An 84,970-nucleotide genomic window follows, 5' to 3' on the forward strand; every position below is an offset into this window, starting at 1 on the left:
TTTACCACGCAGGAAACCATGACCAATGCGCGCTCGGCACGTAACTGGTTCATGAATGCCGCGCAAGATCCCGCCCATATCAAGAAACATTTCATCGCCATTTCCACCAACGAAGAAATGGTCAAGGAATTCGGCATCGACCCGGCGAACATGTTCGAGTTCTGGGACTGGGTCGGCGGGCGTTATTCGCTCTGGTCGGTCATCGGCATGTCGATAGCTTTATATATCGGCATGGACAATTTCGAAGAACTGCTGATGGGTGCGCACTTGGCCGACGAACATTTCCGCCATGCGCCCTACGAGGAAAACATTCCTGTCATCATGGGCTTGCTCGGCATCTGGTACAACAACTTCTTCGAAGCGGAAACCTATGCCATTTTGCCGTATGCGCAATCCTTGAAATATTTTGCCGATTATTTCCAGCAAGGCGACATGGAAAGCAACGGCAAAAGCGCGACGATCACCGGTGAAAAAGTCGATTACAACACGGGCCCCATCATCTGGGGACAGCCCGGCACCAATGGCCAGCACGCCTTCTTTCAATTGATTCACCAAGGCACCAAACTGGTTCCCGGCGATTTTCTGGCGGCCGCGCAAAGTCAGTATGATTTACCGGATCACCACGACATCCTGATTTCCAACTTCCTGGCGCAAGCCGAAGCCTTGATGCGCGGAAAAACCGAAGAAGAAGTCAGACAGGATTTGAGCCACGAACCCAATTTGGACGACGCCTTGATTGCCTCCAAAATTTTCGAAGGCAACAAGCCCTCCAACTCGTTCTTGTTCAAAAAGCTGACACCCAGAACCTTGGGTACGTTGATTGCATTTTATGAGCACAAGATCTTCGTGCAAGGCGTAATCTGGAACATCAACTCCTTTGATCAAATGGGCGTGGAATTAGGCAAAGTTCTGGCAAAAGCCATTTTGCCGGAACTGAAAAATGACGACATCATCGCCAGTCACGACAGCTCCACCAATGGCTTGATCAACACCTACAAACGCCTGCGTAAAGCCTAAATCACATTGCTGGAACGCTCTGCCGGGCGTCCAGCAAAGATTTCCGGCTCACTGACCCAGCTCGTCAATCGCGCCGCTGCGGCGATCGCAATCACCGAATTCGGTTTTTTCTGTCTTAGCCGTGTTCTTCGATCAATTGTTGCAACTCAAACTCGCAGCCACCACAGCCAGAGGCGGCGCCAGTGATGCGAGAAATTCTGTCGACGTCGACGATGCCATCGTCGAGCAATTTTTTGATTTGCTGCCGCGTCGTACCCGCGCAATAGCAAAGCGTGTCGTTGTCGGAGTCTACTTCGATCATGGTCAAATGCCGGATTAAGCTGGCCGGGTCAGCCAGAACCAACCCGGCTTAGAGGGTGATTTACAAAAACAAGCCGTCGATGGGTGAAGACGCCGAGGCAAAACGCTTGCGCGGCATGCGCCCGGCCAAAAACGCTTCGCGGCCGGCTTCGATGCCTTTTTTCATCGCCGAAGCCATCAACACCGGGTTCTTGGCCGCGGCGATCGCGGTATTCATCAGCACCCCGTCGCAACCCAGCTCCATCGCAATGGCGGCATCCGAGGCGGTGCCGACACCGGCATCCACCAGAATCGGCACCTTGGCGTTTTCGACGATGGTCAAAATATTATAGGGATTGCGGATACCCAATCCGGAACCGATCGGCGCGGCCAGCGGCATCACCGCGACGCAGCCGATTTCTTCCAGGCGTTTGGCGGCAATAGGGTCGTCGTTGGTGTAAACCATCACATCGAAACCGTCTTTCACCAACAATTCGGCGGCGACATAAGTTTCGGAAACATCCGGAAACAACGTGAGCTGGTCGGCCAATACTTCCAGTTTGACCAGTTTGTGTCCACCCAACAGCTCGCGGGCCAAGCGGCAGGTGCGCACGGCGTCTTCCGCCGTGTAACAGCCGGCGGTATTGGGTAATATCGTATATTTGTCCGGTGAAATCACATCCAATAAATTGGGTTCGCCCGGATTCTGACCGATATTGGTCCGGCGAATCGCCACCGTGACGATTTCCGCGCCGCTGGCTTCGGTAGCCAAGCGGGTTTCTTCCAGATCCTTGTACTTGCCGGTACCGACCAGCAAACGCGACCGGTATTGCTTGCCGGCCAGCATGAAATAATCGTCTTGCCCGCCGCCTATGGCTTGCACGATTTCCAGACGGTCACCATCGTGAATCAATTGCTGGGCATATTCGGTAAACGGCAAAATTTCCTTGTTCAATTCCACGGCAATGCGTTTGCCGCTCAACCCCAAGTCTGCAATGACATCGGCAACGGTACAGTTGTCGCCATATTCGCGGCTATCGCCATTAACCTGTATTTTCATGATTTAACTCATTCTCCGTATCGCGGCACGGCGTTGTTGCACGGCCACGGCCAGTTCGTTCAATAATTTGACGCTATCGTCCCAACCCAGACACGGATCGGTGATGCTTTGCCCGAATACCAAAGGCTTGCCTTCTTCGGCATCTTGCCGCCCTTCCACCAAATGGCTTTCCACCATGGCGCCCATGATACGGACGTCTCCGCCGGCTATTTGTCCGGCCACATCTTCCGCGACATGCATTTGCCGTTCGTATTTTTTCTGACAGTTGGCGTGACTGAAGTCGATCATGATGTTGGGACGCAACCCGGCTGCTACCAATCCTTCCGCCACCTGATCCACGCTGACCTCATCGTAATTCGGCCGATTATTGCCGCCGCGCAAAATGATATGCGCATCTTCGTTGCCGCGGGTAGAAAAAATCGCCGAACGACCTTCCTTGGTCAAGGACAGGAAATGATGCGGACTCATCGCCGCGTTGATGGCATCGATTGCGATTTTTACGCCGCCGTCGGTGGCATTCTTGAAGCCGACCGGGCAAGAAAGACCGGATGCCAACTCTCTATGCACCTGGCTTTCGGTGGTACGTGCACCGATGGCGCCCCAGGAAATCAGGTCGGACATATATTGCGGCGTGATCAAATCCAGATATTCGGTCGCGGCGGGCACGCCGAGGTTGTTGACGTCCAGCAATACTTGCCGCGCCAGACGCAACCCTTTGTTGATATTGAAACTGGAGTTCAAGTCAGGGTCGTTGATCAGGCCTTTCCAGCCCACGGTGGTACGCGGTTTCTCGAAGTAAACACGCATGACGATGACCAAATCATCTTGCAATTGATCGATCATGCCCTTTAGCCTGCCCGCGTATTCGACGGCCGCTTTGGGGTCGTGAATAGAGCAGGGACCTATAATCACCAGTAACCGGTCATCCTCACCCGTCAGAATCTTATGAATCGCTGCGCGGGCCTTCAAAATGGTATCGGCAGCCGTTTCGGTCATCGGAATTTCATCATGGACCTGAATCGGCGCCACCACGTCCTTGGTTTCGCAAATTCTTAAATCATCGGTGTTATAGTTTGTTTGCATGACTCTGAGCAATGAGCTTCTGAAGCTAGACGAAAGCTGTTATTTTAACCATTTTGCCGTCAGCGGTGTGACAAACTGCTGCCGAACCACACTTACTCAGCGCGGATACGATGAACAACAGGGCAATCAAACACTGTCTGACAGTGTGTCTGGCACAATCATTTCAGGCCAGTCAGCTACGTGAAAAGCTGCTCGACACGACCCGCGCGCAAATCTTCAGGAATGCGATCATCGTCGATTTCAAGGGCGGCTGCTCGATCGTATTCTCATACGGCGTCGTCGTACACTGGAATGTGCCGCTAGACGAACGCCGCAGCTTGCACGAAATGCTGCTCGATTACGCTATCAAGCCGGATGATGAGCCTCAGGAAGACAACTTCAGTTACGAGGCAGGCTGCGAGCAAGACAAAATCCAGCACGATCATATCGAATTACAATCCGGGGATTTCATGGTATTACTGGCCTTGTCCCATGCCATGGCTCAATCGATCAAATTGGCGGCATTTGAAGGCAATGCCATCGACACCATACATGCCACCGGCCATCTGCCGCAAGCACTGGCACGAGAAGGTGCCATCAAGCTCAATCGTAAAGCCATGGCTCAGATCCGCGGCCAGTTGTTTCTGACCAAGAGCGACATCATTCTGAACTACGACTTGCTGGATATTCCCGAATTCTTCTGGGAACATCCGGAATACCAGCATATCTATTCGATGGCCGCCAATTACCTGGAAGTCCGTCAGCGCACCGAAGTGCTATCCAAAAAACTGGAGACCATACACGAACTCCTGGAAATGCTGGCGGACGAACAAAAGCACCAACACTCCTCGGCCCTGGAATGGATCATCATCTGGCTGATTGCGGTGGAAATCGTGATGTCGTTGCTGGACAAACTATTTTAAATTTTCAGCCATTTATGCCCCAAAAATCCGAGTAAAACCCTTTAGTTTGTCTGGCTACAAATTTAAATTCCTAGCGGCGATTCACCACAAAATTCATATGGAATATCCAGGTAAAAACTCAGCCCTTTTGCCAGATTAATGCCTGATACTGAAAGAAAACGCCTTTAATCCATAAATTAATAATGGTTATTGAGTTGTTTTCTGCAATACGCATGCTATTGATAGTAAAGAATGTTTTTAAAATAAAAAATCAAAATCAACCTAACTTCTTTCGGGTTTAATCAACTGGCTTTATCCGCAGTTTTATAGGATCGACTGTGATAGGATAGGAGCGCTATAAAATGACGACTAATAAAATGGCGCTTCATTATCGAAGTCCCTTGACGATTAGTATTACAACATCCTAAAAATTGGATTTATCTAAATGAAAAAATTTAAAAAAGCTTTGGTTTCTTTGATCATGACATCGGCATTGGTAATGTCTTCATCCGCATTCGCCGAGGGCATGTCCGAAGCCTCGGTCAGGGCGGCTGGCGAGGGTGCGCTTGCAAAAATTGAAGAAGCAGTGAGCTTGCAAGAAGCGGGAGCCGATAAAGCTGAAGTCAACAAAGCATTGAGCGAAGTCCGCCAGATGCAAAAAGAATTTCGTTATGAAGGCAGTGAGCGTTTGCGTCAAAAAGCGGGCGACAAGCTGAGAGTCGCACGCACCCAGGTTGAAAGTGGTGATGCGGACGCTGCCGCTTCGTTGAAAGAACTGCGAGACATGTTCAAGGAAATGATGCAAATTTATAACGCGGCTCACTAAAACCGCGCAGCCATGGTCGTTTCCGAGCCGCGGGAACGACCATGGCCGACTTGACTCCTAATGCGGCCAGACTAATCGGCTTGAAAATAATGCGCGGCGCCAATCAAAGGCGTCCTGGGATTGAGAGCCAACTTCACCGACATCCTGCCTAACAAGGTTTGAAAACGTCCTTTCGCGGCAAATGCCTGCATAAAGTCGCCGGCCTCCAGCGCCGAGCGAATTTTCGGTCCAATGCCGCCGCCGATAAATACACCGCCAGTCGCAAACGATTTCAACACCAAATTTCCGGCTTCTGCGCCATAAATTTCCACGAATAATCTGACGGCTTCGCTGCACAAGACATCCTCGCCGTTGATTCCCAGCCGCGAGATCACCGCATTGCGATCGATACCCGAGACCTGCACGCTATCGACACTCGGCACTGCCGGGCACGGCGGCGCGAACTGGTATTCGAGCAGAAAATCGTACAAATGGCTAAAGCCCTTGCCAGACAATATGCGCTCATAACTGACGTGTTGCGGGTAACGTCTACGGAGGAATTGCAATAACAGATCTTGCTGGGCATTCTGCGGCGCGAAAGAACCATGCCCGCCCTCGGTGGCGATAGGATGATGCTGCTTGCCATCCCAATATAAAATGGCTTCGCCAAGGCCGGTACCGGCGGCAATCACCGCAATGTTGCCCGTTTGCGGTTCGGCCGCGGGATTGAGCTCGATGAAATCATCTGGGTCCAAATGCAGCATGCCCACCGCCATGGCTTCCAGATCGTTGAGCAAACGCACCCGCTCGGTACCAAGCTTGCTTTTGAGCTCCTGACCGTCCAAGATCCAGCTCAGGTTGGTGGCGAAACAGCGTTGCTCGACGACGGGCCCCGCCACACCAAAGCAGGCCGAGTCGATTTGGATGTCGCCGGGCAAAAACAAGTCCAGAATCTCGTCAAAACTATCGTATTCCGCGCTGGCAAAGGTTCGCTCCAGCGCACAATTCATCAGACCGTCCGCGCCTTTCTCCAATAAAGACAAAACCGTTTTAGTACCGCCTATGTCGCCGGCAAGAATCATGGTCGACCTCGTTTAACGTTGATTATGATTGAGCAAGAAAGCCAGTGCATCCAGAATGCCGTTGGCGAGCGCATGCGGCGGCAATTGATAAAATGCCTGCCAGGCCAGCGAGACACATTCTTCATAGCGATCCTGAAACTCGGGATGCTGCTGCAGCCAGCAAAGACGTACCGCGTGACCAATCACAATATCGGTCACCAAGGTATCATCGATATAAAGGTCCGGATTGTTGCGCACGATGAACGCTAACGCCCGCAACGCTTCCACACTCAACTGCCGGTACACCGGCGCCTGAATCTTGTTCAGAATATGATTGATATGCAGCCTGAAGCCATGCTCGCCGGCGGTCATGTGCGCCAGCATGGTTTCGCTATCGATGCGGCGCTTGCCATTGTATTTCTCGCCTATCATCAAGCCCTTGCAGTGATGCAATAAATCCCAGACGCCGGCGTAGAACGCTTCGCTTTCGCGCCCAACGCTGCCTTGTTGCTCGCGCCAGGCATACCAGTCTTCTTCTCCGCCAAAATACTTCGGATTCATGCTCTCTGGAAAACGAGCGACTCCCAGATTCTGTTGCTGGCCATCGACATGCAGGGTTTCCATCAAACCCAGCTGAATTTCGCTGTTGCTGTAATCTTCCAGAGCTTCTTGCACCCGTTGCGCCAGTTGGTGCGGCGGCAAGGATAAAATATCGTTGAAGGCCTGATCCAGCGAGCAACCGCGCAAACGCTTCTGCCTGGCGACGATCAGCTGCAACACATGTCCAACGCGAACCGTATGCATATCGGCAAACAAGCCAGGCTTCTGCTTGATCAACATGCCCAGATAAAGAATCAACTCCTGAATCAGCACCTGCTGGCTGATGTCATCAGGATTGAAGGATCGAATGGTGTCCAGGATTTGCCACGAGTCTGTCGGCCGACGCAGGGTGGCCTTGCCGCTATAGGCGCGCCCTACCGTCAAACCATGCTGACGCACCAAAATTTCGGTCGCGGCCTGTTCTAGGTTGATGTCGTATTTGCCCAACAGACCCGCGCAACGGCGCACGACCTGCCATTGATGCAAATCGCCCGCCCGCGCATAGACCTCTTCGAGCAAATCCCGCACCCGGCAAACCCGGCCGTCATCGGTTCGCAAACCGGTATCATGCTCCAATCCATGACGCTGCGCCAACAGCGTCAATGCCTCCAATTGCGCATAAAGATTGACATTGTGTTGCAATTGCTCGATCAGGGTCTCGTCAGCGCCGATTTCCCATTCGGTCAATTGATAGCTATCCAGCATGGGCCCGGCTTGTTCGCCTCGCGGCATCACGTCGGCAAACGGCCTTTCGACTTCATGCCCGTGGATTTCGGAAAACTCAAAATCGTGCAGATAGGCAATTTGCTCGTGCAAAGTACTATCCAGTAAATCGCTCAATAAACCCAACCGTATGGCCACATCATGCAATTGCCCGCTTTGTAACTGACGAATGAATTCCAACAAGACCTGCCGGTCTTCGCCGGATAACAAGTTATGCTTGATGTTGATGACCATCAAGGGTTGGCCCGGCTTATACCAATGATGGGCAATATAGCTTAACTCCAGTCGCAGACGCTGAATCAGCAGCCTGTTGTCCATCGCCAGGTAAAAACCTTGCTGGCTCATGAATTGCGGCAGAAACAGCAAAGGGGCGCCGGCCATCGAATACAATTTTGACGTGGACAAGATACGCAACTGGCGTAGCGGCCGGCCTGTCAAGCCCATGCGATCGTTGCGCCCGACCTGCAGATAAGCCGCCGCCAGCTCGCTGGCTTCCCTCACCTGGATGGGCGCGATTTCGGCTCGGGTCTGGCTGGGAATGCCGTGTTGCCGAAGTTCCGCCTGTACCGCTTCGTCTTCCGCCAGCAAGGCGATCTGTACCGAGGCTTGCCGGGCTACCGTTTGGGCTCGATGCCGTCCCAACGGATCGATGTCGTCCAAATCGATAAAACCATCCTGCAGCAAACATCCCAGAATGAACAAGCTCTGCGCCCAAACCAAGGGCACGTTTTCATTGGCGACTCGCGCCTGGCTGTGCGGCGCGGCTTTTTCCGCGTCGACCGCCTGCAAAGGCACCCGATAGAGTTCGGGCAACAATCGCTGGCCGTTTTCCTGGACGCAAAGCGCATCCAATTTGCGCCGATAATCCGCCGCGCCTTGGTCGTTACCGTCAAACAGGTTATTCAGCAGCAAATAACAGAAAAACAACGGCCATTCGCATTCGATATCGGCAAATTGCTTCAATTCATGCGGCTCGTAATGTAACCTGTTATGGTCCTCCAGCACGGTTTGATGGCCGTCCAGCAAAAATCGCTTGCAGCCGTATCGGCCTTGCAGCTTTTCGACGATCAAGGCTTGCGTCTTTTCGCGCAGCGCCGGATCATCGACCGCAAAGGCCGGAAAGCCCGTCACGCTGAGCACGGCGGCGTCGACTTCCTTGGACATCGATTCTCTCGGCAACAGCGACTCCATGGCTATTCGAGTACGGGCTATGTCGTCGCTGATGACGTGAATCACCGAACTTTGACCGCCGTCCTTGCCGAACAGATTAAAACCCGTCATCGCCTCCAGCGCAGCCTTGGCCATGCCGATGGAACTGGCATTGAGCTCGGCGACGCCATGGTTCATCTTGTTGCCGCGTTCCCAAATCCCGTAATCCGGCGTGCGATAGCTACGGCTGATGTAATACACCAGATTTTGCACGAAATTGACTTCGTCCAGGGTAAACACGATGCGCAAACCCGATGCCGTCATCTGCGCCAGCATCAGTAAAAATAATGACGTGGCATCCAGTTGCAGATGCCCCCATTCGTGATCGCCCACCACCACCATGCCGGAATGCGTGTCGTATTTGGCGTGCAAGGCATCCATCGGATCCTGGCTATGCTTGAATCGCTCGACTTTGTCCACCTGCCGCATCATGGCCGCCAGCAAACCGCGCATCAATTTGACGACGCTCTGCTCCAGCTCATAGGTCCTTTCCGGCGACAGGCCGCTTTTGCGATAGGCCTGTCCCAGGCCCCAGGCCGCCAGAATGCTATAGACGTTGTCGCGCACCCAGGCATCGGTGTAATTGCCGTGCGTGGTAATGGCGGTACTGGCAGGCAATAACCCACTTACCCAATCCTGGCGATTGAGAATGATCTCCTGAACTTGGCGATAATAATCGTCTAGCGCGCGACCAGTGGCTGAGCTATCGGCCGACTCCGGCGTTGGAGCCGGATTCTGGCTGAACAGTTGTTTGAACATCGAGGAAAAGGCGCTCATGCCTTAGGTAGAGTGACACCCGTCTGTCCCTGATATTTACCGCCTCTGTCCTTGTAAGAAGTTTCGCAAATCTCGTCGCCGCCAAAGAACAGCATTTGCGCGACGCCTTCGTTGGCATAGATTTTGGCAGGCAACGGCGTGGTGTTGGAAAATTCCAGGGTCACATGCCCTTCCCATTCCGGCTCCAAGGGCGTGACATTCACGATGATACCGCAGCGGGCATAGGTCGATTTACCCAGACACACCACCAGCACGTCGCGCGGAATCCGGAAATATTCCACCGTGCGCGCCAGCGCGAACGAGTTGGGCGGAATGATGCAGACATCGGATTTCACATCGACGAAGCTGGCCTCGTCGAAGTCCTTGGGATCGACGATCGTGGAATTGATATTGGTGAAAATCTTGAATTCGTTGGAGCAACGTACGTCGTAACCATAGCTCGACGTACCGTAAGAAATGATGCGGCCTTGCTCGGACTCGCGCACCTGACCGGCCTGAAACGGCTCTATCATGCCGTGTTGCTCGGCCATTTGCCGTATCCATTTGTCTGATTTGATGCTCATGTTGCTGATGGAATCTTTAAGAAAGAAAACAAGGCGTCAAAATAGCATATTTTCTTGTCGACGCTGAGCATTCTAATCAAACAAGCGCTATTGCAACGCTCAGTGAAAACGCCAGTAAAATAAGGTTTTTGCTTGTCATCACGATGAGCGGACAACGGGTAAGCCAGCATAGTGCAGAAGCGAATTGACAATCCAACCCATGACATCGACTCACGGCATCGATATATGACAACCATTGGCAGCGATGCCCCCATTGGCGTATTTGATTCAGGGGTGGGTGGCCTATCCGTGCTGCTTGCAATCCGCGACGAACTGCCGGCGGAAAATTTGTTGTATGTAGCCGATTCCGGCTATGCGCCATACGGCGACCGGGATAGCGATTTCATTGCCGAGCGCGCGACCAAGATCACCGAGTTTCTGCTTGCAGCCGGCGTCAAGGCGATCGTGGTCGCCTGCAATACCGCCACGGTCGTCTCCATCGCCAAGCTCAGGGCGTGGTGCCCGGTTCCGCTGGTCGCGATAGAGCCCGCAATCAAACCGGCATCGGTCAGCACCCGGTCGGGCACCATCGGCGTGCTCGCGACCAGCCGAACGCTGGCCAGCCCAAGTGTCGCCAGGCTGTGCGAGACACACGGCAGCAATGTGCAAATTCTGCTGAAGGCCTGTCCCGGCCTCGTCGAGCAAGTCGAACAAGCCGAATTGCTCAGCGATGCCACGCGCGCGCTACTGGTTCGCTATATAAACCCTCTGCTGGAAGCGGGCGCGGACACGCTGGTACTGGGTTGCACACATTATCCGTTTCTGATGCCATTGATCCGCGAAATCGTCGGCCCCGACATCGCCATAATCGACCCGGCGACGGCCGTCGCCCGGCAGCTGGCGCGGCGGCTTGTCGGCAACCTCACAACTTCGCGGCCCGACAGCTTGGCGGACGTGCGATTTTTCTCGAGTGGGTCGCTCGAAAACGCCCAGTCCATTATATCGGCGCTGTGGGGAGAAAATGTCAGGGTTCATTCCTTCGGCTAGCCTGATCAGGCGAAATGCGTCGTTTTACCCGCCGTAGCTCATCCTGACCGTCGCTGGTTATTGGCCAGCAAAGAAACCAGCCTATCCCATGGCGCGGATTCGCTCACCAACTGCTGTAGCGTGTCGTTATTGATTATTTCCACTGACACTTGGATTTCCTCGTCGCTCAAGCCTTCTTGCGCGGACTTGAGCAACTCGTAAACGGCGACATCGGCTTCCGAAGCATCGCTACGTTCAGCCTGCCGCTGCAGGATACGCCGACGTTGCAGCGCTTCATCGCCATGAATATGCAAAATGGCAAAAGGCACGGCCAACTCTCTCGCCAATGACCCAAACGCCTGTCGCTCGTGTCGCTTCAAAAACGCCGCATCGACGATGACGCTGAAACCGTTTTGTAAAATCTGCCGCGAGACCTCCAGCAAATGCCGATAGGTGCGAACAGTGGCTTCAGCACTATAAATGCCGCCCTCAATTGAGGACTGGCTTTGTTGCAATGCTTGCAACCCAAACAGGCGCTTGCGCTCCACATCGGAACGCAGCCGTATCAATTGAAATTTTTCCAGCACGATTTGCGAGACGACGGTCTTGCCGCAGCCGGGCAAGCCATGCGTGATGATCAAAGCCGGCCGCTTGGGCTGATAGAATTGCTCGGCCAGTGTCAGATAACTGTCGCATCTTTCCAAGCTGGCGGTTTTATCGGTTTGCCTGGCTCGAATCGCACTGACTTTGGCCATCACCAGCGCGCGATAACCCAGATAAAATGTCAGAACGCCCAACCCGGCATAGTCGCCGCTGTGTTGCAGATAGGCGTTCAAGAACGCATAGGCCAGGTCGGGGCGCTGCCGATGCAGCAAGTCCATGATCAGGAAGCCGACATCGCTGATGCCATCGATCCAGCGTAATGCTGGATTGAACTCGATACCGTCAAAGGGTATCGGCTGGTCATCCAGCAGCACGATATTACCCAGATGCAAATCGCCGTGACATTCCCTCACCATGCCGGCTTGCAAGCGCCGGGAAAACAACGGAAGGCAGCGCTGGCATTCCTCTTCATTGGCCGCTTGTAAACTTGCCAATCTGTCGGCATAGCTTTCGTCGAGCAATTGGGCCAGTTGCAAAAAATTCTGGCGTGTTGGCGCGAAAATGGCCTCGGCATGGCCAAAACCGGAGTCCGGTTCGGCTGGCGGCAAGTTTGCATGAAATTGGGCCATGGTTTCGGCTAGTCGTTCCAGTTGCCTGACCGTTAACCGGCCTTGCGCCAAACAGTGATCCAGCAGCCTATCTTCGCAAAAACGCCGCATTTTCACGGCGCATTCGAAGGCGGGTTCGGCGCCCAATACCGGTGCCTCCGGGCTGCCGCCAATACCGACCACTTCCAGATACAGATCGGGAGCCAGTCGCCGGTTCAAGCGCAACTCTTCCTGACAAAAAAATTGCCGCCTAGCCAGCGTGGAAAAATCCAGAAAGCCAAAATCCACCGGTTTTTTGATCTTATAGACGTAGTCCCCAGCCAGCAGCACCCAGGAAATATGAGTTTCCAACAGTTTGACCGATGCTACCGGGTGCGGGTAACAAGCCGGGTTTTGTAGGGCTTCGATTAATCTGCGGTCGAGATCGGCGTTTACCATGCGGTCATCCAACAAGTTATATCAGCGCGATGAGCCGATTCTGGCAGAGAATCGGCGATTAGGGAAATGATCCGGCCGATTCAAGCCGACAATCTTGAATCGGCCCGTAAAGAACCACGGTTTCTTCATTCCAAACCAGGTTGTATTGAGCAAATCAACTTATTAGAAAAAACTTATTTACAAAACAGACGACCGGTCGCATAATGCCCGCCATGTTGAAACTGCAAAGCAAACAAATCAAGAAAGAAAAACTGCTGGATCAGGGTGTGACACTGCTGCTGGAAAAGGGCTATCACGCCACCGGTCTGAAACAGATTCTGGATACGGTGAAAATTCCGAAGGGCTCTTTTTACACCTATTTCCAAAGCAAGGAACAATTCGCCGCCGAGGCGATCAGCCATTACATCGAACCGTTCATACACCGTTTGTCGGCACATTTGCAAAATCCGGAACTGGACGGACTGGCGGCCTTGAAAGCGTATTACTCGGAACTGATCGCCGAAGTAGCACAAACCGGTTTCAAGGGCGGCTGCCTGCTGGGCAATTTAATGGGCGAGATCGGTGACACCAGCCCGCTGTGCCGCGACGCCCTGCTGGATGCCGTCGGCCGCTACAGCGATTTGCAAAAAACCGCGCTGGAACGCGGCCAAAAACAAGGCTCGGTCCGCCTGGATCGTTCGGCTAAAGCGATGGCCGACTTGATGCTGAACGGCTGGCAAGGCGCCTTGTTGCGAATGAAGGTCGAGCAATCGATAGAGCCCTTGCAGGCGGTCTGCCGGGATTTGCTGGATGATTATTTCAAGGCTTCAATACGTAGGGCGGAGCAAGCATGAACCTACATAAATTAATGCTGACAATATGGCAATGAGTAGGCTGGAATGAAACCCAGCATTGACAGCCGCTTAGTTGGGTTACGCTTTCGCCCTACCCAGCCTACGATTCAAAACAACCGCTGCTCACCAGCAGCCTTTTTTAACGCCGGTTAATCAGACGACCGGTCATTTATAAGGAGGCCATCATGCCCAAATTTATCATCGAACGCGACATTCCCGGCGCAGGCAATCTGTCCCAGGCCGAGCTGCAGGGCATTTCGCAAAAATCCTGCGGCATCCTGCGCGACATGGGGCCGCGCATCCAGTGGCTGCACAGTTACGTCACCGGCGACAAGATTTATTGCATCTACATCGCCGACAGCGAGCAGGCCATCCGCGAGCATGCCGAGCAAGGAGGTTTTCCGGCCAATCGCATCGAACAAATCAAGACCGTGATCGACCCGACCACGGGCGATTGAGCTATCGTAGGGTACGCACCGCGTGCCTTTTACCTTGGCAATTGCAACAACCGATAAAGGTACGCGGTGCGTACCCTACAAAAAAACCATTCTCGGGGGAGAAAACACCATGAAATTCAAACTCAGCACCTTTACCGCCGCGCTGCTGCTCGGTACTGCAAGCTTGTCAACACAGGCCGACGAAACCTGCGCCTCGCCGTACATGGCAAAAATCACGGGACAAGAAGATTTCATTTACGTCTGGACCCTGGGTGCAGAAGGCGTCGGCGATGAGCAGGACAAACTGGTTACCATCGACGTCAACCCGAAATCCGGAAATTATGGCAAGGTGATTGACAGTCTATCTGTCGGCGGCCGCAACGAAGCCCACCATTCCGACTTCACCGACGATCGCCGCTTCCTGTGGGCCGGTGGTTTGGACACCAACAAGATCTTCATTTTCGACGTGGCCACCGATCCCGCCAAACCCAAACTGGTCAAGACCATCACCGATTTCGTCGCCAAGAGCGGTGGCGTGGTGGGCCCGCACAGCCTGTACGCCTTGCCGGGACGCATGATCATTACCGGTTTGTCGAACAACAAGGATCACGGCGGCCGCACCGCGGTAGTGGAATACAGCAACGCCGGCGACTACATCGCCACCTATTGGCTGCCGACCGACGGCAATCTGCAGGGCGCGATCAAGTCCGGCAAATACGCCGACGGTTACAACTACGACATCCGTGCCCTGCCGCGTAAAAACCTGATGTTGACCTCGTCGTTCACCGGCTGGTCGAATTACATGATGGACTTCGGCAAGATGTTGAATGATCCGGAGGCGATGAAGCGCTTCGGCAATACCGTGGTGCAATGGGATTTGCACAGCCGCCAGCCGAAGAAAGTCTTAGACGTGCCTGGTGCGCCGCTGGAAATCCGCTGTGCCTGGGACGAAAGCCATAACTATTGCTTCACCAGCACTGCTTTGACTTCGAAAATCTGGCTGATTTATCAGGACGACAAGGGCGAATGGCAAACCAAGGATGTGGCCGACATCGGCGATCCAAGCCAGGTGCCATTGCCGGTGGACATTTCGATCTCCGCCGACGACAAATCGTTGTGGGTCAATACCTTCATGGACGGCAAGACCCGCCTGTTCGACATCAGCGACCCGTTCCATCCCAAGCAAGTGCTGGAGCAAAAAATCGGCGCGCAGGTCAACATGGTGTCATCGAGCTGGGACGGCAAACGCCTGTACTACACCTCGTCGCTGCTGGCCAACTGGGACAAGAAAGGCGCGGATAACGAGCAGTTCTTCAAGGCCTATAGTTGGGACGGTAATAAGCTGACCGAACAGTTTTCCATCGACTTTACCAAGGAAAAGCTGGGCAGGGCGCACCAAATGCGCTTTGGCGCTTATGCCTTATACGGTCAGTCGCCGAAATAAGCTGAAAATACCGGGTGCGACTGCTGTCGCCCTATTCAATCGAAAAAATCGAAACTCATCTGCCCGCCCGGCGCCGGTTTTCTGAACAAATCCGTGCGCAGGTCGGGCATTGCCCGGTCCAATCCCAGCTTTTTGCGGATCAAACGAAAGCGCTGGGCAATCAAATCCGCATAGCTACCGTCGCCCCGCAATCGCTGGTGGAACGCAGCATCGTAGACCTTGCCGCCTCGAGCATCGCGTACCCTGTTCATCACATGCTCGGCTTTCAGCGGGTAGTGCTGGCGCAGCCATTCCTGAAACAAATCCGCCACTTCCAACGGCAAGCGCAGCAGAATATATTCCGCGTTCGATGCGCCAGCCGCGTACGCGGCCTTGACGATGGTTTCCAATTCGCAATCGGTCAAAACCGGAATCACCGGTGCCACCATCACCCCGACCGGCACGCCCGCTTCACGTAAGCGTGTCAACGCTTCCAGGCGCCGGTGCGGCGCGGCGCCCCGCGGCTCCAAAGTGCGCGCCAGACTTTTGTCCAGCGTGGTGATCGAGATGCCCACCGACACCAAGCCCTGCCTCGCCATTTCCGCCAGTATGTCGACGTCGCGCTCTATCAATGCCGACTTGGTGACGATGCTGACGGGATGACGGCTTTCCGCCAGCACCTGCAAAATCCCCCGCATGATGCGCTGCTGCCGCTCCAAAGGCTGGTAAGGGTCGGTATTGGTGCCCAACGCCAGCGGCGCGCAACGATAATTGCGCTTGCCGAGTTCCTCGCGCAGTAACCGAGCGGCATCGGGCTTGATCAGAATGCGGCTTTCAAAATCCAGCCCCGGCGAATAACCCAGATAGGCGTGCGTCGGCCTGGCGAAACAATAGATGCAGCCATGTTCGCAACCTCGATACGGGTTGATGGAACGGTCGAACGGGATATCCGGCGAATCGTTGTAGGTGATCACCGATTTACTGCTGTCGACGATGACTTCGGTCGCCAGCGGCGGTAGATCGGCACCCAACCCGCCCCAGCCGTCGTCCTCGGCATGGCCGCTTTGCTTCTCGAAACGGCCGGTGGCGTTGCTGATGCTGGCGCGGCCTTTGTGGATCAAGGGTCTGCTCATGGAAAAGGGTAGAAAAATCGATGGCGCTATTTTTCAGGCTCGCCATGCAAAATCAACTCGATGAATTGAACCTATTCGAGCCAAAAAATCAGGGTTACACGGCCCCTTGAATCTCCTTCGGAAATTCATTCCATCGATGAGCGGTATACGGTTTTACATCTCGTAACACTTAATGGCTTCTGGTTGAAAATATATCGTATCGATCTTATAGGACCTGATTCCCTCTGGGAATTGCTGTTCAACCGTATTGCCAATGGAAAAGCCGATGATCGCAACCCCCAGATCGGAGAGAATGGACAATTTGCCTTGCTCGAGGTCCGCTTCGCTTGGAAATACCAATGTATAGGTCATGCTTTTGCCCGTGTCGATATCGACGAGGCGGACACAGGTGTTCATCGTGACCACATAAGGTGGAATCTGCTCTGGAGGTAGAATCGCGGCACGGTTGAGTTCACCTTCCAATGTATCCAGTAGCATCGAAGGCTTGGCGCCGAACTGCCTGGCGGTTATCAGCAGATCTCGTAAACGGGCGCAGTCGAGCGAGGAAAGAATGATGTTTCGAACCTTCATGAAGTCTTTCATAATCTCAGTCACCTTGCCAAATGAAGAAAGGCCGGCATGACCGGCCTTATGCCATACAAGCGTTTTATTGCAACAGCTCCAAAGCCTTTTCAGCGGCTTTTTGCTTTGCTTTCTGTGTTGCCGCATCCACGGCTTCGTCGGCCGATTTAGGTGCCGCATCAACCGTGCCTTTGATTTGCTCCACGGTTTCCTTGCCGCTTTTCAAAGTCTCTACGCCTTGCTTGACTTCCTCGGGAGTGGCTTCTTGAAGCTTTTGCGTGGCCGCGTCTTTCAATTGCTCCTGAGCCTGTTGTTTCAGCGCATCAGGCGAGGTTTCCACGCCCTGTTTCAGATCTTTGACTTTTTCAAGGGTTTCGGCGCCTTGTTTGATTTCATCCGGCGTGGCTTCCTGAAGTTTACGCGATGCGGCATCTTTCAGCTGCTCTTGAGTCTGTTGCTGGACTGCTTCCGGCATGCCTTTAACGTCTTGTTTCAAGGTTTTCATGTCTTGCTGAATTTTATCGACGGCTTTGGCGCCTTGAGCTTCCTTGACCTCGACGGACGGCTTGTCGCCCATGGCCAATTGCATGCCAACCTCTTTCAGCGTGGGCTGGCCGGCAAGTACGCCGCCAGAAACCAGCAACAGGGCACTGCATAAAATGATTTCGGTTTTCATAGCTTGCTCCGCGAGTTTATTATTGAACTAGGACTGACAACCATAGCACGCAGTCTCTTAACTTGCCATTAAGCTTCGGCATGCTTCCGACCTGGATAGCCAACTCATTCGGCTCGATGCTCAGAATCAATATTTTACTGGCAAGCCGATCTTGACCACCGAGAGCATATTTAGGACTTACGCATTGACGATCAAGCAATAACTATGTCATAGGAAGTACATTTAACAAGAACGATTCAGGGATGATAAGAAAGCCTAGCCGCCCACCGACAGCGCGTTGCACCTTGCCAATGTATATGGGATTTTTGATGAGCGAACCGAAATCAAGTACCTGCACCCGTCTTTCCGAGGTGATGAACATTTCCCATGACAGCGTGAATCGTTTCCTGTTACGAGAAAGTTACGAGCCGAAAGACTTGTTCAATGAGGCAAAATGTCTGTTGAACTTGGTGGGCGGGACGCTGAACGTGGATGACAGCACCTTAGACAAACCCTACAGCCAACGCATGGAACTGGTTGGACATTTTTGGTCTGGCAAGCATCATCGCGTGGTTAAAGGCTTGAATCTCATCACGTTATACTACACTGACCCGCAAGGCCGCAGCCTGCCCGTTAACTATCGTGTATACGACAAGGCAGAAGGAAAAACCAAAAATGATTATTTCCTCGACATGTTGGGCGAGGTGCTGGCTTGGGGATTACAACCGAATTTTATGACCGGGGATAGTTGGTATTCCTGTGTGGACAACCTTAAGACGGTAAAAAACCACCGGATGGGGTTTATGTTTGCGGTGGAAAGCAATCGCCGGGTGTCGACGGAAAAAGGCACCTGGATCCAGGTACAAAAACTGGACATTCCTGACGACGGCATGCGGGTCTGGTTACGTGATTTTGGCAACGTGAAGCTGTTTCGGACGCGGTTAAAAGACCAACTGCGCCATTACGTGGTGTTCCTGCCAGAGGCTGAGGCTTATGATGCCTTTAAGCAATCCGATTTTCAGAAACTGCACGACCAGCATTGGCAGATCGAGCAATACCACCGCATGATCAAGCAGGTTTGCAACATCGAGAAGTTCCAAGTCCGTAGCAAAGTACCGATACTCAACCATATCTTTGCCGCTTTATGTGGCTATGTTCATCTGCAGCGAATGCAATTTACTGAAATTATTCGCAATGCTTACCAATGGCAAAGAACGTTGTATCAGGATGTGATCGCCGCATTCGTCAACAGCTTCATGGTCGGCAAGGAATATTTGAACCCACAGTTTCAGGCTTCCGTCAATGCGTAAGTCCTAATATTGTTGACGATATTCTGATTCCCGCTCGCCGTCCAATTGCCAGAATCCTTAGTTCCATGCCTTGCAAGGACGATGCGGCAATTCGATTGCTGTAATATGCCCGTTCGACATCACTGTTGAATCCTACCGTTCATGAACAACCAAACCAGACTAGCCATTTTCGATCGCCTCGCCACTGCGATTCCGGAGCCGACCACTGAATTGAACTACGACACGCCGTTCGAATTACTGATTGCGGTGGTGCTGTCCGCCCAGGCCACCGATAAAGGCGTCAATAAAGCCACGGAAAAACTGTTCGACGTTGCCAATACGCCGCAGGCTATTTTAGCCTTGGGAGAAGCAGGTCTGAAGGAATACATCAAGACCATAGGCTTGTTCAATAGCAAGGCCGCCAACATCATCAAACTTTGCGAAGCCTTGCTAAAGCACCATGGCGGCGACGTGCCGCAAGACCGTGCTGCCCTGGAGGCTTTGGCGGGTGTGGGCCGCAAGACCGCCAATGTGATTTTGAATACCGCCTTTGGCCATCCTACGATCGCGGTGGACACCCATATTTTCCGCGTCGCCAACCGCACCGGACTAGCACCGGGCAAAAACGTGCTGGAAGTGGAAAAAAAACTCGATAAAACGGTGCCCAAACAGCATAAAAAAGACGCCCATCATTTATTGATCCTGCATGGCCGCTATGTCTGCATGGCGCGAAAGCCGCGCTGCGCAGAGTGCTGCATCGCGGATTTATGTGAGTTTAAGCAAAAAAGCCTGTACTGAGCTTACAATGCGGTAGACTGAGCACGACTAGTGCCATGTTCATTTACTTCAGCATGGCTGGAATCCAAATTTACCAAAATGCCCCAAGAGGTTACATCATGAAAAAATTCCACAAAACTCCTTTGACTCTGGCCATGGGCACGACCGCCGTCATTTCCGGATTTGCCGCCAACGTCAACGCGGAATCCAATCCATTTGCGATGAGCGAGTTATCTGGCGGCTACATGGTAGCGGAAGCATCCAAGACCCGCCACGGCACCTGCGGCGGAAGCATGCCCGAATTTTCCAACAAAGGCGGCAACGGCGTCTGCGGCGGCAACGTAACGGATTCTAACGGCAATAAAATCAATGGCGCAGCCAAATCCGGCAAAGCCCAAACCGGCGCCAAAACCAAGAAAGCGGAAGGCTCCTGCGGCGAAGGCATGTGCGGCGGCATGATGGAAGGCGGCAAAATGAAAAAAGGCATGGAAGGCATGTGCGGCGAAATGATGAAGGGCAAGGAAGGCGCTTGCGGCATGATGGGCGGCATGGGCAATATGAGCGACATGAAGCATGGTGATGATGCCAGTCAGAAAAAGGACAAGACCGAAGAAGGTAGCTGCGGTGCGATGATGAAAGGCGGGGAAGGCTCTTGCGGCGCGATGATGAAGGGTGGCGAGGGCAGCTGCGGCTCCAACATGTAATGCCGCGGGCATCCCTGTCGATATTCATGCTTGAGCAAGGCACTACCGCACTCAATGCGGGCTTGGGATTGCGGCGTTCCTTTTTAGCGGAAGTCGCCGCTCAACCGCCCGCGCATGTGGATTTTTACGAGGTGGCGCCGGAAAACTGGATGACGATAGGCGGCAAACTCGGCAAGCAATTTCGGGCGATGACCGAACGCTTCCCGTTCGTTTGCCATGGCCTGTCGTTATCGATAGGCAGCAGCGATGAACTCGACGAGGTGTTTGTCCACGACCTGAAACGCTTCATGGCCGAACACGGCATCAAGTTCTACAGCGAACACCTGAGTTATTGCAGCCATGACGGCCACTTGTACGATTTGATGCCGATACCGTTCACCGAAGATGCCGTCAAGCATGTGGCGGCGCGTATCCGGCGGGTGCAAGACATTCTGGAACACAAGATCGCCATCGAAAACATTTCCTATTACGCCGCTCCGGGCCAGGAAATGTCGGAAATCGATTTTTTCAACGCGGTGGTCGAGGAAGCCGACTGCAACGTGTTGATCGACATCAACAACATCTACGTCAACAGCGTCAACCACGGGTACGATGCCGAAGCCTTTCTGCGCGCCATGCCGGGTAAACGCATTGCTTACGCCCATATCGCCGGCCATTATGTCCAGGCCGAGGATTTTCTGGTGGATACCCACGGCGCGCCCGTCATCGACCCGGTGTGGCATTTATTGGCCAAGGCCTACGAGGCCTTCGGGGTGTTTCCGACCTTGCTGGAACGGGATTTCAATCTGCCGCCGCTGGCGGAATTACTCAGGGAAGTCGACACGATACGGGCAATTCAACAAGAAGCCAATCAACAGTCAGATAAGCGGGTAGCCTGATGGCCGTTGATTTTAAAACCAAACAAGCCGAATTCGCCGCCTACATTCGCGACCCGAGCAATCAACCCGTGCCAGCCGAGGTCGATCCCCAGCGCATGGCGATGTACCGGGAGCTGTTTTTCAACAACATCAATGGCTTTTTGAGCAGCAATTTTCCGGTATTGCGAACGATATTGGACGACGCGCAATGGCTGGAATTGGTGCAGGATTTTTTTCTCCGCCACCGCTGCCAAACCCCGCATTTTTCCGAAATTGCCGAGGAGTTTCTGGATTATCTGCAAAACGAACGCGAGGCAGCGGGCGATTATCCGTTCTTATTGGAACTAGCCCATTACGAATGGGTGGAAATGGCGTTAGCCATAGCCAAAGCCTCGCCGTTGTTTGGCGATGCGGCCTTCGTGAACGAGATTCTGCAACAAAAAATCGCGCTCTCGCCGCTAGCCTGGCCGCTGGTTTATCAATACCCGGTGGAAAAAATCGGTCCTGCGCTTCTGCCGCAAACCGCGCCGGCGCAACCCACTTACTTGATCGTGTATCGGGATAGCGACGATCAGGTGCATTTCATGCAGACCACGCCACTAACCTACCATTTATTGCAGTTGATCGAACAACTGGAAGGACAGGCCGGCGAAGCAGTTCTTGACGCGTTGGCTGTCGAAATCGCCGGACAAATCGACCCGCAGACCCTGCAAGACCTTGGCTTGCAAACCCTGCGGGAACTGGCCGGCAAGGGCATCGTCATTCCGGCTGTTGACGCTTGAAGCGATGCACCCAGACCAGACCATCGTCGTTCCATTCCATGTTGGCGTGCATTTTTAAAATCAAATCCTTGTACATCGCCAGACTCGGATAACCTTCGGCTTGCGCATCGGCATCGGTCATGTCGCCGATACGTTCTCTATCCACACGGGTCACGACGAATTCCACACCCTCCAGCACGAAAGTTTCACCAGGGTAGGCATAAAGGCCGTCGCGGCGTTGCTCGGTTTTTTGCCCGCTCAAGGCCGCGGCTACCAGTTTTGGGTGGCGAATCAGACGTTCGATGTCGCAGGTTTTTTCCGGATAATCTTGCATGTTCAATTCCTAATCGATTGGCTAAGCCGGTTATTATCAACCATAATGCCCGGTTTTACCTGTTGGAGATTCGTTATGCGTTATTTACATGCGATGGTTCGCGTCAAAAATCTTGACGAATCGCTGGATTTTTATTGCGACAAACTCGGGTTGACGGAAGTAAAGCGTATCGAAAACGAAGCGGGGCGTTTTACCTTGGTCTATCTGGCCGCGCCCGGCGACTACCGACAAGCCAGCGACAGCGACGCACCCTTGCTGGAACTGACCTATAACTGGGATAGCGAGGACTATACCGGCGGGCGTAACTTTGGCCATTTGGCCTTTGAAGTGGAGGACATTTACGCCATCTGCCAAAAGCTGATGAACCAAGGCGTCACCATCAATCGCCCGCCACGCGACGGCTGGATGGCCTTCATTCGTTCGCCTGACCAGATTTCGATCGAATTATTGCAAAAGGGTGGTGCGTTGCCACCGCAAGAACCCTGGGCGTCAATGCCCAATACTGGAACTTGGTGAGGACCTCCATTGCCGCCGCTCAGCCTTTACATCCACTTTCCCTGGTGCATCCAAAAATGCCCATATTGCGATTTCAATTCCCATGCCGTTAAAACCGGAATTCCGGAAATGCAGTACGTAGAGGCATTGCTGGCGGACCTGCAGGCCGATTTAACCTTATTGCCCAGCCCACGCCCCATAAGCAGCATTTTCATGGGCGGCGGCACGCCCAGCTTGTTTTCGCCTGATGCATTACGCCATTTACTAACCGGCGTGAGGCAACAGGCCGATTTGTGCCCCGATTGCGAAATCACGCTGGAAGCCAATCCAGGCACCTTCGAAAGTGCCAAATTCGAGGCCTTTAGAGCCCTGGGCATCAATAGGCTGTCGATAGGCATACAAAGCTTCAACGACCGGCATTTGCAGCGATTGGGCCGAGTGCATGACGCCGAGGAAGCCATCAAGGCAGTGAATATCGCCATTCAAGCCGGTTTCGACAATCTGAATCTGGACTTGATGTTCGGCCTGCCGGAACAAACCGAAGCCGAAGCCCTGGCCGACATCGAAACCGCCATTGCGTTGAATCCAAGCCATATTTCGTTTTACCAGCTCACGCTGGAACCCAACACCTATTTTTACCGCTTCCCGCCCAAGCTACCCGAGGACGACAGCATTTTTGCATTGCAAAAAGCCTGTCAGCAGCGCCTGTCCACGCGCGGTTACCAGCAATACGAGATTTCGGCCTATGCCAAGGCCGGATTTCAATGCCGCCACAATCGCAATTACTGGCAATTCGACGATTATCTGGGCATAGGCGCCGGCGCGCACGGCAAGATCAGTCGAAAACTGCCCTATGACATCGTGCGCACAGCCAAAACCAAACACCCGGAGCAGTATCTTGCCCGACGTACGATTGCCAGCATCGAACCGATCGCTATTGAGCAATTGCCCTTGGAATTTTTGATGAACCAGTTGCGCCTGAAAGCCGGCTTCCATCTGGACGACTATCGCACCCATACCGGCTTAGCCGCAGAAACGCTGGAACCGGCTTTATCCGAGTGCATCGCTGAAGGTTTGTTAACCAAACGAAGTCAGCAGGTTTGTTGCTCGGAAAAAGGTTGGGATTTTCTCGACGAAATTCTGGAAAAGTTCATTCCGTAAAAAACGGCGGGTTATAATTTCCTATTCGCTGTTCGGAACCCATCATCATGCTCGATTATCAAAAACAGTTCATTCGCCTGGCTTTAGACTGTGGCGTGCTCAAATTCGGCGAGTTTCAATTGAAATCCGGCCGAATCAGTCCTTATTTCTTCAATACCGGTTTATTCAACACCGGCGCGCAACTGGACAAACTCGGTCAATTTTACGCGCAGGCGCTGATCAACGCCGAGGTGAACGTCGATGTACTTTACGGTCCGGCTTACAAGGGGATTCCGCTGGTCAGCACCACCTCCATCGCCTATGCACGCCTGAAGCAAGACATTCCATTCGCGTTCAACCGCAAGGAAGCCAAGGATCACGGTGAAGGAGGGGTATTGGTCGGCGCGCCGCTGCAAGGCGATGTCTGGATACTGGATGACGTCATCACCGCCGGCACGTCGGTGCGGGAGTCGGTCGACATCATTCGCGGCGCCGGCGCCAACGTGGCCGGTGTGGTGATCGCGCTGGACCGACAGGAAAAAGGCCAGAACGAGTTATCCGCCGTGCAAGAGGTTTCCACTCAATTCGGTATCCCAGTCATTTCTATTATCTCGCTAGCCGAAATAATCGAATTTATTGAACAAGATAACAGTTTTGCCGACAAATTACCGATTATCCGCTCATATCGCCAACAGCACGGCACTTAGCACAAGTGCCGTACTACCGCTTCTTTGTATTTAGTCTACAATTAGCCCTTACTTAACGCCCTCTAATAACGAGTACAGTCAGCAGAAAGGCTTGCCATGGGAAATCTGGAATTTAAAGATCAATTACACGAATATTCGAATTGGCGTGAAAAATTGATACAAGCGATAGAAATGTATCGCGAATGGCGCACTCGTTATAAATTCAGCGACCCGCAAAGCACCGATACGTTGCTGAATATCCTGCAAGGCCTGCAGTCCGATCGCGTCACCCTGGCATTCGTCGCCGAATTTTCCCGCGGCAAAACCGAGCTGATCAACGCCTTGTTTTTTGCGGAAACCGGTGTGCGCTTACTGCCGTCGTCGCCAGGCCGCACCACCATGTCGCCGACCGAGCTCTATTGGGACGAAAAGGGCGGCAGCTATATCCGCCTTTTGAACATCGAAAGCCGGCTGGAAGACATCTCGCTGATGGATTACAAAAACAATCCCGATCGCTGGACTCAGATCAGCTTGAACACCGATTCACCCACGCAAATGCAGGAAGCTTTCAAAGAGCTGATTGCAACGAAAAAAGTCAGCAAGGAAACAGCCGACAAGCTGGGCTTGTGGAATGAGCGCGAAGCGGCCGAACAAGGCATCATCAATCCCGAATTCGTCGAAGTACCCTGCTGGCGCCACGCCTTGATCAGTTTCCCCCATCCGCTATTGAAAGAAGGCTTGTGCATCCTCGATACTCCGGGCCTGAATGCGCTAGGTACCGAACCCGAGTTGACCCTGAGCATGCTGCCCAGCGCGCAAGCCATCGTATTCGTGCTGGCCGCCGACACCGGCGTGACCAAAAGCGACCTGGAGATGTGGAAAAGCCACGTTTGCAGCTCGCGCGGGCAACGCCGCCAAGGCTTGGCCGTCGTGATGAACAAGATAGACTCTATGTGGGACGACTTGGCCGGCGAAACAGGCTATGAAGCCGCGATCCAAAAACAAATCGAAACCTCGGCCTCTATCCTTAACCTGGATAAAGAGGTCATCTTCCCGGTTTCGGCAAAACAGGCCTTGCTGGCAAAGGTTAAGGGCGACGACGCCTTACTGGAAAAAAGCCGTCTGAAAAAACTGGAAAATTATTTGTCCGAAGACATCCTGAACCAGCGCCGCGACATTCTGAAAGGCGTGGTGGAAAAGGATATCGGCTTCCTGGTCAGCGAATCGATCAAGCTGATGAATACCAAAGTCACCAACGCCAACAAGCAGTTGGAAGAATTCAAGCACATGGACTTTGAAAATCAGGAAATGACCGGCAAATTGATGGCGGAAACCCGCGACCGGCAAAACGCCTACATGGCCAACATCGAAAATTTCCAAGCCAGCCGCAAGGTGTTTGCCGTGCAGGCCCGCATGTTGATCGATTCGTTTTCGAAAGACAAAATCGATGAGATCATTCAACGCACGAAGCATGACATGAGCAAGAGCCTGACGACTTACGGCATGAAGCAAAACATGCGCAAGTTGTTCGACGAGCTACGCGACTTGTTGCAGGACTCGGTCGATATCACCGAAGAAACCCGCCGTCTGGTCAAGGCTATCCATAAGAAATTCCAAGACGAATACGGTTTCAAGGAAATCGAGCCGCAACTGTTTTCGATCAAGCAATATCAGTTCGAACTGGAACAAATTTTCGAAGAAGGCGAGGCCTTCCGCAACAGCGCCAGAACCACGATGACCGAACAAAGCATCGTGGTCAACAAACTCTATGGCACCCTGATTGCCAAAGCGAGGAACATTCTGCAACAAGCACACAAGGATGCCGCAACCTGGAGCAACAGCGTTCTAACCCCGTTGATGCACCAAATCAAGGATCACAAAAAGCAGATCGAAAGCCGTCTGGTCATGTTGAGAAAAATCAACGAGTCCAAGGGCACGGTCAGCGAAAGCATCGCCCAACTCGAGGCCGAACTGGCTCCGCTGAAACAGCAACGGCAAGAATTGCTGGCCATCATCAAGGCCATGCAAATCAATATCGCCAACGTCGAAACCATCTAAACCGCCGGCCACCAACCAAATTCAGTTGGGTTGCCTTCCGTGACAGAGTTCCTACGCCTAATGCGCAGGAACCCTTGCATAGCCAGTGGCTTGATTATCTAATTGAAATTTCGGCCATAGAAAATCTCGGCCATTTCATCCTGCAGCATTTCCTGAATTTCCTGCTTTTCCTCTTCGCTGAAATTACTTTCCTTTTCGAACAGGTAATTTTCCAGTTCGGTTTCCTTCAGCATCATCTTGGTGTGGAAGATGTTTTCCTGATACACGTTCACGTCGATCATCTGATACAGCTCTTTGGTGCTTTCGGCGATGTAGTTCTGAATCGAGTTGATCTTGTGATCAATGTAATGCTTCTGCCCGGAAATATCACGGGTAAAACCACGCACGCGATAGTCCATGATGACGATATCCGACTCGAAGCTGTGAATCAGATAGTTCAAGGCCTTTAGCGGCGAAATCTGTCCGCAGGTCGACACATCGATGTCGGCGCGAAAAGTGCAGATGTCGGTATCCGGATGACTTTCCGGATAGGTGTGCACGGTGATATGACTTTTGTCCAGGTGCGCCAGAATCGTATCGGGCAGCGGCCCCGGCGATTCCGAGTTCATGCCGGCCGGAATCACCGCGCCTTCCGAAATCAGCATCGTCACGCTGGCGCCCTGCGGGTCATAATCCTGATGAGCGATGTTCAAAATCTGCGCGCCGATGATGTTTGCGACATCCTTCAGGATTTGCGTCAACCTTTTCGCGTTGTAAGCCTCATCGATATATTCGATATAGGCTTTTTCCTGCTCCTTGGGCGCGTAACAAACGTCGTAAATATTGAAACTCAACGACTTGGTCAGGTTATTGAAACCGTGTAATTGTAATTTGCTCAACCGATCAACCCTCTATAACTTCAAAATCGTGGCTAATGTCCACTCCGGCCTTGCCCAGCATGATGGATGCGGAGCAGTATTTTTCGGCGGAAAGCTTAACGGCCCGTTCCACTGCGGCGGCCGGTAAATTTCTGCCCGTCACTCTGAAATGCAAATGGATCTTGCTGAAAACCGCTGGAACGGCATCCACGCGTTCCGCGGTCAAGTCGACCGCGCAATCGGTAATGTCATGGCGACCTTTTTGCAGAATGTCGACCACATCGAACGACGAGCAACCGCCGACGCCGAGTAAAAGCATTTCCATGGGTCTGACGCCCATGTTACGTCCGCCGTGATCAGGCGGCCCGTCCATCACGATGGCGTGCCCACTGCCGGACTCGCCGACAAATAGCCGGCCATCGACCCATTTGACTGTTGCTTGCATGTTGAATCCCGCAAAAATAAAAATGGCGCAAATTTTACAACGATACCGATCGTCGGATGGTTTTTTTTGCAAAAATTCACACTTTTGGGTAGGGTAACAGGATCAGCAGGACAAAATTATGACAACAAATGACTGTGGTTACTAAAAACAAGATTTCCCAAGAAGCCCTGAATGCGTTTTTACACGTCTGCCATTTACGCAGTTATCCAGCCAAACTGAGCATCATCAGGCCGGGTGACCTCGCGGATAGGCTGTTATTCGTCGTTGACGGCTCGGTCAGCGTCAGCGTGGAAGACGAAGAGGGGCACGAGCTCATTTTGGCTTATTTGAATAAGCATGACTTCGTCGGTGAAATTGGCGTGTTCAAAAATACCGAAGTGCGCAGCGCCTACGTCAAAACCCGCACCAAATGCCAGCTTGCCGAAATCGGTTATGACCGCTTCAAAGCGCTATTGAAAACCGATCTGCACGAACATGCGGTGGAAATACTCACCGTATTGGGCGAACAACTATCCAGGCGATTGCTGATTACCAGTCGCAAATACCGGGACCTGGCCTTCATGGACGTCGAGGGCCGCATCGCTCGAACCTTGCTGGATCTGGCCAAGGAACCCGATGCGATCACGCACCCGGACGGCATGCAATTGCATATCACGCGCCAGGAAATCGGCCGCATCGTCGGCTGCTCCAGGGAAATGGCCGGACGAGTCCTGAAGGAACTGGAAGACAAAGGCCTTATCACCGCCCACGGTAAAACCATCGTCGTGTTCGGCACGCGATAACGTGTAAAGAAAAACAGGGCATTCACTTTTAGGCGCGACGACTTTTACGCATCCGCCGCCATGAGCAAGCCGCTTCAGCCAACCTGGCGCCAAATCCCCGGCAGCGTTTGGGCCCTGGGGTTTGTCAGCCTGCTGATGGATGTATCCTCGGAGATGATACATAGCCTGCTGCCGTTATTCATGGTGACCCAACTTGGCGCCAGCAGCACGATCATCGGCTTGATCGAGGGCCTGGCGGAAGCCATGGCCTTGATCGTCAAGGTTTTTTCCGGCGTCATCAGCGATTACCTCGGCAAGCGCAAGACTTTGGCGCTGCTGGGCTACAGTTTGGGCGCGCTGACCAAACCCTTGTTCGCGATAGCCAACACCAGCGGCATGGTGTTGACGGCCCGACTGACGGATCGGATCGGCAAGGGCATACGCGGCGCACCCAGAGATGCCTTGATCGCCGACATCACGCCGGCCGAAATACGCGGCGCCGCGTTCGGTCTGCGTCAATCGCTGGATACCGTTGGCGCCTTTCTCGGCCCTTTGCTTGCCGTGGCCCTGATGCTATTGTGGCCTGGTGATTTTCGCGCCGTGTTTTGGCTCGCGGTTGTGCCCGGTTTATTGTCGGTTTTGGTGCTGTTTTTGGGCGTACGAGAACCCGCTGTCCGCGGCGAACCAGCCCGACATCAGCCGCTGCGACTCGAAAGCCTGAGGCGCTTGGGCTCGGATTATTGGTCCGTTGTCGCCATCGGCGCGGTGTTTACATTGGCGCGCTTCAGCGAGGCCTTTCTGGTGCTACGCGCCCAACAATGCGGCATTCCGCTGGCCTGGATACCTTTGGTCATGGTGGCAATGAATGTCTTCTATGCAACCAGCGCTTACCCATTTGGCAAATTATCCGATCGCTACAGTCATCGCCGATTATTGGGCATGGGTTTATTGGTCTTGATCGGTGCCGACCTGATTCTGGCCAGCCAATCGCACTGGGCGATGCTGATTGCCGGCGTGTCCTTATGGGGCGTGCATATGGGCATGACGCAAGGCCTGCTGGCGAAACTGGTCGCCGACACCACTCCGCGAGACTTACGCGGTACCGCCTACGGTTTTTTCAATCTGGTCAGCGGCATTGCCATGTTGGTCGCCAGCGTCCTGGCAGGCCTGTTATGGGATGCGCTCGGCGCGTCAACGACATTTTATGCCGGCGCGGTTTTTTGTTTGCTCACGCTGGCCCTGCTTCGCATAAAGCCCATCAGTCTATAAAAATCATTGGGTCCACGAAACACACGAAAATCACGAAAATCACGAAAATCACGAACAGCTTCAAAAAGTTATTGCTCAAAAAGCCAACACCTTGTGGGTAACTAAACCACGTGACGTAACCATCTGTTTTATTTCGTGCTTTTCGTGGACTACTGATGCTTTTAGGATCAGGGCTTGAAACCTTCCAACCACTCTCCGAACCGCGGTGGGAGCGTGTGCCCATCGGCATGAGTAAATTCAAACGGCACGGAAACCAATTGCATGCCTCGATTGACCTGAACGGCAAAATGTAAATGCGGCCCGGTCGTAAAACCCGTGTTGCCGGAATAACCGATCAATTCGCCCGCTTCTACCTGCAAACCGGGGCGCACCTGGGCTTTTTCCAACTCCAGATGGGCATAAACCGCCATGGAGCCGTCGTCATGCAAAATGCGGATGCTGTTGGCCTTATTGGCATAGGCCTGCTGGGTACCACTCTTGAAATGGTCGTCTTCGACTTCCAGCACCAAGCCGGCACGAGCCGCGTGCACCGGCGTACCAACCGGCATCATGATGTCGACCGCATAGCGATTTTGTTCGTCTTGATGACTGAATTCACCGCCGAAGGCCTGGGTGACCTGGAAACGACCGCCGGACGCCAACGGCGGCAGATAGGGCACCGCACCGGCATAATCGGGCAAGGGTTGCCCAATCACATAGCGATATTGCAGCGTGAAGCTCCATGATGTCGCCTGCCCGACACCCGCGACGCTGAAAAGCGCGCTGGTCTCACCCGGCGGGACGACAAAGCGGCGCGGCAATTCCGGCATCGCAATGACATTATCGTGCGCCTCCCAATCGACCTCGATTTCGACCGGCCCCGGATATTGATTGATGGCATAAAAATCCGGCTGGCTGTCATCACCGGACTTCTCCAGCCTGACCCATTGTTTGGCCGCGGGTTTGAGCTGCCTGACCTCGACCGCCCTATCCGTTACGGGCGGCTTGTCGGTGAAATGCCAAAGACCTCTTTCATCCTGGTATTTGTAGAGTTTTTTCGCTGCCGCCGAGGTACTGAGCAGCAACAGCACCAACACCAGCAGATGTTGCCCACGCACGATCTGGCGATTTATTTGCGCGTCGAACTGAAAGTATAGGAACGCACGATCCCCTGATTGTCGAAACGAACCAGCAAATCCTGGGTATCGTCGGCACCAAACAACGAATATTTGTAAATACCGTAGGTCCACGTGGTTTTGCCGTCTTCCATGCCTGTACGCCAGGGTCTGCCGAAAATTTCGGTAATGTCTTGTTTGGTGGATTGGCCAATTTTGATTTCCGGTACCCGAGAGCCCGAGAATTCCTGGCCGACAGTGAAGCAACCCGTCAATTGGGTAGAAGCAAGCACGCCTAAAAACAGCAGTAAACTGAGTTTTGCGGCCCGTGTGCCACGATTAAGAAACAGTTTTTTCATGAATGGAACCTCAATTGCTTGGTTGATTGATATATAAAGTGCTGATTAACCCTATTCTAGCCGATATTGCATGCCAAGCTCATCTGACAATGACGTTCTCGCTACGCTCACTTTCGATAACCGCTTCGTGCGGGAATTGCCCGCCGATCCGGAACAAGCTAACTATCGTCGCCAGGTCTACCAGGCCTGTTACTCGCGAGTACACCCCAAACCGGTCAAAGCGCCAAGGTTACTGGCGTATTCCACTGAAATGGCCGCGCTACTCGGGCTATCCGAAGAAACCTGTCAATCCGATCCGTTTTGCCAAGTATTTGTTGGTAACCGCATCCTGCCTGCCATGGATCCCTACGCCACCTGTTACGGCGGCCACCAGTTCGGGCAATGGGCCGGGCAACTGGGCGACGGCCGCGCAATCAATCTGGGGGAAGTCATCAATGAGAAAGGCCAGCGCTGGGCCTTGCAACTGAAAGGCGCGGGGCCAACCCCTTATTCGCGCAGCGCGGACGGCCTGGCCGTATTACGTTCGTCGCTCCGTGAATTTCTGTGCAGCGAAGCCATGCATCACCTTGGCGTGCCGACCACCCGGGCCTTGAGTGTGATCCTGACCGGCGAACACGTCGTGCGCGACATGTTCTACGATGGCAATCCGCAGTTGGAACCCGGCGCCGTGGTGTGCCGCACCGCACCGTCGTTCACCCGCTTCGGCCATTTTCAAATCTTTTCTGCGCGGAACGATTTGGATACCTTGAAAAAACTGGTCGATTACACGATACGCACCGATTTTCCGCATTTGGCCGCCCCTTCCGAAACCGTTTATTGTCAATGGTTTTCAGAAATATGTCGCCGCACCGCCGAGATGATCGTGCATTGGCAACGGGTGGGGTTCGTGCACGGCGTGATGAATACCGACAACATGTCCATCCTCGGCCTGACCATCGACTACGGCCCCTACGGCTGGCTGGAGAATTACGACCCCGACTGGACGCCGAACACTACCGACGCGCAAGGCCGGCGTTACCGTTTCGGCAACCAGCCCAAGATCGCTTATTGGAATCTGGTGCAGTTGGCCAATGCGCTGTATCCCTTGATTCAAAATGTCAACCCCCTGGAAGAGGCCTTGAATGTCTATGCGGCGACATTCGAGCTAGGCTGGCAGCAAATGATGGCCAACAAGCTGGGCTTGCGGACATTCGATCCCGCCCAGGACGACAACTTGGTCGCGGATTTACTTAACTTGTTGCATAACGCGGAAACCGACATGACACTGTTTTTTCGCGACCTGGCTATGCTCAAGTTAGACGATGAAATCGCCGCTTTCCAGCGATTACTGCAACAGAGTAGTTACACGACGCCGACTCCCGAGATTCAGGCGCGCGCCAAGCAATGGTTTCAGACTTATCAAGCGCGACTCAGGCTCGACAACCGACCCGATAACGAGCGCCAGCAGGCGATGAACGCGGTCAATCCGCGCTATGTCCTGCGCAACTATCTGGCACAGCAAGCCATTGATTTGGCGGAACAAGACGACTTCTGCATGGTGCGGGAGCTATTGGACACATTGCGCCAGCCTTACCAGGAACAACCGGGCCGCGAACGCTTTGCCGAAAAGCGGCCTGAGTGGGCCAAGCACAGAGCCGGTTGTTCGATGCTGTCCTGTAGTTCTTGAACGACAAAAAAACATGCTGAAAACGGCCATTTCGGGTATCCTTTTTGGGCTAAGCCAACGATTTTCTAGGTTCCGTAATGAACAACAATACCGATATTGCTGCAAAACACGATATTGATCCTGCAGAAACCCGGGAGTGGATGGAAGCGCTGCAAGCAGTGATTGAAATGGAAGGCAGCGATCGCGCCAATTTCCTGATCGAAACCCTGCTCAGTACCGCCAGACAATCCGGTCTGGATGTTCCTTTTTCCGCCAACACGCCTTACATAAACACCATCCCGGTCGACAAGCAGCCCAAATATCCGGGCAACACCGACATCGAACGCACGATACGTTCTTATGTGCGCTGGAACGCGATGATGATGGTGTTGCGCGCGAACAAGCACACCAATGTCGGCGGCCATATCGCCAGCTTCGCCTCGGCGACCACTTTGTATGACGTTGGTCAGAATCATTTCTGGCACGCGGCTTCCGACCAACACGGCGGCGACCTGATTTTTTCGCAAGGCCATTCGGCACCCGGCACTTACGCTCACGCCTTCTTGCTGGGCCGTCTGAGCGAAGAACAAATGGATAATTTCCGGCAGGAAGTCGGCGGCAATGGCTTGTCCTCCTACCCACATCCGTGGCTGATGCCGGATTTTTGGCAATTCCCCACCGTGTCGATGGGCCTAGGCCCCATCATGGCGATTTACCAGGCCCGCTTCATGCGTTACATGCAAGATCGGGGCATGGCCAATACCGATGGGCGTAAAGTCTGGGCCTTTTTGGGCGACGGCGAAACCGACGAACCGGAAACCCTGGGCGCAATCGGCATGGCCGGCCGCGAAAAACTGGATAACCTGATCTTCGTCGTCAACTGCAATCTGCAACGCCTGGACGGCCCGGTACGCGGCAACGGCAAGATCATTCAGGAACTGGAAAGCAACTTCCGCGGCGCCAACTGGAACGTCATCAAGGTCATCTGGGGCCGGCGTTGGGATCCTATCCTGGCCCGCGACAAGGATGGCCTGGTGGTCAAGCGCATGATGGAATGTGTCGACGGCGATTATCAAACCTTCAAATCCAAGGACGGCGCCTATGTGCGCAAGCATTTCTTCAATACCCCGGAATTGCAGGAACTGGTCAAGGATTACACCGACCGGGACATCTGGGAATTGAATCGCGGCGGCCACGACCCGATCAAAGTCTTCACGGCCTTTCAAGCAGCCGTCAACCATACCGGTCAGCCGACCGTGGTACTGGCTCACACGATCAAGGGCTATGGCATGGGTGAATCCGGCCAGGCGCAAAACATCAGCCATCAACAAAAGAAGATGAGCATGGAGTCGATCAAGGCCATCCGCGATCGCTACCAGTTGCCGATCAGCGACGATGAACTGCCCAAGCTGCCCTATATCCGCTTCGCGGAAGATTCCGAAGAATTCAAATACCTGCATCAACGCCGCGCCGATCTGGGCGGTTTTCTGCCTTCGCGGCGCCCCAAGTCCTATTCATTGGAAATTCCGCCCTTATCGGCCTTCAAAGGCCTGCTGGAAGGCACCGGCGAAGGTCACGAAATTTCCACGACGATGGCTTTCGTACGCATGCTGAACATCCTGGTCAAGGACAAACAAATCGGCAAGCGCGTAGTGCCCATCGTACCGGACGAATCCCGTACCTTCGGCATGGAAGGCATGTTCCGTCAGCTCGGCATCTGGTCGCAGGTCGGCCAGCTCTATACGCCGCAAGACGCCGAGCAATTGATGTTCTACAAGGAAGACAAGCACGGCCAGGTATTGCAGGAAGGCATCAACGAAGCCGGCGGTCTGTGCGACTGGATCGCGGCCGGTACCGCTTACTCCACCCACGGCGTGCCGATGATTCCGTTCTTCATCTATTACTCGATGTTCGGCTTCCAACGGGTCGCCGACCTGATCTGGGCCGCCGCCGACCAACGCACCCGCGGCTTTTTGCTGGGCGGCACCGCAGGCCGCACCACGTTGAACGGTGAAGGCCTGCAGCACGAAGATGGCCATAGTCACCTGATGTCGGCGACCGTGCCGAACTGTTATTCCTACGACCCAACCTTTGCCTGCGAACTGGCGGTCATCATCCATGACGGTCTGCGCCGCATGTATGTCGAACAGGAAGACATTTTCTACTACATCACCTTGATGAACGAAAACTACGACCAACCGGCATTGGTGGAAGGTTCGGAAGCCGACATTCTGAAAGGCATGTATCTGTTCAAGAAAGGTCCGCACAGCAAGAAACCGCGCGTGCAATTGCTCGGCTCCGGCACGATCTTCATCGAAGTGCTGTTCGCCGCCCAGTTGCTGCACGACGATTGGGGTGTGGATGCCGATTTGTGGAGTTGCCCGAGCTTTACCGAGCTGGCGCGCGATGGCCAGGCCTGCGAGCGCTGGAACCGCCTGCATCCGAGCGAAACACCACGTATCACCCATGTCGAACGTTGTCTGGATGAGGCGGCAGGTCCGGTTATTGCCGCAACCGACTACATGCGCGCCTTCGCCGAGCAAATTCGCCCATGGGTCAAGCGTCCTTATACCGTGTTGGGCACCGACGGGTTCGGCCGTTCCGATACCCGCGCCAATCTGCGTAAGTTTTTCGAAGTGGACAGATACCATGTCACCGTCGCCGCACTGCATGCGCTGGCGCAAGCTGGCGAGATCGACGCAGCCAAGGTCGACGCGGCGATCGCCAAATACGACATCAATCCCGATGCCACTGCGCCTTGGTTGATTTAACGGCTGATTTAACGGAAAAAAGATACATGAGCTCTTTAATCGAAATAAAAGTCCCTGACGTCGGCAACGTGCCCGAAATCGATATCGTCGAAGTTTTGGTTCAGCCGGGCGATCGGGTTGAATTGGAGCAAACCCTGGCGGTCATGGAGACCGACAAGGCAACGATGGACCTGCCGTCCAGCGCGGCCGGCGTGATCAAAGCCATACATATCAAGGCCGGCGATAAAGTCGCCGAAGGCAGCCTGATTGCGACGGTTGAAGTGAGCGAAGCCGCAGCGCCTGCTGCCGAAGCGGTTTCCGCGCCTGCCCCGGTTGAAGCTGCGCCTGCGCCTCAACCTGCTACGGAACCGAAACCTGAGCCCGCCAAGCCGGTATCGGCACCCGCAGCTCCGGTGGCAAGCAATGTCGAAGGCTACAAACCCCACGCAACGCCCAGCGTGCGCTTGTTTGCCCGCGAACTCGGCGTCGATCTGAGCAAAGTCCCGGCTGGCAGCGGCCGCAAGGGCCGGATTTTGCAGGAGGACGTGAAGAATTTCGTCAAGCAAGTCATGACTTCCGGCACACCAGCGGGTAGCAGCGCCGGCATTCCGCCGATTCCGGCCGTCGATTTCAGTCAGTTCGGCGAAATCGAGGAAAAACCCTTAAGCAAAATCAAACGTCTGACCGGACAAAACCTGAGCCGGGTCTGGCTGAACCTGCCGCTGGTGACCTATCACGACGAAGTGGCCATAGACGGCATGGAGGAATTCCGCAAAGCCGTCAATGCCGGTCAAGGCAAAGACGGCGTCAAGGTGACCGGATTGGTGTTCATCATGAAGGCCTTGGTCGCGGCGATGCAGCAATTCCCGTCATTCAACAGTTCGCTGTCACCCGAAGGCGACAAGCTGTTCCTGAAAAAGTATTACCACCTCGGCATCGCGGTCGACACCCCGAACGGCTTGGTCGTACCGGTGATTCGCGACGTGGATAAAAAAGGCATCTTCCAGTTGTCCAAGGAACTGGCCGACGTCAGCGAACTGGCCAGACAAGGCAAACTGAAACCATCCGACATGCAGGGTGGCTGCATGACCATCTCCAGCCTGGGCGGCATCGGCGGCACCGCGTTCACGCCTATCGTCAACGCGCCCGAAGTCGCTATTTTGGGTGTGACCCGCTCCAAGGTGCAACCCGTCTGGAACGGTAAGGAATTTGAGCCGAAATTGATGTTGCCGCTGGATATCACCTACGACCATCGCGTGATCGACGGCGCCGAAGGCGCGCGTTTCATGGAAGCGCTGAAAGCCAATCTGGCCGATATTCGGCGGTTGTTGTTGTAATCAAAATATATGTAGGTTGGGTTAGCGCAAGCGTAACCCAACGTTCAGCCGTTGGGCTTCATTGAATTCAGCCCAACCTACCTGTTATTTGGGAGTTAAGGATATGAGTAATTCCGTCACACACGCCGAAGTCTTGGTTCTGGGCGGCGGCCCCGGTGGTTACACCTCGGCGTTCCGTGCCGCCGATTTGGGCAAGCAAGTCGTCTTGGTCGAACGCCATCCCGTATTGGGCGGCGTCTGCCTGAACGTCGGCTGCATTCCATCCAAGGCCTTGCTGCACGTCGCCCACGTCATCCACGAAGCCGAGGCGATGGCCGAGCACGGCGTCAGTTTCGGTAAACCGCAAGTCGATCTGGACAGGGTCAGAAGCTGGAAGCAAAGCGTCACCGAAACGCTGAATTCCGGTCTGGCCAAATTGGCCAAGCAGCGCAAGGTTACCGTGATCCACGGCACCGGCAAGTTTTCCGGGCCCAACAGCTTGACGGTGGAAGGCGAAAACGGCTCGCAAACCGTCACCTTCGACAACGCCATCATCGCCGCAGGCTCGCAGCCGAGCAAAATCCCCGGTTTTCCGCACGACGATCCACGGGTCTGGGATTCCACCGACGCGTTGAACTTGAATTTCGTGCCGGAAAAGCTCTTGATCGTCGGCGGTGGCATCATCGGCCTGGAAATGGCGACGGTTTATCATGCGCTGGGTTCTAAAATCAGCGTGGTCGAGTTGATGGATCAAATCATCCCCGGCTGCGACAAGGATTTGGTCACGCCGCTCCAACGCAAGATCAAGAAGCAATACGACAACTTGTGGCTGAAAACCAGCGTCAAGGCCATGGAAGCGACCGAGGCAGGCATCAAGGTCACGATGGAAGGCAAGGACGCACCCGAATCGGAAATCTTCGATGCTGTGCTGGTCGCGGTCGGCCGCCGTCCGAACGGCAAACTAATAGATGCCGACAAAGCCGGCGTGAACGTCGACGAACGCGGCTTCATCCCGGTGGATAAGCAAGGCCGCACCAACATCGGCCATATCTTCGCGATCGGCGACATCGTCGGCAATCCTATGCTGGCTCACAAAGCCACCCACGAAGGCAAGATCGCCGCCGAAGTCATTGCCGGGCACAAAGCCGGTTTCGATGCGCTGACCATACCGTCCGTGGCTTACACCGACCCGGAAGTGGCCTGGATGGGTTTGAGCGAAACCCAAGCCAAAGAACAAGGCGTGGAATTCGAAAAAGCCACGTTCCCATGGGCCGCCAGTGGCCGCTCGCTGGCCTTGGGCCGCAACGAAGGCTTGACCAAGATTCTGACCGACAAAACTACGGGGCGCATTTTAGGCGCGGGTTTTACCGGTCCAGGCGCCGGCGAATTGGTTGCCGAAGCCGTGTTGGCGTTGGAAATGGGTGCCGATGCCACCGACATCAGCCTCAGCATCCACCCGCATCCGACACTGTCGGAAACCTTTGCGTTTGCGGCGGAGATGATAGAAGGCACGATCACCGATTTGTACGTGAAAAAATAGGCGGCAGGCGGATACCGCCCTGTATCCGCCAATTGGTGATGTAGGTTATACACGCATACCGTGTCGGTTTACGGATATTCAAACCCGAATGGTATGCGGTATGTAACCTGCCACGTTTACCGATTCTTGAAAAACGCCTCCAGTGCCGCCGCCCTATCCCCACCAACCTTTTGCGCATGCGGCCGGCTTTCGATCAATTGCATGTAAGCGCCTATACCCGGAATATGCTCGGCGACCAAATCCCGCCCATAAATCTGCTGGGTAGCGTATGACACCAATTGCAGATGCGGCCAGGCAACGACGTCGGCGGCGGTGAAATGCCCACCCAGCGCATAGGGGGTTAATTTCAGCAAACGCGCCAAACCGCTCAAACCTGCCTCGACTTTGCCCAATACCTCATCCTTGGTTTCTTGAGAAACTTTGCCGCCGAAAACAGCTTCGGCATAAATACGCCGTGCGATCAGTTCCACATTCAATTCGATATGCTGGATCAATTCCCGGCATTTCGCCCGCTCATAGGCGTCGGCTGGATAAAGCGAATGCTCCGGAAAGGCGTCTTCCAGATATTCCAGAATCGCCTGCGATTCGGATAGATAGCCGTCGGCCGTTTTGATGAACGGGATTTTGCCGAGCGGGGAGCGTTTCAATACCGCATCACTCTGGCCGGGCGGCAGGGCTTCTTCGGCAAAAGGAATGTTTTTTTCCAACAGCACCAGCTTTATTTTGTTGTAATAATTGCTGATGGCGATTCCATACAAGGTGATCATGTGAAGTCTCCAAAGATTGAGAAACGGTGGCGAGCGCCCAAAGCCCCCTTCAAATCCCGGGGCAGAAAGCAAAATCGGCGACCGAAAAAAGTCTAACAGAATTTCTTACGCTATTTGTTTTTTGAACCAAATCCATCCATTTTTGCATCGAGGATTTCATGAGTATTTTATTGATAGGCGCTGTCGCCTGTATCGCGGCGCTGTTGCTGTCCGCATGGCTAATGACCTTCGCCCGCTGGTTTCCTATTGAAGGCATAGACGGCAAGTTTTTAGTCGATTACAAAGCCATGATCCGGGGGCACATCGATTATGCGCTGATGGCCTTGTTCAATCTGGCATTTTTTGGGATGGGCATCGACTTGCCGGTTTTGGCCTGCTGGTGCGTGGCGATAGGCGGTTTCGCCAATCCGACGATCTTCGTGATTGCGGCTTTCGATCCGGATTTTTGGAATAAAGCTCACTGGAAAATTTTTTCGCTGGCAAGCTTTCTGATCACGACGCTCGGTTTTGGCTGGATAAGTCTTACCCTGCTGAAACATGCTTTCTAACTGCCAATCCGGCCAACCCGCTCGCCATCACATCCAGCAAATGCAAAATATATGTGGAGCCAGAAAGAGATTCGATTAAAACCCAGAAACCGAGGCTTTCATCTGGTTACCGATGAAATCGTCTCGCAGTTGCCGGAATTGCGCGAAGTCAAAGTAGGTTTGTTGCATGTCTTCATCAAGCATACCTCGGCCTCCTTGACCATCAACGAGAACGCCGACCCGACCGTGCGCGTCGATTTCGAAAGCCATTTCAATCATGCGGTACCCGAGGATCAGCCTTATTACCAGCATAGGGACGAAGGCAGCGACGACATGCCGGCGCATCTCAAGGCCAGTCTATTGGGATGTAGCCTCAGCATACCCGTCAGCAACGGCCGTTTGAACATGGGCATCTGGCAGGGTATCTATTTGTGCGAACATCGTAATCATGGCGGTAGCCGCGCCTTGGTGCTGACCCTGCAAGGCGAATAGCGCTTTGCCCAATTGGTATCCCGGCAAGGTACAATAGCCGTGTTTACAATGCCAACACGGGGGATTCTGATGAAACGCGTAAAAATTTTGTTGAGCGCCATGCTGTTGGCGACCAGTCTGGCCGGCCAGGCCGAGGAAGCCGTCGCCGATAAGGAAATGACTGTCTACCGCAGCCCGACCTGCGGCTGCTGCGGCAAATGGATAGAGCACGTCAAACAAAGTCACTTCGTAGTTAAAGACATCGTCAGCGACGACATGCAGGCCATCAAGAAAAAATATGGCGTGCCGGAAAATCTGGAGTCTTGTCACACCGCGATCGTCGATGGCTATGTGATAGAAGGCCATGTGCCGGCGGCGGATATTCAAAAGTTGCTGGAAACCAAGCCGAAGGTCGTCGGCTTATCGGCGCCCGGCATGCCGATGGGCAGCCCCGGCATGGAAATGGGCGGCAAAGCGGACGATTATGACGTGGTTTCGTTCGACAGCGCCGGCAACGTGCAGGTGTTTTCCGAGCATAAAGCCGGCCAATAAAATCTGACACGTCCAATTTAATAAGCTGATGCAGATCCAAGCCACTTTACAAAAACTGCTGGACAAACAAAACCTCGCCAGCGCCGAAATGCGCGCCGTGATGCATGCGATGATGGCCGGCGAATTGACCGATGCCCAAATCGCAGGCTTTTTGATTGCCTTGCGTTGCAAGGGTGAAACGGTCGAGGAAATCGCCGCGGCCGTCGAGGTGCTGCGTGAGCTGGTGCGTCATGTGTCGGTGCAGGGCGAACATGTCATCGACACCTGCGGCACCGGCGGCGATGGCGCCAATACCTTCAATATTTCCACGGCCTCCGCCTTCGTCGTCGCGGCGGCCGGTGGCAAGGTCGCCAAACACGGCAATCGTTCGGTATCCAGCAACTGCGGCAGCGCCGACGTGTTGGAAGCCGCCGGCATCAATCTGGATATGCCGGCCGAACAAGTGGCCGATTGCGTCAACCAAATCGGCGTCGGCTTTTTGTTCGCCGCCAAGCATCACAGCGCCGTGCGCCACACGGTCAACGCCCGCAAGCAGATGGGCGTCCGGACCTTGTTCAATTTGATCGGGCCATTATCGAATCCCGCCAATGCGCCGCATCAACTCATAGGCGTATTCGACAAGCAGTGGTTGGTGCCGGTCGCCGAAGTCTTGAAAAAACTCGGCAGCCGCCATGTGCTGGTCGTACATGCCGAAGACGGCCTGGACGAAATCAGCATCGCCGCGCCGACCGATGTGGCCGAACTGAAAAACGGCCAAGTGACGAGCTACCGTGTCACGCCGGAGCAATTCGGTTTGCAGCGCGCCAGCCTGGCTAGTCTCGCGATCACCGACGCGCAATCCAGCCTGGCGATCATCCGTTCAGTGCTGAATAATCAGCCCGGCCCGGCTTTGGACATCGTGGCGCTGAATGCCGGTGCGGCGATTTACGCGGCTGATTTGGCCGACACGCTGGCCGACGGCATTGAGCGCGCACAGCTGGTCATAGCCGACGGCAGCGCGCTGGCCAAATTCGAGGCGATGGTTGCCTACTCGAAAACCGTTTAGATAGACATCGTTCCCACGTTCCACGTGGGAATGCAGCATGAACCGCTCCGCGGTTCCGGACGCTGGAGCGTCCCTGTAGGCGTTCCCACGCAGAGCATGGGAACCATAAAAGCATTCTTTGTGCGGCGAATTCGCCACGAGCTACAGATCAATAGTTTACATTCATTTAATTTCCAGAAAAACCATGACCGATACTCCCGACATCTTAAAAACCATCCTGGCCAAAAAAGCCGAAGAAGTGACTCGCCGCAAGGCCAACACCCCGATTTCCATGCTGCAGGAAATCGCCGGCGGCGTGCAGGGACCGCGCGGCTTTTATCAGGCTTTGCGCGGCAAGGCCGACGCGCAAAAACCCGCCATCATCGCCGAAATCAAAAAGGCTTCCCCCAGCCAAGGCGTGATCCGCGAGGACTTCAAGCCGGTCGACATCGCGGTCGATTACGCGATGAACGGTGCCAGTTGTTTGTCTGTTTTGACCGACAAGGAGTTTTTCCAAGGCTCGGAAGCCAATCTGCAGATGGTGCGCGACAAATGCCCGCTGCCGGTGATCCGTAAGGACTTCATGATAGACCCTTACCAAATTCACGAATCCCGCGCCTTGGGCGCGGACTGCGTATTACTGATCGTGGCCGCCTTGGACGATGCAATGTTGAAGGAACTGCACGACACCGCGACCGGTTTGGGCATGGATGTGCTGGTCGAAGTACATGATGCCGAGGAGCTGGAGCGGGCATTGAAATTGGACGGCAACATGATAGGCATCAACAACCGTAATCTGCGCACCTTCGACGTGTCGCTGCAGACCACGCTGGACCTGAAAAACGCCATCCCGGCCGACAAACTGATCGTCACGGAGAGCGGCATCCACACCCAGGCCGACGTCAAACTGATGCAAGACAACGGCATCTACACCTTCCTGGTCGGCGAAGCCTTCATGCGCGCCGAACGGCCGGGCCTGAAGATGCGGGAGTTGTTCTTTTAATCGAACGGGAGTATCTCCCTTATTTTTCAGACTTCTCAAAAAAATCTAGCGTTTCGAAGCCGAAGAATTTGCTTTGCCATTTAGGGTGTGATAGAAATTTTTTCGTGGATGGAGTAATTCATCCACGCCCCATCGTTTGAACAGGCAAAACCACAACGAGAAAACGTTCAAACGTCAACGCTAGATTTACTAGCACTATCAATACGAGGAGACTAAACATGAAAAAATTTCTGTTAGCCATGGCTACATTCGCTGTCGTTACCGTCATGCCAACCCTGGCGGTCGCCGGCGAAGCGGATACTTGCAAAGGCTGTCACAACGGTTCAGTCGCGCCGGACGTTAGCGCCTTGAAAAGCAAATTCAAAACCGCCGATGAATTGGTAGCCGGCGCTAAAAAATCTCAAAATCCGATGATGAAAGCCGTCCAAGGCGATGAAGCCAAATTGAAAGCGGCCGCCGCGGAAATCGTGAAATAATTGTCTTAATTTGTGCTGGGTTGAGTGAAAGCGAAACCCAGCTTGATGGCTTTTATGCTGGGTTTCGCGTTGCTCTACCCAGCCTACCGGATTTTCTTACATTTATCGTAAACAAACTCAGGATCAAGGTCGACGCCTGCCTCCCATTCAATCGTATCGAAAGCAACTGCAACCTTTTCAAAAGAGCGGTAGTCTTTAATTCGATTAAAAACGCCAAAATCCAGATAGGGTTTCATATCCAATTCACCGCTTTCGCCGTTACTAAAGCTTATATCAAGCAAGTAATCATCTTTTGGAACAACAGTTTTTACCGATGGATACATAAATCCTCCTATCATTGCAAAGGTTGAATTTTTAAAGGCTCCTCGCCTTTCATAACCAAATGCCAATCACGCATAAGCTCTTCTTGATGTAATTCGGCCCACGCCAACACCAGTTTTGTTTGCTTTCTTGGTAAATTTCCTTCTATAAACTCACAGGTGCGTATATCGACCGTCCCTGTATATTCGGCATAGTAGACATGAAAGTGCGGTGGCGGATGTTCACCAGGCGCAAAATACATGCGAATAATAATTCCATAAAACGTCGATATGGTAGGCAAAGCAATTTCCTGATTATCCAATTTCATCCGGCGGAACCACTTTCGTGTTCCGCCTTATGGGTTGCTTGAACGGTATGTTTAAGTTACTGAATAGCCTGCAAAATTTCTGACTCCAATTTGCCGGTCGCTATGCATTCTGTGGCTCGACCATCTGACATGGCAGCAAAAGCAGCATTTCCTCCAGAAATAAATGAAATGGAGTCGGTGTTTGTTTGAGGAATGCCACCAGACACCCCATTAACTGTAATTATCCTAGATAGGACATATTTTGTGTTTGCTGTAACCCTTGTTTCGCTTGGTGATAATTCTTCAAATATCAAATTGATTCGCCCATCAAGGCTCATTTTTCTGTGAAATAAAAACAAATTTCCGGACATTACCTCATATTGCTGATCAGCCTTCGATGCTGGAAAGTCGTAGGTTCTCTCTCCTCGGGCATTGCTGACATAAGATATTATGCGTCCACAATCTACATAGTTTTCGGGATCGCCGGAATAACTTAGATTTATTAAACCTGAACTCTTATCGAGATTGTTTATCACAAAAAACTGTTTTCCAAGCTTTGGAACGGTAGCATTCCAAACTGCATCTCTAGGAGCACTTATCGTGATGGAGTTATTTAGTTTGGAGGCGGTTGTTGGTCTGACGTAATCCAATTTACCCGAACAACCAATACACGTTAAAGCCAGTAAAATCCAAAGTTTATCCTGAATCCGTGACTTAAAAGGCCATCCACGGCCGCAACGCAATGATTTAAAACGCTTATTCTGGGATAATACCGCTATTCTTCCATTCACCCGGCGAGTGATTCATGAAGCGGTTTATCCTGGAGCAATCTGAAACTGAATTTTATACCAGCCATTCTGGATTAGCCTTGGTCGGTTTATGTTTGAATCAATATGGCCAGCTCAATCAGGCGCTGGAAAAAGGTATTCCGCTACGGCACGGTATTGCTCACGCCGATATTATCAAAAGCTATATAGGCACCCTTAGCCTGGGCAAAAGCGACTTCGAAGCCATCGAAAACCATCGCGACGACGACTATTTCAAAGCCGCGCTCGCCATTCATCAAGTACCCTCCAGCGCCCGCCTCAGACAGCGACTGGATGAACACGCCGACGCCTTATTACCGATCATTTATCAAAGCAACCTCGATTTTCTGGCTCACGCCCAGGTGCCGGTAACGCCGTTAGCCACAGGCCATGTCGCGTTGGATATCGATGTTTACCCCATGAACAACGAAAAAACCTGCAAAGAAGGCGTCTCCCGAACCTACAAAGGTTTTGACGGCTACGCCCCGATTGCCCTCTATCTGGGTAAAGAGGGCTGGTGTATTGGTAATGAACTGCGCGAAGGCAAGCAGCATTGCCAATACGAATTCCGCTATGCGCTGGAGCGCGGACTCGCCGCCGCGAAACGTTTGACGACTTTGCCTTTGTTGGTCCGGCTGGATGGCGGTCACGACGCGCTCGACAATCGCATCGACTTACACGAAGCCGATCAGGTCGATTTCATCATCAAATGGAACCCGCGTAAACAAGATGCCGACGCCTGGCTGGCCTACGCCGAACAACACGGCCAGTGGACCACACCGCGCGAAGGCAAACGCGTGGCCTTGTTCAGTGTCATGGAGCAACACACTCGCAACGGTAAAACCTATACCTGTCGCAGGGTCATGCAAATCACCGAGCGCACCATCACGGCTCAAGGCCAAGCCCTCGTGCTACCGGATATCGAAATCGAAGGCTGGTGGACCAGTCTGCCGGTGGCCGATTACGACGATGCCATGGTTATTGCCCTCTATCGCGACCATGCCACCGCTGAACAATTCCACAGCGAATTCAAGACCGATCTGGATATCGAGCGCCTGCCATCCGGCAAGTTTGCCACCAACGACCTGATCATGAGCCTCAGCGCCTATAGCTACAACATCCTGCGCTGGATAGGCCTGATCGGCTTGCTGGGCGAACAAAGCCCGGTCAGGCATCCTGCCAAGCGGCGGCGTATCAAAACCGTGATCCAGGAACTGATGTATCTGGCCGCGCGACTCATCCGTAGCGGGCACCGGCTGAAGCTGCGCTTTTCACAGAGCTGTCCCGGTTTCATCGCTTTTGAATCCACCTACGCCAAACTCGCCGCCGGCTAGCGACTGATCGCTCTGCCATCGATAGCACAACGCCGCAAATTCACAGTGGCTTGGGAATCCTGCGCCTAAAGTCCATCAAATTGAATCATGCAGGGAAAATATTCCAGATAATACGCTGCATTTCTAGCCGTTAAACTCGATTGCCCGGACCACACTTTTAAATTCAGCGAATTTTGGAAGAGTATGACGAATAAAAGGTCTGGCAATATGTGGAGTCACGGATTCAGGTTTATGTTTCATAGTTCCTCGTTGATAACTCTAGCGTCATAGGTAATGGGTTTCCAAACAACTCGCAAAGGGCTATTTGGACATCCCTGTTGATAGTAGTGTTATAAATCATGGCTTCAAAGACTCTTTGATGAGTTCAACGCCAAGCGATTTGAGCAAATCGAATGGCAGCGAGCCACCCTTGTCTTTTGCATATTTTACTAGTTTTTTCCATACCTTCTCAGATCGAACAGCATCAAGGAACTCGTGACCAGCCCAATTCAAGCCTAGAACGTGCGCTCTGATTATCCGTCCAGTTTTGCTTATTTCGGGCTCGTAATCGACCAGACCTGCTTGTGCTAGCAGAAGAACATGATAACGAATCACGTCTTGTTCATAGCCTTCTACAGGAAGATCAAGTTCAGTCTTGAGGAATGGACGAGTCTCAAGAAAGAACAGGATTTTTCTGATCAGCTCCATATCGCGCTTCATGTGTTCACCGTTTTCTAACAAGTCACGTAGGGTACGCATCGCGTACCATTTTCAAAAATTTCCAATATGCCAAAGCCCAAAAGGTACGTGATGCGTACAAGCCTACCGAATCTCAAACCCCTCGAAAACCTCGCCAGCCTGATGCGGATTGGCCATCACCTGTTTGACTCTGGCCAGCAGCGGGCCTTTGTAACACCATGTCACCAGGGCATGTAAATCGTTCCTATCGCCCTCGGCGACGATCTCGACGTCGCCGTTCGGCAGGTTTCTGACGAAGCCGTTCAAGTTATGCTTGACCGCCTGTTTTTGCGTGTAGGCTCTGAAATACACGCCTTGCACCTTGCCTTTGACGATGATGTGCAAGCATTCCTTCATCGGGTGATCCTCCAACAGTAATGAATTTTTGGGTCGCGGGCGAAATCCTCGGGGATGGTCGAGGGACTGATGTCTTCGATGTTCAAATCCTGCAAGGCTTCCTTGTCCATCTTGAAGCGGCGGAAGTTGGTCGAGAAATACAACACACCACCCGGCGCCAGCAATGCGGCGGCGTTTTTTAGCAATTGTACGTGGTCGTTCTGCACGTCGAAGGCTTCGTCCATTTTCTTGGAATTGGAAAAAGTTGGCGGATCGAGGAAGATCAGGTCGAACTGCGGTTTTTGCTTTAAAGCGGCCTGCTCGGCCAGCCACTGCACGCAATTGGCCCGCACCAGCTTGTGGTCGCCGCGGATGCCGTTCAAGTCGAAATTGCGCTTGGCCCAGTCCAGATAGGTGTTGGACATGTCGACCGTGACGCTGGAAACCGCGCCGCCGACCGCCGCATGCACAGTCGCGCTGCCGGTATAGGCAAACAGGTTCAAGAAGCGCTTGCCCCTGGCCTGCTGCTGAATCATCGAGCGTATCGGCCGATGATCCAAGAACAGACCGGTGTCCAGATAGTCCTCGAAATTGACCCAGAACTTGCAGCCGCCTTCCTCGACCACATGAAAATGGCCGCGGTCGCCGAGTTTTTCGTATTGGTCCGTGCTCTTTTGCTTGCGGCGGATTTTCAAAAACACTTGGTCTGCCGGAATTTGCAAGACTTTCGGAATTTCGGCCATTGCCCCGGCCAGTCGTTGGTTGGCCTTAGCGGAATCGATGGTTTTCGGCGATTCGTATTCCTGCACGTTGACCCAAGTTTTGTCGCCTACAGGGATGTAGGCGAGGGGCGTGAGCTGGGAGCGGTAAGCTTCGCCTTGGTAAACATCCACCGCCACTGCGTATTCCGGCAAGTCGGCGTCGTACAGCCGGTAGCAATTGACTTGATTCTGCTTGGCCCATTTGCCGAGCTTTTTCAGATTCTTGCGCAGGCGGTTGCCGAACATTTCGGCTTGCCTGTCGGGCTGCTCGGTTTGCGCCTTGCGGCTGATTTGCTCGACACGTTCCTGCTGCGACTTGGCCTTGGGCTCGAAAAAGGCTTTTTCCTCGATATTGAAACGCAGCAACTTGCACTCCAACGCACCGTTGAAAAAGGTGACCGGCTTTTGCGAGCGTATGCCCAGCCTAAAACCCAGTTCCGGATTGCTGATGATCATCGCCGCCTGCCAGCCTGCAAAGCGACTTTTCAACACGTCACCGAACTGCCGATACAATGCTGCCGTTTGCTCCTCATCACCTAGACGCTCACCGTAGGGTGGATTACAGGCGATCAGGCCCTTGGGCCAGCTTTCCGCCGCCGACGCATCGGCGATGTCGCGTTTTTCGATATGGATTTTGCCGGATAAGCCGGCGTTTTCGACGTGCTGCAAGGCCGTCGCCACGGTGCGCCTGTCTTGATCAAAACCAACGATGACTGGCAATTTAGCCAATCCAGCCTCGCGCCGTTGTTTGGCTTCGTCCAGCAAGTTTTGCCACAGCGCCGCGTTGTGCTTCTTCCAGCCCAGAAAGCCGAAATAGTCGCGCTGCAAGCCAGGCGCCATGTCGGCGGCTATCATTGCACCTTCCAGCAGCATCGTGCCGGAGCCGCACATCGGGTCCAGCAACGAGCCGCCTTGGGCCGCGACTTTGGGCCAGCCGGCCCGCAACAAGATCGCCGAGGCCAGGTTTTCCTTGATTGGCGCCGCAATGCTGACATCGCGGTAGCCGCGCTTGTGCAAACTCTCGCCGGATAAGTCCAGGCTCAGTTGCGCCGTTTCGTTATGCAGATAGACGTTGATGCGAATACTGGGACGCTCGGTATCGACATTCGGGCGTTTGTTGAACTTGGCTCGCATCTGGTCGACGATGGCGTCCTTGACCTTTTGTGCGCCGAAATGGGTGTTGTTGATGGCCGGACTATTCTTGGCGCTAAACGACACCGCCAGGCTGTCGTCGGGCTTCATGTGTTCGAACCAGTTGATGCGCTTGACACCGTCGTACAAATCCTGCTGGGATTTGACTTCGAAGCTGCTCAAAGGCAGAAAGACCCGGTTGGCGGTACGCGACCACAAGCACACCCGGTAAGCCAGGGCCAAATCGCCCACAAAGGCCACGCCGGCCAGTTTTTGTTGCACGTGTTGGCCACCGAGCGCTTCGATTTCGGCGGCCAGAATGCCTTCCATCGCTTTGGGCGTGGTGGCGAAGAGTTGGTATTGCGTCATGATTTGCGACTAAGAATTGAGCGGCCGACAAGCATACCAAGAGTGCTCGCATCGCGGGAAAATTTAACGGATGCGACACGTCATATCGTTACGTCGATGCGCAAGGGCCGCCCGGCATACCCGCCAATCCATATTGTCGACCAGCCTGATGGGCGGCGGACAAAATCCAGCCCGGATCATTATTATGAACAAGAAACCTGTTATGACTCTGTTACTGACTTATTTGCTGATGCTGTTGGCGGTTTTCTTGCTGCAGCGCAAGATGATGTACTTTCCTGCTCGCATGACGCCGTCGCGCCACGCCGAAATGTTGACTCGGTTAAACTTGCAGCCTTGGCCAGCGGCGGCCGATCTGCGTGGTTTGATCAGCAAAGTGCCGCCTCTCGATGAAAAAGGAACGATTCTGGTTTTTCATGGTAATGCGGGCTCCGCAGTGCATCGCACCTATTTCCTCGACGCCTTGCAAATGCAAGGCTATCGTGTCGTCATCGCCGAATATCCGGGTTACGGTACCCGCAGCGGTTCGCCTACCGAAGCGACGCTGATCCAAGACGGCATTGCCACTGCCAAAATGGCGGCAGAGGCATTCAAGGGACCTTTGTTCTTGTGTGGCGAATCCTTGGGCAGCGGGGTGGTTGCCGGCATAGCAGCTTCAAAACAGGTTCCCGTGAAAGGATTGCTGTTAATCACTCCGTTCGATTCCATGTCCGAAGTGGCTCAACATCATTATTGGTTTTTTCTGGCTCGCTGGTTGATCCTGGATAAATACGACACCGCCGCCAAGCTTCGCGACTTCCATGGACCGATTGCATTGATAATGGCGGAACAGGATGAGGTCATCCCGAATAACAGGACGCTGGCTTTGTTCGATGGTTTACCGGCAACCAAGAAACTCTGGCGCTTTGAAAATGCGGGACACAATTCACTGCCCATGGACCAAGGGCAGCCTTGGTGGCAACAAGTCATGCAATTTATCGATCACTAACCCATTCGGCACGCGACGATATGCCACATTCATAATATAAGCAAACACTGATAACATACAGCCATTGCAGAAGTTCATTGCAATAAATCCTCCTTCAAATCCGGCTCCAAGCCGGATTTTTTTTGCCTGTTGGCCAGCATCCGCATTGTCACGGCATCTTCTCATATGTTCGGTGGCTCCAGGGCCGGATGGGGGCGGGCGAGTTCAAACGAAGATCCTCATGAAAAGAGGACTTGCTCCACGACAGGCAAAGCTTGCCGCATGTGTTCAAACCCATGCGAGCCGCCTTCATATGCCACAATTTTGGCAACAGCCCGATACTTCGATAACGTTTGCCTGGCATCGAGCAGCTCATCGGCCATATCCAACAAAATCGTCCTGTCTATTGCCTGCTTGCTGTTGCCCAGCTCTTGTTGATATTGCAGATACTGGTCGCAGTGATGTTGCTCCCACAGGTAAGGTTGCCCGGTCTCATAGTTTTCGGTCACGCCGATGAATTGCGGCAGCAAATCGCTTGGACTGGATACAGGATTGATCATGATCGTCTTGCATCCGGTCTTCATCGCCAGATATTCGCTAGCAAAGCCACCCATCGACGACCCCATGAATATCACGTCATAACCTTGATCAAGCAATTGATTCCATTCAAACAGCATGTCCTCCAGCAGATTTTGGAAATCACGGTAGTCGACATTCGGTGTAAAAAATACAATGCCCTTGTCCGCGCAAAAATCCCGCATAACCCGAAGCTTTTCCTTATTGGTCAGTAAATTGCCGCTTAGATCCAAGGAAGCGGAGTTGAAGCCATGCAAGTAGATTATGGCTTTGTTGTTCATTGCTGGTACTTTTCGCATGATTCACTTATGTATTGCCAAAACCAACCGCCTGCAATCTATGCAATTCTAGCGGGCACTACTCAAAAAAGCGTTCCGGATACAATCAAGCCGTGGATGAAAAAACCACCGGAATGCGCATCGGAAGATTGATTCTGGTAGGGCAGGGGTTAAGGCCAGGGATCGTGTCGACCTTCGCAAACCGGCAAATTCCAATCGCCTTCACCGGTTTCTATCAGTGACATCATCGCCGCTTTATACCATTTTCATCGCGAACTGCCGGGCAAACGTCCTGACCGAGACACCTAATTCCAGATATTTATTGAACAGTTGGTCTACGGTCGATGGCGAAAGCAAGGCATAAACGCCGCATCCCCTCATGCCGATGAACTCCCGACTTAATGCTTCGATGAAGGCAAAACGTTCGACATATTCATCAAGGGTTTCATTGAATGATTCCATGACGACCACCCTTCGGTTGGTTAACTTGACAAGTTTTTTGCATAAGCTAAGCCACGTTTTCAAAATATTTTGAAAACAATCACATAAATTGACAAACAAGCAACTACATCAAAATAGCCAACGTAATCCGTTCTTAAAATGACAAACATGACACCTATATGCCATATTTGACATAAATCAATGACTTGTGTGACATTGACTCAAAGCCAACATATAAAACCTAATAATCATTGCATTGTCGGCAAGCCTCTTCCACGCCTTTAAAGCCGGAAATTCGACCAACATCCAGCATCGCTTGCACATGGCGAACGAAGTTTTCATGCGGTAAGCGCATTAAGAGCTCGATCTTGTGTCTATCGAGTTCCATGCGCCTGATCATGACCGGTGTTTTGTCGACAATATAATCACGCTCACCAATGCCGATAATGGCAATTCTCCGACTTGGACTCCATGCGTCGCGCTTGATTTCTATGAGTTTGGTCATGACAACCTCTCTTTCTGGTGGTTCGATTGAGTTCAGGAATTCTGGATTTTCGTATGATTTCTAATATAATATCGAATCAATATAAATAAAACCAGTTCCCGACTTCACAAACCAAGCTTAAAAAACTACTTGATCCGATCACTCTGGATACAGCAAAGGGATTTGCATACAGGGATGTTGCCCTAACTTGGATGTCGTTTCACGAATGGCAACAAAACGTTCTCGCCTTTTCAGGAGTGTGCCTTTAGGCATTTCCAAGAGCAAGAACGCGACTAAAGTAAATTTATCCGCGCGAAATACTTGTTCAAGTCAATCCGAATCGGCATGAAATAAACGTTCCAGCCGTTGCTGACCGCTGAAGCGATGACCTGATTGGCGAACTCTACATTCCAGTCGTAATCGGGTCTGAAGTCTTTCGGGAACTTGACCTTGTTTTTAACTTCCCAGTAATGCTTGGAAGCCAACGTCGTGATCGGACTGATGCCAATATAGGTTTCCAGGCCTTCCATGTGCTCGGCGTAGATTTCAATCAAGCGATGGTCGTAAAAAGGTTGCGAGAAAAAGCCCGTCGCGCCGGCATCGGCCTTGCGTTGCGTATAGTCACATTCGTCCTGCAACCCCTGCCGATGGGGGTCAAAACCCGCATAAATATTCAACTGCGGGAAGCGCTGACGCACCGCACGGATCAAATCGACGACGTCGGTGTTGTAATAGGCGCGCTTCAAGCCCTCCGGCGGATCGCCCGTGACCAGCAAGACATTGTCGAGCTGGTATTGTTCGATGACACGATACAACTCGCCGCTCTCAATCTTGAAATCTATCGCCCGAAAATGCGGAATGAAGCGATATTTGCCACGATCAATGCGTGTGGCCAGTTCCCAACTGCGCGTTTCGAATCGCTGGATGTCAGGTACGTTGATAAGGTTGATACCTTTGTCCAAGGTTTGCACATAGGCATACTGCTCGTGAAAAGCTTCTAAGCTACGAGGTACGATTTCGAAGGAAATGTTCATCAAATACTGGCAATGTTAGATATTTAACGACTCTCACCCCGGGCCTCCCTGGCATGAAGAGCTTTTGCCCCCATTGGAGGGGACAAAACTCGCCATACAAGCAAACCCAATGGCAAGGGCACAAAAATTGATGGCAAAAAGCAGGTCCGTGCTATTCCACCGTCACTGATTTTGCCAGATTGCGCGGCTGGTCGACATCGGTGCCTTTCAATACCGCGACGTGATAAGACAGCAATTGCAGCGGTATCGTGTAGATGATGGGCGAGATGATATTGGCGACGCTGGGCATCTTGATGATTTGCACGTTCTCGTCATCGCTTTCGCCCAAGGCCCCATCCATGAACACGATCAATTGACCGCCGCGGGCACTGACTTCCTGAATGTTGGATTTCAGTTTTTCCAGCAAGTTGTTGTTTGGCGCCACGGTGACAACCGGCATTTCGGCGTCGATCAAAGCCAACGGACCATGCTTCAATTCTCCAGCCGGATAAGCTTCCGCGTGAATGTAGGAAATCTCCTTCAGCTTCAACGCACCTTCCATCGCAATCGGATAATGCGTGCCGCGCCCCAAGAACAAGGCATTCTGTTTGTCGGCGAATCGCTGGGACAGTTGCTCTATCGTTTCATCGAGTTGCAAAACTTTTTCGATGTTGCCCGGCAAGCCAAACAATTCGGAAACGATTAGCTCCTCCCATTCCTTGGTCAACGAAAAACGACGACCGACGGCAATGACCAACATCAATAACGCTACCAATTGTGTGGTGAAAGCCTTGGTCGAGGCGACACCTATCTCCGGACCGGCACGGGTCATCATGACCAGATCTGACTCCCGGACCAGCGAACTTTCCGGCGCATTGCATATCACCAGGGAATGTTTCACACCCAGCTTTTTCGCCTCCTGCAACGCGGCCAGGGTATCTGCGGTTTCGCCAGACTGGGAGATCGTGACGACCAGAGTGTCCGGCGAAATGACCGGATTGCGGTACCTGAATTCGCTGGCCACTTCGATCGAGCACGGCACTCTGGCCAGTTTTTCGAACCAGTAACGCGCAACCAGTCCGGCGTGATAACTGGTGCCACAAGCCAGGATTTGTACCGATTTTATTTGATCGAACACTTCGGCCGCCTGATGGCCGAATGCGGAATCTTGCAAGCGGTTGCCGATGAAACGGCCTTCCAGAGTTTCCGAAACCGCCCAGGCTTGCTCGTAAATTTCCTTCAGCATGAAATGGCGGTATTTGCCTTTGTCCACCGAATCGGCTTTCAACTGGCTTTCCACGACAGGCCGCTCGACCCGAGCGCCGTCTTTGTCGTAGATCACCAAGTTGTCTATCGTCAATTCGGCCACATCACCATCTTCCAGGAATATGAAACGTTGCGTAACCGGCAGCAGGGCGGCAATATCGGACGCAATGAAAAATTCGCCGATGCCAACCCCAATCACTAATGGACTACCTTTACGGCAGGCGATCAAGGTATCAGGCCTATCGCTGTACATCACACCCAAGGCATAAGCGCCTTCCAGATGGGGCAAGGTCGACTTGACGGCAGCCAGCAAATCATTGTCAATCGCCAACTGTTCCGCGATTTTGTGCACCACGACTTCGGTATCGGTCTCCGACGTGAACTGATAACCGTTTTGTTGCAACGATGTCCTCAGGCGATCATGGTTTTCGATGATGCCGTTGTGTACTACCGCAACTTTCTGGCTGCTGATATGCGGATGAGCATTCTGAGTGCTGGGCTTGCCGTGCGTGGCCCAGCGCGTATGTGCAATGCCTATCATGCCTTGGATCGGATCCGCGGCAATCAGCGCCTCCAGTCCTTTGACTTTGCCTAGCTCCCTTTTCCGGTATATCTCGCCTTGATCGATCACGGCCAATCCGGCCGAGTCGTAGCCACGATATTCCAGGCGCTTCAAGCCCTCTATCAAAATCGGCACGACATTGCGTTGAGCTATACCTGCGACTATGCCACACATATTATTTCTCCGACTTACAGGGATGTAGGGAGTGCAGAGAACTGTCTGGAACAGTTTCTGCCGACTTACAAGGATGTAAGGAGTGCGGAAGATTGTCTGGAACAATCTCCGCCTTGCTGGGACGTTTCCAGCCTTCTATGCTGATCTGCTTAGCGCGACTCAAGGTTAATTGTTCGGCTGGCGTATCCTTGGTGATCGTCGAACCGGCACCTATGGTCGCATGTTTGCCCACGGTCACCGGCGCCACCAGTTGCGTGTCGGAACCGATGAAAGCGCCGTCTTCTATGATCGTCTTGAACTTGTTCACCCCGTCATAATTGCAAGTAATCGTGCCAGCGCCGATGTTGACCTTGCTGCCGATCTCGCTGTCGCCGATATAGCTCAGATGATTGATCTTGCTGCCACTGGCAACCTTAGTTTTTTTGATTTCGACGAAGTTACCGATATGTACCTGATCCGCCAACTCGGTTTCTGGCCGTAAACGCGCAAAGGGTCCGATACGACTGCCGGTGCCAATGACCGCATCTTCGATCACGCTATTGGCCAAAATTTCCACGCCTTCCGCTATGGTCGCGTTTTTAATCAGGCAATTCGGACCAATTTTGACATTGGAACCAATGCGGTTGATGCCTTCGAAAATCACATTGATGTCTATATCGATATCCTGCCCCAATTCTGCGAACGAGCCTCTGACATCGATCCGGTTGGGATCGCGCAATGTCACGCCTTTTTCCATCAAACGTTGGGCTTGCTCGAACTGATACACGCGCTCCAGATGTGCGAGTTGTTCCCGATTATTGACCCCTAGCACCTCGTCTTGACTACCCGCTTGCGTGGTTTCCACCGTCAAGCCATCGTCCACCGCCATTTCGATGATGTCGGTCAGGTAATACTCATTTTGAGCATTTTCGTTACGCAACCGGGATAGCCATTGCTTCAATTGATTGCCTTTGCAAGCCAGAATACCGGTGTTGCCCTCGTTGATCAACAACTCGGCCTCGTTGGCATCCTTTTGTTCGACGATTTTGATCACCGCGTGATCCTTGTCGCGAACAATACGCCCGTATCCCGTGGGATCATCCAGGGTAACGGTCAATAAAGCCAAGGAGGCCGCACTGACTTTTTTCAACAAGGTTTGTATCGTTTGCGCCTTCAGCAAAGGGACGTCGCCATACAAGATCAAAACCGTGTCGCCGTCTTCGACATGATGAATGGCTTGCTGTACCGCATGCCCGGTACCCAGTTGCTGCTTCTGTTCAATCCAGGTCGCATCGAGGTCGCACAGAGTCTGTTTGACGGTTTCGCCGCCGTGGCCATAGATGATGTAAACCTTATTGTCTTCCAACGATGCCGCGGTTTCGTAAACATGCTGCAACAAGGCTTTGTTGGCGATTTCGTGCAATACTTTTGGTCGCGCCGAACGCATCCGGGTACCCTGACCTGCTGCCAAAATAATGGTTTTTATAGACATGACATTCCTTAAAACAAAAAAGCCCGATGAACGCTGGCGTTATCGGGCTTATGTGTCAACGAGGGCGATTTGTTACGAACCGCGTTTTCTCAATCTTTCCAGCGTTCTCAGCTGCATGATGGCTTCAGCCAGTTGAGCTTGCGCCATAGCATAATCAAACTTGCCGGATTTGTCGCTCAACATTTCTTCGGCGCGCGCCTTGGCTTCCAAAGCCTTCGCTTCATCGATGTCGTGAGCGCGTATCGCGGTGTCGGCCAATACGGTGACGACGTGCGGCTGCACTTCCAGCAAGCCGCCGGAAACGTAATATTCCTGGCTTTCCTTGTCGGAAATTTTTACCCGTACCTCACCCGGTTTCAAACGGGTGATCATGGGTGCATGGCGAGGGGCAATGCCCACTTCGCCCAACTCCGCGGGTGCGAACAGCATCTCCGCCAAACCGGAGAAAACCTCCTGCTCGGCGCTGACGATGTCTACATGGATGGTCATAGCCATATCAAAACTCTCCTCTAATGAGTCGGCTTACATACCTTTGGCTTTTTCAATGGCTTCGTCTATGGTGCCGACCATGTAAAACGCTTGCTCCGGCAGATTATCGTAATCACCGTTGATAATGCCTTTGAAGCCGGCAATGGTATCTTTCAGTGAAACGTATTTGCCTGGCGAACCGGTGAATACTTCGGCCACGAAGAAAGGTTGCGACAAGAAACGCTGAATCTTACGGGCACGGGCTACGGTCAGTTTGTCTTCCTCGGACAACTCGTCCATACCCAAGATCGCGATGATGTCGCGCAGTTCTTTGTAGCGTTGCAGAATACCTTGTACCCGACGCGCGGTGTCGTAATGCTCCTGACCGATGACCAACGGGTCCAGCTGACGGCTGGTGGAATCCAAAGGATCGATCGCGGGGTAAATACCCAGCTCGGCGATTTGACGCGACAATACCACGGTCGCATCCAAGTGCGCGAAGGTGGTAGCAGGCGACGGGTCGGTCAAGTCGTCGGCCGGTACGTAAACCGCTTGAATCGAGGTGATGGAGCCGGTTTTGGTCGAGGTAATACGCTCTTGCAGTACACCCATCTCCTCGGCCAGAGTAGGCTGATAACCCACCGCGGACGGCATACGACCCAACAAGGCGGATACTTCGGTACCGGCCAGCGTATAACGGTAGATGTTATCGACGAAGAACAACACGTCACGGCCTTCGTCGCGGAAATATTCCGCCATGGTCAGACCGGTCAAAGCCACGCGCAGACGGTTTCCAGGTGGCTCGTTCATCTGCCCGTACACCAGCGATACCTTGTCGATAACGTTGGAGTCGGTCATTTCGTGATAGAAGTCGTTACCTTCACGGGTACGCTCGCCGACACCGGCAAACACCGAATAACCCGAGTGCTCGATCGCGATGTTGCGGATCAGCTCCATCATGTTGACGGTTTTACCGACACCGGCACCACCGAACAGACCGACTTTACCGCCTTTTGCGAACGGGCAGACCAAGTCGATGACCTTGATGCCGGTTTCCAGCAATTCGTTGGCCGGCGCTTGCTCGTCATAAGTCGGCGCATCACGGTGGATGACCCATTTTTCCTCTTCGCCGATCGGGCCTTTTTCGTCGATCGCTTCACCGAGCACGTTCATGATACGGCCCAGAGTCGCTTTACCGACCGGCACTTTGATGCCTTCGCGGGTGTTTGTGACATTAATGCCACGCTTCAACCCATCGGTCGAACCCATCGCGATGGTACGTACCACGCCATCACCCAGTTGCTGTTGCACTTCCAGTACCAATCCGCCGTCGACATTTAGCGCATCATATACTTTCGGCATTTCTTCGCGTGGAAACTCCACGTCTACGACCGCCCCGATAATCTGAACGATTTTACCCAAACTCATTGTGTCGTCCTCTTTTAAATTCTATCTAAACTTGTGAAATGCGTTAAACAGCCGCGGCTCCCGCAACAATTTCCGAAATTTCCTGCGTGATTGCCGCTTGTCTGGCTTTGTTGTACACAAGTTGCAATTCTTTGATGATGTTTCCAGCGTTATCGGATGCGCTCTTCATGGCGACCATGCGCGCTGCCTGTTCGCAGGCATTGTTTTCCACCAGGCCTTGGTAAACGATGGATTCAACATAGCGTTTGAGCAGGGTATCCAGAACGGTCTGCGCACCGGGCTCGTACAGATAATCCCATTGTCCGCTGATATCTTGCTCCAGCTCGCTCGCCACCACCGGCAACAACTGGGTCACTACCGGTTTTTGCGTCATGGTGTTGACAAACTCGTTGTTGAACACATGCAGCTGATCGATCCGGCCTTGCTCATAGGCATCCAGCATGATTTTGATGACCCCGACGATATCCATTTGATGCGGGGTATCACCCAGCTTGGATACCTGGCCGACCACATTCGCATTGATATTGCTGAAAAATGAAGCAGCTTTGCCGCCAATCGTTGCAACATCTATTTCGATGTTTTGCTCGCTCCATTTCTGCATTGCATTCAAAATCAATCGGAACAAATTCGCATTCAAACCACCGCACAAGCCCCTGTCGGAACTGATGACGATGATGCCCACCCGCTTCACTTCACGCTCGCCCATATACGGATGTTTGTATTCCGGATTGGCGTGCGACAGATGATTGATGATCTGACTGATTTTCTTCGAGTAAGGGCGCGTCGCCTGCATGCGGTCTCTGGTTTTGCGCATTTTACTCGCGGCCACCATTTCCATGGCGCGGGTGATCTTTTGAGTATTTTTGATACTCGCGATCTTGCCACGTATCTCTTTGCCAACTGCCATGGGACTATCCTTTTACCAGCTGCTTGTTTTGACGAAACGTTCAATGGCACTGTGGATGCCTTTTTGAATGTCGTCGTTATAGTCGCCTTTTTCGTTGATTTTGGCCATCAAGTCGGCTTCTTCGGCTTTCATGAACGACAACAAGGCCGCTTCGAAATCGCGTACTTTTTTCACATCGACAGGATCCAGGAAACCGGCATTGGCCGCATACAATGAAACAGCCATGTCCGCGACCGACATCGGCGCATACTGGTTTTGTTTCATCAGTTCGGTCACGCGTTGACCACGCTCGATTTGTTTGCGCGTGCTTTCGTCCAGGTCGGAAGCGAACTGGGCAAAGGCCGCCAATTCGCGGTATTGCGCCAAGTCCAGACGGATACCGCCGCCCAGTTTTTTGATGATCTTGGTTTGCGCCGCACCACCTACCCGCGACACCGACAGACCCGCGTTCACCGCGGGACGGATGCCCGAGTTGAACAGACCGGTTTCCAGGAATATCTGGCCGTCGGTGATCGAAATCACGTTGGTCGGTACGAATGCGGATACGTCGCCGCCTTGGGTTTCAATAATCGGCAGGGCGGTCAACGAACCGGTTTTGCCTTTGACCTTGCCGCCGGTCAACTTTTCGACTTCATTGGCATTGATACGCGCGGCGCGCTCCAACAGACGTGAATGGATGTAGAACACGTCCCCCGGATACGCTTCACGACCCGGCGGACGGCGCAACAATAATGAAATCTGGCGATAAGCCCAAGCCTGCTTGGTCAAGTCGTCATAGATGATCAGCGCGTCTTCGCCTTTGTCGCGGAAATATTCGCCCATCGCGCAACCGGCGTACGGGGCGATGAATTGCAAAGCCGCGGATTCGGAAGCCGAGGCAACGACGACGATGGTGTGCGCCATTGCGCCATGCTCTTCCAGTTTACGCACCACGTTGGCAATCGATGAACGTTTTTGGCCGATCGCGACGTAGATACATTTGATGCCGGTGCCTTTTTGGTTGATGATCGCATCGATTGCAATCGCGGTCTTACCGGTTTGGCGGTCACCGATGATCAATTCCCGTTGGCCGCGACCGATTGGAATCATCGAGTCGATGGATTTCAGGCCGGTTTGTACTGGCTGGTCGACTGACTGACGGGCAATAACGCCCGGCGCGATTTTTTCGATAGGGGAGGTCAGATCGGTATCGATAGCCCCCTTGCCGTCAATCGGGTTGCCCAAGGCGTCGACGACGCGACCCAGCATTGCATCACCAACCGGTACTTCCAAAATACGGCCGGTGCATTTGACGGTATCGCCTTCGGAGATGTGTTTGTACTCGCCCAGCATTACCGCGCCGACGGAATCTCTCTCCAGGTTCAGCGCCATGCCATAAGAGCCGCCAGGAAATTCCAGCATTTCGCCCTGCATCGCGTCCGCTAAACCATGTACACGAACGATACCGTCAGTGACGCTGACGACGGTACCTTCCGAGTGCGCCTCGAGTTGGGCGTCGAAATTCTCGATCTTCTTCTTGATCAGATCACTTATTTCAGATGGATTTAATTGCATTTTATTTTCCCGATCTAGCTCTTAGAGCCGTTTGGCTAATTGATGAAGCTGGCCACTGACGGAACCGTCAATCACTTTGTCGCCCGCTTTGGCCCGAATGCCGCCAATCAACGATTTATCGACCGATACGGTGGCATTGACCTTTTTGTTCAAATGCTTTTCCAGCATCGCGACATATTTGTGTTGTTCGGCTTTTGTTAACGCATAGGCACTATAAAGATCGACATTAACATAGCCTTCGTCATTGGCTTTGTATTGTTCGTACAAGGCGGAGATATTTGACAGCAGTTTCAGTTTGCCGTTTTGCACCAGCAGTTTCAGCAGGTTTTTCGCTTCATCGTCGATGTGATCCTGACAAATGTCGATTATCAACTGTAAAAGTCTATCGGATCCGACTCTCGGATTGTTGACAATAACCGCCATGTCCGGGTCCTGAACGACAGCTGCCATGAATTGCAGGGCATTAGCCCATTCATTCGCCTTACCGGTTTCCTTGGCTCGTTTGAAAGCCGCTTCGGCATAGGGTCTTGCTAATGTCGCTAACTCAGTCATTGCTTAACCTAATTGTTCCGCGGTTCTGTTCAAAAGTTCCTGATGCTTGGCTTTGTCGATTTCTTCTTTCAAGATTTGTTCGGCAGCACGTAAGGCCAAGGTAGAGACTTCCTTGCGCAGATTTTCTCTGGCTTGCAGCATTTCCTGCTCGATTTGGGCTTTTGCCGCTTCCAGTAAACGCTCGCCTTCCTTCTTGGCTTGCAATTTGGATTCTTCTACCAGTTCATTTGCACGCTTTTGCGCGGATGCAATGATTTCTGCAGATTGTTCCTTCGCTTCCTTCAGAACGTTTTTCGCCTTTTTTTCAGCCAATTTGATCTCTTCCTGGCCCTTTTCAGCGGCCGCCAATCCTTCGGCTATCTTGGCTTTGCGCTCTTCCAATGCGGCAATGATAGGTGGCCAGACATACTTCATGGTAAACCACACCAGAAGCGTGAAGGTAATCATCTGCCCGATCAGAGTAATATTGATACTCATTGATGGTTTCCTCGTTATGCTGTTGTCATTTGTATCTGTCAACTACTGCCGCTATGCGGACAGTAGTTAGATAAAGACTCATGTCTTCAATGAACAGAACAATCTATTCGTCATTAGCCTGCAACAGATTGAACAGCTGAAAGGAATGGGTTTGCGAAGGTCAGCATCAGCGCCAAACCAACGCCGATCATGGTTACCGCGTCAAGCAAACCGGCGATGATGAACATTTTGACTTGCAGCATTGGAACCAACTCGGGTTGGCGCGCGGCGCCCTCCAGGAATTTACCACCCAACAAACCGAAACCGATCGCGGTACCGATGGCGCCCAAGCCCAAAATAATACCGACTGCGATAACGGTAAAGCCTTGAACGTTGGCAATTAATGTTGCGAGTTCCATAGTGTCTCCTAAGTATTTAATTGAATGTAAAAATAAAACCGTTAATGATCTTCACAAGCCAAACTCAGATATACGATGGTCAAGACCATGAATATGAAAGCCTGCAGCGTGATGACCAGAATATGAAATACCGCCCAGGGAAAACCGAGCAGCGGCTGCAAGACGGGTGGCAGCAGCGCGATAAGGATGAACACCAGCTCGCCCGCATACAAGTTACCAAATAACCGTAACCCCAATGAAATCGGCTTGGCCAGCTCTTCCACCGTTTTCAACAGCAAGTTGAACGGCATCATTTTCGGCCCAAAAGGCGTGCACGTCATTTCGTGAACGAAACCGCCCAAGCCTTTGACTTTGATGCTGTAGAAGAAAATCAGGATAAAGACACTGATGGATAGCGCAAAAGTGCCGTTCAGATCGGTACTCGGCACGACGCGCATGTACTCCATACCCATCACGCCACCGATCATCGGCAACAAGTCGACAGGCAGCAAGTCCATCGCGTTCCACAGGAACACCCAGCAGAAAATGGTCAGCGCCAAGGGCGCAATCAATTCGCTACGACCGTGAAAGGTGTCCTTGACCTGGGTATCGACGAATTCGACGATGGACTCGGCTATATTCTGCGCCAAGCCCGGCACACCCGATGTTGCTCTTTCCGCAACCGATTTGAAAAACCAGATAAATAATCCGCCCAAACCTATCGAAAAAAACAGGGTATCCAGATGTAATGTCCAAAATCCTTCACCCACCGACAGGGGAGTCAAGTGATGGACAATATAACCTGTAGCGCCACCTTCACTAGCCATTTTGCCTCGCTATGTTACTAAACGCGCCCAAAAAGTAGCGCGAACCAAAAAACAGACAGCACTGCCACATAACCAACCAGCAGCGTTAAAAAATCAACAGATGGGATCTGTAAAACAATCGTAAAAAGGGCAACGGTCAGTATCAGCTTGACAGTTTCGCCCGCATAAAATGCATTGACGATATCCTGCGCCTGCCGATATCTGGCAAGGTAAGTTTTATAGGCAAAATAAAGATTGGGCAGAAATGCAACACCGCTTCCGATAAGCGGGGAAACAGCGCTCTTCCATCCGCCTAGCAATAAAAATCCCGATGCCACCAGCAGGGTCACCAGGACTTGCGCGTACAATACTTTACCGACAGTTGAAAAATGATTTTCGACTGCCATTTTCATCCCCTTGACCGTTAAGCGGGGCGATTATATCCAGCCCTCTGACTTAAAGCAAGATAGCCGCTTGTTATTACGTTATTTTTCAGCTGTTTTCGTCGCTCTAACCTCATCTGACCAGGCAGGGGTGAACAACGCTTGACTTTTGGTCGATCAGCCTTCGATTCTCAGTGGATTTTCTTGATAATCCCTTCCAACTCTTCCAAGCTGGTATAACTGAAAATCAGCTTCCCTTTACCGCCATTTTGATGACTGATCTCGACCTTGGCGCCAGTCCGTTCCGACAACTCTCGCTGCAAGCGCAGGGTATCGGGATCGATTTTTTTCTGCGCAGCGGCCGGTTTTTCTTCGTGCAACTCCCGCACTAATTTCTCGACCGCTCTAACAGTCAGATTTTGTTTGACGGCCTTATTGGCGATCTCGATTTGCCTGGCTTCATCCAAACCGAGCAGCGCCCGGGCATGTCCCATTTCCAACTGCCCGCGGCTCAACAGGGTTTTCACCTCGCCGGCCAAATCCAGCAGGCGCAGCAAATTGGTAACCGTCGTGCGGGATTTGCCTACCGATTCGGCGATTTGTTGATGCGTCAATTCGAATTCATCCAGCAAACGATGCAGAGCTTCGGCTTCTTCCAAGGCATTCAAATCCTCGCGTTGAATGTTTTCGATCAGCGCCACCGCCATCACCGACCTGTCATCGATGTCCTTGATCAACACCGGCACTTCCGCCAATTCCGCCAATTGCGCGGCGCGCCAGCGCCTTTCACCCGCGATGATTTCATATTTTTCATCGTGTATTTTTCTAACCACAATGGGCTGAATGATGCCTTGCGCGGCGATGGAATCGGACAATTCTCTCAGCTTTTCCGGGTCCATGTCCTTGCGCGGCTGGTATTTACCGCGCTGCAAAAATTCGATCGGCAATTTCTGCACCTCTTGCAGCTTTTCCGTCGTCGCAGGCGCCGTTACCACATCGCCGAGCAATTCGCTCAAGCCCCGCCCTAAACCCCGCTTTTTTTGTATCATTTTTTCGCCGCTTTTTCTTTTCTGATCATCTCACCCGCCAATGCGATGTAAGCCACCGCGCCGCGCGACGACTTGTCGTAAGCCATCACCGGCACGCCATGACTCGGCGCCTCGGCCAGACGGATATTTCTCGGAATCGTGGTTCTGAAAACCTTGTCGCCAAAATATTCTATCAATTGATCCGACACGTCCTTGCCCAAGCGGCTACGGTTGTCCACCATGGTGCGCAAGATGCCTTCCAGCACCAAGCCCGGATTCACGGTATCGCGAATGTTACGCAAGGTCGACATCAACGACGACAAACCCTCCAGCGCATAGTATTCGCATTGCATCGGGATCAATACACTATTGGCCGCCACCATGGCATTCAAGGTCAACATGTTCAAGGATGGCGGACAATCGATCAGAATGTAATCGTATTGCTCCTTAACCGGCAGCAGGGCATCCGCCAAGCGACGCTCACGATGCTGCGCCGACATCAGCTGCACCTCGGCCGCGGTCAAGTCGGCGTTACCCGGAATCAAATCGAAGCCCAATTCCTTGTTTTTGATGATAATCTCGGTAACCGGCACTTCCTCCAGCAACAGCTCGCAGCTGGAATATTCGATTTCTTCCTTATTGACACCGCAGCCCATCGCCGCGTTGCCCTGCGGGTCGAGATCGATCAGCAGCACCTTGCGCTTGGTCGCGGCAAAAGCCGCCGCCAGATTAACGCTGGTCGTGGTCTTGCCGACGCCACCTTTTTGATTGGTCACCGCGATAATCTTAGCCATGTTTTTGTTTCTCCATACGAATCAGACAGCGCTCGGCATCGATGCCGGGCACATTAAGGGAAATAACGGTGTAATCGGACTCTATTTGCGCCAATTCCTGCTCGGGCACCTGACCCTTCATCGCCAGCAACAGGCCGTCATCCGCCAGCAGGTGTCCGGTGAGCCGCAGAATATCACTCATACTGGCGAAGGCCCGGCTGATCACGGTGGAAAATAAAACCTTGGGCTGTAACGACTCCGCCCGGCCATGCACGACGATTACATTTTTCAAGCGACATTCCAACACGGCTTGTTGCACGAAACGGGTTTTCTTGGAATTGGAATCGACCAATGTAAAGTGACAGTCCGGCAGGCAAATCGCCAGCGGTATCCCCGGCAGGCCCGCGCCGGTACCGATGTCGGCAATGCTTGGCGGCTTGACATGCGGCAAAATCGCCAGACTGTCGAGTAAATGCAAGTTGACCATGTCCAACGGCTCCCGCACCGCCGTCAGATTATAGGCTTTGTTCCATTTGGCAATCAGCCGGATGAAGTCCAACAGCTGCTCCTGTTGAGCCTCGGCCAACGGCAACCCCAAAGCCGACAAGCCTTGTTGCAATCTTTCCTGGCAACTGTCCATCAGGCGCTTTTCTTTTTCAGATGCACCAACAGCAACGAGATCGCCGCCGGCGTCACGCCTGGTATCCTGGAAGCTTGGCCCAGGGTTTCCGGCCGTTGCTTTTTCAGTTTTTCACTGACTTCGTTCGACAAGCCGGATACCAGGCTGTAATCGACATTATCGGGTAGCTTCAAATGTTCGTAGCGTTGCGTGCGATGGATTTCGGTTTGCTGCCGGTCGATATAGCCGGCGTATTTGGCTTGTATCGCCACCTGTTCGGCGACTTGTTCATCCAGCTCGGTTTCATCGGTGAAGCGCAGCAGATTGTCGATGTCCACTTCCGGCCGCCGCAGCATGTCCATCAAGCTGGCTTCCTTCAGCAGTTTCTTGCCCCACAATTGTTCGGCCAATGCCGCTTCGTCGGTTTCGGTCCTGATCCATTTCTTGGCCAGCTTGCCTTGTAGATTGGCGATGGCTTCGCGTTTTTCCTCGAAACGGTGCCAGCGTTGGTCATCGACCAAGCCCAATTCGCGGCCTTTTTCGGTCAGACGCAGATCGGCGTTATCCTCGCGCAATTGCAAGCGGTACTCGGCCCGACTGGTGAACATCCGGTAGGGTTCAGCCGTACCGCGGGTGATCAGGTCATCAATCATCACGCCGATATAAGCTTCCTCGCGCCCCGGACACCAACTTTCCAAACCTTGCACCAGCCGCGCCGCATTCAGACCGGCGATCAAACCTTGCGCGGCCGCTTCCTCATAGCCGGTGGTGCCGTTGATCTGGCCGGCGAAGAACAGAGCGTTCATATGCTTGGTTTCCAGCGAGGCTTTCAAATCGCGTGGATCGAAGTAATCGTATTCGATCGCGTAACCGGGGCGGACGATCTCGGCGTTCTCGAAGCCCAGCATGGTGCGAATGAAACGGTATTGCACGTCGAACGGCAAACTGGTCGAGATGCCGTTGGGATAAACCTCGTTGGTATTCAAGCCTTCCGGTTCAACGAAAATCTGGTGCGAATCGCGCTCGGCAAAGCGCACCACCTTGTCTTCGATCGACGGGCAATAGCGCGGACCGACGCCTTCGATGATGCCCGAATACATCGGTGATCGATCCAGACCGGAACGAATGATGTCATGCGTTTCTGCATTAGTGCGGGTAATGTGGCAGCAAATCTGGCGCGGGTGCTGCTCGCGGCTGCCCATGAACGAGAACACCGGCAATGGGGTATCGCCATGTTGCTCCTGCAATTTGCTGTAATCGATGGTTCTGCCGTCGATGCGCGGCGGTGTGCCGGTTTTCAAACGGCCGATGCGAAACGGCAGTTCGCGCAAACGCTCGGCCAACGCAATCGACGCCGCATCGCCGGCCCGGCCGCCGCTGTAATTTTCCAGACCGATGTGAATACGTCCAGCCAAGAATGTACCGGCAGTCAACACCACGGCCTTGGCGTTGAATTCCAAACCCATCAAGGTCTTGACGCCGGTAACTCTATCGCCTTGCACGATCAAGTCGGACACGGTTTGTTGAAACAAAGCCAGATTGGGCTGATTTTCTAGCGCGCTGCGCACCGCCTGTTTATACAACTGGCGGTCGGCCTGAGCGCGGGTAGCCCTTACCGCCGGGCCTTTGCTGGCGTTCAAAATCCGAAACTGAATGCCACCTTGGTCTATGGCCCGCGCCATGATGCCACCCAGGGCATCGACTTCCTTGACCAGATGCCCCTTGCCGATACCGCCTATCGCCGGATTGCAGCTCATTTGCCCCAAGGTTTCGATGTTTTGCGTCAACAACAAGGTTTGCGCGCCCATGCGCGCGGCCGCCAAGGCCGCCTCGGTTCCGGCGTGGCCACCGCCCACCACGATCACATCAAAGTCTTTCTGGAATTTCACAGGCAATCTATGTTCAAATAAACGGTTAAAATAAAGCCGCCATTTTAATAGTTTATGGAGAAAAAAGCATGAGAAAACAAAACAAAGCCAAGGGCTTGCAAGACATCCCCATCAAGAATCCGGTAGCCAAATTCGCCCGCCAGTTCAACAAGGCACAGGTATTCACCGATAAACACAAATACCAACGCAAAGCCAAACATACCGGCCTAGAGCCATTTGCGATCGTTTCCTGGGAAGTGATCGCAAATGGCTTTGCCGCGTAACGCCGCAATGGCGAGGATTTCAAACTCTGTGAAAGCAAAAATAGAAGACAAGGTACAAACCCGGATTCCCACCAAACACGGCGAATTCATCCTGCATTACTACAGCAACAATCTCGACAAAAAAGAACATGTCGCGTTCGTCAAAGGTGACGTGGCAGGCAAGGATAATGTGCCGGTACGCATTCATTCCGAGTGCTTTACGGGCGATGTCTTGGGTTCGCGCCGGTGCGATTGCGGCGAACAACTGGACATGGCGCTGGACATCATCAACCAGGCCGGTTTCGGTGTGTTGGTTTATTTGCGCCAGGAAGGGCGCGGCATTGGTCTGTTGAAAAAGCTGCAAGCTTATAACCTGCAAGATCAGGGCTTCGATACCGTGGACGCCAATATCAAACTCGGACACGCCGCCGACGAACGCCAATACGACATTGCCGCCTTGATGCTGAACAGCCTGCAAGTCCATTCGATCGCGCTGATCACCAACAATCCGCAGAAAATCGACGAACTGACCAAACTCGGCATTCAAGTCAACGACCGTATCCCGATCGAGACTCACATTCACCACGACAACCTCGGCTACCTGAAAACCAAAGTCGAACGCATGCGCCATCTGTTGAAGATGCCGGACAAAAAATAAGCAATTCCATGCTGGAACATCTCAAATTACCGCCGTCGGCGCTGAAACTGACGATCGATTTACCCGCCAACATTTCCACCGAGGCCGCCACCCGTCCGGGTAACATCGTCGGCCAACCGCGGGCCCAATCCGCGCTAACTTTCGGCGTGGCGATGAAAGCCCCTGGCTATAACATCTTCGTGATGGGCGAACCCGGCACCGGTCGGCTGTCGATGGTCAGCCATTACCTGACGACCTATGCCGAACAACAGGAATCGCCACTGTCCTATGCCTACGTCGAAAACTTCGAAAATCCGCGCGAACCGGTGGCTATCGAGCTCCCGTCCGGCGAAGGACACAATTTTGCCAAGGACGTCGAAAAGCTGATCGACGATGTACTGGCGACCTTTCCTGCCGCCTTCGAAAGCCCCAGCTACCAGCAAAAGAAAACCGCGATCGAACGCCGTTTCAATCAGCGTTACAACACCGCGATAGATCTGGTCGATGGTAAAGCCCGCGCGATGAATGTGGCGCTGTATCGAGACAGCGACACCATCACGTTTTTACCGATCCGCGACAACAAAGCGCTGGACGAAGAACAGTTCACGTTGCTACCGCAGGAAGAACGCGATGCCTTTCATCAACACACCGAGGAACTGGAAGAATACCTGGGCGATGTGCTGTTGGAGCTGCCGCAATGGCGGCGCACGCTGGTCGAGGAACTGCGCCAGCTCGACAACGACACCATCAAACAGGCTCTGGAGCCGCTGTTTGCCGAATTGAACGACAAATACCAGAATGTCGATGATGTGATTACCTATCTGGCTGAAGTCGAGAAAAACCTGAGCAACACCATCAGCGACTTCCTGATGCCCAGCCGCGGCCAGGAGGTTAGGGAAAGCCCCAGCAAGCGACAAATACTGATCGAACAATACCTGCCCAACGTGCTGGTCGACTGCAAGCACGACAACAACGGCGCGCCGGTGGTTTACGAACCGCATCCGATTTATCAGAATCTGTTCGGGCGCATCGAATACCTCAGCGACCAAGGCACCCTGGTCACCAATTACCGGCGCATCTGTCCAGGCTCTCTGCACCGCGCCAACGGCGGTTATTTGATTCTGGATGCCGAAAAAGTCCTGACCTATCCCTTCGTCTGGGAAGGTTTAAAGCGCGCACTCAAGTCCGGCAAGATCGAAATCGAATCGCCGTTTTCGGAACTTGGCATCAACACCATCACATTAAAACCCGAAGTAATCCCGCTGAACGTCAAAGTCATTTTGGTCGGTGCGCGCGATATTTACTATCTCCTGGAAGAGCTGGATAGCGAATTCAACGAGATGTTTAGAGTGCTGGCCGATTTCGAGGATCACATCAAGCGCACGCCGGACAATGTCGCCCAATTTGCCCAGTTGATGATCACACAAGCCAAGGATTCCGGCGCCAAACCCTTGACCGACGCTGCCTTGCTACGTCTGATCGAGCATAGCTGCCGCCTGGCCGAACATCAAAGCCGGTTATCCGCGCATGTCAACCTGTGCCTGGAAATCATCGCCGAAGCCAATCTGTTGGCCGATCAAACCGGCGCTAGCCGCATCGACAAAAACGAAATCGAACTGGCGCTGTCGGCCAGAGAGCAACGCAATGGCCGTATAGCCGAGGCGATTCTGGAAGAAATGCTGGAAGGCACGATTTTGATCGACACCGACGGCGAGGCCATCGGCAAGATCAACGGCTTGACCGTGATGGACATCGGCGGCAGCAGTTTCGGTGCACCGGCGCGTATTACCGCCACCGTACATCCCGGTTCGCGCGGCATCGTCGATATCGAACGGGAAGTGGAGCTAGGCCAAGCGATCCATTCCAAAGGCGTGATGATTTTGACCGGCTATCTTGGCCACTGTTACGCCCAGCAATTTCCGTTGGCCATTTCGGCCAGCATCACGATGGAACAATCCTACGGCCACATCGACGGCGACAGCGCCTCCCTGGCCGAATTATGCTGTTTGATTTCGGCTTTGACCCGAGTGCCGATCAGGCAAGGTTTCGCTCTGACCGGCTCGATCAACCAATACGGCGAAGTGCAGGCGATAGGCGGCGTCAACGAAAAAATTGAAGGTTTTTTCGAGCTTTGCGCGGCACGCGGCCTGACTGGCCAGCAAGGCGTCATCATTCCCGCATCCAACAAGCCTAATCTAATGCTGAAACAGGAAGTGATAAACGCGGTCGAACAAGGCTTGTTTTCGATTCATACCGTGTCGAATGTCGACGAAACCCTGAGTTTATTGATGGCCCAGGATGCCGGCACCATCAATTCCGAAGGTCAATATCCCGAAGGCAGCATCAACTTCAAGGCCGTGGCGCGCTTGAAGGAAATTTACGAAATGACGGCCGACGAGGATAAAGAGACCGAAACTGGCTAACCCCCAGCGGTTTGCGCTCAAAAAATCGTCATCGTTTCCGGGCGCAGGATGGAAAGGATTTCCATGGACTGAAACAAGGCGTCCTGCGTCATGGATTCAATCTCATCCCGCTCCAATTGCAAATGCTCCAATACGCCGGCGTCGAGAACCGCCGCCGAAATCTGGGTTTTGACGTCGAGAATTTCATGACCTACAGACGGTTGAATGGTGCTGGAAACCGATAAGGCAACATGCAAAATGCTGGCTTCCAATTTCTGATTATGACTAGCCAAAGGATTGAGCTGATGCGCGATCATTTCCCAGATTTCGGCTGGCAACTTCCATTCCTTCAATAGCTCGGCGCTAAGTTCCGCATAATCGAAACCGAACACCGCTCGTTCAGCCTCAACCAACTCGGCTTCGCTGTGCTTACCCCTACGAATAATATCCGCGCACTGAACCGGATATTGGGTAAAAAAAATCAGTTTCCCGATGCTGCTCAGCAAACCCGCGATAAAAAACCGTTCGGTATTGCTACAACGGCAACGAGCAGCCAAGCTTCTCGCCAAAATGGCGCGAATGACGCTGTGGTACCAGAACACATCCATATTCACCAGTTCGGATGCAATATCCTTAAACTGACGCGTCACCGCGGTACCAATGACGATGGCCTTCAGTTCGCGCAGCCCGATGATGGTCATGGCTTTGGAAAGCGAGTCGATCTTACCTGGAAAGCTGTAAAAAGAGCTGTTAGCCAGTTTGAGTATCGAGGCCGTCAAACCTGGATCGTGAAGCATCACTTCTTCCAACTCAGCAAAATTAGGTTCCGGTTGCCGCAATATCTCACTAACTTCCCATACCGCTTCGGGTAGGGAGAAAATATTGCTGACTTGTCTGACTAACGCTGTTGGGCTCATTTTTTCACCTTTACAAGTTTAACGGCTTGCCGAAGGCGTGATTTCGATGCACGCCCGACCTGAACATCAGGAAAAAACTGATTTGTAACAATTGCCAAGCAAAAATTCCGCCGGTTTATGTAATCATAGTCCTTTAAACTGGATGGCGCTGTTACTGTTAAGCAGGCAGCATGACCTGCTTCGCGCCAAATCATAATCATTATTAAGGGGGAATGTGTGGAAACTTTGATTGAATTGGCGCTACTTGCGGTAGCCGCGTATGGGATAAAAAACTATTTTTTCGCGCCCGAAATCGTGAAAGACAAAGAGGTGGTTTCTACCCGTGGAGCGACTTTGGTAAAAAAGCTGGTTGGCGGACAAAGCGCGCAAGCCTCTGACATCCAAACCATTAAGACTGTCCAAAACAAGGTTGAATCGGTTGCAGACCGTAAAGCAACCGTGGATACCGAAACAAATCGGGCACAAGCGGCAGAAATCGTCGAAACGCCAATAAGCAATTTAGCGGCGACCAATGATTGTATAACGGTTAAGCAAGCTACGGTGCCATCTGAAAAATCGGACCGGCTTGTTCCAGAAGACTCCGTTTTAAAAAGACATTACTGGGCGCAGTTAGCCGCCGAACAAGCTGCTATCAAAAATCCCTATCCAACGGACTCCGTGCTGCGCCGGCATTATGAGCAAAAACAAATTGCCAACTTCAACTTAGCGATTGCCGAAGTGGCAGCAGGAGACAGCGAGCTATCCGATGTATCCGATGACCCCATTCAAATGGCGTCCGTAACGCCGATAAAAGTAATCGCCATCCCCGAGGATTCCGTATTGAAACGGCATTTTCTATCCGGTATACGTCATGAAATCGAATCGAAGAATCCTCCTCGTCCAACCGATGCAATATTGAAACGTCATCACAAACAACTAATCGACAGTCAGATTGGGGCCTATCTTGCAAAATTCGCATAAAAACGTTTCTGCTTGATCTGACACTTGGAATCAGCAGAACTGGGGACGCCGCCTAGGCCAGCGGCGTCCAATCTCTGAAACTGGCCGCTTGCCCCTGATAACGACCTTGCTCGTCATAAACATTCCAGACCACGGCCTGCCGGATGAGAAAACGCTTGCCGGTTTTTGAAATGCGCACGCCGGAATAATCATCGATATAACCATCGGCCGCCACTCTCGACAACAAACGCTCGCGCTCGTCTCGGTTAACGGGTTCGGCCGACAGGCGGGAAGGCATACCAATCAATTCGTTCCAACTCATTTCGAACAAATCCAGCGCCATACGATTGGCATAATCAAACAAGGGGTCCGCATCGATATTGTGCGACAGCAGCACGAAATCGGCATTAAACACAACTCTGCCCAGTTCTTGCGTATCGGATCGATCTATCAATGGCCGCTTGAGCAAGCGTAGATAACTTTCTAGTAACAGGTGGACATGGGCCTGATGAAATTGGTTGGCTTCAGAGGGTGCTTGTTTCAAATTCATTGGAGGATTTTGTCAGTAAACGATGCCTATGAACACTAACATTGCGAGTTTATCCGCCAAATCGCAATGAAAACGCGCGTTCAGACTAGCTGCGACCGAATTAAATATGAAATATTTCACACAATAGGCCACATAAAAGCAAGCCGCTTATATATTCAAATGTTATTAAATTATGTTATACAACTACTATCAAATACTAAAAATAACATAGTTAAATAAAACCAGTTATAACCCCCTGGATTTTATACTTAAAATTCATGATCTTAAGTATTGGCTCATATTTTGCTTTTTAATCCTCCCCTGAAATTTTTCTGTACTATTTTTCAGCAATCAAAAAGAGCAAAAATGAAAAAATCTCATTCCATGACTCTGGCAGCTTTCCCCCTAACTCAACAGGTAAAAGCCGTTAGAAATAAGCCGAGTTATTTCGGCATCTTCAGTGTATTCCCATTATGTCTGGCTAGTTCGGTAATGGCCTCGGAAAATATTCAAGACCAAGGCATAGAGGAAGATGCGGCCACGTTGGAAAAAGTAATCGTCACGGACAAATTTCCGACTCTGAACTCCCTGAGCACCTCAGAAATGGAAGCCACTATTCTTACCAGCAAGCGTGCGGCGGTTAGCGACACCGCAAAGCTGCTGGAAGATACGCCTGGTGTCAGCTTGTACGGTGCCGGCGGCGTCTCCAGCTTGCCCGTCATTCACGGTTTCAATGACGATAGGGTCAAGATCGATATCAATGGCATGACGTTGACATCGGCTTGTGCCAATCACATGAACCCCCCGCTGTCTTACATTGATCGCAGCAACATCGGCAAGATCACTATCTTGACCGGCGTCACCCCCGTCAGCTTGGGTGGCGACAGCCTTGGCGGCACGATTTCGGTTGAAACCCCCGAGCCTGTTTTCGCCGAACCCGGCAAAGACATTTTGATAGATGGCAGTATGTCAGCGTTTTATCGCAGTAATGGCGATGCGTTTGGCGGCAGTATTGCGGCTGGCGTCGCGAATCAAAATGTACGTCTGGAATACACCGGTTCACACACTGAAAGTATGAATTACAACGACGGTAATGGTCAGATCGTCAAATCCACGTCTTATGAAAACCAAAACCATTCAGCCGCATTATCATTCAAGTTCGATAAGCATCTTGTAGTGATTCGTGGTGGGCAGCAACATATGCCGTTCCAAAACTTTCCCAATCAAAGGATGGATTTAACCAACAACGACAGCGTCTTCGGCAACATCATGCATAAAGGCGAATTCGATTGGGGTACTTTGGAAAGTAGGTTTTATTACGAAAGCACTCAACATAGCATGGATATGGGTGAGGACAAACACAATCAATTTTTGGACGGTAGCCCGACTGGTGGCAGTTTCGCTCCCCCGAACGATCGAATGCCCATGGAAACTCGTGGACGTAATTTGGGTTATAAAGTGATGGCAGAAATGCCATATGGCGAGCGCGATACTTTCCGTCTGGGCAACGAGTTTCATAGCAACCGAATTCGGGATTATTGGCCGCCGGTGCATACCAATGTGGGCGCTAACGACAACATTGTGATACCGGGGAATCCACCGGTTCGAAACATGGCCTATTGGATGATGGCACCCGAGACCTATATCAACTTGAACAACGGCGAGAGAGATAGGGTTGGGTTTTTCGGTGAATGGGAAGCCAATTGGAATGCGCAATGGAAGAGCTTGCTGGGCTTGCGCTACGACCATACCACGACCAATAGCGGTGATGTGCAACCTTACAACCCGGATTTATTAGGTACGACCGCGATGGCGCCGGATGCGGCGGGGGCAAGAACCTCGCTGAATGCCGCCAGGGCTTTCAATGCCAAGGATCGCGAACGTAATTTCGATACTTTTGATGTCACTGCCTTAATTCAATTTACGCCCAATGATGTGAGTCAGTATCAATTCGGTTATGGCCGCAAGAACCGCATGCCGAATCTATATGAGCTCTACACCTGGGGTGCACGCAGAATGGATATGGCCATGATAGGCTGGCACGGTGACGGTAACGGTTATGTCGGCAACCTGGATTTGACCGAGGAAACCGCGCATACCGTCAGCTTTACCGCAGCATTTCATGAGCCAAAGAATAACCTCTGGGAAATCAGCGCCACGCCGTATTTTTCTTATGTGAATAACTTTATTGACGCCGATCGCTGTCAAAACCCATCAGCCACCGGCACGGCTCCCGGTTGCGCAGCCACGCCTCAAACAGCAAATAACAGTTTTGTTTACTTACAGTACGCCAATCACGATGCCCGCTTATGGGGGGTTGATGTCTCAGGACGAGCACGATTGTATAAAGACAACACGCTAGGTGAATTTGCCACACATACTTCGATGAGTTATGTGCGCGGCGAACGCATGGACAATGGCGATAACCTCTATCACATGATGCCGTTCAACATGAAACTCAGCCTGGATCACCGTCTACACGATTGGCAAAGCGCGATCGAAATGCAGTTTGTCGATGGCAAGGATGATGTGCAAGCAGTGCGCAATGAAACCGAAACGCCTTCGTACATTCTGCTGAATGCCAGAACCGGCTACGAATGGGGTCCCGTTCGTTTGGATGTCGGCTTGGATAACGTGTTGGATAAACAATATTACCATCCGTTGGCCGGCGCCTATCTGGGCGACCGTTACGGCATGAATCCAACGGCACCAGCCAACGTGACGGTGCCATGGGGTAGAAACATCCCCGGCATGGGCCGTTCGGCATTTGTCGGTGTCACAATCAAATACTGACATTTATTCGATAAGACAGGAAAGCAACGAGTTCAATCCGTTGCTTTCCTGTTTCTCAAAAATCTCTTCTATTTGATGCGATCTCCGGGCCTACTTTTGAACGATAAAAATCAGGCCGGTTCGACGCCGATAATGTCCCCTACCGAATTCAATTTCAACAGCAAGCGGCCATAACAGGATTTCTGATCGCACTGGCAGCCAGAACCTTCCATGATGCTTTCGAGAAAAGTCACATAGATCAACAAGCTTTCGGGCTTGCGTTCGAGGATTTCATACTGAATCGAATCGTCGATGATCCAGCCGTTTTGAGTGCAAAAGGTGCTCAACTCCTGACAATTCAATAGCAGATCGGTAATGGCTCGATCATCGGACATGGATTTGTACCTCTCTAATTAAGGCGTCGCATGGTTGCGGCTAATTCAGGAAGAGTCGAAGTTTGCCAGGATAAACCAAAAGGCCGACTTGAACTTTCGCTACCCTGCATAACAGGCTACGATTTATTCGACCTTCACTGGAATCTTGCCGATTTTCGCCTGCCAGTGTTTTGGTGCCGTGTCGTGTATCGATTCACCCCGGCTATCCACCGCCACGGTCACCGGCATGTCCTCGACCACGAATTCGTGTATCGCTTCCATGCCCAATTCCGGAAAAGCCACGACGCGCGCAGCGCGGATGGCCTTGGACACCAAATAAGCAGCGCCGCCGACCGCGATCAAATAAACGGCTTGATGTCTTTTGATAGCCTCGACTGCGGCAGGGCCGCGTTCGGCCTTGCCTATCATGCCCAGTAGACCGGTTTTCTCCAGGACCGTAGCGGTAAAGCCGTCCATCCTGGTTGCCGTAGTAGGCCCAGCCGGGCCGACCACTTCGTTTCGCACCGGATCGACCGGGCCGACGTAATAAATAAATTTATTTTCGAAATCGATGCCGTCGGGCAACGGTTCCCCTTTTGCCAATAGATCGACGATGCGTTTATGCGCAGCGTCGCGGCCCGTCAGCATTTTGCCGCTCAATAACAAGGTTTCGCCAGGTTTCCATGCGGCGACATCTTGTTTGGTCAAGCTATCGATATTGACACGACGGGCCGTGCTGGCCGATTGCGTAATCACCGGCCAGTCTTCCAATTTGGGCGGCGTCAACAAGGCCGGACCTGCGCCATCCAGCACGAAATGCACATGCCGGGTGGCGGCACAGTTTGGAATCATCGCCACTGGTTTATTGGCGGCATGGGTCGGATAATCCAGGATCTTCACGTCCAATACCGTGGTCAAGCCACCCAGGCCTTGCGCGCCTATGCCCAGTGCGTTGACTTTTTCGTACAGCTCCAAGCGTAATTCTTCCAGTGCGCTATTCGGTCCGCGGGCCTGCAAATCCTGAATATCTATCGATTCCATGCACGCCTGTTTGGCTAGCAACATGGCTTTTTCGGCGGTGCCGCCGATGCCGATGCCGAGAATGCCGGGCGGACACCAGCCGGCACCCATAGTTGGTACGGTTTTCATGACCCAATCAACGATACTGTCGGCAGGATTGAGCATGATGAATTTGGATTTGGCTTCCGAGCCGCCGCCTTTGGCGGCCAATTCCACCTCGACTTTATCGCCCGGCACGACTTCCATGTGTATCACCGCGGGTGTGTTGTCTTTGGTGTTGACACGCTTGCCGGCAGGGTCGGCCAAGATGGACGCCCGCAGCACATTATCCGGATGCAAATAAGCCCTGCGCACCCCTTCATTGATCATGTCGGTCACACTGATGTCGGCTTGCCATTTGACATCCATGCCTATGCGCAAAAACACCGTGACGATGCCGGTATCCTGGCAAATTGGCCGTTTGCCTTCCGCGCACATTCTGGAATTGATCAGGATTTGCGCCATCGCGTCCTTGGCGGCCGGGCCTTGTTCCTTTTGATAGGCCGCGTACAACGCATCGATGAAGTCTTTGGGATGGTAATAAGAAATGTATTGCAACGCGTCTGCGATGCTTTGAATGAAATCGTCTTGCCGGATGATGGTCATAATTCAGGAATGCTAGGTTAGTCAGGCCGCCCCAAAATTAAGGCATTGTTAAAGATGGCAATTCAAGCATCATTGCATCACAAACTTTATACCAATGACCAGCAATAACGTCGCCAACGCGGGGCGCAAAAAGTATTCCGGTATTTTGGCGCTCAAATGACTGCCAACCCAAATGCCCGGTACCGATCCGAGCAACAAGCTCCCCAATAATTGCAGATCAAAATTACCCAGGCTCAAATGCCCCAAACCGGCTACCGCAGTCAACGGAATCGCGTGCGCCAAATCGGTGCCGACAATTTTCAAGGTCGTCATGCGTGGATAAAGAAACAGCAAGGCCACGGTTCCTAGAGCACCAGCGCCGACCGAGGACAAGGTCACCAAAACACCCAGGATCATGCCGGTTAATACGGTGGCGATTTTTTCCCAGCGCGGCGAAAATCGGCCGCTGTTATCGACGGTGCTATGCTCGTCGTCGATTTCTCCGTTTTTGGCCGCGCGATGCAACAACACACTACGCACCAACAATGCACAGGCTGTCAGCAGTAGGGCAATCCCCAAGGTAAAGGTGATCATGCCGGTGACTTCCTTGCCGACCGCCATCAGATTTTTCAGAACATACAGGGTAAGCCCGGCAAACGGCAGACTTCCCAGGGCCAGCAAGCCAACGATTTTCCAATCCACCGACTGATGCTTGCCATGATGCACGAACACGCCAGCCGATTTGGTGATTGCGGCATAGAGCAGATCGGTGCCGACGGCGACGGCCGGTTTAAAGCCAAACAAAAACACCAGCAACGGCGTCATCAACGATCCGCCGCCCACGCCGGTAATACCGACTAACAAGCCCACTCCAAAGCCGGATACCGTATAGAGTAAATTCATTTGGATAAATCCTTTTGCTAATCAAAAATGAAGGCACTATATCAGCCAGGCCTGTGAACGCTTAATGATAAAACGGCATATCCTTATCTTTTTTTTCGATGAAAACTCAGGCCAGGGATTGCCGAATCAATTCCAGCGGGGTCAACGAAATCAAGGCGCGAAACAGCATGGCATTGTCGTCGACCAGACCATAACACTCATAATCCAGCGCCGTTGCCGACGCCTCGCCAAAATCATGCTCCGCCGAATTTTCGCTGGGTTTGATCAGGATATGCAAGGCATCGTTACTCTTTAGACCCGCTAGCAAACGCCTGTCGATACTGATTTTATGCGAGGTGTACACCATGGGATTTTTTTCGAAATCATGGCGTTTTTTCAGGGCTTTTTCCAATAACGCACTGGACAACAACGCGCAGGGAAACATCTCTGGAAATACGACCCTGTCCTGCAATTCGTCAAAAAATTCGCTTTGATCTCGCAAGGAACCGCACAGAAAATTTTTCGCGTTGCTAGTGGTCATGAATTTTCGCTTCAAAAAATAACCACTCGCCAGAAAACTGCGATCGGCTTGCTGGCGCAAGTCTCCATAACCTGAAAAATCCGCATCCGCTAGATACAAAGGCTCCGTGGTCTCTTTTTTATAACCCAGTAACGCCAGATTGCCGTCGCTTTTGACCATGATGCGGTTACTGAGCCCGGCAGCGAGTTGTGACTTGAACTGGGACGGCTTGATTTCCACTTCAAGTAATTGGCCGGCCTTAACCGCATTGGCAAAGGCAAACTGATAATTACTGAAATGAAGGCCATGTTGAACGAGCAAATCCTGTTCGTTCGCCAGTCGCCGAAACCGGCTTATCTTGTCTTCGACCAACGATTCCAGCTGAAACCCCAAGGTAATGGGCCCCTGAAAAGGATTGTCCTTTATTTTGTGCCAATGCTTACTGTCATGGAACAGGTTGAAATCGTCAGTGGAATTTCGCGCCACATCAATGTGTAGCTGGGTAAAAACATCCGCACTGATCTCATACATGGTCAAGCCCTCTGCTAATCAAGTTAATCGAGAAGTCTTTTTACCATCGCCGACCCCATAGCGTCGAAAAAGCACAGGCTTGGAGCCACAGCTGTTTAAAACTTGTGCGTTGTAAACCGTAAAATCTGTGGATAACAACCCAATAAAAATCACTGCACCCGTTATCCACAACCGCCTCACAGCTCTAGGTCAGCACGACCCACAGATTTGATTAAGTTATAACATAATGTAATTAATAGTAAAAAATAGGTTTTCCACAGATATCGACTACGCTAGTAGTAATAATAAATTAAAAAATATATAAGATTGTTATTACTAGCCGAAGCTTGAGGCAAAAAAAAGCCCGCCGTAGCGGGCTTGAACATCAAATCATTGGCTTTCGTCACCGATCTGCATCTGTTCCGTAAAACTTTTGGGCAGTTTTTTCTTGACCTTGACACCCAATTCTTCAAAAGCACTGGCCTGGCGTAACAGATTACCGCTGCCTGTGGTCAGTTTGTTCACAATACCCTCATAGGTTTTATGCACTGTGTTCAATTGATTACCAAGCTTTTCGATGTCTTCGACAAAGCCCCGGATCTTGTCGTACAAGGTGCCGGCCTTATCGGCTATCAGTCTGGCATTTTCGTTTTGCTGTTCGTAACGCCAGATGTTTTGTATCGTACGCAGCGTGGCCAGCAGGGTAGAGGGGGTGACGACGACGATCTTGTGTTCGAAAGCATCGCTGAACAATTTATCGTCAGCCTGGAAAGCGGCCATGAATGCGGCTTCGATGGGCATGAACAGCAACACGAAGTCCAACGAACGCAAACCTTTCAGACTGGAATAGTCCTTGTTGCTGAGACCTTTGATATGGTTGCGCACTGCTTCGGTATGCTGTTTCAAGGCCTCGATTCTTTCGGCTTCGTCTTCGGCGGAACAATATCGCTCGTATGCGACCAAGGAAACCTTGGAATCGATGATGACGTCCTTGTTGTCCGGCAAACGCACGATCACGTCGGGCTTGAACAAACGCTTGTCTTCGTCGCGAAAGGCCCCCTGGGTTTCGTATTCTATGCCCTTGCGCAAACCGGACTGCTCCAGCACCTTTTCCAGGATCATCTCGCCCCAATTGCCTTGAGCTTTGTGATCACCTTTCAAGGCACGCGTCAGGTTCAGGGCTTCCTGATTCATTTTTTGCGTATCGCGGCGTAACGAGAGGATTTCTTCCCGTAGCGAAATCCTGTCCTTGGTTTCGTTGTCGTAAACGCTTTCGATGCGGTTCTTGAATTCGCCGAGCTGATCTTTCAATGGTGTCACCAAGGATTCGATACTGACTTTATTGTGTTCGGCGAATTGCTTGCCGCGTTCCTCGAAAATTCGGTGGGCCAGATTTTCGAACTGGATCTTCAGTTGGGCTTCTGCATCTTGCAGCAAACGGATTTTTTCGGCGTTGCTTTTGTGCTGTTCTTGTTGGCGGGCGTTCAGTTCGGCGTTTTCGGTTTTGAGTTGGAGAAGTTGCCGTTGCAGATCTTGCAGCTCGGCTTCTTTTTGATTCAACAAAGCCAGCCTTTCCTCGGCCACTGCCAGTTTGATGCTTTGTTGTTGCAGTTGCTGTTGTTGGGATTCGATTACCTCGGCGAGTGCCCGGCGGCGTTTTGCCGCCCACCAGGCGCTGACGACATAACCGACCACTGCCGCCAGCAACATCGCTAACGGCCATAGCCCTTGTTCCGTCATAGACTTTTGAATACCTCCGCGGCCGCATCCACGGTCGCTTGAATATCGGCGTCGCTGTGCGCGGCCGACACGAAACCGGCTTCGAAGGCCGACGGCGCCAGATAAACCCCTTTATCCAGCATGGCGTGGAAGAAGCGTTTGAAGCGGTCTTGATTGCAGTGCATGACCTGGGCAAAGCGGCTAATCGATTTTTCTTCACTGAAGAACAGACCGAACATACCGCCGACCTGGTTGGTCGTAAATGGGATGCCGGCTTGATCGGCCGCTTGTTGTAAGCCTGTCAACAATTGCGTGGTTTTGGCTGACAACGCTTCGTAAAAACCCGGTGTAGTTATCAATTCCAGAGTTTTCAAACCGGCCGCCATCGCCACCGGACAGCCCGACAGAGTACCGGCTTGATAAACGGGCCCCAACGGCGCCAAGTGTTCCATGATCTTGCGGCTACCGCCGAAGGCGCCGACCGGCAAGCCGCCGCCGATGATTTTGCCCAAGGTAGTCAGATCCGGTTTGACGCCGTACAGACCTTGCGCGCTTTGCAATCCGACCCGGAAGCCGGTCATCACTTCGTCGAAAATCAACACGCTGCCGTGTTGATCGCAGACTTCGCGAAGGGTTTGCAAAAAGTCGGGTTCCGGCGGAATGCAGTTCATGTTGCCGGCCACGGGTTCAACGATGATGCAGGCGATCTTGTCGCCTAATTCGGCGAAAGTACTGCGAACCGCATCGCTATCATTATAAGAAAGCGTGATCGTGTCGGCGGCCAATGCAGCCGGCACGCCCGGCGAACTGGGCACGCCGAAGGTGAGGGCGCCGGAACCGGCCTTGACCAGCAAGGAATCGGAATGGCCGTGGTAACAGCCTTCGAATTTGACGATCTTGTCGCGGCCGGTGTAACCCCGAGCCAAACGTATCGCACTCATCGTGGCTTCGGTGCCGGAGCTGACCATGCGGACCATTTCAACCGATGGCACCAGTTCGCAGACTTTCTGTGCCATCAGGGTTTCGATTTCGGTCGGTGCGCCGAAACTCAAGCCTTTTTCGGCGGTTTGCTTGACGGCCTCGATGACCTCCGGATGGGCATGGCCCAAAATCATCGGGCCCCAGGAACCGACATAATCGATGTAGCGTTTGTTTTCGCTGTCGTAGACATAAGCGCCCTGAGCGCGGTCGAAATAGACCGGCGTGCCGCCGACGCCGCTGAAGGAGCGCACCGGAGAATTGACGCCGCCGGGAATGAATTTTTTGGCTTCAGTGAATAATTCGCTTGCTTGAGTCATAGTTGTAAAAATTTAAGGGCTGAAAAAAAGAAAGGGCACGAAGAGATACTCTCCGTACCCTTGTATTCGATGGGAAAAATCAATGTTTACCGAAAAGTTGCGGCCCCTTGGGTTGCTGCTTGTTTTGCAAACAAAAGTAAGCCGCCGCGTCGAATTTGATTTCCAGGGAATGGGCGCTTTGACGCTCTTTCAAGAATTTCTTTGCCTCGTCCGCGGATAAATCTTTCATCAGATATTTGGCGATGCACATGCAATCTTTGTCCAAACGCGCTTTATCCACATCGGGATTGTTCGATCCTTTTAGTTCGCGTGTCACACATTGATCGGCAAACTCGTGCTCGAACTGATGTTTGACTACATCGGTGACTACTTCGTCGTGGGAATGATCGAACGGATTATGCGCGGGTTTATTATCCGCTTTGGCGGAAGACGATGCGGACGCCGCCGCAGGTTTTTCTTGCGTGGATTGCTCGTCGGAACAGGCGGTTAAGAATGTGACTATGCTCAGGCTAGTCATCACAACAAAAAGAGCGGACTTTATTTTCATAAGATTCAAGAATTAATAATGTTAATTGAGTAAGTCTTGCAGCAGCGGTGTCAATAACTGTTGCTGGGTGGATTGCAATAAGCGGTTGGCGATGATGATGCTTTTCAACTGACTCAAGGCCAGATTGAAATCATCGTTGACCACCAGATAATCGAACTCAGGGTAATGACTCATTTCAGTGACCGCGTCGCGCATGCGGCGGGCAATCACTTCGTCGTTATCCTGGCCACGATTTTTCAGTCGTTGTTTCAGGATGTCTATCGATGGCGGCAAAATGAATATGGAGATGCTGTCCGGCAACATTTTTCTGACTTGTTGCGCGCCTTGCCAGTCGATTTCCAGAATCACGTCCAGGCCTTGCGCCAGATTATCCTCGACGGTTTTTTGCGCGGTACCGTAAAAATTGTCGAATACCTGCGCATGTTCCAGGAAAGCCTGGTTTTCTATCATGGTTTTGAATTCGTCCACCGATACGAAAAAGTAATCGCTGCCATGGACTTCTCCGCTGCGCATGCCACGGGTGGTATGCGAAACCGAAACCACCAGTTTATCCACCTCGTTCCGGAGTTGTTTCACTAGACTGGTTTTGCCGGCGCCGGAGGGCGCGGAGACGATGTAAAGTTTGCCTGTAATCATTTGAATTTGCTTGTGCCCGAGGGAGGGTAAAGGTTAAATCGGTGCGGCCGTCATTTTTTTCTGTTCCCGCTTAAGAGTCAAGCCAAAAAAAGGCGCTGTGGTATCATGAACGGCCTTTCCAACTCCATCTACGAATGCCG

General features: G+C 52.6%; 86 protein-coding genes (1 of these 86 only partly in view). 35 read left to right on the forward strand and 51 right to left on the reverse strand.

Annotation, left to right across the window (positions count from 1 at the left end):
- Positions 1-1,017: the 3' portion of a glucose-6-phosphate isomerase gene (pgi, locus tag NM686_RS21290; RefSeq protein WP_255189813.1), read on the forward strand. 624 nt of this gene lie to the left of the window's left edge; 1,017 of the gene's 1,641 nt are visible here — the last part of the coding sequence; its start codon lies beyond the left edge, outside the window; the stop codon is at positions 1,015-1,017.
- 115 nt (positions 1,018-1,132) lie between these two features.
- On the opposite strand, the gene NM686_RS21295 is transcribed toward pgi, so the two are convergent.
- The 3 genes from NM686_RS21295 to aroG are packed head-to-tail and all read right to left on the reverse strand — an operon-like array spanning position 1,133 to position 3,439.
- The gene (locus NM686_RS21295) at positions 1,133-1,318 is read right to left on the reverse strand and encodes a (2Fe-2S)-binding protein (RefSeq protein WP_255189814.1); all 186 of its coding nucleotides are present in this window, start codon (positions 1,316-1,318) and stop codon (positions 1,133-1,135) included.
- A 60-nt stretch (positions 1,319-1,378) separates the two neighbouring features.
- Positions 1,379-2,356 carry a sulfur carrier protein ThiS gene (gene thiS, locus NM686_RS21300; protein WP_269022072.1) on the reverse strand — a complete coding sequence of 326 codons (978 nt, stop codon included), beginning with the start codon at positions 2,354-2,356 and terminating at the stop codon, positions 1,379-1,381.
- A 3-nt stretch (positions 2,357-2,359) separates the two neighbouring features.
- Complete coding sequence (aroG, locus tag NM686_RS21305) at positions 2,360-3,439, reverse strand: 3-deoxy-7-phosphoheptulonate synthase AroG (RefSeq protein WP_255189815.1); 1,080 nt, start codon at positions 3,437-3,439, stop codon at positions 2,360-2,362.
- Positions 3,440-3,549: 110 nt separating this feature from the next.
- Between aroG and NM686_RS21310 the strand changes: the two genes are divergently transcribed.
- The gene (locus NM686_RS21310) at positions 3,550-4,341 is read left to right on the forward strand and encodes an RMD1 family protein (protein WP_255189816.1); all 792 of its coding nucleotides are present in this window, start codon (positions 3,550-3,552) and stop codon (positions 4,339-4,341) included.
- A gap of 424 nt (positions 4,342-4,765) precedes the next feature.
- The gene (locus NM686_RS21315) at positions 4,766-5,146 is read left to right on the forward strand and encodes a hypothetical protein (RefSeq protein ID WP_255189817.1); all 381 of its coding nucleotides are present in this window, start codon (positions 4,766-4,768) and stop codon (positions 5,144-5,146) included.
- Positions 5,147-5,217: 71 nt separating this feature from the next.
- Here the strand turns inward: NM686_RS21315 and glk are convergent, their stop codons facing one another.
- From glk to dcd, 3 genes are read right to left on the reverse strand one after another with little or no spacing between them, the layout of a single operon-like run.
- On the reverse strand, positions 5,218-6,207 hold the full coding sequence (gene glk, locus NM686_RS21320) for a glucokinase (protein ID WP_255189818.1): 990 nt from the start codon (positions 6,205-6,207) through the stop codon (positions 5,218-5,220).
- A 12-nt stretch (positions 6,208-6,219) separates the two neighbouring features.
- A complete protein-coding gene (locus NM686_RS21325; protein WP_255189819.1) occupies positions 6,220-9,495 on the reverse strand; it encodes a glycoside hydrolase family 15 protein in 3,276 nt (1,091 codons plus the stop codon).
- The gene (gene dcd / locus NM686_RS21330; protein WP_255189820.1) at positions 9,492-10,058 is read right to left on the reverse strand and encodes a dCTP deaminase; all 567 of its coding nucleotides are present in this window, start codon (positions 10,056-10,058) and stop codon (positions 9,492-9,494) included. Before dcd ends, NM686_RS21325 begins: the two co-directional genes overlap by 4 nt.
- A gap of 225 nt (positions 10,059-10,283) precedes the next feature.
- Here dcd and murI point away from each other — a divergent pair, with 225 nt between their 5' ends.
- On the forward strand, positions 10,284-11,084 hold the full coding sequence (gene murI / locus NM686_RS21335) for a glutamate racemase (RefSeq protein WP_255189821.1): 801 nt from the start codon (positions 10,284-10,286) through the stop codon (positions 11,082-11,084).
- A gap of 38 nt (positions 11,085-11,122) precedes the next feature.
- On the opposite strand, the gene NM686_RS21340 is transcribed toward murI, so the two are convergent.
- Positions 11,123-12,712, reverse strand: coding sequence for a bifunctional aminoglycoside phosphotransferase/ATP-binding protein (locus NM686_RS21340; RefSeq protein ID WP_255189822.1), 1,590 nt, complete (start codon positions 12,710-12,712; stop codon positions 11,123-11,125).
- A gap of 212 nt (positions 12,713-12,924) precedes the next feature.
- Between NM686_RS21340 and NM686_RS21345 the strand changes: the two genes are divergently transcribed.
- From NM686_RS21345 to mtoX, 3 genes are all read left to right on the forward strand, one after another.
- On the forward strand, positions 12,925-13,545 hold the full coding sequence (locus tag NM686_RS21345) for a TetR/AcrR family transcriptional regulator (RefSeq protein WP_255189823.1): 621 nt from the start codon (positions 12,925-12,927) through the stop codon (positions 13,543-13,545).
- A gap of 185 nt (positions 13,546-13,730) precedes the next feature.
- Positions 13,731-14,003, forward strand: coding sequence for a DUF4242 domain-containing protein (locus NM686_RS21350; RefSeq protein ID WP_255189824.1), 273 nt, complete (start codon positions 13,731-13,733; stop codon positions 14,001-14,003).
- Between the two features lie 109 nt (positions 14,004-14,112).
- Positions 14,113-15,426, forward strand: a complete 1,314-nt coding sequence (mtoX, locus tag NM686_RS21355; RefSeq protein WP_255189825.1) for a methanethiol oxidase — start codon at positions 14,113-14,115, stop codon at positions 15,424-15,426.
- Between the two features lie 35 nt (positions 15,427-15,461).
- Here mtoX and NM686_RS21360 read toward each other — a convergent pair whose 3' ends face one another.
- The 3 genes from NM686_RS21360 to NM686_RS21370 form a co-directional block, all read right to left on the reverse strand.
- Positions 15,462-16,538 (reverse strand): PA0069 family radical SAM protein, encoded by a 1,077-nt coding sequence (locus tag NM686_RS21360; RefSeq protein ID WP_255189826.1) that lies wholly within the window; start codon positions 16,536-16,538, stop codon positions 15,462-15,464.
- A gap of 153 nt (positions 16,539-16,691) precedes the next feature.
- On the reverse strand, positions 16,692-17,120 hold the full coding sequence (locus NM686_RS21365) for a GreA/GreB family elongation factor (protein ID WP_255189827.1): 429 nt from the start codon (positions 17,118-17,120) through the stop codon (positions 16,692-16,694).
- Between the two features lie 64 nt (positions 17,121-17,184).
- Positions 17,185-17,775 (reverse strand): hypothetical protein, encoded by a 591-nt coding sequence (locus NM686_RS21370; protein ID WP_255189828.1) that lies wholly within the window; start codon positions 17,773-17,775, stop codon positions 17,185-17,187.
- Positions 17,776-18,020: 245 nt separating this feature from the next.
- On the opposite strand from NM686_RS21370, the gene NM686_RS21375 reads away from it, so the two are divergent.
- The 5 genes from NM686_RS21375 (at position 18,021) to NM686_RS21395 (ending at position 22,163) form a co-directional block, all read left to right on the forward strand.
- Positions 18,021-19,064, forward strand: coding sequence for an IS701 family transposase (locus tag NM686_RS21375; RefSeq protein WP_255188588.1), 1,044 nt, complete (start codon positions 18,021-18,023; stop codon positions 19,062-19,064).
- Positions 19,065-19,205: 141 nt separating this feature from the next.
- The gene (gene nth, locus NM686_RS21380) at positions 19,206-19,841 is read left to right on the forward strand and encodes an endonuclease III (protein WP_255189829.1); all 636 of its coding nucleotides are present in this window, start codon (positions 19,206-19,208) and stop codon (positions 19,839-19,841) included.
- Between the two features lie 98 nt (positions 19,842-19,939).
- Entirely contained in the window at positions 19,940-20,524 is a 585-nt protein-coding gene (locus tag NM686_RS21385) for a hypothetical protein (RefSeq protein ID WP_255189830.1), read from the forward strand.
- Positions 20,524-21,402 (forward strand): HvfB family MNIO-type RiPP peptide maturase, encoded by an 879-nt coding sequence (locus tag NM686_RS21390; protein WP_269022079.1) that lies wholly within the window; start codon positions 20,524-20,526, stop codon positions 21,400-21,402. The genes NM686_RS21385 and NM686_RS21390 overlap by 1 nt, the downstream gene beginning before the upstream one ends.
- A complete protein-coding gene (locus tag NM686_RS21395) occupies positions 21,402-22,163 on the forward strand; it encodes an HvfC family RiPP maturation protein (protein ID WP_255189832.1) in 762 nt (253 codons plus the stop codon). Before NM686_RS21390 ends, NM686_RS21395 begins: the two co-directional genes overlap by 1 nt.
- Here NM686_RS21395 and NM686_RS21400 read toward each other — a convergent pair.
- Positions 22,141-22,476, reverse strand: a complete 336-nt coding sequence (locus NM686_RS21400; RefSeq protein WP_255189833.1) for an ASCH domain-containing protein — start codon at positions 22,474-22,476, stop codon at positions 22,141-22,143. The genes NM686_RS21395 and NM686_RS21400 overlap by 23 nt on opposite strands.
- Before the next feature lie 75 nt (positions 22,477-22,551).
- Here NM686_RS21400 and NM686_RS21405 point away from each other — a divergent pair, with 75 nt between their 5' ends.
- The 4 genes from NM686_RS21405 to NM686_RS21420 all read left to right on the forward strand — a co-directional run bounded on the left by NM686_RS21405 (position 22,552) and on the right by NM686_RS21420 (position 26,855).
- Entirely contained in the window at positions 22,552-22,992 is a 441-nt protein-coding gene (locus NM686_RS21405) for a VOC family protein (RefSeq protein ID WP_255189834.1), read from the forward strand.
- A gap of 9 nt (positions 22,993-23,001) precedes the next feature.
- The gene (gene hemW, locus NM686_RS21410; RefSeq protein ID WP_255189835.1) at positions 23,002-24,132 is read left to right on the forward strand and encodes a radical SAM family heme chaperone HemW; all 1,131 of its coding nucleotides are present in this window, start codon (positions 23,002-23,004) and stop codon (positions 24,130-24,132) included.
- 47 nt (positions 24,133-24,179) lie between these two features.
- On the forward strand, positions 24,180-24,818 hold the full coding sequence (gene pyrE / locus NM686_RS21415; protein ID WP_269022082.1) for an orotate phosphoribosyltransferase: 639 nt from the start codon (positions 24,180-24,182) through the stop codon (positions 24,816-24,818).
- Positions 24,819-24,914: 96 nt separating this feature from the next.
- Positions 24,915-26,855: a dynamin family protein gene (locus NM686_RS21420; RefSeq protein WP_255189836.1), complete on the forward strand. Its 1,941-nt coding sequence runs from the start codon at positions 24,915-24,917 to the stop codon at positions 26,853-26,855.
- 98 nt (positions 26,856-26,953) lie between these two features.
- On the opposite strand, the gene speD is transcribed toward NM686_RS21420, so the two are convergent.
- Together speD and NM686_RS21430 are read right to left on the reverse strand one after the other, a co-directional pair.
- On the reverse strand, positions 26,954-27,733 hold the full coding sequence (gene speD, locus NM686_RS21425; protein WP_255189837.1) for an adenosylmethionine decarboxylase: 780 nt from the start codon (positions 27,731-27,733) through the stop codon (positions 26,954-26,956).
- A gap of 4 nt (positions 27,734-27,737) precedes the next feature.
- Positions 27,738-28,157 carry an OsmC family protein gene (locus tag NM686_RS21430; RefSeq protein ID WP_255189838.1) on the reverse strand — a complete coding sequence of 140 codons (420 nt, stop codon included), beginning with the start codon at positions 28,155-28,157 and terminating at the stop codon, positions 27,738-27,740.
- 128 nt (positions 28,158-28,285) lie between these two features.
- Between NM686_RS21430 and crp the strand changes: the two genes are divergently transcribed.
- Together crp and NM686_RS21440 are read left to right on the forward strand one after the other, a co-directional pair.
- Positions 28,286-28,939, forward strand: a complete 654-nt coding sequence (gene crp, locus NM686_RS21435; RefSeq protein WP_255189839.1) for a cAMP-activated global transcriptional regulator CRP — start codon at positions 28,286-28,288, stop codon at positions 28,937-28,939.
- Between the two features lie 60 nt (positions 28,940-28,999).
- On the forward strand, positions 29,000-30,187 hold the full coding sequence (locus NM686_RS21440) for an MFS transporter (protein WP_255189840.1): 1,188 nt from the start codon (positions 29,000-29,002) through the stop codon (positions 30,185-30,187).
- A gap of 167 nt (positions 30,188-30,354) precedes the next feature.
- Here the strand turns inward: NM686_RS21440 and NM686_RS21445 are convergent, their stop codons facing one another.
- Entirely contained in the window at positions 30,355-31,284 is a 930-nt protein-coding gene (locus NM686_RS21445) for a peptidoglycan DD-metalloendopeptidase family protein (protein ID WP_255189841.1), read from the reverse strand.
- Positions 31,285-31,295: 11 nt separating this feature from the next.
- A complete protein-coding gene (gene bamE / locus NM686_RS21450; RefSeq protein WP_255189842.1) occupies positions 31,296-31,640 on the reverse strand; it encodes an outer membrane protein assembly factor BamE domain-containing protein in 345 nt (114 codons plus the stop codon).
- A 70-nt stretch (positions 31,641-31,710) separates the two neighbouring features.
- Between bamE and NM686_RS21455 the strand changes: the two genes are divergently transcribed.
- From NM686_RS21455 to lpdA, 4 genes are all read left to right on the forward strand, one after another.
- A complete protein-coding gene (locus tag NM686_RS21455; RefSeq protein ID WP_255189843.1) occupies positions 31,711-33,306 on the forward strand; it encodes a protein adenylyltransferase SelO in 1,596 nt (531 codons plus the stop codon).
- A gap of 77 nt (positions 33,307-33,383) precedes the next feature.
- The gene (aceE, locus tag NM686_RS21460; RefSeq protein ID WP_255189844.1) at positions 33,384-36,056 is read left to right on the forward strand and encodes a pyruvate dehydrogenase (acetyl-transferring), homodimeric type; all 2,673 of its coding nucleotides are present in this window, start codon (positions 33,384-33,386) and stop codon (positions 36,054-36,056) included.
- Between the two features lie 26 nt (positions 36,057-36,082).
- Positions 36,083-37,372 carry a dihydrolipoyllysine-residue acetyltransferase gene (gene aceF, locus NM686_RS21465; protein WP_255189845.1) on the forward strand — a complete coding sequence of 430 codons (1,290 nt, stop codon included), beginning with the start codon at positions 36,083-36,085 and terminating at the stop codon, positions 37,370-37,372.
- 103 nt (positions 37,373-37,475) lie between these two features.
- Entirely contained in the window at positions 37,476-38,891 is a 1,416-nt protein-coding gene (gene lpdA, locus NM686_RS21470) for a dihydrolipoyl dehydrogenase (protein ID WP_255189846.1), read from the forward strand.
- Positions 38,892-39,007: 116 nt separating this feature from the next.
- Here lpdA and NM686_RS21475 read toward each other — a convergent pair whose 3' ends face one another.
- The gene (locus NM686_RS21475; RefSeq protein ID WP_255189847.1) at positions 39,008-39,658 is read right to left on the reverse strand and encodes a glutathione S-transferase family protein; all 651 of its coding nucleotides are present in this window, start codon (positions 39,656-39,658) and stop codon (positions 39,008-39,010) included.
- Positions 39,659-39,816: 158 nt separating this feature from the next.
- Here NM686_RS21475 and NM686_RS21480 point away from each other — a divergent pair, with 158 nt between their 5' ends.
- The 6 genes from NM686_RS21480 to NM686_RS21505 all read left to right on the forward strand — a co-directional run bounded on the left by NM686_RS21480 (position 39,817) and on the right by NM686_RS21505 (position 43,711).
- Positions 39,817-40,206: a hypothetical protein gene (locus NM686_RS21480; RefSeq protein ID WP_255189848.1), complete on the forward strand. Its 390-nt coding sequence runs from the start codon at positions 39,817-39,819 to the stop codon at positions 40,204-40,206.
- 51 nt (positions 40,207-40,257) lie between these two features.
- The gene (locus tag NM686_RS21485; RefSeq protein ID WP_255189849.1) at positions 40,258-40,677 is read left to right on the forward strand and encodes a secondary thiamine-phosphate synthase enzyme YjbQ; all 420 of its coding nucleotides are present in this window, start codon (positions 40,258-40,260) and stop codon (positions 40,675-40,677) included.
- A gap of 69 nt (positions 40,678-40,746) precedes the next feature.
- The gene (locus NM686_RS21490) at positions 40,747-41,208 is read left to right on the forward strand and encodes a DUF411 domain-containing protein (protein ID WP_255189850.1); all 462 of its coding nucleotides are present in this window, start codon (positions 40,747-40,749) and stop codon (positions 41,206-41,208) included.
- Positions 41,209-41,236: 28 nt separating this feature from the next.
- Positions 41,237-42,253: an anthranilate phosphoribosyltransferase gene (trpD, locus tag NM686_RS21495; protein ID WP_255189851.1), complete on the forward strand. Its 1,017-nt coding sequence runs from the start codon at positions 41,237-41,239 to the stop codon at positions 42,251-42,253.
- A gap of 184 nt (positions 42,254-42,437) precedes the next feature.
- Positions 42,438-43,235 (forward strand): indole-3-glycerol phosphate synthase TrpC, encoded by a 798-nt coding sequence (gene trpC / locus NM686_RS21500; RefSeq protein ID WP_255189852.1) that lies wholly within the window; start codon positions 42,438-42,440, stop codon positions 43,233-43,235.
- 218 nt (positions 43,236-43,453) lie between these two features.
- Positions 43,454-43,711 (forward strand): hypothetical protein, encoded by a 258-nt coding sequence (locus NM686_RS21505; protein WP_255189853.1) that lies wholly within the window; start codon positions 43,454-43,456, stop codon positions 43,709-43,711.
- Positions 43,712-43,794: 83 nt separating this feature from the next.
- Here NM686_RS21505 and NM686_RS21510 read toward each other — a convergent pair whose 3' ends face one another.
- Genes NM686_RS21510 through NM686_RS21520 form a run of 3 tightly spaced genes read right to left on the reverse strand, consistent with a single transcriptional unit; the run spans position 43,795 to position 45,109 of the window.
- Positions 43,795-44,034: a DUF2442 domain-containing protein gene (locus NM686_RS21510; protein ID WP_255189854.1), complete on the reverse strand. Its 240-nt coding sequence runs from the start codon at positions 44,032-44,034 to the stop codon at positions 43,795-43,797.
- An 11-nt stretch (positions 44,035-44,045) separates the two neighbouring features.
- Positions 44,046-44,339: a DUF4160 domain-containing protein gene (locus tag NM686_RS21515; protein WP_255189855.1), complete on the reverse strand. Its 294-nt coding sequence runs from the start codon at positions 44,337-44,339 to the stop codon at positions 44,046-44,048.
- Positions 44,340-44,395: 56 nt separating this feature from the next.
- On the reverse strand, positions 44,396-45,109 hold the full coding sequence (locus tag NM686_RS21520) for a hypothetical protein (protein ID WP_269022086.1): 714 nt from the start codon (positions 45,107-45,109) through the stop codon (positions 44,396-44,398).
- A gap of 14 nt (positions 45,110-45,123) precedes the next feature.
- Between NM686_RS21520 and NM686_RS21525 the strand changes: the two genes are divergently transcribed.
- Complete coding sequence (locus tag NM686_RS21525; RefSeq protein ID WP_255188233.1) at positions 45,124-46,458, forward strand: IS1380 family transposase; 1,335 nt, start codon at positions 45,124-45,126, stop codon at positions 46,456-46,458.
- A 336-nt stretch (positions 46,459-46,794) separates the two neighbouring features.
- On the opposite strand, the gene NM686_RS21530 is transcribed toward NM686_RS21525, so the two are convergent.
- The 3 genes from NM686_RS21530 to rlmKL form a co-directional block, all read right to left on the reverse strand.
- Positions 46,795-47,157, reverse strand: a complete 363-nt coding sequence (locus NM686_RS21530) for a DUF2513 domain-containing protein (protein WP_255189857.1) — start codon at positions 47,155-47,157, stop codon at positions 46,795-46,797.
- Positions 47,158-47,259: 102 nt separating this feature from the next.
- Positions 47,260-47,532, reverse strand: coding sequence for an acylphosphatase (locus NM686_RS21535; RefSeq protein ID WP_255189858.1), 273 nt, complete (start codon positions 47,530-47,532; stop codon positions 47,260-47,262).
- Complete coding sequence (gene rlmKL / locus NM686_RS21540; protein WP_255189859.1) at positions 47,529-49,772, reverse strand: bifunctional 23S rRNA (guanine(2069)-N(7))-methyltransferase RlmK/23S rRNA (guanine(2445)-N(2))-methyltransferase RlmL; 2,244 nt, start codon at positions 49,770-49,772, stop codon at positions 47,529-47,531. The genes NM686_RS21535 and rlmKL overlap by 4 nt, the downstream gene beginning before the upstream one ends.
- 202 nt (positions 49,773-49,974) lie before the next feature.
- Between rlmKL and NM686_RS21545 the strand changes: the two genes are divergently transcribed.
- Complete coding sequence (locus NM686_RS21545) at positions 49,975-50,757, forward strand: alpha/beta hydrolase (RefSeq protein WP_255189860.1); 783 nt, start codon at positions 49,975-49,977, stop codon at positions 50,755-50,757.
- A 218-nt stretch (positions 50,758-50,975) separates the two neighbouring features.
- Here NM686_RS21545 and NM686_RS21550 read toward each other — a convergent pair whose 3' ends face one another.
- From NM686_RS21550 to mnmG, 19 genes are all read right to left on the reverse strand, one after another.
- Complete coding sequence (locus NM686_RS21550; protein WP_255189861.1) at positions 50,976-51,611, reverse strand: YqiA/YcfP family alpha/beta fold hydrolase; 636 nt, start codon at positions 51,609-51,611, stop codon at positions 50,976-50,978.
- A gap of 234 nt (positions 51,612-51,845) precedes the next feature.
- Positions 51,846-52,052: a hypothetical protein gene (locus tag NM686_RS21555; RefSeq protein WP_255189862.1), complete on the reverse strand. Its 207-nt coding sequence runs from the start codon at positions 52,050-52,052 to the stop codon at positions 51,846-51,848.
- A 220-nt stretch (positions 52,053-52,272) separates the two neighbouring features.
- Complete coding sequence (locus tag NM686_RS21560) at positions 52,273-52,536, reverse strand: hypothetical protein (protein WP_255189863.1); 264 nt, start codon at positions 52,534-52,536, stop codon at positions 52,273-52,275.
- 272 nt (positions 52,537-52,808) lie between these two features.
- Positions 52,809-53,549 carry a methylenetetrahydrofolate reductase gene (locus tag NM686_RS21565; protein ID WP_255189864.1) on the reverse strand — a complete coding sequence of 247 codons (741 nt, stop codon included), beginning with the start codon at positions 53,547-53,549 and terminating at the stop codon, positions 52,809-52,811.
- Positions 53,550-53,700: 151 nt separating this feature from the next.
- Positions 53,701-55,530, reverse strand: coding sequence for a glutamine--fructose-6-phosphate transaminase (isomerizing) (gene glmS, locus NM686_RS21570; protein WP_255189865.1), 1,830 nt, complete (start codon positions 55,528-55,530; stop codon positions 53,701-53,703).
- A 1-nt stretch (position 55,531) separates the two neighbouring features.
- Entirely contained in the window at positions 55,532-57,001 is a 1,470-nt protein-coding gene (gene glmU, locus NM686_RS21575; RefSeq protein ID WP_255189866.1) for a bifunctional UDP-N-acetylglucosamine diphosphorylase/glucosamine-1-phosphate N-acetyltransferase GlmU, read from the reverse strand.
- Positions 57,002-57,073: 72 nt separating this feature from the next.
- Positions 57,074-57,496, reverse strand: coding sequence for a F0F1 ATP synthase subunit epsilon (locus NM686_RS21580; protein WP_255189867.1), 423 nt, complete (start codon positions 57,494-57,496; stop codon positions 57,074-57,076).
- 27 nt (positions 57,497-57,523) lie between these two features.
- A complete protein-coding gene (atpD, locus tag NM686_RS21585) occupies positions 57,524-58,897 on the reverse strand; it encodes a F0F1 ATP synthase subunit beta (RefSeq protein WP_255189868.1) in 1,374 nt (457 codons plus the stop codon).
- A gap of 43 nt (positions 58,898-58,940) precedes the next feature.
- The gene (gene atpG / locus NM686_RS21590) at positions 58,941-59,804 is read right to left on the reverse strand and encodes a F0F1 ATP synthase subunit gamma (protein ID WP_255189869.1); all 864 of its coding nucleotides are present in this window, start codon (positions 59,802-59,804) and stop codon (positions 58,941-58,943) included.
- Between the two features lie 12 nt (positions 59,805-59,816).
- Positions 59,817-61,358 (reverse strand): F0F1 ATP synthase subunit alpha, encoded by a 1,542-nt coding sequence (gene atpA, locus NM686_RS21595; protein ID WP_255189870.1) that lies wholly within the window; start codon positions 61,356-61,358, stop codon positions 59,817-59,819.
- A gap of 21 nt (positions 61,359-61,379) precedes the next feature.
- Positions 61,380-61,910, reverse strand: a complete 531-nt coding sequence (locus NM686_RS21600; RefSeq protein ID WP_255189871.1) for a F0F1 ATP synthase subunit delta — start codon at positions 61,908-61,910, stop codon at positions 61,380-61,382.
- A gap of 3 nt (positions 61,911-61,913) precedes the next feature.
- Positions 61,914-62,387 carry a F0F1 ATP synthase subunit B gene (locus NM686_RS21605; RefSeq protein ID WP_255189872.1) on the reverse strand — a complete coding sequence of 158 codons (474 nt, stop codon included), beginning with the start codon at positions 62,385-62,387 and terminating at the stop codon, positions 61,914-61,916.
- A gap of 113 nt (positions 62,388-62,500) precedes the next feature.
- Positions 62,501-62,785: a F0F1 ATP synthase subunit C gene (gene atpE / locus NM686_RS21610; protein ID WP_255189873.1), complete on the reverse strand. Its 285-nt coding sequence runs from the start codon at positions 62,783-62,785 to the stop codon at positions 62,501-62,503.
- 41 nt (positions 62,786-62,826) lie between these two features.
- Positions 62,827-63,591 carry a F0F1 ATP synthase subunit A gene (atpB, locus tag NM686_RS21615; RefSeq protein ID WP_255189874.1) on the reverse strand — a complete coding sequence of 255 codons (765 nt, stop codon included), beginning with the start codon at positions 63,589-63,591 and terminating at the stop codon, positions 62,827-62,829.
- Positions 63,592-63,608: 17 nt separating this feature from the next.
- Positions 63,609-63,977, reverse strand: coding sequence for an ATP synthase subunit I (locus tag NM686_RS21620; protein ID WP_255189875.1), 369 nt, complete (start codon positions 63,975-63,977; stop codon positions 63,609-63,611).
- A gap of 167 nt (positions 63,978-64,144) precedes the next feature.
- Positions 64,145-65,002 (reverse strand): ParB/RepB/Spo0J family partition protein, encoded by an 858-nt coding sequence (locus NM686_RS21625; RefSeq protein ID WP_255189876.1) that lies wholly within the window; start codon positions 65,000-65,002, stop codon positions 64,145-64,147.
- Positions 64,999-65,775 (reverse strand): ParA family protein, encoded by a 777-nt coding sequence (locus tag NM686_RS21630; RefSeq protein ID WP_255189877.1) that lies wholly within the window; start codon positions 65,773-65,775, stop codon positions 64,999-65,001. Before NM686_RS21630 ends, NM686_RS21625 begins: the two co-directional genes overlap by 4 nt.
- Positions 65,768-66,394, reverse strand: coding sequence for a 16S rRNA (guanine(527)-N(7))-methyltransferase RsmG (gene rsmG, locus NM686_RS21635; protein WP_255189878.1), 627 nt, complete (start codon positions 66,392-66,394; stop codon positions 65,768-65,770). The genes NM686_RS21630 and rsmG overlap by 8 nt, the downstream gene beginning before the upstream one ends.
- Positions 66,394-68,262: a tRNA uridine-5-carboxymethylaminomethyl(34) synthesis enzyme MnmG gene (gene mnmG / locus NM686_RS21640; RefSeq protein ID WP_255189879.1), complete on the reverse strand. Its 1,869-nt coding sequence runs from the start codon at positions 68,260-68,262 to the stop codon at positions 66,394-66,396. The genes rsmG and mnmG overlap by 1 nt, the downstream gene beginning before the upstream one ends.
- Before the next feature lie 68 nt (positions 68,263-68,330).
- Here mnmG and NM686_RS21645 point away from each other — a divergent pair, with 68 nt between their 5' ends.
- Genes NM686_RS21645 through NM686_RS21655 form a run of 3 tightly spaced genes read left to right on the forward strand, consistent with a single transcriptional unit; the run spans position 68,331 to position 71,564 of the window.
- On the forward strand, positions 68,331-68,525 hold the full coding sequence (locus NM686_RS21645) for a DUF7230 family protein (RefSeq protein WP_255189880.1): 195 nt from the start codon (positions 68,331-68,333) through the stop codon (positions 68,523-68,525).
- A gap of 28 nt (positions 68,526-68,553) precedes the next feature.
- Positions 68,554-69,162 carry a GTP cyclohydrolase II gene (gene ribA / locus NM686_RS21650; RefSeq protein ID WP_255189881.1) on the forward strand — a complete coding sequence of 203 codons (609 nt, stop codon included), beginning with the start codon at positions 68,554-68,556 and terminating at the stop codon, positions 69,160-69,162.
- 8 nt (positions 69,163-69,170) lie between these two features.
- Positions 69,171-71,564: a Lon protease family protein gene (locus NM686_RS21655; RefSeq protein ID WP_255189882.1), complete on the forward strand. Its 2,394-nt coding sequence runs from the start codon at positions 69,171-69,173 to the stop codon at positions 71,562-71,564.
- A gap of 17 nt (positions 71,565-71,581) precedes the next feature.
- Here NM686_RS21655 and NM686_RS21660 read toward each other — a convergent pair whose 3' ends face one another.
- Positions 71,582-72,460 (reverse strand): HDOD domain-containing protein, encoded by an 879-nt coding sequence (locus tag NM686_RS21660; RefSeq protein WP_255189883.1) that lies wholly within the window; start codon positions 72,458-72,460, stop codon positions 71,582-71,584.
- Between the two features lie 216 nt (positions 72,461-72,676).
- Here NM686_RS21660 and NM686_RS21665 point away from each other — a divergent pair, with 216 nt between their 5' ends.
- Entirely contained in the window at positions 72,677-73,420 is a 744-nt protein-coding gene (locus tag NM686_RS21665) for a hypothetical protein (protein WP_255189884.1), read from the forward strand.
- Between the two features lie 52 nt (positions 73,421-73,472).
- Here NM686_RS21665 and NM686_RS21670 read toward each other — a convergent pair whose 3' ends face one another.
- Entirely contained in the window at positions 73,473-73,949 is a 477-nt protein-coding gene (locus tag NM686_RS21670) for an MEKHLA domain-containing protein (RefSeq protein ID WP_255189885.1), read from the reverse strand.
- 471 nt (positions 73,950-74,420) lie between these two features.
- On the opposite strand from NM686_RS21670, the gene NM686_RS21675 reads away from it, so the two are divergent.
- Positions 74,421-76,721: a TonB-dependent receptor plug domain-containing protein gene (locus NM686_RS21675; RefSeq protein WP_255189886.1), complete on the forward strand. Its 2,301-nt coding sequence runs from the start codon at positions 74,421-74,423 to the stop codon at positions 76,719-76,721.
- A gap of 110 nt (positions 76,722-76,831) precedes the next feature.
- Here NM686_RS21675 and NM686_RS21680 read toward each other — a convergent pair whose 3' ends face one another.
- From NM686_RS21680 to gmk, 8 genes are all read right to left on the reverse strand, one after another.
- Positions 76,832-77,095 carry a hypothetical protein gene (locus tag NM686_RS21680; protein ID WP_255189887.1) on the reverse strand — a complete coding sequence of 88 codons (264 nt, stop codon included), beginning with the start codon at positions 77,093-77,095 and terminating at the stop codon, positions 76,832-76,834.
- A 123-nt stretch (positions 77,096-77,218) separates the two neighbouring features.
- A complete protein-coding gene (locus NM686_RS21685; RefSeq protein WP_255189888.1) occupies positions 77,219-78,739 on the reverse strand; it encodes a fumarate hydratase in 1,521 nt (506 codons plus the stop codon).
- Between the two features lie 69 nt (positions 78,740-78,808).
- Positions 78,809-79,621 carry a sulfite exporter TauE/SafE family protein gene (locus tag NM686_RS21690; protein ID WP_255189889.1) on the reverse strand — a complete coding sequence of 271 codons (813 nt, stop codon included), beginning with the start codon at positions 79,619-79,621 and terminating at the stop codon, positions 78,809-78,811.
- A 106-nt stretch (positions 79,622-79,727) separates the two neighbouring features.
- Positions 79,728-80,651 (reverse strand): hypothetical protein, encoded by a 924-nt coding sequence (locus NM686_RS21695; RefSeq protein ID WP_255189890.1) that lies wholly within the window; start codon positions 80,649-80,651, stop codon positions 79,728-79,730.
- A 369-nt stretch (positions 80,652-81,020) separates the two neighbouring features.
- Complete coding sequence (locus tag NM686_RS21700) at positions 81,021-82,370, reverse strand: DNA recombination protein RmuC (RefSeq protein WP_255189891.1); 1,350 nt, start codon at positions 82,368-82,370, stop codon at positions 81,021-81,023.
- Positions 82,367-83,647: a glutamate-1-semialdehyde 2,1-aminomutase gene (gene hemL / locus NM686_RS21705; RefSeq protein WP_255189892.1), complete on the reverse strand. Its 1,281-nt coding sequence runs from the start codon at positions 83,645-83,647 to the stop codon at positions 82,367-82,369. The genes NM686_RS21700 and hemL overlap by 4 nt, the downstream gene beginning before the upstream one ends.
- A 79-nt stretch (positions 83,648-83,726) precedes the next feature.
- Complete coding sequence (locus NM686_RS21710) at positions 83,727-84,164, reverse strand: hypothetical protein (protein WP_255189893.1); 438 nt, start codon at positions 84,162-84,164, stop codon at positions 83,727-83,729.
- 51 nt (positions 84,165-84,215) lie between these two features.
- Positions 84,216-84,830 (reverse strand): guanylate kinase, encoded by a 615-nt coding sequence (gmk, locus tag NM686_RS21715; RefSeq protein ID WP_255189894.1) that lies wholly within the window; start codon positions 84,828-84,830, stop codon positions 84,216-84,218.
- Positions 84,831-84,970: the final 140 nt, after the last annotated feature.

Origin of the sequence: Methylomonas rapida (genome assembly GCF_024360925.2) — a bacterium.
In the GTDB taxonomy this organism is placed as follows: domain Bacteria; phylum Pseudomonadota; class Gammaproteobacteria; order Methylococcales; family Methylomonadaceae; genus Methylomonas; species Methylomonas rapida.

Coding starts and splice junctions, on each gene's coding strand:
- NM686_RS21295 (WP_255189814.1), bottom strand. CDS start 1,318: ATGATCGAAGTAGACTCCGACAACGACACGCTTTGCTATTGCGCGGGT.
- thiS (WP_269022072.1), bottom strand. CDS start 2,356: ATGAAAATACAGGTTAATGGCGATAGCCGCGAATATGGCGACAACTGT.
- aroG (WP_255189815.1), bottom strand. CDS start 3,439: ATGCAAACAAACTATAACACCGATGATTTAAGAATTTGCGAAACCAAG.
- NM686_RS21310 (WP_255189816.1), top strand. CDS start 3,550: ATGAACAACAGGGCAATCAAACACTGTCTGACAGTGTGTCTGGCACAA.
- NM686_RS21315 (WP_255189817.1), top strand. CDS start 4,766: ATGAAAAAATTTAAAAAAGCTTTGGTTTCTTTGATCATGACATCGGCA.
- glk (WP_255189818.1), bottom strand. CDS start 6,207: ATGATTCTTGCCGGCGACATAGGCGGTACTAAAACGGTTTTGTCTTTA.
- NM686_RS21325 (WP_255189819.1), bottom strand. CDS start 9,495: ATGAGCGCCTTTTCCTCGATGTTCAAACAACTGTTCAGCCAGAATCCG.
- dcd (WP_255189820.1), bottom strand. CDS start 10,058: ATGAGCATCAAATCAGACAAATGGATACGGCAAATGGCCGAGCAACAC.
- murI (WP_255189821.1), top strand. CDS start 10,284: ATGACAACCATTGGCAGCGATGCCCCCATTGGCGTATTTGATTCAGGG.
- NM686_RS21340 (WP_255189822.1), bottom strand. CDS start 12,712: ATGGTAAACGCCGATCTCGACCGCAGATTAATCGAAGCCCTACAAAAC.
- NM686_RS21345 (WP_255189823.1), top strand. CDS start 12,925: ATGTTGAAACTGCAAAGCAAACAAATCAAGAAAGAAAAACTGCTGGAT.
- NM686_RS21350 (WP_255189824.1), top strand. CDS start 13,731: ATGCCCAAATTTATCATCGAACGCGACATTCCCGGCGCAGGCAATCTG.
- mtoX (WP_255189825.1), top strand. CDS start 14,113: ATGAAATTCAAACTCAGCACCTTTACCGCCGCGCTGCTGCTCGGTACT.
- NM686_RS21360 (WP_255189826.1), bottom strand. CDS start 16,538: ATGAGCAGACCCTTGATCCACAAAGGCCGCGCCAGCATCAGCAACGCC.
- NM686_RS21365 (WP_255189827.1), bottom strand. CDS start 17,120: ATGAAAGACTTCATGAAGGTTCGAAACATCATTCTTTCCTCGCTCGAC.
- NM686_RS21370 (WP_255189828.1), bottom strand. CDS start 17,775: ATGAAAACCGAAATCATTTTATGCAGTGCCCTGTTGCTGGTTTCTGGC.
- nth (WP_255189829.1), top strand. CDS start 19,206: ATGAACAACCAAACCAGACTAGCCATTTTCGATCGCCTCGCCACTGCG.
- NM686_RS21385 (WP_255189830.1), top strand. CDS start 19,940: ATGAAAAAATTCCACAAAACTCCTTTGACTCTGGCCATGGGCACGACC.
- NM686_RS21390 (WP_269022079.1), top strand. CDS start 20,524: ATGCCGCGGGCATCCCTGTCGATATTCATGCTTGAGCAAGGCACTACC.
- NM686_RS21395 (WP_255189832.1), top strand. CDS start 21,402: ATGGCCGTTGATTTTAAAACCAAACAAGCCGAATTCGCCGCCTACATT.
- NM686_RS21400 (WP_255189833.1), bottom strand. CDS start 22,476: ATGCAAGATTATCCGGAAAAAACCTGCGACATCGAACGTCTGATTCGC.
- NM686_RS21405 (WP_255189834.1), top strand. CDS start 22,552: ATGCGTTATTTACATGCGATGGTTCGCGTCAAAAATCTTGACGAATCG.
- pyrE (WP_269022082.1), top strand. CDS start 24,180: ATGCTCGATTATCAAAAACAGTTCATTCGCCTGGCTTTAGACTGTGGC.
- NM686_RS21420 (WP_255189836.1), top strand. CDS start 24,915: ATGGGAAATCTGGAATTTAAAGATCAATTACACGAATATTCGAATTGG.
- NM686_RS21430 (WP_255189838.1), bottom strand. CDS start 28,157: ATGCAAGCAACAGTCAAATGGGTCGATGGCCGGCTATTTGTCGGCGAG.
- crp (WP_255189839.1), top strand. CDS start 28,286: ATGACTGTGGTTACTAAAAACAAGATTTCCCAAGAAGCCCTGAATGCG.
- NM686_RS21440 (WP_255189840.1), top strand. CDS start 29,000: ATGAGCAAGCCGCTTCAGCCAACCTGGCGCCAAATCCCCGGCAGCGTT.
- bamE (WP_255189842.1), bottom strand. CDS start 31,640: ATGAAAAAACTGTTTCTTAATCGTGGCACACGGGCCGCAAAACTCAGT.
- NM686_RS21455 (WP_255189843.1), top strand. CDS start 31,711: ATGCCAAGCTCATCTGACAATGACGTTCTCGCTACGCTCACTTTCGAT.
- aceE (WP_255189844.1), top strand. CDS start 33,384: ATGAACAACAATACCGATATTGCTGCAAAACACGATATTGATCCTGCA.
- aceF (WP_255189845.1), top strand. CDS start 36,083: ATGAGCTCTTTAATCGAAATAAAAGTCCCTGACGTCGGCAACGTGCCC.
- lpdA (WP_255189846.1), top strand. CDS start 37,476: ATGAGTAATTCCGTCACACACGCCGAAGTCTTGGTTCTGGGCGGCGGC.
- NM686_RS21475 (WP_255189847.1), bottom strand. CDS start 39,658: ATGATCACCTTGTATGGAATCGCCATCAGCAATTATTACAACAAAATA.
- NM686_RS21480 (WP_255189848.1), top strand. CDS start 39,817: ATGAGTATTTTATTGATAGGCGCTGTCGCCTGTATCGCGGCGCTGTTG.
- NM686_RS21485 (WP_255189849.1), top strand. CDS start 40,258: ATGTGGAGCCAGAAAGAGATTCGATTAAAACCCAGAAACCGAGGCTTT.
- NM686_RS21490 (WP_255189850.1), top strand. CDS start 40,747: ATGAAACGCGTAAAAATTTTGTTGAGCGCCATGCTGTTGGCGACCAGT.
- trpD (WP_255189851.1), top strand. CDS start 41,237: ATGCAGATCCAAGCCACTTTACAAAAACTGCTGGACAAACAAAACCTC.
- trpC (WP_255189852.1), top strand. CDS start 42,438: ATGACCGATACTCCCGACATCTTAAAAACCATCCTGGCCAAAAAAGCC.
- NM686_RS21505 (WP_255189853.1), top strand. CDS start 43,454: ATGAAAAAATTTCTGTTAGCCATGGCTACATTCGCTGTCGTTACCGTC.
- NM686_RS21510 (WP_255189854.1), bottom strand. CDS start 44,034: ATGTATCCATCGGTAAAAACTGTTGTTCCAAAAGATGATTACTTGCTT.
- NM686_RS21515 (WP_255189855.1), bottom strand. CDS start 44,339: ATGAAATTGGATAATCAGGAAATTGCTTTGCCTACCATATCGACGTTT.
- NM686_RS21525 (WP_255188233.1), top strand. CDS start 45,124: ATGAAGCGGTTTATCCTGGAGCAATCTGAAACTGAATTTTATACCAGC.
- NM686_RS21530 (WP_255189857.1), bottom strand. CDS start 47,157: ATGAAGCGCGATATGGAGCTGATCAGAAAAATCCTGTTCTTTCTTGAG.
- NM686_RS21535 (WP_255189858.1), bottom strand. CDS start 47,532: ATGAAGGAATGCTTGCACATCATCGTCAAAGGCAAGGTGCAAGGCGTG.
- rlmKL (WP_255189859.1), bottom strand. CDS start 49,772: ATGACGCAATACCAACTCTTCGCCACCACGCCCAAAGCGATGGAAGGC.
- NM686_RS21545 (WP_255189860.1), top strand. CDS start 49,975: ATGACTCTGTTACTGACTTATTTGCTGATGCTGTTGGCGGTTTTCTTG.
- NM686_RS21550 (WP_255189861.1), bottom strand. CDS start 51,611: ATGCGAAAAGTACCAGCAATGAACAACAAAGCCATAATCTACTTGCAT.
- NM686_RS21555 (WP_255189862.1), bottom strand. CDS start 52,052: ATGGAATCATTCAATGAAACCCTTGATGAATATGTCGAACGTTTTGCC.
- NM686_RS21560 (WP_255189863.1), bottom strand. CDS start 52,536: ATGACCAAACTCATAGAAATCAAGCGCGACGCATGGAGTCCAAGTCGG.
- NM686_RS21565 (WP_255189864.1), bottom strand. CDS start 53,549: ATGAACATTTCCTTCGAAATCGTACCTCGTAGCTTAGAAGCTTTTCAC.
- glmS (WP_255189865.1), bottom strand. CDS start 55,530: ATGTGTGGCATAGTCGCAGGTATAGCTCAACGCAATGTCGTGCCGATT.
- glmU (WP_255189866.1), bottom strand. CDS start 57,001: ATGTCTATAAAAACCATTATTTTGGCAGCAGGTCAGGGTACCCGGATG.
- NM686_RS21580 (WP_255189867.1), bottom strand. CDS start 57,496: ATGGCTATGACCATCCATGTAGACATCGTCAGCGCCGAGCAGGAGGTT.
- atpD (WP_255189868.1), bottom strand. CDS start 58,897: ATGAGTTTGGGTAAAATCGTTCAGATTATCGGGGCGGTCGTAGACGTG.
- atpG (WP_255189869.1), bottom strand. CDS start 59,804: ATGGCAGTTGGCAAAGAGATACGTGGCAAGATCGCGAGTATCAAAAAT.
- atpA (WP_255189870.1), bottom strand. CDS start 61,358: ATGCAATTAAATCCATCTGAAATAAGTGATCTGATCAAGAAGAAGATC.
- NM686_RS21600 (WP_255189871.1), bottom strand. CDS start 61,910: ATGACTGAGTTAGCGACATTAGCAAGACCCTATGCCGAAGCGGCTTTC.
- NM686_RS21605 (WP_255189872.1), bottom strand. CDS start 62,387: ATGAGTATCAATATTACTCTGATCGGGCAGATGATTACCTTCACGCTT.
- atpE (WP_255189873.1), bottom strand. CDS start 62,785: ATGGAACTCGCAACATTAATTGCCAACGTTCAAGGCTTTACCGTTATC.
- atpB (WP_255189874.1), bottom strand. CDS start 63,591: ATGGCTAGTGAAGGTGGCGCTACAGGTTATATTGTCCATCACTTGACT.
- NM686_RS21620 (WP_255189875.1), bottom strand. CDS start 63,977: ATGGCAGTCGAAAATCATTTTTCAACTGTCGGTAAAGTATTGTACGCG.
- NM686_RS21625 (WP_255189876.1), bottom strand. CDS start 65,002: ATGATACAAAAAAAGCGGGGTTTAGGGCGGGGCTTGAGCGAATTGCTC.
- NM686_RS21630 (WP_255189877.1), bottom strand. CDS start 65,775: ATGGCTAAGATTATCGCGGTGACCAATCAAAAAGGTGGCGTCGGCAAG.
- rsmG (WP_255189878.1), bottom strand. CDS start 66,394: ATGGACAGTTGCCAGGAAAGATTGCAACAAGGCTTGTCGGCTTTGGGG.
- NM686_RS21645 (WP_255189880.1), top strand. CDS start 68,331: ATGAGAAAACAAAACAAAGCCAAGGGCTTGCAAGACATCCCCATCAAG.
- NM686_RS21655 (WP_255189882.1), top strand. CDS start 69,171: ATGCTGGAACATCTCAAATTACCGCCGTCGGCGCTGAAACTGACGATC.
- NM686_RS21660 (WP_255189883.1), bottom strand. CDS start 72,460: ATGAGCCCAACAGCGTTAGTCAGACAAGTCAGCAATATTTTCTCCCTA.
- NM686_RS21670 (WP_255189885.1), bottom strand. CDS start 73,949: ATGAATTTGAAACAAGCACCCTCTGAAGCCAACCAATTTCATCAGGCC.
- NM686_RS21675 (WP_255189886.1), top strand. CDS start 74,421: ATGGCCTCGGAAAATATTCAAGACCAAGGCATAGAGGAAGATGCGGCC.
- NM686_RS21680 (WP_255189887.1), bottom strand. CDS start 77,095: ATGTCCGATGATCGAGCCATTACCGATCTGCTATTGAATTGTCAGGAG.
- NM686_RS21685 (WP_255189888.1), bottom strand. CDS start 78,739: ATGACCATCATCCGGCAAGACGATTTCATTCAAAGCATCGCAGACGCG.
- NM686_RS21690 (WP_255189889.1), bottom strand. CDS start 79,621: ATGAATTTACTCTATACGGTATCCGGCTTTGGAGTGGGCTTGTTAGTC.
- NM686_RS21695 (WP_255189890.1), bottom strand. CDS start 80,651: ATGTATGAGATCAGTGCGGATGTTTTTACCCAGCTACACATTGATGTG.
- NM686_RS21700 (WP_255189891.1), bottom strand. CDS start 82,370: ATGACGGAACAAGGGCTATGGCCGTTAGCGATGTTGCTGGCGGCAGTG.
- hemL (WP_255189892.1), bottom strand. CDS start 83,647: ATGACTCAAGCAAGCGAATTATTCACTGAAGCCAAAAAATTCATTCCC.
- NM686_RS21710 (WP_255189893.1), bottom strand. CDS start 84,164: ATGACTAGCCTGAGCATAGTCACATTCTTAACCGCCTGTTCCGACGAG.
- gmk (WP_255189894.1), bottom strand. CDS start 84,830: ATGATTACAGGCAAACTTTACATCGTCTCCGCGCCCTCCGGCGCCGGC.